Origin of the sequence: Kitasatospora sp. NPDC059327 (genome assembly GCF_042752535.1) — a bacterium.
Lineage (GTDB): Bacteria > Actinomycetota > Actinomycetes > Streptomycetales > Streptomycetaceae > Kitasatospora.
The window spans coordinates 1-114409 of the sequence record NZ_JBHYYB010000004.1 but is presented as its reverse complement, the minus strand read 5'-3'; the positions used below and the strand labels follow the sequence as shown (position 1 = coordinate 114409).

At 72.6% G+C, this 114409-nt stretch carries 102 protein-coding genes and 5 pseudogenes (1 of these 107 cut by a window edge); 61 read left to right on the top strand and 46 right to left on the bottom strand.

From position 1 onward, the window contains the following. Nucleotides 1-1146, top strand: the 3' portion of a protein-coding gene (locus tag ACFXHB_RS04110) for an MFS transporter (protein ID WP_380571909.1). The gene continues 141 nt to the left of window position 1, outside the view; only the last 1146 of its 1287 coding nucleotides appear in the window; the start codon falls outside the window, past its left edge; it ends in the stop codon at nt 1144-1146. Nucleotides 1147-1296: 150 nt separating this feature from the next. Here the strand turns inward: ACFXHB_RS04110 and ACFXHB_RS04105 are convergent, their stop codons facing one another. Next, nucleotides 1297-2787 (bottom strand): alpha/beta hydrolase family protein, encoded by a 1491-nt coding sequence (locus ACFXHB_RS04105; RefSeq protein ID WP_380571908.1) that lies wholly within the window; start codon nt 2785-2787, stop codon nt 1297-1299. A gap of 358 nt (nt 2788-3145) precedes the next feature. Here ACFXHB_RS04105 and ACFXHB_RS04100 point away from each other — a divergent pair, with 358 nt between their 5' ends. The 4 genes from ACFXHB_RS04100 (at nt 3146) to thpR (ending at nt 6498) form a co-directional block, all read left to right on the top strand. Next, on the top strand, nt 3146-4435 hold the full coding sequence (locus tag ACFXHB_RS04100) for a sensor histidine kinase (protein ID WP_380571907.1): 1290 nt from the start codon (nt 3146-3148) through the stop codon (nt 4433-4435). Then, a complete protein-coding gene (locus ACFXHB_RS04095) occupies nt 4432-5094 on the top strand; it encodes a response regulator (protein WP_380571906.1) in 663 nt (220 codons plus the stop codon). The genes ACFXHB_RS04100 and ACFXHB_RS04095 overlap by 4 nt, the downstream gene beginning before the upstream one ends. A 317-nt stretch (nt 5095-5411) precedes the next feature. Further along, nucleotides 5412-5693 (top strand): hypothetical protein, encoded by a 282-nt coding sequence (locus ACFXHB_RS04090; RefSeq protein WP_380571905.1) that lies wholly within the window; start codon nt 5412-5414, stop codon nt 5691-5693. Between the two features lie 202 nt (nt 5694-5895). Continuing rightward, complete coding sequence (gene thpR / locus ACFXHB_RS04085) at nt 5896-6498, top strand: RNA 2',3'-cyclic phosphodiesterase (RefSeq protein ID WP_380571904.1); 603 nt, start codon at nt 5896-5898, stop codon at nt 6496-6498. A 172-nt stretch (nt 6499-6670) separates the two neighbouring features. On the opposite strand, the gene ACFXHB_RS04080 is transcribed toward thpR, so the two are convergent. After that, complete coding sequence (locus ACFXHB_RS04080; RefSeq protein ID WP_380571903.1) at nt 6671-7462, bottom strand: maleylpyruvate isomerase N-terminal domain-containing protein; 792 nt, start codon at nt 7460-7462, stop codon at nt 6671-6673. Nucleotides 7463-7679: 217 nt separating this feature from the next. Beyond that, nucleotides 7680-8507 (bottom strand): oxidoreductase, encoded by an 828-nt coding sequence (locus ACFXHB_RS04075; protein WP_380571902.1) that lies wholly within the window; start codon nt 8505-8507, stop codon nt 7680-7682. Between the two features lie 93 nt (nt 8508-8600). Here ACFXHB_RS04075 and ACFXHB_RS04070 point away from each other — a divergent pair, with 93 nt between their 5' ends. From ACFXHB_RS04070 to ACFXHB_RS04060, 3 genes are all read left to right on the top strand, one after another. After that, a complete protein-coding gene (locus ACFXHB_RS04070) occupies nt 8601-9056 on the top strand; it encodes a MerR family transcriptional regulator (protein WP_380571901.1) in 456 nt (151 codons plus the stop codon). 444 nt (nt 9057-9500) lie between these two features. Beyond that, entirely contained in the window at nt 9501-9950 is a 450-nt protein-coding gene (locus ACFXHB_RS04065) for a peptidase inhibitor family I36 protein (RefSeq protein WP_380571900.1), read from the top strand. Nucleotides 9951-10137: 187 nt separating this feature from the next. Further along, complete coding sequence (locus ACFXHB_RS04060) at nt 10138-13875, top strand: hypothetical protein (RefSeq protein ID WP_380571899.1); 3738 nt, start codon at nt 10138-10140, stop codon at nt 13873-13875. A gap of 110 nt (nt 13876-13985) precedes the next feature. On the opposite strand, the gene ACFXHB_RS04055 is transcribed toward ACFXHB_RS04060, so the two are convergent. Beyond that, entirely contained in the window at nt 13986-14762 is a 777-nt protein-coding gene (locus ACFXHB_RS04055; protein WP_380571898.1) for a dienelactone hydrolase family protein, read from the bottom strand. 294 nt (nt 14763-15056) lie between these two features. On the opposite strand from ACFXHB_RS04055, the gene ACFXHB_RS04050 reads away from it, so the two are divergent. Then, entirely contained in the window at nt 15057-15650 is a 594-nt protein-coding gene (locus tag ACFXHB_RS04050) for a hypothetical protein (RefSeq protein WP_380571897.1), read from the top strand. Nucleotides 15651-15933: 283 nt separating this feature from the next. After that, a pseudogene (locus ACFXHB_RS04045) lies at nt 15934-16122 on the top strand (ergot alkaloid biosynthesis protein); the annotation flags it as partial. Nucleotides 16123-16370: 248 nt separating this feature from the next. Here the strand turns inward: ACFXHB_RS04045 and ACFXHB_RS04040 are convergent. Continuing rightward, entirely contained in the window at nt 16371-16820 is a 450-nt protein-coding gene (locus ACFXHB_RS04040) for a DoxX family protein (protein WP_380571896.1), read from the bottom strand. 374 nt (nt 16821-17194) lie between these two features. Between ACFXHB_RS04040 and ACFXHB_RS04035 the strand changes: the two genes are divergently transcribed. Next, the gene (locus ACFXHB_RS04035; protein ID WP_380571895.1) at nt 17195-17602 is read left to right on the top strand and encodes a hypothetical protein; all 408 of its coding nucleotides are present in this window, start codon (nt 17195-17197) and stop codon (nt 17600-17602) included. A 168-nt stretch (nt 17603-17770) separates the two neighbouring features. Here ACFXHB_RS04035 and ACFXHB_RS04030 read toward each other — a convergent pair whose 3' ends face one another. The 4 genes from ACFXHB_RS04030 to ACFXHB_RS04015 form a co-directional block, all read right to left on the bottom strand. After that, the gene (locus ACFXHB_RS04030) at nt 17771-18625 is read right to left on the bottom strand and encodes a glutathione S-transferase C-terminal domain-containing protein (protein ID WP_380571894.1); all 855 of its coding nucleotides are present in this window, start codon (nt 18623-18625) and stop codon (nt 17771-17773) included. 554 nt (nt 18626-19179) lie between these two features. Next, nucleotides 19180-20199 (bottom strand): LLM class flavin-dependent oxidoreductase, encoded by a 1020-nt coding sequence (locus ACFXHB_RS04025; RefSeq protein WP_380571893.1) that lies wholly within the window; start codon nt 20197-20199, stop codon nt 19180-19182. Between the two features lie 285 nt (nt 20200-20484). Next, on the bottom strand, nt 20485-22275 hold the full coding sequence (locus tag ACFXHB_RS04020; protein WP_380571892.1) for a hypothetical protein: 1791 nt from the start codon (nt 22273-22275) through the stop codon (nt 20485-20487). Next, on the bottom strand, nt 22272-23336 hold the full coding sequence (locus ACFXHB_RS04015) for an ATP-binding protein (RefSeq protein ID WP_380571891.1): 1065 nt from the start codon (nt 23334-23336) through the stop codon (nt 22272-22274). Before ACFXHB_RS04015 ends, ACFXHB_RS04020 begins: the two co-directional genes overlap by 4 nt. A gap of 272 nt (nt 23337-23608) precedes the next feature. Between ACFXHB_RS04015 and ACFXHB_RS04010 the strand changes: the two genes are divergently transcribed. Beyond that, nucleotides 23609-23938: an NIPSNAP family protein gene (locus ACFXHB_RS04010; protein ID WP_380571890.1), complete on the top strand. Its 330-nt coding sequence runs from the start codon at nt 23609-23611 to the stop codon at nt 23936-23938. Between the two features lie 319 nt (nt 23939-24257). Here ACFXHB_RS04010 and ACFXHB_RS04005 read toward each other — a convergent pair whose 3' ends face one another. Next, nucleotides 24258-24821 (bottom strand): RICIN domain-containing protein, encoded by a 564-nt coding sequence (locus ACFXHB_RS04005; RefSeq protein ID WP_380571888.1) that lies wholly within the window; start codon nt 24819-24821, stop codon nt 24258-24260. Between the two features lie 330 nt (nt 24822-25151). Between ACFXHB_RS04005 and ACFXHB_RS04000 the strand changes: the two genes are divergently transcribed. Next, entirely contained in the window at nt 25152-25403 is a 252-nt protein-coding gene (locus ACFXHB_RS04000) for a hypothetical protein (protein WP_380571887.1), read from the top strand. Here the strand turns inward: ACFXHB_RS04000 and ACFXHB_RS03995 are convergent. Then, complete coding sequence (locus ACFXHB_RS03995) at nt 25364-25969, bottom strand: CGNR zinc finger domain-containing protein (RefSeq protein ID WP_380571886.1); 606 nt, start codon at nt 25967-25969, stop codon at nt 25364-25366. The two genes, ACFXHB_RS04000 and ACFXHB_RS03995, sit on opposite strands and share 40 nt — an antisense overlap. A gap of 157 nt (nt 25970-26126) precedes the next feature. Between ACFXHB_RS03995 and ACFXHB_RS03990 the strand changes: the two genes are divergently transcribed. The 4 genes from ACFXHB_RS03990 (at nt 26127) to ACFXHB_RS03975 (ending at nt 30048) form a co-directional block, all read left to right on the top strand. After that, nucleotides 26127-27194 (top strand): alcohol dehydrogenase catalytic domain-containing protein, encoded by a 1068-nt coding sequence (locus ACFXHB_RS03990; protein WP_380571885.1) that lies wholly within the window; start codon nt 26127-26129, stop codon nt 27192-27194. 76 nt (nt 27195-27270) lie between these two features. Next, complete coding sequence (locus tag ACFXHB_RS03985) at nt 27271-28248, top strand: alpha/beta hydrolase (protein ID WP_380571884.1); 978 nt, start codon at nt 27271-27273, stop codon at nt 28246-28248. Nucleotides 28249-28401: 153 nt separating this feature from the next. Further along, nucleotides 28402-29097, top strand: a complete 696-nt coding sequence (locus tag ACFXHB_RS03980; protein ID WP_380571883.1) for an alpha/beta fold hydrolase — start codon at nt 28402-28404, stop codon at nt 29095-29097. Nucleotides 29098-29232: 135 nt separating this feature from the next. Then, nucleotides 29233-30048, top strand: a complete 816-nt coding sequence (locus ACFXHB_RS03975) for a hypothetical protein (RefSeq protein WP_380571882.1) — start codon at nt 29233-29235, stop codon at nt 30046-30048. A 127-nt stretch (nt 30049-30175) separates the two neighbouring features. Here ACFXHB_RS03975 and ACFXHB_RS03970 read toward each other — a convergent pair whose 3' ends face one another. The 6 genes from ACFXHB_RS03970 to ACFXHB_RS03945 all read right to left on the bottom strand — a co-directional run bounded on the left by ACFXHB_RS03970 (nt 30176) and on the right by ACFXHB_RS03945 (nt 36178). Next, complete coding sequence (locus ACFXHB_RS03970) at nt 30176-31906, bottom strand: hypothetical protein (RefSeq protein ID WP_380571881.1); 1731 nt, start codon at nt 31904-31906, stop codon at nt 30176-30178. Then, the gene (locus ACFXHB_RS03965) at nt 31903-32652 is read right to left on the bottom strand and encodes an ABC transporter ATP-binding protein (RefSeq protein ID WP_380571880.1); all 750 of its coding nucleotides are present in this window, start codon (nt 32650-32652) and stop codon (nt 31903-31905) included. The genes ACFXHB_RS03970 and ACFXHB_RS03965 overlap by 4 nt, the downstream gene beginning before the upstream one ends. A 169-nt stretch (nt 32653-32821) precedes the next feature. Further along, nucleotides 32822-33460 (bottom strand): hypothetical protein, encoded by a 639-nt coding sequence (locus tag ACFXHB_RS03960; protein WP_380571879.1) that lies wholly within the window; start codon nt 33458-33460, stop codon nt 32822-32824. Between the two features lie 276 nt (nt 33461-33736). Next, nucleotides 33737-34180: a nitroreductase family deazaflavin-dependent oxidoreductase gene (locus ACFXHB_RS03955; protein WP_380571878.1), complete on the bottom strand. Its 444-nt coding sequence runs from the start codon at nt 34178-34180 to the stop codon at nt 33737-33739. A gap of 262 nt (nt 34181-34442) precedes the next feature. After that, entirely contained in the window at nt 34443-34625 is a 183-nt protein-coding gene (locus ACFXHB_RS03950; RefSeq protein WP_380571877.1) for a hypothetical protein, read from the bottom strand. A 230-nt stretch (nt 34626-34855) separates the two neighbouring features. Further along, nucleotides 34856-36178 carry an FAD-dependent monooxygenase gene (locus ACFXHB_RS03945; protein WP_380571876.1) on the bottom strand — a complete coding sequence of 441 codons (1323 nt, stop codon included), beginning with the start codon at nt 36176-36178 and terminating at the stop codon, nt 34856-34858. Between the two features lie 208 nt (nt 36179-36386). Here ACFXHB_RS03945 and ACFXHB_RS03940 point away from each other — a divergent pair, with 208 nt between their 5' ends. Then, entirely contained in the window at nt 36387-37310 is a 924-nt protein-coding gene (locus tag ACFXHB_RS03940; protein ID WP_380571875.1) for a LysR family transcriptional regulator, read from the top strand. A gap of 61 nt (nt 37311-37371) precedes the next feature. Here the strand turns inward: ACFXHB_RS03940 and ACFXHB_RS03935 are convergent, their stop codons facing one another. Next, nucleotides 37372-38364, bottom strand: a complete 993-nt coding sequence (locus ACFXHB_RS03935; protein ID WP_380571874.1) for a cupin domain-containing protein — start codon at nt 38362-38364, stop codon at nt 37372-37374. A gap of 158 nt (nt 38365-38522) precedes the next feature. On the opposite strand from ACFXHB_RS03935, the gene ACFXHB_RS03930 reads away from it, so the two are divergent. From ACFXHB_RS03930 to ACFXHB_RS03900, 7 genes are all read left to right on the top strand, one after another. Beyond that, a complete protein-coding gene (locus tag ACFXHB_RS03930) occupies nt 38523-38654 on the top strand; it encodes a hypothetical protein (protein ID WP_380571873.1) in 132 nt (43 codons plus the stop codon). Nucleotides 38655-38798: 144 nt separating this feature from the next. Then, nucleotides 38799-40061: a YcaO-like family protein gene (locus tag ACFXHB_RS03925; RefSeq protein WP_380571872.1), complete on the top strand. Its 1263-nt coding sequence runs from the start codon at nt 38799-38801 to the stop codon at nt 40059-40061. Next, entirely contained in the window at nt 40054-41031 is a 978-nt protein-coding gene (locus ACFXHB_RS03920) for a GNAT family N-acetyltransferase (RefSeq protein WP_380571871.1), read from the top strand. Before ACFXHB_RS03925 ends, ACFXHB_RS03920 begins: the two co-directional genes overlap by 8 nt. A 580-nt stretch (nt 41032-41611) precedes the next feature. Continuing rightward, nucleotides 41612-42397: a DUF4328 domain-containing protein gene (locus ACFXHB_RS03915; protein ID WP_380571870.1), complete on the top strand. Its 786-nt coding sequence runs from the start codon at nt 41612-41614 to the stop codon at nt 42395-42397. Between the two features lie 136 nt (nt 42398-42533). After that, nucleotides 42534-42974 (top strand): hypothetical protein, encoded by a 441-nt coding sequence (locus tag ACFXHB_RS03910; protein WP_380571869.1) that lies wholly within the window; start codon nt 42534-42536, stop codon nt 42972-42974. Between the two features lie 937 nt (nt 42975-43911). Beyond that, nucleotides 43912-45318: an RICIN domain-containing protein gene (locus tag ACFXHB_RS03905; RefSeq protein WP_380571868.1), complete on the top strand. Its 1407-nt coding sequence runs from the start codon at nt 43912-43914 to the stop codon at nt 45316-45318. 191 nt (nt 45319-45509) lie between these two features. Continuing rightward, on the top strand, nt 45510-45947 hold the full coding sequence (locus ACFXHB_RS03900; RefSeq protein WP_380571867.1) for a TIGR03618 family F420-dependent PPOX class oxidoreductase: 438 nt from the start codon (nt 45510-45512) through the stop codon (nt 45945-45947). A gap of 148 nt (nt 45948-46095) precedes the next feature. Here the strand turns inward: ACFXHB_RS03900 and ACFXHB_RS03895 are convergent, their stop codons facing one another. Beyond that, nucleotides 46096-46656 carry a TetR/AcrR family transcriptional regulator gene (locus ACFXHB_RS03895; protein WP_380571865.1) on the bottom strand — a complete coding sequence of 187 codons (561 nt, stop codon included), beginning with the start codon at nt 46654-46656 and terminating at the stop codon, nt 46096-46098. Nucleotides 46657-46759: 103 nt separating this feature from the next. Here ACFXHB_RS03895 and ACFXHB_RS03890 point away from each other — a divergent pair, with 103 nt between their 5' ends. Continuing rightward, nucleotides 46760-47686 carry an NmrA/HSCARG family protein gene (locus ACFXHB_RS03890; RefSeq protein WP_380571863.1) on the top strand — a complete coding sequence of 309 codons (927 nt, stop codon included), beginning with the start codon at nt 46760-46762 and terminating at the stop codon, nt 47684-47686. A gap of 162 nt (nt 47687-47848) precedes the next feature. Here the strand turns inward: ACFXHB_RS03890 and ACFXHB_RS03885 are convergent, their stop codons facing one another. Further along, nucleotides 47849-48811: a zinc-binding dehydrogenase gene (locus tag ACFXHB_RS03885; RefSeq protein WP_380571862.1), complete on the bottom strand. Its 963-nt coding sequence runs from the start codon at nt 48809-48811 to the stop codon at nt 47849-47851. Nucleotides 48812-48921: 110 nt separating this feature from the next. On the opposite strand from ACFXHB_RS03885, the gene ACFXHB_RS03880 reads away from it, so the two are divergent. From ACFXHB_RS03880 to ACFXHB_RS03870, 3 genes are all read left to right on the top strand, one after another. Continuing rightward, on the top strand, nt 48922-49596 hold the full coding sequence (locus ACFXHB_RS03880; protein ID WP_380571860.1) for a TetR/AcrR family transcriptional regulator: 675 nt from the start codon (nt 48922-48924) through the stop codon (nt 49594-49596). Nucleotides 49597-49773: 177 nt separating this feature from the next. Continuing rightward, nucleotides 49774-49926, top strand: a complete 153-nt coding sequence (locus tag ACFXHB_RS03875; protein ID WP_380571858.1) for a hexameric tyrosine-coordinated heme protein — start codon at nt 49774-49776, stop codon at nt 49924-49926. A gap of 157 nt (nt 49927-50083) precedes the next feature. Further along, nucleotides 50084-50524: a VOC family protein gene (locus ACFXHB_RS03870; RefSeq protein WP_380571856.1), complete on the top strand. Its 441-nt coding sequence runs from the start codon at nt 50084-50086 to the stop codon at nt 50522-50524. A 690-nt stretch (nt 50525-51214) separates the two neighbouring features. Here the strand turns inward: ACFXHB_RS03870 and ACFXHB_RS03865 are convergent. The 5 genes from ACFXHB_RS03865 to ACFXHB_RS03845 all read right to left on the bottom strand — a co-directional run bounded on the left by ACFXHB_RS03865 (nt 51215) and on the right by ACFXHB_RS03845 (nt 55706). Continuing rightward, nucleotides 51215-51598 (bottom strand): hypothetical protein, encoded by a 384-nt coding sequence (locus ACFXHB_RS03865; protein ID WP_380571854.1) that lies wholly within the window; start codon nt 51596-51598, stop codon nt 51215-51217. 227 nt (nt 51599-51825) lie between these two features. Beyond that, nucleotides 51826-52734 (bottom strand): DUF4231 domain-containing protein, encoded by a 909-nt coding sequence (locus ACFXHB_RS03860; protein ID WP_380571852.1) that lies wholly within the window; start codon nt 52732-52734, stop codon nt 51826-51828. A gap of 363 nt (nt 52735-53097) precedes the next feature. Beyond that, complete coding sequence (locus ACFXHB_RS03855) at nt 53098-54693, bottom strand: trypsin-like serine protease (RefSeq protein WP_380571850.1); 1596 nt, start codon at nt 54691-54693, stop codon at nt 53098-53100. Between the two features lie 48 nt (nt 54694-54741). Then, on the bottom strand, nt 54742-55269 hold the full coding sequence (locus ACFXHB_RS03850) for a hypothetical protein (protein WP_380571848.1): 528 nt from the start codon (nt 55267-55269) through the stop codon (nt 54742-54744). Beyond that, nucleotides 55266-55706 (bottom strand): hypothetical protein, encoded by a 441-nt coding sequence (locus ACFXHB_RS03845; RefSeq protein ID WP_380571846.1) that lies wholly within the window; start codon nt 55704-55706, stop codon nt 55266-55268. The genes ACFXHB_RS03850 and ACFXHB_RS03845 overlap by 4 nt, the downstream gene beginning before the upstream one ends. Nucleotides 55707-56291: 585 nt before the next feature. Here ACFXHB_RS03845 and ACFXHB_RS03840 point away from each other — a divergent pair. Beyond that, a complete protein-coding gene (locus ACFXHB_RS03840) occupies nt 56292-60485 on the top strand; it encodes a polymorphic toxin-type HINT domain-containing protein (protein ID WP_380571844.1) in 4194 nt (1397 codons plus the stop codon). Further along, nucleotides 60482-60814 (top strand): hypothetical protein, encoded by a 333-nt coding sequence (locus ACFXHB_RS03835; protein ID WP_380571842.1) that lies wholly within the window; start codon nt 60482-60484, stop codon nt 60812-60814. Before ACFXHB_RS03840 ends, ACFXHB_RS03835 begins: the two co-directional genes overlap by 4 nt. Nucleotides 60815-60964: 150 nt before the next feature. On the opposite strand, the gene ACFXHB_RS03830 is transcribed toward ACFXHB_RS03835, so the two are convergent. Further along, complete coding sequence (locus ACFXHB_RS03830) at nt 60965-62545, bottom strand: MFS transporter (RefSeq protein ID WP_380571840.1); 1581 nt, start codon at nt 62543-62545, stop codon at nt 60965-60967. A gap of 147 nt (nt 62546-62692) precedes the next feature. Between ACFXHB_RS03830 and ACFXHB_RS03825 the strand changes: the two genes are divergently transcribed. Beyond that, nucleotides 62693-63331, top strand: coding sequence for a TetR/AcrR family transcriptional regulator (locus ACFXHB_RS03825; RefSeq protein WP_380571838.1), 639 nt, complete (start codon nt 62693-62695; stop codon nt 63329-63331). A gap of 217 nt (nt 63332-63548) precedes the next feature. Here ACFXHB_RS03825 and ACFXHB_RS03820 read toward each other — a convergent pair whose 3' ends face one another. After that, nucleotides 63549-64403 (bottom strand): alpha/beta fold hydrolase, encoded by an 855-nt coding sequence (locus ACFXHB_RS03820; protein WP_380571836.1) that lies wholly within the window; start codon nt 64401-64403, stop codon nt 63549-63551. A gap of 77 nt (nt 64404-64480) precedes the next feature. Between ACFXHB_RS03820 and ACFXHB_RS03815 the strand changes: the two genes are divergently transcribed. Beyond that, complete coding sequence (locus ACFXHB_RS03815) at nt 64481-65449, top strand: ArsR/SmtB family transcription factor (protein WP_380571833.1); 969 nt, start codon at nt 64481-64483, stop codon at nt 65447-65449. Between the two features lie 924 nt (nt 65450-66373). Here ACFXHB_RS03815 and ACFXHB_RS03810 read toward each other — a convergent pair. Beyond that, entirely contained in the window at nt 66374-67279 is a 906-nt protein-coding gene (locus ACFXHB_RS03810; RefSeq protein WP_380571831.1) for a LysR family transcriptional regulator, read from the bottom strand. Nucleotides 67280-67415: 136 nt separating this feature from the next. On the opposite strand from ACFXHB_RS03810, the gene ACFXHB_RS03805 reads away from it, so the two are divergent. Next, nucleotides 67416-68294: a 3'(2'),5'-bisphosphate nucleotidase CysQ gene (locus ACFXHB_RS03805; RefSeq protein ID WP_380571829.1), complete on the top strand. Its 879-nt coding sequence runs from the start codon at nt 67416-67418 to the stop codon at nt 68292-68294. A gap of 41 nt (nt 68295-68335) precedes the next feature. Further along, nucleotides 68336-68932 carry an NADPH-dependent F420 reductase gene (locus tag ACFXHB_RS03800; protein WP_380571827.1) on the top strand — a complete coding sequence of 199 codons (597 nt, stop codon included), beginning with the start codon at nt 68336-68338 and terminating at the stop codon, nt 68930-68932. Between the two features lie 158 nt (nt 68933-69090). Here the strand turns inward: ACFXHB_RS03800 and ACFXHB_RS03795 are convergent, their stop codons facing one another. Together ACFXHB_RS03795 and ACFXHB_RS03790 are read right to left on the bottom strand one after the other, a co-directional pair. Continuing rightward, the gene (locus ACFXHB_RS03795) at nt 69091-69486 is read right to left on the bottom strand and encodes an Imm50 family immunity protein (RefSeq protein WP_380571825.1); all 396 of its coding nucleotides are present in this window, start codon (nt 69484-69486) and stop codon (nt 69091-69093) included. Next, nucleotides 69473-69991, bottom strand: a complete 519-nt coding sequence (locus ACFXHB_RS03790) for an Imm50 family immunity protein (RefSeq protein ID WP_380571823.1) — start codon at nt 69989-69991, stop codon at nt 69473-69475. The genes ACFXHB_RS03795 and ACFXHB_RS03790 overlap by 14 nt, the downstream gene beginning before the upstream one ends. A gap of 457 nt (nt 69992-70448) precedes the next feature. Here ACFXHB_RS03790 and ACFXHB_RS03785 point away from each other — a divergent pair, with 457 nt between their 5' ends. The 9 genes and pseudogenes from ACFXHB_RS03785 to ACFXHB_RS03745 form a co-directional block, all read left to right on the top strand. Next, the gene (locus ACFXHB_RS03785; protein ID WP_380571821.1) at nt 70449-71696 is read left to right on the top strand and encodes a sensor histidine kinase; all 1248 of its coding nucleotides are present in this window, start codon (nt 70449-70451) and stop codon (nt 71694-71696) included. After that, the gene (locus ACFXHB_RS03780) at nt 71684-72382 is read left to right on the top strand and encodes a response regulator (protein WP_380571819.1); all 699 of its coding nucleotides are present in this window, start codon (nt 71684-71686) and stop codon (nt 72380-72382) included. The genes ACFXHB_RS03785 and ACFXHB_RS03780 overlap by 13 nt, the downstream gene beginning before the upstream one ends. Then, nucleotides 72379-73002 carry a serine hydrolase gene (locus ACFXHB_RS03775; protein ID WP_380571817.1) on the top strand — a complete coding sequence of 208 codons (624 nt, stop codon included), beginning with the start codon at nt 72379-72381 and terminating at the stop codon, nt 73000-73002. The genes ACFXHB_RS03780 and ACFXHB_RS03775 overlap by 4 nt, the downstream gene beginning before the upstream one ends. Next, nucleotides 72999-73490 (top strand): RNA polymerase sigma factor, encoded by a 492-nt coding sequence (locus tag ACFXHB_RS03770; RefSeq protein ID WP_380571815.1) that lies wholly within the window; start codon nt 72999-73001, stop codon nt 73488-73490. The genes ACFXHB_RS03775 and ACFXHB_RS03770 overlap by 4 nt, the downstream gene beginning before the upstream one ends. Further along, nucleotides 73487-74104 carry a methylated-DNA--[protein]-cysteine S-methyltransferase gene (locus ACFXHB_RS03765; protein ID WP_380571813.1) on the top strand — a complete coding sequence of 206 codons (618 nt, stop codon included), beginning with the start codon at nt 73487-73489 and terminating at the stop codon, nt 74102-74104. Before ACFXHB_RS03770 ends, ACFXHB_RS03765 begins: the two co-directional genes overlap by 4 nt. Further along, nucleotides 74101-74859, top strand: coding sequence for a 2OG-Fe(II) oxygenase (locus ACFXHB_RS03760; protein ID WP_380571811.1), 759 nt, complete (start codon nt 74101-74103; stop codon nt 74857-74859). The genes ACFXHB_RS03765 and ACFXHB_RS03760 overlap by 4 nt, the downstream gene beginning before the upstream one ends. Nucleotides 74860-75066: 207 nt before the next feature. Next, nucleotides 75067-75597, top strand: a complete 531-nt coding sequence (locus tag ACFXHB_RS03755) for a hypothetical protein (RefSeq protein ID WP_380571809.1) — start codon at nt 75067-75069, stop codon at nt 75595-75597. Nucleotides 75598-75891: 294 nt separating this feature from the next. After that, nucleotides 75892-75978, top strand: a pseudogene (locus tag ACFXHB_RS03750) (hypothetical protein); the annotation flags it as partial. A 68-nt stretch (nt 75979-76046) separates the two neighbouring features. Continuing rightward, nucleotides 76047-76393: pseudogene (locus ACFXHB_RS03745) on the top strand (hypothetical protein); the annotation flags it as partial. Nucleotides 76394-76414: 21 nt separating this feature from the next. Here the strand turns inward: ACFXHB_RS03745 and ACFXHB_RS03740 are convergent. Beyond that, complete coding sequence (locus tag ACFXHB_RS03740; RefSeq protein ID WP_380571807.1) at nt 76415-77050, bottom strand: hypothetical protein; 636 nt, start codon at nt 77048-77050, stop codon at nt 76415-76417. 714 nt (nt 77051-77764) lie between these two features. Here ACFXHB_RS03740 and ACFXHB_RS03735 point away from each other — a divergent pair. After that, nucleotides 77765-78472, top strand: a complete 708-nt coding sequence (locus ACFXHB_RS03735; RefSeq protein WP_380571805.1) for a MucR family transcriptional regulator — start codon at nt 77765-77767, stop codon at nt 78470-78472. A 177-nt stretch (nt 78473-78649) separates the two neighbouring features. Here the strand turns inward: ACFXHB_RS03735 and ACFXHB_RS03730 are convergent. The 3 genes and pseudogenes from ACFXHB_RS03730 to ACFXHB_RS03720 all read right to left on the bottom strand — a co-directional run. Beyond that, nucleotides 78650-78739 (bottom strand): annotated as a pseudogene (locus tag ACFXHB_RS03730) (alpha/beta fold hydrolase); the annotation flags it as partial. Nucleotides 78740-78835: 96 nt separating this feature from the next. After that, nucleotides 78836-79162 (bottom strand): nuclear transport factor 2 family protein, encoded by a 327-nt coding sequence (locus tag ACFXHB_RS03725; RefSeq protein WP_380571803.1) that lies wholly within the window; start codon nt 79160-79162, stop codon nt 78836-78838. Between the two features lie 29 nt (nt 79163-79191). Beyond that, complete coding sequence (locus ACFXHB_RS03720; protein ID WP_380571801.1) at nt 79192-80376, bottom strand: M20 family metallopeptidase; 1185 nt, start codon at nt 80374-80376, stop codon at nt 79192-79194. A gap of 149 nt (nt 80377-80525) precedes the next feature. Here ACFXHB_RS03720 and ACFXHB_RS03715 point away from each other — a divergent pair, with 149 nt between their 5' ends. Together ACFXHB_RS03715 and ACFXHB_RS03710 are read left to right on the top strand one after the other, a co-directional pair. Beyond that, a complete protein-coding gene (locus ACFXHB_RS03715) occupies nt 80526-81572 on the top strand; it encodes an Lrp/AsnC family transcriptional regulator (RefSeq protein ID WP_380571799.1) in 1047 nt (348 codons plus the stop codon). A 233-nt stretch (nt 81573-81805) separates the two neighbouring features. Then, on the top strand, nt 81806-82087 hold the full coding sequence (locus tag ACFXHB_RS03710; RefSeq protein ID WP_380571797.1) for a hypothetical protein: 282 nt from the start codon (nt 81806-81808) through the stop codon (nt 82085-82087). 381 nt (nt 82088-82468) lie between these two features. Here the strand turns inward: ACFXHB_RS03710 and ACFXHB_RS03705 are convergent, their stop codons facing one another. Further along, a complete protein-coding gene (locus ACFXHB_RS03705; RefSeq protein ID WP_380571795.1) occupies nt 82469-83593 on the bottom strand; it encodes a hypothetical protein in 1125 nt (374 codons plus the stop codon). Between the two features lie 274 nt (nt 83594-83867). Further along, on the bottom strand, nt 83868-84467 hold the full coding sequence (locus ACFXHB_RS03700) for a sugar phosphate isomerase/epimerase family protein (RefSeq protein ID WP_380572039.1): 600 nt from the start codon (nt 84465-84467) through the stop codon (nt 83868-83870). On the opposite strand from ACFXHB_RS03700, the gene ACFXHB_RS03695 reads away from it, so the two are divergent. The 5 genes from ACFXHB_RS03695 (at nt 84384) to ACFXHB_RS03675 (ending at nt 98122) form a co-directional block, all read left to right on the top strand. After that, nucleotides 84384-84809: a hypothetical protein gene (locus tag ACFXHB_RS03695; RefSeq protein WP_380572053.1), complete on the top strand. Its 426-nt coding sequence runs from the start codon at nt 84384-84386 to the stop codon at nt 84807-84809. The two genes, ACFXHB_RS03700 and ACFXHB_RS03695, sit on opposite strands and share 84 nt — an antisense overlap. Before the next feature lie 530 nt (nt 84810-85339). Next, on the top strand, nt 85340-95974 hold the full coding sequence (locus ACFXHB_RS03690) for a LamG-like jellyroll fold domain-containing protein (RefSeq protein ID WP_380571793.1): 10635 nt from the start codon (nt 85340-85342) through the stop codon (nt 95972-95974). A 33-nt stretch (nt 95975-96007) separates the two neighbouring features. Next, nucleotides 96008-96523, top strand: a complete 516-nt coding sequence (locus ACFXHB_RS03685; protein ID WP_380571791.1) for a hypothetical protein — start codon at nt 96008-96010, stop codon at nt 96521-96523. A 16-nt stretch (nt 96524-96539) separates the two neighbouring features. After that, the gene (locus tag ACFXHB_RS03680; RefSeq protein ID WP_380571789.1) at nt 96540-97592 is read left to right on the top strand and encodes a helicase-related protein; all 1053 of its coding nucleotides are present in this window, start codon (nt 96540-96542) and stop codon (nt 97590-97592) included. After that, nucleotides 97535-98122, top strand: coding sequence for a helicase associated domain-containing protein (locus ACFXHB_RS03675; RefSeq protein WP_380571787.1), 588 nt, complete (start codon nt 97535-97537; stop codon nt 98120-98122). Before ACFXHB_RS03680 ends, ACFXHB_RS03675 begins: the two co-directional genes overlap by 58 nt. Nucleotides 98123-98573: 451 nt before the next feature. Here ACFXHB_RS03675 and ACFXHB_RS03670 read toward each other — a convergent pair whose 3' ends face one another. From ACFXHB_RS03670 to ACFXHB_RS03660, 3 genes are all read right to left on the bottom strand, one after another. Further along, nucleotides 98574-98954 (bottom strand): hypothetical protein, encoded by a 381-nt coding sequence (locus ACFXHB_RS03670; protein WP_380571785.1) that lies wholly within the window; start codon nt 98952-98954, stop codon nt 98574-98576. Between the two features lie 405 nt (nt 98955-99359). Further along, nucleotides 99360-99632 (bottom strand): hypothetical protein, encoded by a 273-nt coding sequence (locus ACFXHB_RS03665; RefSeq protein WP_380571783.1) that lies wholly within the window; start codon nt 99630-99632, stop codon nt 99360-99362. A gap of 128 nt (nt 99633-99760) precedes the next feature. After that, nucleotides 99761-100393, bottom strand: a complete 633-nt coding sequence (locus tag ACFXHB_RS03660) for a LysE family translocator (protein ID WP_380571781.1) — start codon at nt 100391-100393, stop codon at nt 99761-99763. 260 nt (nt 100394-100653) lie between these two features. Between ACFXHB_RS03660 and ACFXHB_RS03655 the strand changes: the two genes are divergently transcribed. Further along, nucleotides 100654-101742 carry a DUF5937 family protein gene (locus tag ACFXHB_RS03655; RefSeq protein ID WP_380572037.1) on the top strand — a complete coding sequence of 363 codons (1089 nt, stop codon included), beginning with the start codon at nt 100654-100656 and terminating at the stop codon, nt 101740-101742. A gap of 231 nt (nt 101743-101973) precedes the next feature. After that, nucleotides 101974-102705: a hypothetical protein gene (locus tag ACFXHB_RS03650; RefSeq protein WP_380571779.1), complete on the top strand. Its 732-nt coding sequence runs from the start codon at nt 101974-101976 to the stop codon at nt 102703-102705. Here ACFXHB_RS03650 and ACFXHB_RS03645 read toward each other — a convergent pair. Beyond that, nucleotides 102663-103754 (bottom strand): RICIN domain-containing protein, encoded by a 1092-nt coding sequence (locus ACFXHB_RS03645; protein ID WP_380571777.1) that lies wholly within the window; start codon nt 103752-103754, stop codon nt 102663-102665. The two genes, ACFXHB_RS03650 and ACFXHB_RS03645, sit on opposite strands and share 43 nt — an antisense overlap. Nucleotides 103755-104351: 597 nt before the next feature. After that, nucleotides 104352-104864 carry a hypothetical protein gene (locus ACFXHB_RS03640; protein WP_380571775.1) on the bottom strand — a complete coding sequence of 171 codons (513 nt, stop codon included), beginning with the start codon at nt 104862-104864 and terminating at the stop codon, nt 104352-104354. A gap of 929 nt (nt 104865-105793) precedes the next feature. Here ACFXHB_RS03640 and ACFXHB_RS03635 point away from each other — a divergent pair. Beyond that, nucleotides 105794-107134 carry an ALF repeat-containing protein gene (locus tag ACFXHB_RS03635; protein WP_380571773.1) on the top strand — a complete coding sequence of 447 codons (1341 nt, stop codon included), beginning with the start codon at nt 105794-105796 and terminating at the stop codon, nt 107132-107134. A gap of 33 nt (nt 107135-107167) precedes the next feature. On the opposite strand, the gene ACFXHB_RS03630 is transcribed toward ACFXHB_RS03635, so the two are convergent. From ACFXHB_RS03630 to ACFXHB_RS03615, 4 genes are all read right to left on the bottom strand, one after another. After that, nucleotides 107168-107893 (bottom strand): IS5 family transposase, encoded by a 726-nt coding sequence (locus ACFXHB_RS03630; protein WP_380571771.1) that lies wholly within the window; start codon nt 107891-107893, stop codon nt 107168-107170. Nucleotides 107894-107919: 26 nt separating this feature from the next. Beyond that, nucleotides 107920-109353 (bottom strand): group II intron reverse transcriptase/maturase, encoded by a 1434-nt coding sequence (gene ltrA, locus ACFXHB_RS03625; RefSeq protein ID WP_380571769.1) that lies wholly within the window; start codon nt 109351-109353, stop codon nt 107920-107922. 534 nt (nt 109354-109887) lie between these two features. Beyond that, the gene (locus ACFXHB_RS03620; RefSeq protein ID WP_380571767.1) at nt 109888-110184 is read right to left on the bottom strand and encodes a transposase; all 297 of its coding nucleotides are present in this window, start codon (nt 110182-110184) and stop codon (nt 109888-109890) included. 314 nt (nt 110185-110498) lie between these two features. Further along, complete coding sequence (locus ACFXHB_RS03615; RefSeq protein WP_380571765.1) at nt 110499-110978, bottom strand: hypothetical protein; 480 nt, start codon at nt 110976-110978, stop codon at nt 110499-110501. 197 nt (nt 110979-111175) lie between these two features. On the opposite strand from ACFXHB_RS03615, the gene ACFXHB_RS03610 reads away from it, so the two are divergent. From ACFXHB_RS03610 to ACFXHB_RS03585, 6 genes are all read left to right on the top strand, one after another. Next, nucleotides 111176-111475 (top strand): DUF4277 domain-containing protein, encoded by a 300-nt coding sequence (locus ACFXHB_RS03610; RefSeq protein ID WP_380571763.1) that lies wholly within the window; start codon nt 111176-111178, stop codon nt 111473-111475. Next, nucleotides 111442-111828: a hypothetical protein gene (locus ACFXHB_RS03605; RefSeq protein ID WP_380571761.1), complete on the top strand. Its 387-nt coding sequence runs from the start codon at nt 111442-111444 to the stop codon at nt 111826-111828. The genes ACFXHB_RS03610 and ACFXHB_RS03605 overlap by 34 nt, the downstream gene beginning before the upstream one ends. Next, a complete protein-coding gene (locus tag ACFXHB_RS03600; protein WP_380571759.1) occupies nt 111807-112193 on the top strand; it encodes a hypothetical protein in 387 nt (128 codons plus the stop codon). The genes ACFXHB_RS03605 and ACFXHB_RS03600 overlap by 22 nt, the downstream gene beginning before the upstream one ends. 171 nt (nt 112194-112364) lie before the next feature. Continuing rightward, nucleotides 112365-112835 carry a hypothetical protein gene (locus ACFXHB_RS03595; protein WP_380571757.1) on the top strand — a complete coding sequence of 157 codons (471 nt, stop codon included), beginning with the start codon at nt 112365-112367 and terminating at the stop codon, nt 112833-112835. Between the two features lie 241 nt (nt 112836-113076). Next, nucleotides 113077-113448, top strand: a complete 372-nt coding sequence (locus ACFXHB_RS03590) for a hypothetical protein (RefSeq protein ID WP_380571754.1) — start codon at nt 113077-113079, stop codon at nt 113446-113448. A gap of 24 nt (nt 113449-113472) precedes the next feature. After that, nucleotides 113473-114141: a hypothetical protein gene (locus ACFXHB_RS03585; RefSeq protein ID WP_380571751.1), complete on the top strand. Its 669-nt coding sequence runs from the start codon at nt 113473-113475 to the stop codon at nt 114139-114141. A gap of 85 nt (nt 114142-114226) precedes the next feature. On the opposite strand, the pseudogene ACFXHB_RS03580 reads toward ACFXHB_RS03585, so the two are convergent. Continuing rightward, a pseudogene (locus tag ACFXHB_RS03580) lies at nt 114227-114409 on the bottom strand (IS630 family transposase); the annotation flags it as partial.

Genomic DNA, 114409 nt, shown 5'->3' with positions numbered 1-114409 from the left:
GTCGCCTCCCTGTCCCCCGTCCTCGCGGAGGTCGAGCACGACGAGCACCTCTCCTCGTTCGGCGGTGGAGCCCTCTCGACGGTGCCGGTCGTCTGCTTCGGGGCGTTCGCGTTCCTCGCGCCCCGGCTCACCCGCCGCTTCGGACCCCACCACCTGCTCTGGTACGCGCTGCTCGCGCTGACCGGAGGCATCGTGCTGCGCTCGGTCCCCGGAGTGCTCGCCCTGTTCGGCGGCACCCTGATCGCCGGTGCGGCGATCGCGGTCGGCAACGTCCTCATGCCGCAGCTCGTCAAGCACGACTTCGCCGGCCGCGCCGGGCTGATGCTCGGCTGCTACTCCCTGGCCCTGTCCGGCGGGGCCGCGCTCGCCGCGGGCGTGGTCGTCCCGCTGGAGTCGGGCACCGGCTGGGGTTGGCGGCAGGTGCTCGCGCTGATGGCGGTCCCGTCCCTCGTCGCCGCTCTCGCCTGGCTTCCCGAACTGCTCGTGCCGGGCCGGCGTTCCCCGGACCGCCGGCGACAGCGGCCGGTGGAGCGAGGAGGAGCCGATGCCGCCGCACCCACCCTCGGGGCGCTGTGGCGCGACCGGACCGCCTGGGCGGTGACCCTGTACCTGGGTCTGCAGTCCCTCGGCTACTACGCGGTCCTCTCCTGGCTGCCGACGCTCCTGCGGGACCACGGCATGAGCGGCAGCCAGGCCGGATGGATGCTCGCCTTCTCCAGCTTCCCCGGCATGGCCGCGTCCTTCGCGGCCCCTTGGCTGCACCAGCGTCTGCGCCCGGCCTTCCTGGCGCCCTCGGCGGCCGCGCTGCTGTGCGCTGCCGGCTTCGTCGGCCTGCTCACGTCGCCCGTGTCGGGCGCCTACCTCTGGATGACCGCCCTCGGACTGGGCCAGGGCCTCGCCCTCGGTCTCGCCCTCGGCTACATCGTCGCCCGCTCGCCCGACGCGCACCACACCGGCCGGCTCTCGACGATGGCCCAGGGGATCGGCTACCTCATCGCCTGCCTCGGCCCGCTCGGTCTCGGCCTGCTGCACTCCGCGAGCGGGGGATGGTCGCTGCCGGTCGCCGTGCTGCTGGCCGTGCTCGTCGCGCAGACCGTCGCGGCCTTCGGCGCGAGCCGCGACCGCCATGTCCTGGCGTCCTCCTGACGGGCCGGGACCCGTGGGCCCGGCGAGGTCCACAAGGCGCGTCCCATGGTCCGGCCCGGAGTCACCACCGGTGACTCCGGGCCGGTCAGAGCCCCCTGACGCTGCCGAGGACTCGGGAGACGCGCGGGCCGGTCCTCGCGGGGGTGCGGATCAGCGGCTGTCGCCCGGGCGGTGGACGGTGAGCTCGCCGTAGGCGGACAGGGCGCCGGCCAGGTCACCGGGTTGGTGCCGCAGGGTGGCGTCCAGGAAAGCGAGCGTGGTCGCGGCGACGACCCGCTGGCTCTCGGTGCGGCCCAGGGAGCCGACCATCGCGGGCACGGGCGGCAGGTACAGCGGGGCGTCCGTGAAGGTGAGGTGGGCGGCGCCGGGGACGGTGAGCCGGTAGCTCGTCGCGGTGCTGAGCTTGAGGACCTCGGTGAGACGGGGCAGGTAGCGCGCGTCGGTGCCCGGGCCGATGGCCTGGGTGAGCGCGAGCGCCGGCTGGTGGTAGGGGAGCGGGGTGGGGTCGCGGGGGTAGCCGTCCAGGTCGATGACGGCGGCGAACCGGGGGTCCTGGCGGGCGGCTCGCAGGGCGGCGGCGCCCCCGAGCGAGTGGCCGGTCACCGCGGCCCGTCCGGTGTCCAGCCGGCCGGTCAGCGGGCCGTCGGCCCCGCCCCGGTCCAGACGGTCCAGCTGGGTGAGGACGAAGCCGAGGTCCGCGGCGCGGATGCCCGCCGTCTCGGCGGCTCGCCTGTTGTCCTCCTCGTCGTCGCCGGTGGAGCCCACCTCGGTGCCGATCGTCCGGCCGTCGGTGAGTACGACGGCGGCGGAGTCGTAGGGGTGGTCCAGGGCCGCGACCACGTAGCCGTGGCTGGCCAGTTCCTCCGCCCAGGCGGTGTTCTGGGTGCGCACGCCCCCCAGTCCGGGGGAGAACAGCACGAGCGGGAACCGCCCGCCGCCGGCCGCCACCGGGGCGTCCGGCACCGCATGGGTACGGGCCCGCGGGACACCGTCGACCAGGAAGTCGGGGAGGCCGGCGTAGCGCGCGAGGGCGTCGGAGACGGTGCGCGCCTCCTGCTCCGTGCGGCCGAGGTACTGGGCCCGTCGCGTTCCCGCGGGACTCTTCTGCGCGGGGTACCAGAGCTGGACCACGACGGTGCGCCGGTCGTCGGGTTCGGGGGTGGCGGTCTCGGCTCGGTCCGGATCGGTCCACTGCAGCACGCGGGTACCGACCGCGAAGTCACCGGTCGGCTCCGGGAACACGGGGACGGGGAAGGCCCAGGCGGCGGCCGGGCCGGTGGCGGTCAGCACGACGCAGAGCAGCGATCCCGGCAGCGCCAGCCACCACCGGGCGCGCCGCGCCGGCCGGCCGGCGCGGCGTCGGATCAGCGGTGAGACGGCGAACGGCAACGCGAGGACGCCGCCCGCCAGTACCGGCAGCATCTGCCAGCGCAGCCCCAGCACGGTCAGCACAGCCGTCGGCAGGACGAAGGCCGCTGCCGCCGCGATCGTGACGGGCGGTCGGGCGGCGGGCGGCAGCCAGCGGGCCACCAGCAGTGCGAGAGCGCCCAGCAGGGCAAGGATCTCCAGGGGGGACATGTGCGGTCCCGGGATGATTTCGGTCACCCGCTCATCGTCGGCGCGGGGCACGCGCCGCCACATCGATCCCGGGTCGCCGGCGTCTGCGACGGGAGTGGCAATCGGGGCCGTGCCCCCGTGCGACCGGAGTCGCACCCCGGCGACAGCGTTGGTGCGACCGGAGTCGCAAGCGAACACGCCCGGTCAGCGGCCGGGTTGCTCCCACGGGAGGTACCGGGACTCCTCCTGCGGTCGTATTCCGGCCCGCTGCCGTCAGACCGTGGACTCATGTGCTCCCGCCGGACCGCGGCATACCGTGACAGGGCTGCGGTAGGTGCCGGGCAGCGCGGGTCCGTCGTCCCCGCGCTCGACCCGGCCCCGGCCGCGCGCGGTGGTGGCCCCGACCGGGGTCACCACGAGGCCGAACCGACAGGGAGGTGTGATGACCGAGGCAGCCGCGGCGACCGGCAGGGCCCGTCCGGTGCGCCACCCGGGCGGGGCGCCGCGGACGTGGACGGTCGGGCGGCCGACGCGGTACGCCGACCCGCCCCCCGTGCGGGCGGCCGGGCCGATGAGTGCCGCCCGGCGCTGGGGCTCCCGGCTGCCACCCCTGGTGTGGGACGCGCTGCTCCCGGTGCTGCTCCTCGTCAACATCGTGACCACGAGCCCGGCGCCGGGGCTGCCGGTGGCGCTCGCGCTGACGGCCGCGCTCGCGCTGCCCCTGCTGTGGCGGCGCCGGGCGCCGCTCGTCGTGTTCTGCCTGGTGGCGGTCGCGGCCTTCGTCCAGTGGCTGACGGACGTCCAACTGCCGGCGGCCGTCGCCCTGCTGGTGGCGCTCTACACGGTGGCCGCGAACGCGGGGCGGCGCGCCACGCTGGTCGCCGGTGCCGTCGTGGAGGCGGGGGTCCTCCTGGCCTGCCTGCGCTGGACGGCGGACGGCGCGTTCCTGACCCCGTTCGTCGCGGTGACCGCGATGGCCGTCGCCGCCGCCGTCCTCGGGATGAACGTGCGGACCACGCGTGCCTACCTGGCGGCCGTGGAGGAACGGGCCGCCCGCCTGGAGCAGCAACAGGAACAGCAGGCGCGGCTGGCCGTCGCCGAGGAGAGGACACGCATCACCCGCGAGATGCACGACATCGTCACCCACAACCTGTCCGTCATGGTCGCGCTCACCGACGCCGCCGTCTACGCGCAGCACCGGTCGCCCGAGAAGGCGACTGCCGCGATGCTGCAGATATCCGAGACGGGCCGGCAGGCCCTGACCGACATGCGGCGCTCGCTGGGCGTCCTGCGGACGGACGAACCGGACGCGGAACGCCACCCGCTGCCCGGCATCGCCCAGCTGCGGGCCCTCGCCGACCAGATGTGCGCGGCCGGGCTGCCGACCCGCCTCGAACTCCACGGCGGCGACACCCGCGTTCCCGCCACCGCCCAACTGACCGTCTACCGCCTGGTGCAGGAAGCCTTGACCAACACCCTCAAACACACCCCCGCCGGCACTCACGCGACGGTCCTGGTGCGGTGCTCGGCCGAGGCCGTCACCGTGGACGTCACCGACAGCGGCCCGTGCCCGCCACCGTCCGGCGCCACCCCGTCCGGCCATGGCATCCCCGGCATGCGCGAGCGCGCGGCCGCCTACGGAGCGGAGCTGCGGGCCGGGCCGCTCCCGGGCGGTGGCTGGGGAGTCCACACCCGCCTCGACCTCGGCAGCGCCGGGGAGGCGTCCGCATGACGATCCGCATCCTGATCGCCGACGACGAGGCGCTGCTCCGGATGGCGTTCAGCACCGTCCTGGAGGCCCAGCCCGACATGGCACCGGTCGGCGAGGCCGCCGACGGCGCCGAGGCCGTGCGCCTCGTCCGGGAGCTGCGGCCCGATGTCGTCCTGATGGACGTCCGGATGCCCGGGACCGACGGGATCGAAGCGACCCGCCGGATCGTCCGGACCTCCCCGCAGAGCAGAGTGCTGATCCTCACCACCTTCGACCTCGACGAATACGCCTTCGCCGGGCTCAACGCGGGGGCCTCGGGCTTCCTGCTGAAGAACACCAGGCCGGAGGAGCTGCTCACCGCGATACGCAACGTGGCCGCGGGCGACGCGGTGGTCTCCCCGCGGATCACCCGCCTCCTGCTGGAGAGCTTCCGCCCGCACATCCCCGACGGCGGCGAGAACGGCGGCGACGAGCGGCTGCGACGGCTCACCCCCCGCGAGCTTGAGGTGCTGATCCAGGTGGGCCGCGGTCTGTCCAACACCGAGATCGCGGCCACCCTCCACCTCGCGGAGGCGACCGTGAAGTCCCACCTGGGGCGGCTGCTGCACAAGCTCGAACTCCGTGACCGGATCCAAGCCGTGATCTTCGCCTACGAGAGCCGCCTCATCCATCCGGCATGACGCCACCGCCCGGCCTGCTGAGGACCTTGCCCGGTCGGCCGAGGTCCTCGCGGCCGACCGAGGCCCTCGCCCGGCCGGGCAGCGCGACGGCCGTCGTGCCGAAAGCCGGTCGCGACGGGCCCGCCGGCCCGGCGACGGGCCGCTGCGCGATCGTCGCCACGTCCGGTGACGCCTCGACCACGGGCACCGGCGACCGGAGGTCGGCGGTTCGGGGGATTGCGGTGGGGGTTTCGGGACGGACGGGACGGCGGGGGGAATCCCTGCCCCGGAAGGGCGCCGTCATCCGTTGTGCGCCCTCGGAACAGGGAGAACACGTCATGCGTCGTCGAATCGCAGTCGTCGGAATGCTGGCCGCCACCGGAGTGCTCGCGCTCGCCGTGCCCGCGCAGGCGGCGACGGGGGTCCTGGTGGTGAACGGTGTGACGCATCAGAACCCGGCGCGGGGGTGCTACCCGAGCCTGTCGCCGGTCCTCGTGGAGAACCTCACGGACGCGACGGTCCTGGTGCACTCCGCGGCGAACTGTCAGGGGCCGGTGACGAGGGAGATCGCACCCGGGATGACCGCGGCGACGGTCGGGTTCAGCTACTTCGTCAACTGACCCCGGGACGGGCACCGGGGGGTGGGACGTCGCACCCGTCGCTTCCCACCCCCCCCGGCCAGTACGCGCCGGCTCGTTCGCACCGGCCGTTCGCGCCGGCCCGTCAGGAGTCCGGCAGCGGCCCCGGGGCCGGCCAGGTGCGTCAGCGCATGGCCGGGGCGGGCGGGCGTGGGCGGCCTGACCTCGGCTAACCTGCCCCCTCGTGGACGATCACCCCGAATCCCCGACCCGGCGCGTCTTCGTGGCGCTGGCTCCGCCCGACGACGCCAAGGACGAGCTGGCCCGGGCCCTGGGGCCCGCCTACGCCGGGTACCCGAGGCTGCGGTGGAACCGGATCGAGGACTGGCACATCACCCTGGCCTTCCTCGGCGAGCTGCCGTCCACGGCGGTGCCGCCACTGCGGTCGGCGCTGGCCGGCCTGGCGGCGCCGCGGACCGGGCTGCGCCTGGGACTGCGGGGCGGCGGCCACTTCGACCACCGACTGCTGTGGACCGGGATCGACGGGGACCTGGACGGACTGCACCTGCTCGCCGCCGACGTCCGGGACTTGGTGAGGTCCTGCGGTATCGGGTTCAGGGAACGCCCGCTGCACCCCCATCTGACCCTGGCGCGCTCCCGCCGCGACGATCCCACCAGCGTGCCGCAGGTCGCGGCCGCGCTCAGCGAGTTCGCGGGCCGGCCGTGGTGGACCGAACGGCTCCATCTGGTCGGCAGCAACATCGGACGCGGGCCCGGGCCGATCCACTACCGCGACATCGAGGCGTGGCCGCTGGGCACGCCGGCGATGGACGGCACCGAGAGTTGACGGTGCGTCAGAAGCCGATCGGGCGCGCCGAACGGCTCGTGAGCCGCCGCGTCGGCAGCCGCTTCGCAACCGTGACGGCCTGCCCCCGGTGGCCCCGGGGCCACCACGGCGTGGTGGTGGCCGTTGGCGGGAGGCAGGCCCCGCGGCGTACGAGGTGGCGCGTCGTCACGTCCTACTCGGTCGGGTCCCAGGCGCTGAGCTGGTCGAAGAGGGTCCGGTCGCCGTCGAGCTCCACGGAGTCGAACGGGATGCGGTCGTGCAGGATGAGGACGAGCTCGTCGGCCGTGCCCCGAGCGGAGGCGGTGGCCGCGTCCGGGGCCTGGCCGGTGGCCGGCGGGGTGCCGGTCCCGGGGAGGCGGGCGGTCCGTGCGCCGTCGGCGGAGAGCGAGAGGCGCCAGGAACGGCCCTCGGAGGCGTGGAAGTCGATGGTGGCGGGCTTGTGCGGCCAGGCACTCGTCGTCGCGACACAGGTGGACAGGAACTCCTCGACACCGTCGAGAGCCACCTCGGCCGGCAGCGGCTGCGGGGCGCCTATGGTGATCTGGGCGTCGTACGTGTGCACCGCGAACTGCAGGAGCTGGTGCCGGGCCACGGTGCCGGAGGTCTGCGGCGACTGCGACGTCTCCCACCAGTTCCAGCAACCGCGATCCGGGCCGGCCTCCCGCAGGGCGTCGACCAGTTGCTCCGTGGACTCCGCCAACCAGGCCAGCAGGGCCTCGCGTTCCCGGGGCGCGGCCGGGGCGCCCGCCGCCACGGACTTGGCCGGAGCAGGCCCCGCGGCGACGGTGGCGGCCCAGTCGCGGCGCCCCTCGCCGATGTGCTGAGCCAGATCGAACAGCGTCCACTCGGGGCAGGTCGGCACCTGTACGTCGAGGCTGGGCGCGGCGGCGATCGCTGCGCGGAAAGCAGTTGACCGTTCGTCGATCAGTCGCAGCAGAGCGGGGAAGGCGAGTGTCGTTGTCACGCTGAATCTCTATCACCGTGTCCGACAATCGGACAGCGATTATTCGCAGCCGCGGTCGCGGGCGGGCTCTCGAAGGGCGGTCCCGCGATGCCTGTGCCCTGAACGCGCCCGCGAACCCGTCGCCCCGTCCGCCGTCTTCCGCGACGACCGCTGGGCAGGCCGCCGCGGCGGCCTGCCCAGCCGACCCGGCCCTCGGAGGGAGCCGGGGGCAGCCGTCTCAGATGCCCGTGGAGACCGCCACGTGCCGCCAGCGGTCGAGTTCACGCCGCACCAGGTCGAGCTTCGCCTCGACGCGCTCGACCGCGTCCGCGCCCAACTGCAGGCGCAGCGGAGGCTCGGTGACCTCGGTGACGTCGACGACGGCCTTCGCCGCCTTCTTCGGATCTCCCGGCTGACGGCCGTCGTTCTGGGCGAGTGCCTCGCGCACCGGCCCCGCACCCGCGGTGTAGTCCTCGATGGAGGCCGGTTCGACCCGCATGCTGGAGCCGTTGAGGAAGTCGGTGCGAAAGCCCCCCGGCTCCACGATCGTGACGTGGACGCCGAGCGGTGCCAACTCGGCGTGCAGCGCCTCGGAGATGCCTTCGAGGGCGAACTTCGACGCGCCGTACAGGCCCACGCCCGGAGCGGTGGCGAAGCCGCCCACGGAGCCGATGTTCAGGACGTGTCCGGATCGCTGCGCGCGAAGCGTCGGGAGGGTCGCCCGCAAGGTGTTGAGCACACCGAACACGTTGACGTCGAACAGGGCCCGGGCGGCCTTGTCGGACACCTCCTCGATCGCGCCCACGAGGCCGTAACCGGCGTTGTTCACCACCACGTCGATCCGCCCGAACTCCGCCAGACCGGCCTGCACCGCGGCCGCCAGCCGCTCCGGTTCGGTCACGTCCGCGGTCACCGCCAGCAGCCCGTCCGGCTTGACCGGGTACGCCCGGAGCACCGCCGCGGCGTCCCTCGCCGTCGCGATCACCGCGTGTCCTCGGTCCAGCGCCTCACGGGTGATCTCCGCGCCGAGCCCACGTGAGGCACCGGTGACAAACCAAACGCTCATGTTCTCCCCTGTTTCGGTGGTCGGGTGGCCGACGGCCCAACGCTAGAAGCTAGAGTCGGGTCTAGATCAAGTGCGGTGTGACGGAGGTCGCCCATGGACCTGGGCATCGGTGAGGTGGCGGAGCGCAGCGGGCTGAGCGTTCACGCACTGCGGTTCTACGAGCGCGAGGGCCTGTTCGCCAACCCGGTGCGCCGCTTGGCCAACGGCCGTCGGATCTACCACGAGGAAGATCTGGAGTGGCTGGCGATCTGTACGAAGCTGCGCTCCTCGGGCATGGCACTGGCGACGATCCGGCAGTACATCGAGCTGGTCCGTCAGGGGCCGGGCAACGAGCACGAGCGGCTGGAGTTGCTGCGCGGGCACGCGAACCACGTGGAGGCGCAGATCGAGGGGTTGAACGAGACCTTGGCCGTGATGCGGCAGAAGGTGCGGATCTACGAGGACCACCTCGTCCGCGGCGAGGCCGACCGACTCTGGAACCCCTCCCACCCGGACAACGCCCGAGCGGACTCTCAGCAGGGCTCACAGCAGGGCGCCTGCGCTTCCTGACCGATCCGCCGGTCGTGCCGCGAAGACCCCGGCCCGGGGCGTGCGCATCGCTCGCCCGCCGATGGAGCGTCATCTCCCGCTCCGCACGGCTGATCGGTGCGCGTGTCGCTCGCCGGGTAGGGGCGTTCGGTGGGGAGGAGCTGCCGGGCGGCAAGGTCTGACCGCGCCGGTCGGGTGCTGGACGGGTGGCGCCGTTGGGGTTCGCGCTCGGCCCGACCAGGTCGGTGACCTCGGGGACCGGGTCCGGCCTGTGACGTAGTGCCGGCAGGCCTGACGCACGGTTGGTGATCGGCCGGACCTTGCAGTCAGATGACTGATGCCTCCGCGCGGCCCCCTGACGCACGCTCCTTGTACGGCGGGCCCGGGCCTCGGGCCCGCCGCTGATGAGCACTGTCACCCGGCCCGGGTCGAAGACGCGGGCGGTCCTGGAAGGCGAGTTCCACCGTGGCCCTGAAATTCCTCAAGCCGGCCGTTGCCGTTGTCACCGGCGCTGTCGCCGGGGCGGTCCTGCTCCTCACGGCGGTGCCGGCGTCCGCGGCCAATCCCCCCTACGACGGCTGCCCGGCGTGGGCGCTGTGCCTCTACCAGAACGGCGGCGGCACGGGCTCGAAGGCGATCGTCGTCCCGCCCGCGGCCGGCGGCAACACGGAGATCGTGCGTCTCACCAAGGTGCATTTCCTCAATGGTGACCTGGCCAACGACCAGGTGTCCTCCTGGGTGAACAACTCGCAGTGCCAGATCGAGTTCTGGGACGACCCGTACGGGGAGCTCCACCCGTCCCAGGTCGACTTCGCCTCGTCCTGGCAGTGGGGTGCCAAGGCGGACTACGACGCGAGCAGCAGCCACTACTACCTCAACGACCGGATCTCCGCGCTGCGCTTCTACTGCCCGTAGCGGCCACCGCGCGGCAGGAACGGTCCGAACACCCGCACCGTCCACCCCACGCCGGGCCCCCACGCCGGGCCCCCACGCCGGGCCTCCGAACGCCCCCGGCCCCCGCACGTGGCCGGGGGCGTTCCCACGGTCTCCCGGCGCCCGTCCCCGGTGCCGGGAGCACCACACGACTCGGAAACGAGGTCCCATGAAACGCCGACGACCGACGGCCGCGCTCCTCTGCGGCCTGCTGCTCACCCTCACCCTCCCCGCCCTCGCCGCCACGGCCCCGGCCCCCGTCGCGGGCACCGACGTCACGGCGACCGACGCCCCGGCGGCCCCCGTCGCCGCCGTGACGGCCGGTCCCGGCGCGGAAGGGCCGGACCTGAGCTACGCCAACCGGACCGGATCGCCCGCCGGGATGCCGGACTGGTCCCGGGCCGGCTACCGCGGCGGCCTGCCCCTGCCGGACGACGGCAGCCTTACCGACGACGGCGCCTGCCGTGTCACCCCGGACCGGCTCGCCTCCCAGTACGCCGTGCGGGCCGACGACGGCGTGGACGACTCCGCCGGCCTGCAGCGAGCGATCGACGACGTCAAGTCGACCTGCTCGCCGGGCGCCAACTTCGACCGGCTCTCGCTCATCTCCCTGCCCGCCGGCCGGATCGACGTCTCCCGGCAGATCTACGTGGACGCCGACTACCTCGTCGTCCGCGGCCAGGGCTCCGGCGACGGCGGCACCCGGCTGGTGTTCCGCCCGGACGTCAACACCCGCTACGACACGCTGGTCAACGGCCGCTGGGACCAGGACAGCATGAAGGCGGGCAGCGGCGCCGACGTCGGCACCGGCGGCTGGATCTGGCCGGGCCGCGGTCTGTTCCGCGTCCAGACCCGCGACATCGCCGACCGCTACCAGGACGACTGGGCGGCGGCCCCGGCGAACCGCAAGGACATCTTCGAAGGCAGCGTCAACCAGCACTGGGCCTCCGGCATCAAGGTGGCCGCCCAGGCCGCCGACCCCGGCTGGGCGGCCCGGCAGGGGCAGAACCTCGTGCAGCTGGACGCCAAGGCCGACATGAAGAAGTTCTCCCCGGGCGGCTACGTCTGGGTCGGCGCGGCCAACAGCGTCAAGTTCTACGAGCAGCAGGGCGTCTCCGACCGCGGTCAGATGGACAACCTGCACATGCGGCAGCAGATGTTCCGGCTCAACGCGGTGGACGCCGCGGCGAGGACGGTCACCCTGGACCGCCCACTGGAGTGGGACCTCCCGGTCGACTCCACCTCCGACGGCTCGCCCGCGCTCGCCGACAAGCCGTACCCCAGCAAGGTCACCCCGCTGAAGGTGGTCGAGGGCGTCGGCTTCGAGAACTTCGCCTTCACCCAGGACATGACCGGTCTGCCGAAGCTCGGCGGCGGCACGTACGCCCCGACCCCCGCCCAGGCCGTGCACAACTACGGCAACATGGCGCCCGAGTACGCGATGCACGGCATCGTCTTCAAGTGGGCCGCCAACGACTGGGCGCGCGGGCTGAGGGCCGAGATGACCGGCTCGCACCCGATCGTGACCGAGGACGCCCGCAACCTCCAGATCGAGCGCAACAGCTTCGACGGTGCCTGGAACAAGGGCAAGGGCGGCAACGGCTACCTGCGCGGCAGCCGCGTCTGGAACTCCCTGTACGCGTACAACCTCAGCCGCAACCTGCGCCACTTCACCTTCCAGTGGTCCGCCAGCGGCAACGTCGCCTTCCGCAACGACCTCGACTCGGACCTCAACCTGCACGGCGGCTGGGAGCACGACAACCTGTTCGAGCAGAACACCCTGCGGGTCCCGTACGAGCACCGGTCGGGCAGGTGCGAGACCAACTGCGGCGGCGAGGGCGGCGAGATCGACGAGGGGACGTGGTACCCGATCTGGTGGGCGGCCGGCCCCAAGGCGGTCAAGTGGTCCGGTTCCTCGGGTCCGCAGAACGTCTTCCACAACAACACCATGGTCAAGCAGACCACCCCCGGCGGGCCGTACGCGCCGTACGCGCCCTACGGCTCGCAGACCGGCACCGCCTACCAGTTCGGCTCCGCCGACGGTGCCCCCGGCCGGTTCCGGCCGCTGAGCCAGAACGGCCAGGCCATCCCCGACTGGGGCGGCCGGGAGACCCTCGACTACACCGGGAACGGCGTGGTGCCCGTCGACGTCGGCAAGCGGCCGTCACTGTTCCTCCGGGACACCGGCGGGCTCGACCCGCGCGACAACCACACCCGCAGGGTGGCCACCTGGAACATGCAGGGCGCGCTGACCCCCGAGGGCAACGGCAGCCGCTACAGCAACGACCTGCCGCGGTTGTACGGGCGCAGCGCGCTGGAGGGGCAGGCCGACATCATCACCCTCCAGGAAGCCGGCGCCCCGCCCGGCGGAGCCACCTTCCTCCAGGAGATCCACACCGCCAACACCCAGTACGTCGACAACCACGGCTTCGTCGTCCCCGTCCGCGAGTACCGGATCGGCAGCTCCTCCCGGACGACGGGATACCTGTACTGGCTGCGGACGGACACCAGCAGCTACGAGTGGGGCCGGGTCAACCTCGCCGTCTTCAGCCGCACCCGGGTGACCGCGGAGAACGTGTACACCACCCGGGAGGGCAGGATCAGCGACGGCACCGACTCGCGACCCGCGCTCGGCGTCAACGTCGACGGCGTCGCCTACTTCTCGGTGCACGGGAGCTCGGGCTCCGGCAGCGACGACCCCCAGCTGCTGCTGAACATCCGGGACCAGATGGCGCCCGCCAACCTGCCCTGGATCGCGCTGGGCGACTACAACCGCCTGCCGGACAGCCTGCAGACCGCGATCGGCGGCACCCTCACCGTCCAGGCGCCGACCCAGCCGACGCACCCGGTGGACCGGATCGCCAACGGCACCCGGCGGGTCCTCGACTACGCGGTCGTCCCCACCGCCCAGGGGCCCTCCGTCACCGGGGTCCAACGGCAGAACCTCGACGCGTCGGACCACTACCCCGTCGTCTACACCCTGAGCGGCCTGCCCAACGCGCCGACGCCCACGGACACGGCGGAGCCGCCCAGGCCGAACCAGGTCCTGCTGCGCAACGCCGCCACCACCAACGTGGCCGGTCCCGTCAGCAGGACGGACCACGCGGTCAACGACCAGCCGATCAGCCGGCGGGACCCGTCCTCGCAGGTGTTCAGCCTGACCGAGGACCCCGAGCACCCGGGCTACTTCCGCCTGTTCCACCCGCACGCGCCGTTCGCCGGCCGCTACCTGGGCCAGGAGGGCGGAGCCCGTGACGCGCGGACGGTGCTGTGGCCGAGCGCGGCGCTCGACCAGCTCTGGGCCCGGGCCTACCAGGGCGACGGCACCTACACCTTGGTGAACTACCAGACCCGGCAGTTCCTCACGGACCTCGGCCCGGGCCAGGGCGTGGTGGCCCGTGACTGGGACGGCTCGGCCAACCAGCGCTGGTTCCTCCAGGACGTTCAGGACGGCACCGATCTGATCGAGATCGTCGCGACGGACGCCGGCGGCTCGGCCCCGGCACTCGCGGTCGACGACCTGGAGCCGGCGCCGTTCCCGGTGTACCTGGCCCCGGACTCCCACGGGGACAACCATCAGTTCGGCATGATCTCCGCGGGGCCGAGCGGCAGTTCCACCTGCGGCTACCTGGTCTACGGCGGGCAGTACGTCAACTCGACGGCGGCCCACCCGCGGGACCCGCAGAACGGCGACTTCGTCACCATGGGCGCCTTCCGCCCCAACGACGACGGCTACCTGTGGTGCAGGACCCCGGACGGCCCGAACGGGACGCTGCTGACCAACTTCACCAGCCCCTTCGAGCACCTCGACCTCACCCGGAGCAGCACGGTCGACGTGGTCACCGTCACCCGGCCCGGAACCGGCACCGCCCGGCTCCACTGGCTCTTCCGGCCGGCCACCGGCTGACGGAATCGGCGTGACGCCGACGGTGTGACGGCATGACGGCGGCGGCCGCGGTGCCCGGGGGAGCCCGGGCACCGCGGCCGTCCGCGGCATGCCGCCCGGCCGGCCCGGTGCTACCCCTTCAGGTGCCGGTCGTAGAACCGGCCCCCGTCCTCCACCTCGAACCACGGGGTACCGACGTGCCCGCCCGTATTGGCGTGCAGCGTCTTCTCCCGGGAGCCGAAGGCGTCGAACAGGTCCAGGGCCCGCTGCCGGGGGTTCCCCTCGTCGTCCCACTGCAGCAGGAACAGCAGCGGAACGGTGACCTGCCGGGCCTCCTCGCGCTGGGCGAGGGGCACATAGCCCCCGGCGAAGAAGCCGGCGGCCGCGATGCGCGGCTCGACCGCCGCCAGCCGGATGCCGACGGCCGTCCACCCCGAGTACCCCACCGGGCCGGCGATCCCGGGCAGCGAAAGGAGCGCGTCGAGGGTGGTGCGCCATTCCGGGACGGCCTTCTCGACCAGCGGGCCGACGAAGGACTCGAAGATCTCGTCGACCGGCTCGCCGGCCTGGATCGCCCGGCGCAGATCGGCGCGGGCCCGCTCGTCGGAGGCCGACCGGGGGCGGTCACCGGACCCCGGGGCGTCGATGGTGGCGACCGCGTAGCCGAGCGCCGCCATGTGCCGGGCCCGGGCCACCAGCCGGGGCTCCCGCCTGGGCAGGCCGTTGTTGTGGGCCATCAGGATCAGCGGAGCCGGTCCGGAACCCGGCGTCCACAGGGTGCCGGGGATCTCGGCGCCGGTGGTCTCGGCGCCGGGGATGTCGGTGCCGGTGGTCTCGGTGGTCTCGCGGAGGGTGAAATCGCGTTCGAGGACGCCGTCGTCGTGGCGTCGTTCGGAGGTGAAGCGCACGGTCGTGCCTTTCGGGAGAGCTCGTGAACGGCGCTCCCGGACGACCTATCGCCCGACCGTGACCCCGGAGGAGAGCACCCATGTCGATATCGCGTTCACGGGTACCACCTCCTCGTTCTCTCGCACGGCCACCGGAAACGTAGCAGTGCCCGCCGTGGTCCGCCAAACGGTTTTGTGCGCCCCTTCGCCCGGACGACCCGGGCCCCGGCGTACCGGCGCGCCGCGAAGGAGCACGCCGAGATCCCGGTACCGGCCGGCCGCCCGGCCGCCCGGCCGGCGGGGGTGTCGGAGCCCATGGCTACCATGCCCGCCATGGGCTACACCACGACGTTCACCGGCCGGATCGCCGTCGAACCGCCGCTCAACCAGCAGGAGATCGCTTACCTTCGGAAGTTCGCCGACACCCGGCGGATGGACCGTGCCAACGGCCCCTACTACGTCGACGGCACCGGCTTCGCGGGACAGGGTCGCGACGCGGACGTCCGCGACTTCGACGAACCCCCGGCGGGCCAACCCAACCTGTGGTGCAAGTGGGAGCCCACGGACGACGGGGGCGCGATCGTGTGGAACCAGGTCGAGAAGTTCTACGACGCGTCCGAGTGGATGGCCTACCTGGTCGACCACTTCCTGAAGCCCGGTGCCCAGGCCCGGGGCAAGCCCGGGTTCGAGGGCTTCACCTTCGACCACGTGCTCAACGGCGTGATCGACGCGCAGGGTGAGTACGACTGGGACACCTGGCAGCTGATGGTGCGTGACAACACGGTGTCCGGGTCGGGGCCCGTGGAGCCCGAGACGGTGTGGCTGTGTGACGGCTGCCTCACGGTGATCGCCGACGAGGACACCGACTGCTGCCCGGGGTCTGAGCCGACGGCGGCGTACGTCGTGTAGGCCTGTCCGCGCCTTCGGGACCCGGCGGGGCCGTCGCACCCGGTTCCGGTAGGGGCGCGGTCGCGGGGCGATGCCAGGGCGAGCGGCGGTCGCCCGGTCTCCGGGGTGCGGTCGTGCTCCCGGGGATGCCGCCGGCGGTGACGCACCCGTGAGGTCCGGTCCGAAGCGGGGTTCGCGCGGGCCGTCCGGGGCCGAGGACACGTCAGAAGGCGCCGCCGTCCGGCCCGCCCGGAACCGTGCATCGTGGCGATGAGTCCATCCGGTCTTGTCCTGCGGACCGACGGGCGCCGCCCGCGTCTACCTCGTCCCGCCCGTCGGCTCCTCGGACCCGGCCGCCGCCATGCTGCCGTTCCTCCGCCGGGCCCGTGCGCCCGGCGTGCACCGTGCGGTGCTGCTGAGTGCGTCGGCGATCCCCATGGGCGGTCCCGCCGTGGGCCAGGTCCATCGGGCCCTGCCCGAGCTGTTCGACCAGACGGTGAGGACAGCACGCCCGAGGCCCTGCGGTCCTCGCTCGCGGTCTACGCCAACGGTGTGCTGGGGCGCGCGGCGGAGGCTGAGACGGGGGCGTGAGCCGGCGGTCCGCGCACGCGTGCGCGGACCGCACAGCCCGGGCGGCACCACGGGCCGAACCGACAAGGCCGGCCCCGCAGGGGAACAGGTCCCTCTCGACCGGTGTCACCCGCTCAGGAGGGTGTGGCGGCGCGTCGTCCAGATCGGCGGTCAGGACGGGAGCCGGAGCAGCCGTGCCGTCTCGGCGCGCCGGTTCCAGGCGATGACGGCCAGCGGCACCATGAAGAGGAACGGGGTCCCGGCGTTCTCGCCGTGCATGGCGGTGAGCTGGGTGACGAACGCGAAGAACAGGAACACGATCAGCGCGGTCGCGGCCGGCCCGGCGAGCCGGGGGAGCAGCAGACCCACCGCTCCGGCCAGCTCGACCAGTCCGGTCAGGTACATGAGCCACTGGCCCACGCCGATGGCGTCGAAGACACCGGTGGCGGCGGGGAGCGCGAGCAGCTTGGGCAACGCGCTGGCCAGCGCGAAGAAGAGCGCGAGCAGGATCCGCAGCGTCCACATCGACCGGACGACGGCCCTGCCGGGCTTCGGGGCGGTGGAGGTCGCGGTGGTGGCCGCGACGGTGGTGGCGGTGCTGGTAGTGGCGGTGCTGGACATCTCAGGTCTCCCCGGTCGGTTCTCGGTGCTTTCTCAGGTATGACCGCCGCGACCGCCCGAACTCATCGGTCCCGGGAGAGGAATTTGCGTCCACGGCGCCAGGGTGGCGCACGTGCCGCTGGACCTGGCCGATCCGGACTCCCCGGCGGACGGTCCGGCTGCCGGGCACCTGCGGCGAGGGGCCGCAGGGCCGCCCCCACCCCGGGCGGGCCGTCCCCACCCCGGGCGGGCCGTCCCCACCCCGGGCGGGCCCGAACTCGCCCGGGGTGCGGGGTTTGCCGGGGCGTTCCGGGGCAAGGCGAGCGGCGGCGGCGGCGCGTGACCGCGTGCCGCGCCCGATCCGTTCCTCCCGCACCGATGGAAGGCAGGTAGCGATGACGTCCGAACACGACGACCGGCACGGCACCCGCGAGGTGGGCGGCACCGCCGCGCACCCGGGGCTCGGCACCCCCGTACCGGACGACGCGGAGCTGTTGTTCGGGGATGCCCGGACCACCCAGGACCGGCTCGGCGCCGGGGAGGCCGGGTCCGATGCCGAGCACTCGCTGCTGGACCGGGCCCGGCACACGGTGCACCGGGCGACGGCCGCCGCCGCGCACGCGGGCGACGCCGGTCTGGGCAAGGTCCGGCAGGCGGCGGACCGGGCCTGGGCCGGGCCCGCGGACATCGAGAAGGACTGGGAGGACGCCGTACCGCCGGTCCGCCGGCGCCCGTACCTGATCGCGGCGGGCGTCACGGCGGGCGCGTTGGTCGCGTGGGCCGTGCTGCGCCGTTGGCGCTGACCCGGCTCCTACCGTCCCTGACCGGCGTGACCCGGCCCCCTGACCGGCGGGGCCCCGGCCCCTACCGGCGCGGCCCGCGCGACCGCATGGGAACGACGGCGGCGAGCCGTCCCGGTGAGCCGGGCCCACCGGACCCCGCGCCCGCCCCGGACCGAGCGGGTCGCGGCCTCACCCCGAGTGCGCCCGCGCCTGGGCGTGCTCCGCCCAGTCCACGATCTGGATGGCCGCTCCGGCGGCCTCCTCGCCCTGGCAGCGGGTGTGGTGGCGCCGGGCGATGCCGTCCAGGTCGAGGTGGCGGCCGAAGGCGGGATGCCCGGTCAGCCGGCGCGCGTAGGCCCACAGCCGGGGGTGCTCCGCGATGCGGTGCACCGCGGCGGCGTCCAGATGCCAGCGGTGCACGGTGTCCAAGCGCACCAGGGTCACCCAGAGTTCCACGTCCGCGAGGGTCAGGTCCTCGCCCAGCAGGTACTCCTGGGCGTCCAGCCGGCGCTCGACCGCGGCCAGCCCGTCCAGCAGGCTCCGCAGTGCCGTCCCGCGTTCGGCCGGGGTGGAGCCGGCCAGGCCCGCGCGCTGGGCCGGGGCGTTGATGCTGCGCTCGCACAGCTGCCGGACCGCGTCGATCGCCGTGTCGAGGCCGTGCGGGTGGAGGTCCGGACCGGGGAAGCGTCGGGCCAGGTCGGTGAGGATCTCGGTGGTGTCCGTACTGACGATCCGTCCGCTCCAGCTGTCGCTGAGTACCGGAGCCGAAGCCGGCCCGGCGTACTGGTGGGCGCTCGCCTCGTACAGCGGTCGCAGCGCCAGGTATCCGCCCTCGCCGTCGTCCGGCAGCGCCGGCAGCAGGGTCACCGGGAGGGTGTCGTCGAGGCCGAGCAGGCTGTGGGTGACGGCGACCTGGAGACAGTGCGGACAGGAGAGCGTGAGGTGGAGCCGGTAGCGGTGCGGCACGGGGTAGTACCCGCTGCGGGCGTCGCGGCCGATCCGTCCGCGCAGGGAGGGTACGGCGGACGGGGACGAGGCGGACATGGGTCTCCCAGGAGTCGGGGGTACGCGCAGGCGCGTACGACACATCGGGTGGGGGAGGAGGGAGGAGCTCGGGGCATGCGACTGCCCGAGGGGGAATCAGACGCGAACGGCCGTCGGGCCATGGGGAGCGGGCGCTCCTGCCAGGCTGCTGCAGACCCGTTGCAGGTCGATGTGGCGGCGGCACGTCAGCACCGGGCGCAGCCGGACGGCGTGGGCCACGCCATCGACGACCGGCTCCGCGTGCCTCACGGCTCTCCCCACCACGTTCGACGATTCCTGCTCCGGAGTGTCATCCTCGATCCGCGTCGCGTCAAGGGTCCCGGCAGCGGTGGACCGACCCGTCCCGCATGGTGGGACGCGGGTCCGGTGGCGGAGGGCGTCGGCGGGTCGGTGCGGACGTGCGCGGCACATGGGTCGGTGGTGCCACCGAGGGGGAACGACGGTGTGTGGCAAGCGGGTTCGGAGCGTCTGCGAAGAAGTGATGCGCGGGCAGGGGCCCGACGGAACGTCAGGAACATGGCGAAAGCGGCGGGCCCCTGACGTGCCGGGGCGTCTCAGTGGGTGGGCCGCCAGCCGAGCGCGGGGCCGAGACCGGTGGCGAGGTCGGTGAGGATCTGGACGTAGTCCTCGTACTCGAAGGAGAACGGCAGTGCGAAGACGACCTCGTCGACCTCCCGGAACGCGGCGTGGGCGTACAGCTGTTCGGCGATCTCGGCGGACGTGCCGATCAGGTCCGGTGCGAACATCATCCGCGCCGGCCCCTGCGGCGCGGTGGTACGCGCGAGCCGGCTCCGCACGTACTCCCGGTACTTGGCGCGCTGCTGCGCCGAGGCGCTGTCGGTGGGGATCACGACCAGCCCCTGGGAGACCCGGGCGCCCGCGCCCGCGGGGTGGTGGGCGCGGAACGCCGCGATCTGCGAGCGCTGGATCTCGGCGAAGTCCTCCGACTCCTCGGCCCGCACCACGCTGCTGGTCAGCAGGCTCAGTCCCTGCTCGCCCGCCCAGCGGGCCGAGCGCAGGCTCCCGCCGCCGTACCACATGCGGTCCGCCAGGCCGGGCGCGACCGGCTGGACCCGGTCCGAGTAGACCTCGATGCCCTCGGTCCCGCTGAAGTCGGTGGCCCGCTCGCCGCGGACGAAGTCCAGCAGCCTTCGCACCCGCTCGTAGCCGAAGTCCTCGGCCTCGGCGGTGTCGGGGTAGAGCGCGGGGGCGACCCGGTCGTAGTGTCCGGGGCGTCCGACGCTGACCCCGGGGTTGAGCCGGCCGCCGGACAGGAGGTCGACGGTGGCCAGGTCCTCGGCCAGCCGCAACGGGTTCTCCCAGCCCAGCGGGATGACCGCGGTGCCCAACTCGATGCGGCTGGTGCGCTGGGTGGCCGCCGCGAGCACCGCGACGGGGGAGGAGATCCCGTACTGCAGGTGCCGGTGGCGCAGCCAGGCACTGTCGAACCCCAGCCGCTCGCCGAGTTCGACGATCCGCAGCGTCGACTCGTGTCCCTGGCGGGGGTCGGCCGGGTCGAACAGCCCGATGGTCAGGAAGCCCAGCCTCCGAAGGGGCTGCGAGGGTGACGGCACCGGTTTCCTCCGTACTCCGCGCCGGGCCCGGTCCGGGCGGGCGCGGTTCGACTTCCGCGGTCCGGATTCGATCACCGGACGTCGGCCCCACACTCACACACCGGTCGGCGGCGCTCAAGGGCTCGCCCGGAAGCGCAATCCGGGGCAACACCCACGTCACGCGCCCGCCAAGGACGTGGGGGTGGACTCGGGACGGGGGCCGGTCCCGGTCAGTGGCCCGCGTGAACGGCCCGGTCAATGGGCCTGTCGATGAGCCGGCCCGGGGGAACCGGCCGGGGGAACCGGTCAGTGGAACCGGAAGACCGGCCCGCGCGGGGTGAACGGCAGTCCGGCACCGCGCGGGATCAGGTAGGCGTGCTCGCGGCGCACCCGCAGGACGTCGCACTCCCCGTCGGTGATGACCAGCACCGGTGCCCCGGGCGGGAAGTCCTCGGCGCGCTCCAGCAGGTCGATCCCGGGCTGCAGGACGGTGCCGCCCCGCCCGCGCAGCCGGACCCGGCCGGCGATCTCGGTGGGCGGCAGGTAGCCGGCGTCGTGCGGCGCCGCGTCGCAGGAGACCAGCCGGGCCGCCGGCACGTCCCGGGCGGCCGCGTAGGAGGCGATCGCGCCGAGGGCCTTGCCGAGTGTCGTCCGGTCCATCGAGGCGGAGGTGTCCAGGACGACGCCGAAGGTGCAGCGGGCGAGTTCCTGGTGGGGGTGGTGGCGTCCGGCCCGGGGGATGTCCGGGCTGGCGGACTGCCGCCGGGCGGGGCGGGACCAGGTGCGCGCCGGCTGCGGGGCGGGTACGAACTCGTCGAACCAGCGGGCCAGCCGGGCGTCCCAGGGCAGCGGCGGGTGCGCGAGCGCGCGGATCTCCTCGACCAGCCCGGCGGGCAGCAGCCCGCGTTCGCGCCGATGCAGCTCGAAGCCCTGCTGGAGGCCGCGCCGGTAGAAGTCGTCCAGGTCGACGTACCCGCCGCGTCCGTGCGGGACCGGCGCGTCCAGGAGGTCGGGGCGGTTCTTCCCGGCGAGGGTGGCGAGCCGGCGGGTCCGGCGCGCGTCGCGCACGATCGTGTCGTAGGCCTCCTCGACGCTGAGGCCGTGGAGCAGCGGGTCGTGCAGGAGCCCTTGCGGCATGTCGCCGACGCCCATCTCCAGCAGCCAGCCGTTGACGACGTAGTCGGCGGCGACGTTGAACAGGTAGGGGTCACGGGCGCCTCGGCGCTCGCCGTGCCGCAGGGCGGCGTGCAGCATCTCGTGGCCCAGGATGAAACGCCACTCCTCGTCGGTGTGGCGCAGCAGCGGGTTGAGGTAGATCTCGCCGGCCTCGGCGTTGACGGCCGCGACGGCGATGCCCTGGGTGCGGGCGAGTTCGGCGTCGGCGACCAGGGTGAGGCCGGCCGCGATGCCCCCGAGCAGCGGGTAGGAGGAGACGAACCAGTTGAGCGCGCGGTGCCAGGGCCGTTCCGGGAACCGCTCGCCGGTGGAGGCGTCGATCCGCCCGCCCGCGAGGTCCATCGCGGCGGACATCGTCCGGGTGAGGGCGGCGGCGAAGGCGGTGCTCCAGTCCCTGGGGTCGTCCGACTCCCGCCAGGGCACGAGCAGTTGGTCGCGGCCGCGCCCGGCGGTACCCGCGTCGGCGGCGCCGGGCGGCAGTCCGTCACGGCGCCAGCGGGCGGCCAACTCCTCCTCGTCGCCGCCGGGGTGCACGGGCGGCAGCGGGACCGGCGCGCGGCCCATCGGGAAGGTGGCGAGGAAGCGGTTGACCACCGCGCAGCGGGCGGCGGCCTCGTACGCGTCGGGCTGGACCCGCGTGCCCTTGGCGGCCGGCACGTGCCCGAAACCGAGGTGCAGCAGGGTGTGCGCGAGCACCCAGGCCCACTCGGCGGGCTCGGCGCGCCGGCGCGGGTCGACGTGCACGGTGCCGCCGGAGTCGACCACCGCCCAGCCCCCGGCGGGCAGGACCGCGCAGTCCTCGCTGCGGCAGATCGCGGGCCGCAGCGCGGCGAAGGCGCTGTTGAGGCGGAGCATGGCCAGGCCGGCGGCGAACGCCTCGGCGGCGGGGTCGGGCCGGGGCCGGCCGTCGGAGGCCTTCACCGGCGGGCCTCGACCAGCCGGGGCATGTCGCGGGCCGCCTCGATCAGGAACCACGAGGGCAGCACCGGATTGCCGTCGGGACCGTCGGCGATGACGGTCTGGGCGACCTCCACCGAGATCTCGGCCAGCTGCACCAGCAGTGATTTCGCCCGGTACGCGGTCTGCCGCAGCCCGGCGGAGGCGTGTTCCTTACGGGCCGGCAGCTCCTTGACCAGCCGGCCGCGGAAGGCGTCGGCCAGGTAGTAGAGCAGGTCGCGGTCCTCCAGCCGGTGCGGCCAGCGGGCGTCGCCCTTGACGATCGCCTCCAGTCCGTACGAGTTGCGGACGATCTTGGCATACCCGCAGAAGGCGACGGCGTGCCCCGGGCTGAGCAGTCCGTGGGCGATCACCTTGAGGGTGGTCTCCTCCAGAGTCGGTCCGAAGGAGTGCAGGGCGTCGGAGAGCATGTGCCAGGCGCGCGGGGTGGAGAACGGCTCCTCGGTCTTCGGCGGCTCGGACCACAGGTGGTCGGGCCGGTCGGTGAGGTGGTCCAGGACCCACGGGTGGATGCCCGCGCCGGCCGCCCACCGCAGCCAGTCCTCGGACCCGGCCCGCAGATGGACGTGGACCAGCCGGTTGACCAGCGTGGACGCCATCGGGCGGGCCAGCGCGGCGTCCGTGGCGCGGTTGCCGGCGCCGATCACGACGGAGCCGGGCGGCAGCTCGTACGAGCCGATCCGGCGGTCCAGGATCAGCGAGTAGAAGGCCTTCTGGACATCCGGGGAGGCCGCGTTGAGCTCGTCCAGGAAGAGGCAGTACGGCTCGTCGCGGGCGATCTGTTCGGGTGGGCAGAACCGTGAGCGGCCCTCCGGGGTGATCTGCGGGACGCCGATGAGGTCCTCCGGCGCGAGCTGGGAGCCGACCAGGCTGACGCACTCCAGGCCGAGGGAGTCGGCGAACGCCCGGACCAGGGAGGACTTCCCGATCCCGGGGGCGCCCCAGAGGAAGACCGGCCTGACGGTGGCCAGGCCGAGCAGCAGGTCGGGGAGTTCGGAGGGCGAGACGGTGACGGCTCCCTGCACGGGGCTCCTTCGTTCGGTGCGGACGGGGTCGCCCGGTGGGGACGACCACGTCGGTGCGGACGACCACGTCGGCGCGGTCGTCGTCGTCCGGTGCGGACGGCGCCCAGTCTGCGGGGGCGACCGGTCGGAGCGCACCCGGATTTCCGGTGGCACCGTCGGTGGCGGGGCCGTGGCGTCCTGGGCACGATCACCGAACGCCCGCTGACGACCCGCCTGGTCGAGGGCCTCGCCCGCCGTTGCCTTCGGGGCGACGCGCCCGCTTTCATAGGGGCATGATCACCATTCACCTGAAGTACGAGATCGACGCCGACAAGCTGGCGGACTTCGAGGAGTACGGCCGCCGCTGGGTCGGGCTCGTCAACCGCTTCGGCGGGACGCACCACGGCTACTTCCTGCCGAGCGAGGGGGACAGTGACATCGCCTACGCCCTCTTCTCCTTTCCCTCCTTCGCCGCGTACGAGCGGTACCGCACGGACAGCACGACCGACCCGGAGTGCCAGGCCGCCTTCGAGCTGGCCCGGAGCACGGGCTGCATCAAGCGGTACGAGCGCCGTTTCCTTCGGCCGCTCGACGTCACCTCCCAGGCCGGGGCACGGGCTTGAACGGCCGTCCCGAAGCGTAGGACCGTCGGGTGCGCGGGCAGGCCGGGATCACGGCCGGCCCGGTGGTCGCGCCTGGTGCGTTCGGCTCGGCGACACCGTGTCGCCGGGCCGGGCCGGGACGTCCTCGGTCCGGGGTCCCGGCCCGGCCGTCGGATTCCGCGGCGGTAGCGGGGGCCGGGCCGGCCGGGCTCAGCCCCGTCGGGCTCGCAGCCAGGGGGGCGGTCGCGTCGTGTAGCGGGCGTGTCCGGCGTCGGAACCGGACGGGTGGTGGAGGGTGTCCTCGTCGCCGTGCCGTCGCGGCTCCGTGTGCGCGCTGGTGTCAGAAGTGGTCGATCGGGGGCTGGAGGCCGGTCCAGGTCTGGTTGGCGCCGCCGTTGGCGCCCCAGGTGACGACCGGGGTGCCGTCGGCGGGGTCGGAGCCCGGTACGTCGAGGACGAGCCGGAGGTCGGAGGCCAGGTAGCCGGTCGAGGGTGTGTTGACGCCGGGCACGTTCCAGCGCTGATTGGCCGGTCGGGTCCACAGGCCGCACTCCCACTGGATCACCTGGGTGCCCCAGACCGTGCCGGCCCCGGGAACGTCCAGGCACAGCGAGCTGTGCTTGTTGAACAGGAGGGTGTTGCTGTTCGCGGTCCACTGCTGGTTGGCGCCGCCGGTGCAGGTCCACTGGCGGACGGGGGCACCGCGGTCGGTACGCCAGTCGGCGACCTCCAGGCATTTGCCGGTCGCGTGGTTGCGCAGTTCGAAGGCGAGGGTGTAGCGAGGGATCTGCTCGGCGTGGGCCGCACCCGGGGCGGTCACCGGAAGGGCGGTGGCGAGGGCGGCGGCGAGGCTGAGCAGGGTGGCGCGGACGCGGTGTCCGGGGAGCGGGGCGGGATCGGTCACGGCTGTCCTCCTGGGGTTCGGCGGGTGGGCGCGGCCGGGACGGGGAGGGGGTCGGATCCAGGACTCCCCGGCCGGGTCGGGGAGTTGGACGAGCGCGTGCTCGAAATGGTTGTGCGGAGTCGGCGGGCCGGTCGGCCTCATCGGCTCCTCGGCGCAGGGGCGGCCGGGTGCTCCGGCACGGCGGGATCCGCGCGTGGCAGCGCCCGTCAGTGGGCGGCCCCGGGGCCCGGGCGGCGGTCCAGGACGGCCTCGATCACCCGCAGGACCCGCTCACCCGCGTGCGCGACGCTCCCGTTCCGGGCGGTCACCTGGACCCCTTCCGGGAGGGAGGTGATCTCCGCGGAGTCCCTGGGGCACCGGGTGGAGGAGGTCCGGGTCGACCTCGGGGCCGGCTGGGAGGACGTCGTCCTGGCCGACGCCCCTCTCCGGAGCACCAATCCGGTGACCTGGATCGACGGCTTCGCCGCGGCCTTCGAACGGCCCGTCGACGCCGGCACCGTCGAACCGGAGACGCCGGCCGCCTACCGCTGGGCGACCGCCGTTCAGGCGCCGTCGGCGGGTGGGTGCAGCCTCGCCCGGTAGGCGCGCTTCTTGACGAGCGCGCCGCAGGTCTTCATCGAGCACCAGCGGCGGGCGCCCGCGCGGGAGGCGTCGACGAACGGTACGCCGCAGTCGGGGTTCCCGCAGACGCGGACCCGGGTGCGCTGGTCGGACCCGCAGAGGTCGATCAGATCCCGGGCGACCATCGAGAGCACCGAGGTGACCGCGTCGCCGTGCCAGCGCACGGTGCTCCCGTCGGGGGTGAGTTCGGGTATCGGGGCCGGCTCGGCGGCGGTGAGGTTGACGAGGGCGATGTCCTCGGGGGAGGGCGGGACGGTGTCCGCCAGGGCGCGGCCGGTCCGCTGGATCGCCTCGCGCAGGTGCCTGGCCCGGTCCAGGTCGGCCTCGGTGCAGGGCGGCGGCGCCGTCGCGCAGGCGCTCTGCACCGCCCAGCGGCTCAAGTCCTCGGGCCGGGCGAGCCGTTCGAAGGGCGTGTCGGTGCCGCGGTCGGCCAGGGTGCCGACGAAGGCGAAGCACAGCCGCGCGTCGTCGAAGCGGAAGTCGGTCTTGGCGCGCTGGCGTCCGTCGCGGACGTCCTTGTCATCCATGTCCACCACTTTAAGCGGTTGACACGATTCCGGACAAGCGTCTAGCTTCAAGGTCCACCACTTGAACCGGTGGACACGGGGCCGAGCGTGCTCCGCTTCCCTTCGCATCCCCCATCTCTTCGCTCCCCATCTCTCCGCAGCACGAGGAGGCCGCGCCATGCGCGCCGCAGTCATCGAGGAACTCCACCAGCCGCTCGTCCTCCGCGACGTGCCCGATCCGGTCTGCCCCCCGGACGGCGCGATCCTCCGCGTCGGGGCGAACGGCATCTGCCGGACGGACTGGGCCCTGTGGGCCGGGGAGTTCTGGACGGGCGGCCCGCGGGTCGAGGCCCCGTTCGTCCTCGGCCACGAGTTCGCGGGCACCGTCGTCGAGGTCGGCCGCGAGGTGCGGGGGTGGCGGGAGGGCGACCGCGTCATCTTCCCGATGAATCCCGGCGAGGGCTCGTGCGAGATGTGCCGCAGCGGCAACCAGCACGTCTGTGAGCACGTGGACTCGCTCGTGCCCGGGGTCTCCTACTGGGGTGCCTTCGCCGAGTACGTCATGGTCCGCTTCGCCGACGTCAACCTGGTCGCGGTGCCGGAGGGCGTCGGCTTCGTGGAGGTCGCCGCGCTGGCCTGCCGCTACATGACGGCCTTCCACGGGGTGGTCGACCAGGCACGGGTCCGCGGCGGCGAGTGGGTCGCGGTGTACGGGGCCGGGGGCGGCATGGGGCTGTCGACGGTGGAGATCGCCGCGGCGACGGGAGCCAACGTCATCGCGATCGACATCACCGAGGACAAGCTGGACGCCGCCCGGGCGCTCGGCGCGGTCCACACCGTCAACGCGGCGGCGGACGACCCCGCCGAGGCGGTGCGGGCCCTCACCGGTGGCGGCGCGCACGTATCGGTCGACGCCGTGGGCATCGCCGCCGCCTGCCGCAACTCCGTGCTGTCCCTGCGCACTCGCGGCCGCCACCTCCAACTCGGCCACACCACCGCCGCGGAGCAGGGGGACGTCGCGCTGCCGATCGACGTCATGATGGTCAAGGAGCTGGAGTTCCTGAGCGCCTTCGGCATGCAGGGTCAGCGCTTCGGCACGATGCTCAACATGATCGCCGCCGGCCGCCTCAACCCCGGCCGCATCGTCTCGCGCACCGTCGGCCTCCACGAGGCGAGCGGGGTCCTGGAGTCCCTGGAGACGTACGGGCCCACCGGTGTGGTCGTCATCGACTCGTTCCGCCCCTGAGCCGGCTCCCCTGTTTCCTTGACCCCCTTATCCCCTGATCCCCTGAATCCTTGAACCCCCGAAAGTAGGCACCACCATGCCCACGTCCCGTCAGCTGATGGACCAGGAGCTGAGCCTGGCCCTCGACGGCATCCCCATGACCCCCAACGGCGCGTTCGACCTGACGGACCTCGCCGCGACGCGCGCGGCGTTCCGCGCCCAGGCCGAGCTGGCCGCCGACAGCCTGCCCGGCGACCGGTCGGTCATCGTCGAGGAGCATCTCGCGAGCCGGGCGGACGGCCCCGACGTGCCGATCCGCCTGCTGCGGCCCACGGCCGCGCCGGGACCACTGCCGGTGCTGCTCTGGTTCCACGGCGGCGGGCAGGTGCTCGGCTTCGCGGCCCAGGACGACCCGTGGCTCAAGCGGCTGGGCGCGAGCCTCGGCTGCGCCGTCGCCGTGGTCGACTACCGGCTCGCCCCGGAGACACCCGCACCCGGCGCCGCCGAGGACGGCTTCACCGCGTACCGGTGGCTCGGCCGCGAGGCGGACGCCCTGGGCCTGGACAGCGCCCGGATCGGGATCGCGGGCCAGAGTGGCGGCGGAGGCATCGCGGCGGCCACCGCCCTGCTGGTCCGCGACCGCGGCGCTGCGGCGCCGCTCTTCCAGTCGTTGACGTATCCCATGCTCGACGACCGTAACCGGACGGCGTCCAGCCATGAGATCACCGACATCGGCATCTGGGACCGCTCGACCAACCTGCTGGCCTGGCAGGCGATCCTGGGCGACCGGGCGGGTACCGACGACGTCTGCCCGTACGCGGCCCCCTCCCGCGCCGCCGACCTCGGCGCCCTGCCGCCCACGTTCATCGCCGTCGGAGACCTCGACTGCTTCCGCGACGAGGATCTCGACTACGCCACCCGGCTGCGCGCCGACGGCGTCCCGGTCGAACTCCACCTCTACCCCGGCGCCTATCACGCCTTCGACCTCTTCGCCCCCGACTCGCGACTGGCCACCACCTTCCAGCAGACCTGGTTCACCTTCCTCGCCCGCCATTTCCACACCACTCCTGCCTGACCGGGGTCGGATTCCGGCTCGGGACCGGGGCTCGGCGGTCGGTGAGGACGAGCGGGCCGCCGCGGGTTCGACGAGCATGGGCGGCAGACCGCGGCCGGCCCGGGCGTCGGGCCCGGGGTCGGAGCGGGAGCCGGAGTCGACGTGGAGGTGGCGATGCGAGTCGTGTTCGTGCACGGGGCGTGCGTGCGGGACGGTGCCTGGTGGTGGCACCGCACGGCCGGGCTGCTGCGAGCGCGGGGGGTGGCGAGCGTGGCCCCGGCGCTGCCGAGCTGCGGCGAGGCGGGTTCGCCCGGCGGCGTCGACGGTCCGGGGCTGCCGGAGGACGTCGCCGCGGTGCGGGAGGCGCTGCTGGCCGGCCACGAGCCGACGGTGGTGGTCGCCCACAGCTACGGCGGTGTGGTCGTCGCGGAGGCCGCCGCGGGAGTCGGGTCGGTGCGCCATCTGCTGCTGATCTCCAGCTATCTGCCCGAGGTCGGGCAGAGCCTGGCGGACTTCGGGGACGGCGGCCCCGCCCCGTTCCTCGACGTCGACCCCGGGGCCGGTACCTTCGGGGTCCGGCCGGAGCTCCTCGTGGACACCTTCCTCCAGGACTGCGACCGCGTGGTCCAGGAGCGGGCGGCGGAGCACCTCGCCCGGCAGAGCCTGCGGGTGACCGGGCAGCCGGTCGGAGCGGCCGCCTGGCAGCAGGTGCCCTCGACGTACCTCGTCTGCGCCCGGGACGGGGGCACACCGGCGGACCGGCAGCGCGAGTTCGCCCGCCGGGCCGGCGGCGTCGTCGAGCTCGACGCCGGCCACCACCCGTTCCTCTCCCGGTCCGAGGCGGTCCGGGACCTGCTGCTGAGCCTCTGACGGCGGTCGCGAACCGCTCCTGGGCTGCCGGGCCCGGACCGTTCCTGGGGTGCGGCGCTGGGAACGGTCGGCGGCCGGGCGAATTTCTGTTATGCCAATTGACACCTCATCAATTCGACTCCTACGCTCACGGTCATGGAAGAAGAGGTCAGACGTCGCGGCCGGCCACGGAAGGATCCCGAGCGACTGGCGCGCTGGACCCCGCCGGAGGGCTGGTCGCGGTTGGTCGCCTGGATCTCGCCGGAGGAGAAGAAGGCGCTGAAGCGTGTCGCCGTGGATGCCGAGGTCTCCGTCGCGGACCTCGTGCGGGCCCTGGCGAGCGGCCTGGCGGCGGGGGCGATCACGCACGAGGAGCTGGTCGGACAGGTCAGGAGAGGACGGCAGGTCATGGAGAAGATCCCCACGCTGTTCGAGCGGGACGGCGACTTCCGCGTCGTGGACCGCCCACGTGCCGAGTGCGCCTGGGTGTTCGCGGGGGAGGGCGCGCCGACCGAGAAGCTGGACGGCACCAACGTCCGCCTGACCACCCGCGGGGGCCACCTGGTCCGGGTGGAGAAGCGGCGCAACCCCGGCAAGGCGCAGAAACGGCAGGGCATCGTCGACGGCTGGTACGTCGACACCGACGAGCACGGCCCCGAGGACAAGTGGATCCTCACCGCGGCCCGCGGCACCGATGTGTCGACCTGGCCGGACGGGGAGCACGCCTGCGAGGCCCTCGGTCCGCGCATCCAGGGCAACCCGCTGAAGCTGGACGGCTCTCTGTGCGTGCCGTTCGACCTGGAGGTACCGGTGTACGAGGCGGTGCCGCGCAGTTACGAGGGACTGCGGGCGTTCCTCGCCGAGCTGGAGAGCCGCTACGCGCCGGGCAGCCCGGCGGAGGGGATCGTGTTCCACCACCCCGACGGTCGTCGCGCCAAGATCAAGCGCAAGGACTTCCCCAAGGCGGCCTGACGCCCCGGGCCCGGCCCCGCGTTCCGGGCCGACCGGGGCCCGCGCCGGGCGTGCGGCGCGGGCCCCGGTGCGGGTGGGCGGCGCGCCGACGCGTCCGGAGCGACGACCCCGCGGTGCCCGGACGGGTCTACGGAGCGCTCGTCCCGGGGCGGGCCTTGCTCATCTTCGTCGCCCTGGCCTGCGCCCAGCGCAGCAGCAGGACCGCGACCACCACCGCCATCAGCGCGGCCTTGCCGACCGGGACGGCCGTCCCGCCGCGCAGCGCCGAGGAGAACATCGGCGTCAGCGCCGCCACGGCCACGGCCGGCCCGGCCGCGTACCAGGCGGCGAACAGCAGCGGGCCCGTCCCGCCGCCCGCGCCCTGGGCCGGGGACAGCATGAGGTCCTTGCGCAGGACCCCGCGGCAGGCGTTCACCAGCCCCGCCGCGACCAGTGCCGGCGCGGCGGCCGGCGCGAGCCAGGCCGCCGGGCCGGTGCCCGCGGTCAGCAGCGCCCCGGCGCAGGCCAGCCCCAGCAGGAGCCCGGCCAGCGTCGGGACGATCGCGTGGCGCAGCATCAGCCCGGCGAACGGATACGGCGACCAGGAGGCTCGCCGGACGTCGTCCGTCTCGATCCGGGCCGGTTCCAGCAGCTGCGCGACGGCCAGGTAGCCGAACACCAGCGCGACGGCGGTGGCCAGCCAGGACAGTCCGCCGGTGGCGTCGTGCGCGAGGACGGCGCAGAGCGGCGCCGGTACCGCCAGCACCACCGCGCGGCCCAGCCGGGAGGGCGCGCGGAGCAGGGCGAGGGTGTCCCGCCACGGCACGACCAGCCAGGCCCGCCGGGGTGCCGGCAGCCGGAGCCGGCGCTGCCGGCCACTGCCGTTGGCGCTGTTCACCGCCAGCCGGGCGTTGCGCAGTTCGACCGTTCGGAGCGCGGCCAGCACCCCGGCGGCCGTCCTGGCCCGCTCCCGCAGCCGGGCCAGCGGCACCGTCACGGCGGCCCGGTCGGCGAGCACCAGCGCGGCGGCGGCCGACAGCAGCAGGAGCGCGGCTGCCACCCAGCCGCCCGTCACGGCGGCCGGGGTCGGCGCGAGCGCCGCGATCGCGGCCCAACCCCACGGCCCCGACCACAGTTCGACCAGCTCCAGCCCGTGCACCGGGTGGCCGGCGACGGCCAGCGCGCTCTGCCCGGCCAGGGCGATGATCAGCAGCGTCAGATACGGAGTGAGCCGGCGCACCCAGCGGGCGGCGCGGTCCCCGCGCTCGACCACCAGCGCGGCGCAGGTGGCGAGCAGCGGCACGCAGAGCCCGCCGAGCAGGCACCAGCCGAGCGCGGCCGGCAGGCCGACCCGGACGGTCAGCCCGAGCGCGACCATGCCGCCGACCGCCGCGACCAGGCCCGGGAAGGCGGCCACGGCGCAGGACAGCCAGAACCACGGGCGGAGCACCGGGCCGGGCCGGACGGGGTGGGCCAGCAGCCAGTCGGTCGCCGCCCGGGGCGGGACCACCGGGCCGCGCCACAGGCCGTCCCTCACCAGCAGGACGAAGGTGAGCAGACCGATCGCGGTGATCCCGGCGGGCATGGCGGCGAGCAGATCGCCACCGTGACCGGTGTAGTCGGCGCCCATGGAGGCCTGCAGGAACAGGCCGAGGCTGGGCACGCCGCCCCAGATGGCCAGGATGAGCAGCACGCAGTAGACGGCGAAGCCGACCGACTTGGCGCGGTCGCGTCGGTGCGGCGCGCGCAGGGCGCGGAGCAGGGCGAGTGTCTCGTCGGTCCAGTCGTCGTCGTCCGTCCACGCCTCGACGACGGCGACGGCGTCGGGGCCGGGGCCGGGGGCGGGCGCGGGGCCGGCCGTCGGGTGGGCGGTGGTCACCGGACACCCGCCGAACCCGCGGCGGCGCGGGCGGCGAGGTCGGCCGCCAGGACCTTGTGGGTCGCGCCCTGCTTCAGCACCTTGCCGTCCTCCAGCACCACCACCCGGTCGGCCACGTCCAGGGCGAGGTCGGTGTGGTGCGTGACCAGCAGCACCGCGACACCGTCGGCCAGCTCTGCCTTGAGCAGGTCGGCGAGGTGTCGGCGGGCCTCCGGGTCGAGCCGCTGCTCGGGTTCGTCCAGCAGCAGCAGATCGCGCGGGCGCACCAGCGCGCAGGCCAGCAGCAGGGCCTGCATCTGCCCGGACGACAGGGCCGAGGGCAGCGCGTCGGCCCGTTCGCTGAGCATCCGGTCGGCCAGGACCTGGGCGACCCAGCCGGGCGCGTCGGCGACCCCGTGCGCGACCGCGACCAGGAGCAGGTGCTCGCGGACGGTCAGGTCGGGGTAGCAGGTGACGGTGTCGCCGACCACCGCCACCCGGGCCCGGATCCGGGGGTCGTTCTCGTCCATCGGGATGCCGTCGAAGACCACGGTGCCCTTGCTGGGGGCGTCGCGTCCCGCCGCCACCCTGAGCAGGGTCGACTTGCCCGATCCGTTGTGTCCGAGCAGCGCCACGCACTCCCCGGCGGCCAGCGACAGACTCACGGGGCGGAGCACCTCCCGCTCGTCGTACGAGCGGCTGACGCCGGTCAGCTTCAGCAGGGGCTTGGGTGCCGCGGCACGTGGTTCGGCGGCGTTCTTGGCCATGGGGAGGGTGCCTCTCGACGGGGTGTCCGGCCACAGTACCGATCCGTCGGCCGTCACCCGGGCGAGGGTACTGCCGGTCCGGAGCCGCTGCGAACGTCGCGCCCGGTGCGGCCCGCGGTGGGGGTGTGGCGCACCGCGGGCCGGGCGAGGCGGGGGAGACGGGAACGGGTCAGTGGAGGGGGCCGCAGAGGGCGGGGGCGGTGGCTTCCTGGGGGAGCATGGGGTTGAGTTCGCTGGCGCCCAGGACGCTGTCGTACTTTCCGTTCTTGTTGTAGTCGATGCCGTGGATCACCACCACGGCGTTGTCGGCGCGTACCTGCTGGGCGACGTCGTCGGTGATGGAGATGGTGCGGGAGTAGGTGTAGGTGCCGCCGGAGGGGAAGCGGTCGACGGCCAGCGCGCTGGCGGGACTGGTGTCGCCGTTGGTGGTCAGCGAGGTGCCGATGGCGCCGTAGGCGCGCAGTCCGTCGGTGGTGGAGGTGGCCAGGTGGCCGTTGTGGAGGCGGGAGTCGTCGGCGGTGGGGCACTCGCCGGAGCCCTTGACGTGGATGTGCATGGCGTGCGGCGCGTGGTTGAGCAGGCCCCGCACGTGGATGGTGATCTTCGCTTCGTGGCCGTGCAGGGTGACGGTCGCCGTGCCGATGCCCTGGACCCGGTTGTTGGCGACCGGCAGGAGCAGGGCGTAGGTGAAGGTGTTGCGCTGTCCGGGCTTCGAGTCGGGGCTGTGGCTGGAGTCGGCCGAGGCCGCTGCCGCGCCGAAGGGCATGAGCAGGGCGGCGACGGCTGCGGGGATCAGGAGTTTCCTCATGGGAGGGCTCTCTTCCGGGACGGGGTGTCCGCGCGGCAGCGATACGGTCTGCCACCGACCTGGTGGTCGGGAACCGGAGGTGGCGGCCGCGGCGGGCCGGTCACCGTCACACGCTTTCCACCTGGTATTCGCCGCGGCCGGGGTACCGGACGGGTCGGACGGGCGCATGCGTCGGTCCGCGCTCCGGAGGGTTCGTCTCCGGGGCACGCGGGGCGGGGCCGGCCGCCGCCGGCCGGCCCCGCCCCACACCTGCCCGCGGGCGCCGTGCGTGCCGGGTCAGGCGGGGTCGATGACCACGATCGGGATCTCGCGGTCGGTCTTGGCCTGGTACTCCTCGTACGCGGGCCAGTGGCCCACCATGACCGGCCAGAAGGCGGCCCGCTCCGCCGGGGTGGCGGTGCGCGCGGTGCCCTGGACGACGGTCGGGCCGACCTGGACCCGGACCCGGGGATCGGCCGCCAGGTTCCGGTACCACAGGGGTGCCTCGTCGGCTCCGCCCTTGGAGGCGACGACGAGGTAGCGGCCGCTGTCCTCGCCGTAGATGAGCGGGGTGCGCACGGCCTGCCCGGAGACCCGGCCGACGGTGGTCAGCAGGAGGGTCTGGGTGCCGTTCCAGCGCTGCCCCTCGGCGCCGTTCGAGCCCACGTACTGCTTGACGTGGTCCAGCTGCCAGGTGCCCGGTGCGGGGTCCTTGGGGTGGTCCCAGTCGATGTCGGTCACGGTGTTCGCCTGCCTTCGTGTGGAACGGGTCGACAGTGTCGACAACGACCGGCGACGCCTCCGGGCACGGTCGCCCCGGGGCCGGCGGTCCGGGCAAGCTCGGGGGCGCGCCAAGGGGACAACGCGGGAGACCGCGGGGGCAGCGGGGGGCGGAAACCTGCTGGGAGAGGCCGTCGGGGTCGAGCACGCCGCCCGAGGCCTGGTGCGGACCGACCCTGGCCCGGAGCCGTGCTCGCGTCGGCCCTTCCGGCGGGGATCGGCCTCACGGCCCGAGCCGGCCGTCGAGCGCGGCGTCGATCAGGCGCTGGGCGTTCTCCCGGACGACGGGCGCCGCGCCGCGGAGGTTGCGTCCGACCTCGGCGGCAGGCCTGTCCAGTACCGTGTCCGTGGTGGCGCTCGCGGCGCCGTGCGCGCATCTGCTGGCCCGCCGATGGGCCCTGCGCAACGGCCTCCGGCCGTGGGAGGCCGCCCTGGTGGCCTGGGTGGCCGGCGCGCTGGTGTCGGCGGCGGTGATGCGGCTGCAGCGGTCGGCGGCGGTCGGCGGCGTGGTACCCGGCCGTACCCCGCGGCGCCGTCGCGCGTCGCGGGGTACGGCCGGTCCTGGACCGGGGAGGTGGGTGACCCGTCACGACCTCGAATACGCCACATGGATGACGCCTTCACACATCGCCTCGATCATCGAGGTCCTGTCGCCCCGGGGGTGAGGTGGGCGCTGGGGTCGCCGGGTCCTTCAGCGGGCTGGTCGGGCTCCTGGACGAGTGCCTCGGCGGGGACCGTCCAGGACGAGTGGGTGTTGACCTGGGTCACGGTGGCCCCGGTCAGCTGCTTGTAGCGGGTCGCGATCCGCTCGGCCAGCCCGGTGGGCAGCGATCCGGGCTGCTCCTCGGCCCGCGCGATGCTCTCCTCCGGTCCCAGGTCGCGATTGGCCAGCACGATCGCGTTGACGGCCGGTCGGCGCATCCGGTCGTAGCGGTGGAGCGCCGCGACGGCGTCGTCGTCGCGCGCCAGGCACCAGGCCAGCACCCGGCCGTCGACGACGGACTGCGAGCCGCCGTTCATGCCCATGGGGAACATCGGGTGCGCGGCGTCACCGAGGAGGGTGACCCGCCCGAAGCTCCAGCGCGGCAGGGGGTCGCGGTCGACCATCGGGTACTCGACGATCGCCGCGGAGCGTTCGGCGAGCGCCGCGAGGTCGATCCACGGCAGGTGCCAGGACGACAGTCCGGCGCGGGCCTCCGCGGCGGGGACGCGACGGCCCGGGCCGCCCGGGGGCGGTCCGGAGGGGCCGTGCCGCACCTCCAGGACCCAGTTCACCAGGGTGTCGGCGCCCGCGGGCCCACGGTCCTCGATCGGGTAGGCGACGAACTTCGCGCCGGGGGTGCCTCCGGCCACCACGATCGACCGGCCGTCGAGGACCCGCGGGTGGGGTGTGACCCCGCGCCACATGTGGACACCGTTCCCGTTCGGGAGACCCTCGTCCGGGTAGAGCCGGCCGCGGACCGCGGAGTCGATGCCGTCCGCGCCGACCAGGACGTCGGCGGTGTCGAACACGGGCCGACCGCTCGTCCGGTCCAGGAAACGGGCGCGGACGGCGTCCGCGTCCTGCTCGAACCCCTGGAACAGCATGCCGGTGCGGACCGTGTGCGGCCCCAGCCGCTCGCGGACCGCGGCCAGGAGCAGCAACTGGAGGCGGCCGCGGTGCACGGAGTACTGCGGCCAGCGGTAACCGGCCGCGTGTCCCAGCGGCTCCTCCCAGACCGTTCCGCCCGTCCAGTCGTGGTAGTTCAGCCGGTGCGGCGGCAGCGCGACGGAGGCGAGTTCGTTCGCCAGGCCGAGCTCCGCGAGTTCCCGGACGGCGTGCGGCAGCAGGTTGATCCCGACGCCGACCGCCTCGACCCTCCGCGCCGCCTCGTACACCCGGGGCGCGAAGCCGGCGGCGTGCAGGCTCAGGGCACAGGTCAGTCCGGCGATGCCGCCGCCGACGACGGCCACTCTCATCTGTCTGTCCTCGCGCTTCGCCGGAGCCGCGGGCCCGGCCGGTACCCGGCCACCAGCTTCGGGGTTCCCGCCGCACGGGTCCAATAGGTGTTGGTGATGGCAGCCGTCACGACCGCTGATCGCTCCGGGTCCGTCGTGGCCCGCCCGGCTCTGGGCGGCCTCGTTCGCAACCCGTCGGCCGGGTCGCCGAATTGATAGGTTGTCGGCCATGGAGCTCCGTACGCTCGAATACTTCGTCGCGGTGGCGGAGGAGCGGTCGTTCACCAGGGCGGCGGCCCGCTGCCATGTCGTTCAGCCCGCGATCAGCCAGCAGATCCAGGCCTTGGAGCGGGAGCTGGGAGAGCCTCTGTTCGAACGTCTGCCCCGGCAGGTGGTCCTCACCTCCGGGGGAGCCGCCCTGCTGCCGCACGCCCGTGCCTGCCTGGCGTCGGCCGCGTCGGCGGTCCTGGAGTTCGCCGAGCGGTCGGGTCTGCTCGCGGGCTCGTTCACGCTGGGGACCGTCGGGGGGCTGGAAGGCACCGACGTCCCCCGGCTGCTGGGGGAGTACCACCGCCGGTACCCCCGGGTCGCGGTGAGCCTGACCGGGGCGTCGAGCCCCGCACTGCTGGCCAAGGTCCGCGCCGGGGAGCTCGACGCGGCCGTGGTCGCGGGACCGCCGGACGGCGAACCCGACGGCGTCGTCTCGCGGGTGCTGCTGGAGGACCGGATCGTCGCGGTCCTCCCCGCCGGAAGCCGGCCCGCGGACCGTCCGATGCCCCTCGACGAGGCGGTCCGGGGCGCGGTCATCAGCTACGGCTCCGACAGCGGGGTGCACGCGTTCATCCGGGCCGCGTTCGCCGCGGAGGGACTGCGGCTGGACGTCGCGTACGCGACGAACGACGTCGCGCTCCAGCTCGCACTGGTCGCGGAGCGGATCGGCACCGCCCTCACCTCTGGCGCGAGCCCGGTCCTCGCCGCCGACCGGCGATTCGTCGTCGTGCCGCTGGAGCCCGCCGTCCGCTTGCGGAAGGTCTTCGTGTGGCGCGCGGGCGCCCGGCCGAGCGCGCCGCTGCGCGCCTTTCTCGACCTGTGGACGGAACGGTCGGACGGCCCGGCGCGCGATGACGCGGGCCCAGGCGGCGCCGCCGGGTGACCTCAGGCCCGGTCGGGGGTGTTCGCGTCGCCCCCGCGTTCGCGTCGCCCCCGCGTTCCCGTCACCCCGGGGCGGGGCGGTCCGGGGTGGAGCGGCCGGCCTCGCGGTAGTGGCGGGGGGAGAGGCCCGTGGTCCGTTTGAAGGCGGTACTGAAGGCGCTGTCGGAGCCGTAGCCGAGGGAGGCGGCGATGGCGGAGAGCGGCGCGTCCGTACGGCGGAGGGCGCGCTGGGCCAGCCGCATCCGTCGGCGCCGCAGGTAGACGAGCGGAGGTACGCCCGCCAGTTCCTTGAACCGCTGGGCGAAGCTGGTGCGCGACATCGCGGCCGCGCGGGCCAGTTCGGCGAGGGTCCAGGGGCGGGCGGGGTCGTCGTGCATCAGGCGCAGGGCGGGCCCGAGGCGCTCGTCGGTCAGCGCGCGCAACAGGTCGGCCGGGTGGTTGTCGGCACCCCTGTGGGTGAGGAGGGCCCGCAGGACCTGGACGAGGAGCAGCGGAGCGAGGTTGCCGAGGGCGAAGGAGGCCCCGGGCCGGTCGGAGGCGAGCTCGCACAGGGCTTGGGCCAGCAGCCAGCGGACGGCGGGCGCCTCGGCCGTCGTCGCGCCGAGGCGCAGCACCGGCGGCAGCGCGCCGACCAGCAACTCCTCGGCAGCGGGGTCGAGTTCCAGGCGGCCGTCGAGGACGACGGCGTCCCGGCCCTCGACCCCGGCGTGGAGGAAGGGGCCGGCCGTGCTCGGGCGGACCGGTGCCGGCGCGTCGGCCACGGGCGGCTCCGGACCGCTCGCCAGCCCGTGGGGGCGGTCGCCGGCGAGGACCGCGGCCTCGCCGGCCTCCAGCCGCACGGGCTGCTCGACGCTGTCCACCGTCAGCCAGACGGTGCCGCGGACGACGGCCTGGACGGTGGGCCGGCCCGGCGCGGGGAAGGCCAGGGCCCACGCCCCGGCGCCGGTCACGCAACGCGGTGAGGCGCAGCGGACGGCGGTGAGTTCGAGGGCGTCGGCGACGAAGTCCCTCCGGGGCGCGTTCCCGGGGGCGGGCGACGACCGTGGTGCAGCCATGCGCGGACTCTCGCGCAAGTCGTGCGGACGGGCAAGCATTCACACAGAGTCGTCAACCGGACACGATCGGCGGTGGGACGTGTGCGCACCGGATCCGGTGCGGACCGGACCCGGCCGCTGACCGGTGGCCGCAGGACGAACTCCAGGAGGCAGTTCCCATGGGCGGATTCCAGGACCGCGACAAGTTTCACCCGGACGAGGTCGTGCTGTCCGCGGCCGAGCAGGGCGTCATCGCCGAACTCGCCGGCGTCGTCCGGGCCGAGCCGGCCGAGTCCACCGACGAGGACTGACCCGGCCGGCGGCCGGTAGGTCCACGGCGCCGGTCCGCGGCCGCTCGCACGCCGAGGGCCGCGGTCCGGCGCTCCTCCGATCAGCACCACGGATCCAGCGCGCACACCCAGCGCGACACACCCAGCACGACAGACGGGACGGCCGTGACCACCACGCACAGCGCACCTCCCCAGGCCGGGGAGCGCGGCCTCGCGCCGCGGCAGGCGTTCGGGAGGGCCGCGGCCGCGATCGCCGCCCTCGGCCTGGAGGCCGATCTGGCGCCGATCCTCGACGGCAGCCCAGGAACGTGGCGGTGCGTCCTGCGGCGTGACGGCGTGCCGCTGCGCACCGGTCTCGGGCTCGGCAAGGGTGGCCGGGCGCAGGCGCGGGCGGGAGCCCTGTTCGAGGCACTGGAGCACCATCTCAGCGGAGTGGAGGGGCTCGATGCCGAGGGGATCCGGCTGGCGTCCGCACACCGTCTCGCCGCCGGCCCGCTCGGGCGGGACGTCGCCGTGGCACTGCTCGCCCACGCGTCGGACCGGCTGCTCGGCTGCCTGCCGTACCGGTCGCTGCTCGGCGGTCCGGACCTCGACGTGCCGCTGTTCCTCTCCGTGCCCGACTACCTGCGCCCGGCGGGGGACGGCCTGCGCCGCCGGGTCGGGGACAGCTACGACTACCGTTCGGTGGGCCGGTACTCCGTCAACAACGGCTGGGCCGCCGGGGCCGACCCGGTCGAGGCGGCGGTGCACGCGATCAACGAACTGATCGAGCGCGACGCGCTCTCCCTCCTGCTGATCAACACCTTCCTGCGCGCGCGTCCGCGGGTACCGGCCGTCGTCGACCCGGCGACGCTGCCGGCCGCGCTCGCGGGGCTGGTGGAGTTCGCCGCCGCGCGCACCGGCCGTCCGGTGCACCTGATCGACATGACCACCGACCTGGGCGTGCCAGCCTACGCGGCCTACCAGAGCGCGCCGCCGGGGCGGCCCGCCCGGATCTGCGGCTGGGGGGCGTCGCTCTCCCGCGAGTACGCGATCTCCCGCGCGGTGAGCGAACTCGTGCAGCTGCACAGCACCATGGACCTGCGGGAGGAGTACGCGCACCTGCTGCCCGAGCAGCGCGACGACACCCGGCCCTATCCCGCGCTGCACGCCTGCTACCTCTCCGACTTCACCGCCGCGCTGGCCACGGCCGAGGTCCGGCCCTTCGAGCCGACCGAGGTGCCCGACACCCCGGGCGGGCACCTCGACCGGCTGGTGGGTCTCCTGAGGGAACGTGGCTTCGCGGTCTACTGGCGGGACCACTACGTCACTTCGCACATGGCCGTCGTCAACGTGCTGGTGCCGGGCCTGGAGCGGTTCATGCTGGTCACCGACGGCCAGGTGGTGGTGCCCGGCGAGCGCGGCCTCGCGGTGGTCCGGGGTGAGTGAGCCGGTGTGGCGGCCACTGGAACGCGCTGACGCGGCCCGGGTGGCGGGGCTGCTGGCCGCCTGCGAACGGGTCGACCGCACCGATGACCGGCGTGGTGAACCGGACCTCCTCGAAGACTGGGCGGCCTCGGGCATCGACCTGGCCGGCGGCACCACCTCGGCGTGGGCCGGCGCCGGACCGGTGGCGTACGCCGTCACCCGGAAGCGCGAACACGCCGACCCCGTCCACGAGATGACCCTGGACATCGCCGTGCACCCCGCCCACCGGACCCCGGGCACGATGGCACACCTGCTCGCCTGGTGCCGCCGCACCGCGGTCCGACGGCACCGGGAGGGATTCGGCGACGGCACCCCGCTGGAGCTCCACGTCCGGACGCACAGCCGACAGCGGTGGCTCGCCGAGCCGCTCGACGCGGTGGGCTACCGGCGGGTCCGCCACTACCGGGGCATGCGGATCGACCTGGCGGAGCACGCGCCGGCGGTCGCGCCGGTGCTGCCCCCCGGGGCCGTGCTGGTGCCGTTCGACGACCGCTACGACACCCTGCTGCTGGCGGCCCGCAACGAGATCTTCGCCCGCAACCCGGGCAGCGTCGCGATGACGGCCGCGACCTGGCGCCACTCGATGACCGGGAGCCCGTACTTCCGCCCCGAATCCTCCTTCCTGCTGCTCTCCGCCGACGCCCGGGAGCTTCTCTGCTACCTGTTGGCCACCGAACTCGCCGCTCCGGGGCGGGAACGCGAGCTGTACCTCGCCAACGCCGGGACCCGCCCCCACCTGCACGGGCGGGGTCTCTACCGGGCCGTGTTCACCCACACGCTCGCCCGTGCGAAGGACGACGGCTACCGGTGGGCCGTCATGGACGTCGACTCCACCAACGCGATGGCGACCGCCGGCTTCTACGAACGCCTTGGCGCGCGGACCTTCCGTACCTGGACCGGGCACGCGCTGGACCTCACGTCGAGCGGCTGACCGCGCGGTCGGGACAGGTCACGCCGGGGCGGACGATCCGCGGTGGCGGCAGGTCCGCCCGGCGGCGAGGGCGCCGTTGTTCTCCTCGGCGAACCGGAAGCGGACCACCGGACCGGGAGCCGGCGGTGAGGATGCCGGGCCGGGCGTCGGGAGCCCCGGTCGCCCGCCCCTCGCTTCCTGGATCCGTCCGTTCCGGGTCACCAGACCTGCGGGCGCCCGTGCGAGGCCGCCGCCGGCCGGTCGCGGCGGACGTGATCAGAGGGACCTGGCGGGCTCCGTCCGCTGGGCCGCGCATATCGGACCAGTCCGTCGGTTATCCGTCAATACCGCCGCTGAGCTGGGAAATCTCGTTGGCGGTCGATGCCGTCGAGCCCCTAGAGTCGGCGCGCCCGTCCCGATCGGGGCGGAGGTGTGCCCGCGTGCGTGGTCGAGCACGTGGGTCTTCTCAGGAGTTGACGATCTGATGATGTGTGTGGCGTGCGGGGTGCGTCCGGTGGGGACGGGGAGCGGCCGCTGTTTCGGCTGCGCGGAGGCGGCTCCGGGATGGGCCGCGGCGCTGCGTCCGGCGAACGGCCTTGCCGTGGCGGTCTACGCCCTGCTCGCGTTGAACGCCGCGGCGGCCGCGGTGGTCGTCGCGGTCGACATCTGGTCCGACGTGCTCCTGGGCCGGGTGGTGGACGGGTCGGGCGACGTCGATTTCGAGGACTTCGACGCCCTGGAATCCGTGGCCAACGGGGTGAACGCACTGTTCCTCCCCCTGGCGCTGGCCACCGCCGTGGTGTTCGTCGTCTGGCTCTACCGCATCCGCCAGAACGCCGAACTGCTGCTCCCGAACGGGCACCGTCTCGCGCGCGGTTGGACCATCGGTGCCTGGATCACCCCGGTCGTCATGCTCTGGTTCCCCTGGCAGGTGGTGGCGGACTGCTGGCGGGCGAGCGCGCCGCTGGACGCGGAGGGACGGCGGCGCACGACCTCCGAGCTGGCGCTGGGCCTGTGGTGGTTCACCTGGATCGGTTCGCTGATCGTCGGCCGGATCGCCGGCAGCATGGTGCGCGCGGTGGAACCGGCGGGCCTCGGCGACCTCGAAAGCCTGCGCGACTCCATCCGGCTGGAGGTCGCCGGGTCGGCGCTGCGCCTGGTCGCGGCGGTCGCGGCGGTCGTGGTGGTCAACCGGCTGACCGCCATGCAGCAGGCCCGCCGCGCCGCCATCGACCCGCTCGCGGCCAGGGCCGCCCAGGAGGCCTGGGTCCAGGCCGCCGTGCCCGCTGCCGCTGCCGCTCCCGCCGCCGTGCCCGCTCCCGCCGCCGTGCCCGCGGCCGCCGAGGCGCCGCAGCCGGCCACGCCCGAGGCCCGGCCTTCCGTCTGACCGCCGAAGGGTCCGTCCGAGGAGCGCATCCTCGGACGGGCCTGCCGGCCTGCCGCGTCGCCGCACGGTCCCGCTGTCCCGGTCGGTCCGTTGCCCTGGTGTGCGAGGCCGTGGCCGGTCAGGCTAGGTTGCTCGGGTGAGTCTTCTTGATGATGTGGCCGAGCGTGACAACTGGCGGTGCTGGGTCTGCGACGAGCCGGTCGACCCTGACAAGTCGGTGAACGACCCGCGGGGGCCGAGCGTCGACAGCCGGACCGCCGACCGGAAGGCGAAGGTCGCCGAGCGGCTCGCGCACCGCGGGTGCAACACCCGCAAGGGCGCGGTCAAGGTGGTCATCGCCTGGCCGGAGCGCCTGTACGTGGCCGAGCCCGCGCCGCTGATCACCGTCGCCGCCCGGCTGGAGCGCAAGGGCGGCCGCGAGATGGTGGGCCGTTGCCCGACCAGGCAGGACGCCCAGGAGGCGGCGGACTGGCTGGTGGACCGGTTCTCCCGACTGGTGCCGGGGCTCCCGGTGTCCGCCGACATCGAGGCGGGCGGCGGCCAGTTCCTCGTCATTCTGTCCACCGGCCGGCGCTGACCGGGGATCACCGGCACACCCCCCGCGCCGAGTCGAACGGTCGGCGCACATCGGCCTGCTCCGGCGCGGCCCGACCTCGCCGCCCCCGGGACCGCACCGGATCCGGCAGCCACCATCCGCACGCCCCTGCCGGCCGGCGGCGTCCCACGACGACGCCGGCGCGCGCCGGTCTGCCGAGCGGCCTGTACCGAGTAGCCCGTGCCGAGTAGCCCGTGCCGAGTAGCCCATGCTGAAAGACCTGTGCTGAACGACCTGTGCGGTCGGGCCTGCTGCCTGGTCGCACAGGCCCGACCGGCACTTCCGCCAACCCTGCCGCTCCGCCCGCGCCGACGGTCACAGTCTCCGCCGACGGTGTTCCTCTCCGCGGACGGTGGCCGTCTCCGCCCGGGCCCGGCGCAGCCGAGATCGCGGGCCGAAAGCCCTTGGTCAGGGGAGCCGTCGAGTTCCGCCGTCGGACCGTAGGCACCCTCGGTCGGCTCGGTCGGCTCGGTGGCCGCGGGCCGTCCGACCCGCGACCGCCCAGCGCGAAGCCACTCCGACCCGGTGCGGAAGCCGAGCGGCGGGACCAGCGACGGCGCACCTGGGCGGAGTTCACGGCAATGTCGCGAATCTGCGGGGACAACCACGGCGGATCGGGCTGACGACCGGGAGAAGTCGGTTCCGCACGGCGAGTCCGCCTGGATAGCCTCTGATCGAGCAATTCGACGTCAAAGAGCCCGACTTGGCGCCGCGCACCGACCATCCCGGCCGACACTCCGTCGGGGTGGGCGCCCCGCGGCCGCCCGGCGGCCCGCACAACGGCGCGGTTGCCGGCGCCGGCTCCCAGCGGGGCCGGCCCCCGACCGCTGCGAAAGACTGTCCGATCGGCGAGTCGCTCGCTGAATGAGAGCTGTGGCCTTGAGGGGGACAAGTGCGTTTCGCGCACCGCGTTTCGACCGTGTTGTCCGGCGTTCTGGTGGTGGCGGGGCTCGGTGGTGTGTCGCCGACGGGTGCGGTGGCGGCCGGTGGGTGCCAGGCGGGCCGGGTGCTGAACGTCGTCGCCCATCACGACGACGACCTGCTGTTCCTGGCGCCGGATCTGATCAACGACCTCCGCGACCCGGACGTCTGTGTGCGGACGGTGTTCCTGGTGGGTTCCTACTACGATCGCTGGGGTCTCCACCCGACGGACGGCGCGAAGTACGCGTACATGGAGAGCCGTGAGCTCGGTGTGCGGGACGCCTACCGGGGCGCGTCGGGGATCGTCGGGCCGTGGGTGCACGGTGGGTACGCGCGGGCCGGCGTGCAGGCGGCGTTGTGGAGCCTGGGCGGGCGGGTGTCGACGGTCGAGCTCCGGGTGCCGGACGCGAGCGCTTCCAACAGCGCCGGCACGATGCGCAGGGGGCAGCTGTGGGCACTGTACGCGGACAACCGGGAGGCCTGGCCGATACCGGGGGACGACGCCCCCGTCCAGCAACGGTTGTCGCGTGAGCAGTTGCTCGCCTTCGTCCAGGGCGTCATCGACGACTACCGGCCGACCGTGATCAACACGGTGGACCCGTCCGCGGACCACCACACGGCCGACTGGGACGGGAAGTTCCACTCCGACCACGTCGCGGCCGCGCGGCTGCTGGCGGGTGCGCTGCACCGGCGCGGCGGGACGTGGCCGAGGGTCACCTTCTACCGCGACTACCTGGCCAGAACCGGGCCGGAGAACCTGGACGACGCCGCCTACCGGAGCAAGCGGGACGTCCTGGACACCTACGCCCGGCGGGACGACGAGATCTGTTCCTCCGCCGACAACTGCCACACGGAGGAGTCCGAGTACGCGCCGTGGCTGAGGGTCCAGTACTACGCGGACTACGAGTGGGGCGGCGGCTACCACCTGCCGGTGCCGTGGTCCGGCGGGGATCCCGAGATGAACCGGGGCTACCGACTGGTGAACCGCGCCACCGGCCTGTACCTCGACATCCCCGGCTCCTCGACGGACGACTGGGTCGCGCCGACCACGTGGACGAACACGGGTAACGCCAACCAGGTCTTCACCCTGACGGCCACCCTGGGCGGCTGGAACCTGCGCCCGTCGCACAGTGGCAAGTGCCTGGACGTGCCCGGTTCGAGCACGCAGACGACCGGCCTCATCCAGTACGCGTGCACCGCGAACACGGCCGACCCGGCCAGTGTGGGGGACATGGTCCGGCTCAACGAGGCCTTCCGTATCTGGGGTGACCACGGCAGGGGGTTCAGCATCACCCTGGCGCACTCCGGGATGGCCCTGACCGCTTCCGGCGGGGCCGGCTCGGCGGTGGTCCAGGCGCCGAACACGGGTGCCGCCAACCAGGTGTGGGACCTCGTGCGGGCCTGAGACCGCACGAGGCCGCCGGGGCCGCGCCGTCCGGCCGGTGAGAACGTGCCCGGTGCGTTCTCATCGGCTTCCGACGGGCGCTGCGGACCGCCAACACGCCTGTCGATTCCGTAGGCTGACGGCACGTCGGACGGGTGTGGCCGGATGCGGAGATGCCGGGCCCGCCACAGGACCGGAGCGGGAGAGGGCCGATGAGCGGATGGACGGCGGAGATCCGGGCACGCGTGGAGGAGCCGCGGATCTGGTTCGTGGCGACCACCGGGGCGGACGGCGCCCCGCACGTCACCCCGATGTGGATCGACATCGAGGGTGACCGGGTCTTCTTCAACACGTCCCTGGGCCGGACCAAGGAGCGGAACCTGCGCCACGACGCCCGCGTGTGCCTCTCCCACGCCGATCCGGTGGATCCCTTCGACCGGATCCAGATCCACGGCCGGGCCGTCGAGTTCGTGACCGGCGAGCAGGCCGACCGGCAGATGGACGGCCTCGCGCACAAGTACCTCGGCGCCGAGCGGTACGGCTGGCTCGTCCCGGGTGAGCGGCGGGTCACGATCTTCGTCGAGCCCACCCGGATCCGCCGCGTCGTCGGGGTCGAACCCCTGCCGGCCGCCGCCCGGTTCGCCGACTGACCCGACGGCGCCGGTGCGCCTGGTCGGGGTCCTCCCGGGCTGCCGGCGTCACGTCGGTGTGACGGGTGGGTACCGCGTGTCGTTGCCGTGCGGTACCCACTCCGGTCGGCCCGGCCGCCCCCGCCACCACGAAGCCCGTCCGCCCCTCTCATCCTCGCGGGCTGATCCCCCGTACGGTCAGGGCGAGCAGCCGGTGTGCCTCGGCGGCCGGGTCCGGGTGGTGTTCGGTGGCGAGGGTGAGGCCCGTGACCAGCGAGATCAGGTCGGCGGTGGTCACGTCCGGTGCCACCGCGCCGGCCAGGGCGGCGCGGCGCAGCAGCGGGTCGACGGCGCCTCCGAGGCGTACGGCGCAGGCGTTGACGTGGCTCCCGTAGTCGGTCGGGGCCGGGAGGAGCACGTCGGCCATGCCCCGGGCGGAGGTCGCGTAGGTGGTGAGCGCGGCCAGCCACTCCAGGAGCGCGGCGCGGGGATCGTCGGCGTCGGCGAGGTCGGTGGCGCGGGAGCAGAGTGCGTCGATCCGCTGGCTGAACACCGCTTCCAACAGGGCGCGGCGGTCGGGGAAGTGTCGGCGGACCGTGGCCGAGCCGACTCCGGCGGTGCGGGCGATCTGTTCGAGGGAGGCGTCGACGCCGTGGGCGGCGACCTCCGCCTCGGCCACGGCGAGGATCCGCGTGTAGTTGCGCCGGGCGTCCGCGCGCTGGGCGGTCATGGTGTCGTCTCCGTGGTTGCTAAACGGTGGGGCCCGCCGTATCGTACCCGACATAAACGGCGGGCCCCGCCGTTTATGTTCGGATGCCGTGTGAGGAGTCCCCGTGAGCACACAGCCAGCCCCCGTCCTGGTCGTCGGCGCCACCGGCCGGCAGGGCGGCGCCACCGCCCGCGCCCTGCTGAGGGGTGGCGTCGCCGTACGCGCGATGGTCCGCGACCCAGGGACGGCCCGGGCCGGAGCCGTAGCGGCGCTCGGCGCCGAACTGGTCACCGGCGACCTCGACGACCGTGACTCGGTGGCCCGGGCCGCCGAAGGGGCGCGCGCCGTCTTCTCCGTCCAGATGCCCGATCTGGACGGCCGCGGGTTCGAGGGCGAGGTCGCGCAGGCCGTCAACCTCATCGAGGGCGCGCGGGCCGCCGGGGTGCCGCAGTTCGTCCACACCTCCGTCTCCGGCGCAGGGCAGCACGTCGACTGGACCATCGACCGGTGGGCCTGGATGCAGCCCTACTACGCCGCGAAGGCCGGGATCCAGGACCGGGTCCGCGAGGCGGGCTTCGAGCGGTGGACCCTCCTCAAGCCGGGCTTCTTCATGGAGAACTTCCACCCCTCCGCCGCGATCATGTTCCCCCGGGGAATCGGCGGCGGCCTGGTGAGCCTGCTGAAGCCCTCGACCCGCCTTTCCCTGATCGCCGTCGACGACATCGGCACCGCCGCCGCGGCGGCCGTCGCCGCGCCGGAGCGGTTCGACGGGGTGGAACTCGAACTCGCGGGCGACATCCTGGCCATGGCGGACATCGCCGCAGTGCTCGCCCTCGCCCTCGGCACCGAGCTCACCGCCCCCGACATGACCGAGGCGCAGGCCACCGCCGCCGGGATGCCCGCCATGGGTTTCGCCCAGGCCAGCGTCAACGACGTCCCCCAGCCCGCCCGGCCCGAGTACGCGCGGGAGCTCGGCCTGCCCCTCACCACCTTCGAGACCTGGGCGCGAGCGCACCTCGCGAACGGCCCCACCGGGCACGACCGGGTGTGACGCCCCCGGGGCCGGCGGTCAGGGCCGCGGACCGTCGGCGGCCCTGACCGCCGGCCCCGCCGCTGCGGGCCAGGGGCCCGGCCGGGTTCAGCGTAGGCGGCTCCTGTCACCGACCGGCCGGAACAGCCGATCATCACCAACCCTCCGGGTGCGGAGGCGGGTTCAGGGCGCCAGTACGACTCTCCCGAACACCACCCCCTCGTCCATCGCACGGTGAGCCCGGGCCGCCTGGTCCAGCGGCAGCACCTCGTGGACCACGGTGCGCAGGTCCCCGCGCGCGGCGTCGGCGAACTGGGTCGCCCGAACGGCCTGCCGGTCCGGGCCGGGCACGGTGTCGGAGCTGAAGGTGGCGAACGACAGTGACCTGCGGAAGGCGTCCATCAGGCGCATGCCGAAGTCCGCCGGCGGCTGCCCGCCCACCACACCGACGGCCACGTACCGCCCGTTGGGGTTCAACCTGTCCAGGAACTGCGACAGTTGGGGACCTCCCGCCACGTCGACGACGACGTCGAAGCCCGCCGGTGCAGCCGGGCCGCCCTCACCCGCGCGGTCCAGGACGTGCGTGGCGCCCAGCTCCTTCAGCCGCTCGCCGCGCCCGGCCGACGAGGTGGTGACCGCCACCGCGCCCGCGCCGCCCCGGGCGGCGAGCTGGACGGCCGTGATCCCGATGCTGCCGGCCGCACCCCGGACGAGGACCGTCTCGCCGGCCGTGAAGCGGGCCCGGTCCAGCGCGAAGTGGGCGACCACCCCTGAACCGCCGAGGGCGACCGCGTCGGTGGCGGCCAGATCGTCGGGCAGCTCGACGACGTCGCCGACCGGGGCGACGGCCTGCTCGGCGTACCCGCCGGACAGGCCGGTGAACGCCCACACCCGCCGCCCGATCCACCGGGCGTCCACGCCCTCGCCCACCGCCGTGACGCGCCCCGCGACCTCACTGCCCAGGACGTGGCCCGCCCGGAAGCCGTAGGCGGCGAGCGTGCCCCGGCGGATCACGGCGTCCACACCACCTGCCCCGATCGCCTCCGTGGCGACCAGCACCTGCCCCGGAGCCGGTACGGGCACCGGCAGGTCGACCACCTCCAGACCACCGGGGTCTCCGAACTTCTCGATGACGACGGCTTTCATCTCTGCTCCTCGGGCCGTTGGACGAAGGGACACCGCTGCTGCCACCGTGCGACAGCACCACCGTCGGAACGTAACGAACCGCCCCGTCCGCCCGGCCGAAACGAGACACGATGACCGCCCACTTGCCTCGGACCGCACGCTCCGACGCCCACGTGCTTCGGACCCCACGCTCCGACGCCCGCGACAACCGGGCCCGCATCCTGGCCGCCGCCCGCACCGTGTTCGGCGGGAGCGGCCTGGGCGCGCCCATGCGCGATATCGCCCGGCACGCGGAGGTCGGCCACGCCACGCTCTACCGGCACTTCCCGACCAAGCAGGCCCTGATCGCCGAGACCTTCGCCGAGCAACGCCGGGCCTGCCGCACCGCCGTCCACGACGCCCTCGCGGACCCCGACCCGTGGCACGGATTCCGGAGCCTGATCGAGCGGATCTGCGAACTCCACGCCCACAGCCGGGGGTTCGCCGACGCCTTCATGGCCGCCCACCCCGACGCCACGGACGTCGCCGCCGGCCGTGAGCAGGCCGAGCGGGCGATCGCGGACCTGGCCCGCCGTGCCCGGGAGACCGGCCGGCTCCGCGCGGACTTCGTCGTCGACGACCTGATCCTCATGCTCACGGCCCACCGGGGCCTCCACGACGCTCCGGGCCCTGCCCGGCTCGCGGCCTCCCGCCGCTTCGCGGCGTACGTGATCGAGGCGTTCCGCGCCGCACCCGAACCAGGAGCCCCCGCGCCCCTGCCGCCGGCGCCGCGCCTACGGCTCGCCCACCCGCCCGGTACGCCGTGAACCGCCCCCACGGGTGCCGGGGCACCGCAGGCCGGAGACCAGGCTGATGCCGCCCACCACCCCTGGGGTGGATCGTCGGACGGTGGTGCGGTGGAGTGAGGCCGCAGGAATTCTGCCCACTCCGGTAGATGTTGCATCGACCATCATCGAACACAAATGTGCAGCGGGGGTCGTTGGATGAGAACCTCCAACCTCCAGCCCGATCTGGACGTTCTCAAGGGCGGCCGTCCGAACTACTCGACGAACCCGGACAGCCTCATCGCCGCCGCCCACACGGTCGCCGTCGAGTTCCAGACCATCGCGGCCGCCAACGACTACTGGCGCTCCTGAGCCCTGCCGCGGCCGCCCGGCGCGCGGGTTTCAGCAGCGGTACCCCTCCGCAGGAGTCCGGGTCGCGCCTCGGCCCGCGGATGTCGAGAACGAGCCGGCGGTTCCGTCCCAGGGACAGCCGCGGCCACCCCGGCCGCACGAGGAAGGGGAGACCCGCATGGCGATCCAGCGGATGGACAATGTCGGCATCGTCGTCGAGGACATGGACGCCGCCGTCGCGTACTTCGTGGAGCTCGGCATGGAGCTGGAGGGCAGGGGAGAGGTCGAGGGCCCCTTCGCCGACCAGTGCACCGGACTCGACGGCGTCCGCTGCGACATCGCGATGCTCCGGACCCCCGACGGTCACAGCCGGCTGGAGCTGGCGAAGTACCGCAGCCCCACGGTGATCGACGCCGGGCCGCGCGACCGGCCGCACAACGTTCTGGGCACGCACCGCGTCATGTTCGCGGTCGACGACATCGAGGACACCGTCGCCCGGCTGCGTCCGCACGGCGCCGAACTCGTCGGCGAGATCGCCCGGTTCGAGGACAGCTATCTGCTCTGCTACCTGCGCGGCCCGGAGGGCATCATCGTCGGACTTGCCGAGCGGCTGCGCTGAGAAGCCGAGCCGCTCAGGCGAGGGGTTCGGCGAGTCGGGCCATCTCGGTGGGTGGGTCGGATCACCGGTTGGACGAGGAGTTCGGTCGACGCCTGCCCGTTCCAGGGCCGTGATGCGGGTGCGGAGGCCGGTGCCGAGGTGGCCGGCGACGGTGGCGGCTTTGGGACCGTGCAGCGCGGCCAAGGGGTCACCGTGGACCATGGGGGAGTCATTGACCCAGAAGCTGCGCAAGCCCAACTCCTCGGCCTGCGCGGCGAGATCCTCCACGCCGGGGTGCACGGCGACCACGACGCCTGCGTGCATCGGACCTCCGGGGGACGAGGATCGGATCGAGCCCGCTGGTGGAGGGGCGGCCCGGCCGGCCCCACCACACGGCTGTGGTCGCTCGTGCGGGGGTCGCGACGTCAAGACGGCATGGCGCTCTGCGACCGGTCCGGCTTCGACCGGGGCTCTGTCCACTGTGCCGTCGAACCCCGGGCGCCGCCGCTCCGGCCGCGGTTCGCCCTCCCGAGGGTCGTGCCGGCTCCCCTCCCGGCCTCCGACCGCAGGAGGTTCGGCAGAGCCGTGAACACCGGCCGGCGAGCGGCATGCGCGGGGCAGTGGGTGGACGCGGTTCCCCGTCACCTCATTCGGAGGCGCAGCGCGGTGCCTGGTCGCCCGCCCGCGTACGGCCTCCCTCGGGCCGGCGGGTCAGGGGGTGTGGGTGAGCCGGATCGGTGTGGTCAGGAGGAGCAGCCGGCCGGACGCGGCGGCGGTCCGGAGGTCGCGGGGGCCGGTGAAGGAGCCGGTGATCAGGAGCAGGGTGGCGTGTGCGCGGACAGCGCGCCGCCATTCGTGGGTGGTGGTGATCTCGTCGTCGTACCAGGTCTGGCCGCCGGGCCGCAGGACGGTCAGCCGGTGGCCGTCGAGGACGGCGGACCAGGCGGGCCGAGGCTCGCCGACGTGGGGGGTCCAGCCGTCGTCGAGGATCATGAGCCGGCCGGGGAAGGCGGGGACGACCAGGACCGGGCGCCGCTCGGGTGTCAGCTCGGGCCAGGGGCGGCCGTGCAGACCGGTGCCGCTGGTCATCCCCATACGCGGCCCCTTCCGTCTGGTCCGGCCGGGTGACCCGGCCGCCGAACAGATCACATCATCGGCCAGGAACCGGCCCCGGCGCGGCCGAATCCGCAGACAGGCCTCTGGAAGGGGCGTACGCCCGGTGCCGCTCCTCGTGCGCTCTGGTGGTCGCGGTCCCCGCGGCTTGGCCCGTCCCGCCGTGTCCGCTCGCCCGGGCCCGGTGCGCCCGGCGCCGATGCGGCCCCTCAGTCGCTCGGCCCGATGCGCCCGGTTCGGCCGGACGCCCACATGGTGTGCTCGCGCGAGATCGCCGCCTCGGCCTGGTCGACGAAGGTCCCCCATGCCTCCGCGTCCGCTTCGCTGTCGGTGAGGGAGAGGATGTGCCGGATCTCCCGCGCGGTCAGGCTGTAGGCGGAGGCCTCGGTTTCGAGCCGCTGCGCCTGGGCCCAGGCGGTGAGCCCCGCGACCCCGGCGCTGACCACGCCGAGCAGGTCGATGGTGAACACGCGGTACGCCTTCAGTACGCCCGCGACGATGCCGACCATCTCCCCGAGCAGCGCGAGCCGTCGCCAGAGGCGCGACTGCCGGTCCCGGAGCCTGGCCATGCGCGCGTACCAGGTGACCTGTTCCGCGAGGCGCTGGGTGCGGTAGATCCGGATCCGCTCGCTCCTGCCGGCGGACCGGCACCGCTCCATCGCCTCGTTGATGTCGAGGCCGGCCGACACGTCGACGATCTCCAGGCCGAGGCTGATCTCGCGCAGGCGCGCGACGAACAGTCGCCGTGCCTCGTCGGCCGGCATGCTCTCGGGGAAGGGGGCCCCGCACACCGCGTAGCGCCAGGCCAGCGTCTTGCACGACTCGGCGGCGGCCCGGCTCTCGTACCAGCGGCGTTCGTCGCGCTGCTCGACGATGTAGAGGCGCAGCAGCAGGGAGGCGACGAAGGCGAGCGCGGCCGCGAACCCCGCCCAGTCGACCGTGCTGCCCAAGGGCCGGAAGGTGACCGCGCCGACGGTCGCCGCGAGGAAGAGGATCAGGAGGTTGAACCGGAGCTGTCCCAGGTAGCGCCGCTTCGACCGGACCGCCTCGGCGTCGGCGTCCTGGAAGAAGGGCGGCAGCTGCTGCCAGGTGAACGTTTCGTGCGGAGGAGTGGACACGGTTGCTCCTCGGGCGGGATGAGCGGTCGGTCCCGCCACCCTAGGTGCTTCCGGGCGGGCGTGTCCGGCGAATATGACGGATCGTCACCATGAGAGGTGCGGTGCGGCGTGAGGAGAAGGAGGTCGAAGGCGGGACCGCCCTCGCGTGCCAGGGTGAGGCGGGGAGTGTGGTGTCGTCTTCTGATGGGCCGGGGCGAGTGGCCACTCCTCCGTCCAGCCGTGGGCGTCGGGGAAGTCGCTCTCCCCAAGGCGATGGGCGATCCGCTCCGGGGTTGAGCCGGACGTGGTGACGGTGTGCCGGTGGGGTGGGGTGTTGGGTTCGATCGATCACCCCACCCCACCGGAAGGATGCGTGCCGCGCGGTCAGCCCGCGGGTGCGGCGGTGACGCTCTGGATGGCGCTGCTGGGGACGGCGTAGAAGGTGGTCCAGCTTCCGTCGGCCTTCTTGTCGGCGGTCCAGATCTGGTCGTCGCTGCCGATGGCGAGCACGCGGATCGTGTCGCCGACGGTGGTGGCGGCGACCTGCTTGACGCCGCTGGCGTCGGGAACCGCGTCGAAGGTGGTCCACGGGCCGTTGTCGGTGCTGTCGGTGGTCCAGATCCGCTGGTCGCCGCCGACGGCGAAGAGGCGCACGGTGGTACCGACGGTAGTGGCGGCGATGTGCTGGATGGCGCTGCTCGGGATGGCCTCGAACGTGCTCCAGGTGTTGGCGGTGTAGTCGCCGGTGGTGGTCCAGATCCGCTGGTCGCCGCCGACGGCGAACAGGCGCACGGTGTTGCCGACGGCGGTGGCGGTGATGTGCTGGATGCCGCTGCTGGGGAGCGGCTCGAAGGTGCTCCAGGCGCCCCCGTCGGTGCTGTCGGAGGTCCAGATCCGCTGGTCGCCGCCGATGGCGAACAGGTGCACGGTGGTGCCGATCGCGACGGCGGTCACCTGGCGGATGCCACTGCTGGGCAGGGCCGAGAAGCCGCTCCAGGTCCTGGCGGTGTAGTCGCCGGTGGCGGTCCGGATCCGGCCGTCGGTCCCGACGGTGAACAGGCGCACGGTGTTGCCGATGGCGACCGAGCTGACCTGCTGGGTGTTGGCGCTGCCGGGCACCGCGTCGAAGGTGCTCCACAGGTTCGTGTTGTAGGAGCCCTCGTTGGTCCAGATCTGGCTGTCGCCGCCGACGGCGAACAGCCTGCTGGCCGGGCGGGAGGCCTTCACGCTCTTCACCCAGGCGCCGAGGTCGTCGACGCGGGTGTTGCTGGCGCCGGTGCGGGTCTCGGTGCTGCCGAAGCAGCCGCCCTGCCAGGAGCGGGAGGCGACGGCGGCGAGTTCGGCCTTGCCGTTGACCTCGCGGACGACCGGGGCGCCGGTGTCGCCCTTGCAGACGGCGGCGCCGGCGGTGCCGGTGGTGCTCACCGCGTTCGCGGTGACGGCGTCGACGGTGAAGGCGCCGCTGTGGAGCTTGTCGGGGACCCACTCGGTCTTGGTGCGGCCGTAGGCGGGCACCCGCAGGCTCTCGCCGGTGGTGGCTGCGGTGGTGGCCAGCGGCAGGGTGGTGATGCCGTCGATCGGCGTGGCCAGGCGGGCCATCACCAGGTCGCGGTCCTGACGCGGCACCAGCTCGACGATGCCGGCCTGCTGGCCGGCGCCGGTGGTGAGGTCGGTGCGGCCGACGGTGGCGGTGGTGTTCCACTTGGGCGCGCCGGTCTGCAGGGCGGCGGGCTGCGCGGGGTCGTCGGCGAAGCAGGACGCGGCGGTGATGATCCAGTTGCGGTCCACCAGGGTGCCGGTGCAGGTGCGGACGTTGTCGCCGATGGTGAGCTTGGCGGTGTAGGCGTAGGCGCCGTCGGAGGCCGGGTCGGCGGCGACGGCCCCGGCGGGCGCGGCAGAGAAGGTGCCCAGTGCGCCGACGGTCATCGTCGCGGCCAGCAGTCCGGTAACTCGGGCGCGGGCAGAGGACTTGGGAATCATTGAGGTGGTTTCCTCGGTCTCGAAGATTGACGTGTCCGGCGGTCGTGGTCAGCCGGTGACGTGGAGTTCGACGACGCTGGTCGGGGCCTGGCCGAGGCCTTCTCCGACGGCTTTGAAGCCGTCCTTGGGAATGTCCAGGGTCTGGGTCGTGCCACCGGCGGTGAGGCCGGCCCGTACGGAGTGGCCGGAGGTCTGGACGACGAAGACATCGGCCAGTTCCAGGGTGAGTGAGCCCGTAGCGGTGGTGGCGGTGAAGCACACCTTGTTGTCCTTGTTGCCCGGTGCGCGGGTCCAGATCTGGATGTGGCTGGACTGGGCGCAGTCGGTCAGCAGGAGGTGTCCGTCGCCGCGCAGCAGCTTGACGTTGGTGATGCCGCTTGCGCCGGGGTAGCCGAAGTCCTCGACCGAGGGCGGGGCGATGGTGTTGTCGCCCGGCGGAGAGGGGGGCGCAGTGGTGTCGGCCACAGCGAGTACGGATGCCCCGGTGGTGAGTACGGCGGTAGCGGCGAGCGAGGCGAGCAGGGCGCCGATACGGCGACTCGCGAGGATCCCTCCCGGGCGCGGGCGGTCGGTCACGGCGCGTCGACCGTGCGGCCGACCCGCAGTTCGACCAGGGCGGCGGGCTTCTGGCCCAGGCCTTCGGCGACGTTCTGCATGGTGTTGCTCGGCACGTCGACCGTGGTGCTCAGGCCCACGTCGTTGGTGAGGCGGGCGCTCACCGCGTACTCGACGGTCTGCACGATGAAGGTCTGTGGCAACTCGAGCGTGAGGTGGCCAGTGGGACCAGTGACCCGGAAGCAGGCGGCGGGTCCGGCCGAGCCCACCGCGCGGCTGTAGAGCTTGATCTGGGTGGCGCCGGAGCAGTCGGCCAGCACGATGTGCCCGTCGCCGCGGAACAGCTTCAGCGCGGGGAACGGTGAGGTCCCGGGGTAGGCGAAGTCCTCGACGGCCAGAGGGGCAGCGGAGGCGTCCTGGGGCGTGCCTTCGGCCGAGGCCAGGGCGGGCACACCCACGGCCGCCGCCGTGGCACACGCGGCAAAAGCAACACCACACCGTATAAGAGGCTTCATCTTCATTCTTCCCTTGCGTGGTTCCGGTGGGCTTGCGAGCAAATGCGGTGGGTCGCTTTCCGGTGCGGTCGGGAGGAGTTCCCGGGCGCCGGGCCGGCGACAGGTAAGGCGAGATCAAAGTGTAGGGCATGGACGGGTATGCGAGTGGGCCTCCGATGCACCGTCAGATTGGCCGGAAACCAGCCCTATACTGCAGGATTCTGCAGATCTGACGACCTGTCGCCCATCGTCCGGGGAGTGGCTTGATCCGATTTACTCTGATTCGGGCAGGCTCGTGTTCAGAAGTCTCGGGAGTTGATTCCAGCCGCTGAACCGGGCCTTTCAAGTCCGGGTGGAAGCGCGTTCTCTCCTTCGCTATAGGCTCACCGTGCGTTCCATCCGATGGCATTGACGAAGAGTTGAGAGAAGGGGTCCTTCGTGGAGATATCGGTATTTAGGGCGAGAGGGGGGAGGAGGGGGCGACGGGGTGCACCGCTGGGTCGACTGCCGGCCCGGATCCTGCCCCTGACGCTCCTGGCCGGTCTGCTGATGAGTGGCCCCGCGTTCGCGGCCGGAGAGGCCGCCACCCCGGCCCCGCTCGAACTGACGACCGACCGAGGTCGCGTGCTGGACTTCTGGCAGCGCGGCGGGGCGGGTGTGCGGGCGGCGGCTCAGGCCGCGCTGCTGGGCAGCGATTCGGACGTACGCCGCTTCCTGGACACCGAACGCGCCGCCGTCCAGGTCAAGGACGACCAGGTCGCGGTCGGGCAGATCCACGCGCTGGCCGGCCCCGGCGTCCAGGCCGAGGCGGAGCGGGCGCTCCAGGGCAGCGCCCAGGACTTGCAGGTCTTCCTGGCCGGTGGCTACCGCCCGGCACTGGTGAAGGATCAGCAGGTTCAGGTCGCCCAGCTGAAGAACGGCGCCGGCGAGGGAGTGCGCAGAGGCGCGGACGCCGCGCTTCAGGGCAGCGCCGACGACGTGCGGGCGTTCCTGGTCAGTGGTCAGTACCCCGCACGCGAGGCTGACGACCGCGTCCAGCTGGTCCAGGTCTTCAGCAATGGCGGCCCCAACACCCAGGCCGCCGCCCGACTGGCGCTCAACGGCAGCATTGACGACGTCCGTGAGTTCCTGCGGGTGGGCCAGCACGTGGCGCGCGCCCGCGATGCCGAGCGGACGACCGTCGCCCAGCTGGTGCAGCAGGCCAGGGACGCCTCCGCACAGGCCGTGAGCGAGAGCGAGACCGCCAAGGCCGCCGCCGTGCAGGCCGAGAAGGCGTCCCAGCGGGCCAAGGATGCCGCTGCGCGGGCCGCCGCCGAGACCGAGCAGGCCCGCGGCGACTCCGTCAAGGCCGGCATCGCGGCCGATGCCGCGGCCGAGGCGTCCACCCAGGCCGCCACCGCCGCCCAGACCGCGGCCCTGGCGGCCCGTTCGGCCACCAACGCGGCCCGTACCGCTGCCGCCGCTGCCACCCAGGCCGCCTACGCCGCCGCCGGCGCCGCCCAGGCCGCCACCCGGGCCCGTGCCGCGGCCGCCGCGGCTGCCCTGGACCGCAGCAAGGCCGGCGAGGCCACCCAGGCCGCCCTGGACGCCAAGGCCGCCGGGGAGAACGCCCTCTACGCGGCCCGCGCACTGGATGACGCCCTGTTCGCCTCCGACGCGAGCGGCATCGCCATGAAGTCGGCCGTCCGCGCCGGCGCCAACGCCGGCGCGGCCGCGGACTCCGCGGTCAAGGCCGGCGGGTTCGCCGACCAGGCCGGCGCCCAGTCCTCCCAGGTCCGCCAGGCCGCGGCCGCGACCCAGCGCCACGCACAGGAGGCCACGCGCGCGGCCAACGCCGCGACCACGCTGCTCACCGCCGCAGCCGGCTTCGCCGGCCAGGCCAGGACCCTCGCCGCCAGTGCGGCCGGCCACGCCCAGGAAGCCGCCAAGGCCGCCGACGAGGCCGCCCAGCACGCCGGCGACGCTGCCACGGCCGCCCAGAACTCAAAGGTCCACGCCGACCAGGCGAGGATCCTGGCGGGCGAGGCAAGGGACGCTGTCGACAAGGCGACCCAGGTGCGCGACCTTGCCCGGCGCACCGAGGCCGAGGACCTCGCCGCCCGTACCGCCGCCGCCGTGGACCAGGCCGTCGATGCCCGTGCCGCCTACGACGACTCTGCCAAGAAGGCCGGCGAGGCCGTCCAACAGAACCGTCGCTACCAGGACGAGGCCACCCGGTTGGCCCAGGCCGTTCTCAAGCCCGACGCGGACACCGCGCAGGTCGTCACCGACGGGCGCAGACTCGCCCTGCTGTCGGTGCAGATCTCCGGACCCTACGACTCCGCCGCCGCCCGCGCCGCCCTCACCGGCACGGACGCCGCCGTCCTCGACTACGTGCGTACCTCCCGGTCCAAGGCCGTCGAGCTCGACGAGCGCAACCGTGTCGCCGACCTGGCAACCGATTCCGAGATGGCCGCCGTGCGCGCAGCGGCCGCTCAGGCGCTGAAGGCCGACGCCCAGACCGTCCGCACCTTCCTGACCACCGGGCAGTACCAGGCCGCGGCCAAGGACTACCAGGTCGCCACCGCGCAGACCATGAACGACGGCGGCCCCGGCGTGAAGGCCGCGGCCCAGAGCGCCATAGCGGCCGGAACCGTCGACGCCCTGCGCGAGTACCTCGGCTCCGGCCGCTACTACGCCCAGCTCGGTGACGACAAGGTCCGAGCCGCCCAACTGCGCAACGGTGCCGGTCCCGAACTCGACGCCGCCGCCCGCGTCGCTCTTGAGAGCACCCCGCAGATGCTGCGTGCCTTCGTCGAGACCGGGCGGTACATGGCCCAGCGCAAGGACGAGCTCAGCGCCACCCACAGCGCGGACATCGAGCGGCTGATCTCCGAGGCGGAGGCCGTTACCGCCTACGCGCAGCAGAGCGCCGCCGAGGCGGCCGCCGCGGCCGCCACCGCCGCCGGTTCGTCCGACGAGGCCCAGGCTGCCGCCGCCCAGGCCGGTGACGCCGCGGCCCGGGCCGCGGGCTACGCCACCCAGGCCCAGGAGAAGGCGAAGCAGGCCGAGGCCAGCGCGGTGAAGGCCGCCGCCGCCTCCAGGGGCGCCAACACCGCCAAGGAGAGCGCCAACCGGGCCTACGCCGAGTCCCGCTACTCGGTCGAGCGCGCCCGGAACTCCGAAGCCCAGGCACGCGGCTCGGCCCGCGTCGCCTACACGATGGCCGCCGCCGCTCGTGCCTCGGCAGAGGCCGCCGGCAAGGATGCCCGGACGGCGGCCGCGGCCGCTGCCTCCGCCTTCGACACGGCCGCGATCCAGGAGATCAACGAGCGCAAGGCCGAAGCAGTGGCCATGGAGCTCAAGCTCCAGGACCAGGCCGAGTGGGCGAAGCGGGAGGCGGCCAAGCAACTGGCTGTCCAGGAGCAGCTCAAGAAGGCCGCCGAGGAGGAGAGCAAGGGCGGTGGTTCCGGCGGTCGCCGGCCCGAGCCGGTCGGCGGCCCGTTCGACCTCAATCCCTTCCCGTGGTTGCCGCTGCCGCCGCTTCCCGTCCTGGCTCCCCTCGACTGGCTCGTCGGCACCGTCTCCAACGGCGTCACCGAGCTGATCGACCTTTCCGGACGTGCCTCCGAACGTTTCCTGTCGATCCTGAGCGCCGCCAGGTCGCTGGCCGGGACCGTCTTCTTCGACACCGTCCCCGTCCTCGTCATGGACGGCGCGTCCTGCACGATCGGGATCCTGTCCGGCGATGCCAAGGAGAAGATCCCGCCCTGCAACACGGACCCCAGGTCCGTACTCGGCCCTGCCGCGTCCAAGCTGCTCGACCTGACTCACAAGCTCCCCTTCGTCGGGGACAAGGTCACCTCCTTCCTGGAGGACGCCTTCTCCCAGGCGAGGATCTGCCTGGGCACCAACAGCTTCCCGGCCGGCACCGAGGTGTTGATGGCCGATGGCGGCACACGCCCCATCGAGCAGGTGCGCGTCGGGGACCAGGTCCTGGCCACCGACCCGGACAGCGCCGTCACCGGCGCCCGACCCGTCGAGGCCACTGTCCGAACCCCGGACGACCGTGACTTCGTCGACCTCGCCACCAGGGACCGGGCGGGCCGCACCGGCACCGTCACGGCCACTGCCCACCACCCGTTCTGGTCGCCGGGTCGCCACGCCTGGGTCGACGCCGCGGCACTCGCCGTCGGCGACACGCTGCAGGCCTCGGGGGCGGAGCCGGTGGTGGTCACCGCGGCCGCTCACCGCACGGGACTCGCACCCGCCTACAACCTCACCGTCCAGGGCCTGCACACCTACTACGTACTGGCCGGCCCGACGCCGCTGCTCGTCCACAACATCAGTCCCAGGCCGTACTGTGGGCCGCGGGGGTACGTCGAGAGCTACGGCGGCAGTCCCGATGTCCAGGGAATCAAGGCGAATGTCGACCGCTGGGACGACATGGTCGACCTGGTGATCCGGCGGCCGGCGGACAGGAACGACCTGCCCCGGGGGTGGCAGATGTTCGATGACATGATGAAGAAGCTCGGCCCCGACCTCAAGGGCGTGAAGGGCATCTGGTCGACGAGGTCGGACCTGCGAGACAACCTCGATGAGTTCAACAGGCTGCTCGGGGAGGGTGGCAGGTCGGAGGAGGAAGCGGCCTTGCTGACGTGGACCGGCAAGCAGGCGGTGCGCTACGGCTTCACGCACGCGGAGATCAAGTTCCGTGTCGGCTCACCGCCCGACTATACGGAGATCGAGGTGTGGTTCACGTGACCGACGACGCCCTGCGCGCGCACCGCTGGGACCGCATGCAGCGGCTGAGGGCCCACGCCGCGAGATCCGGCTCGACCGTGCGGACCCTGGTCTGGCTGCGCGACGAACTGCGGCGGGAGGGCCTCGACGAGGACGCCATGGCCTTCGCCATGATCGGCATCCTGTGGGAGTCGTTCGAGCTGGAACTCGGCCAGGCCAGAGGCATCGGCGTCTGGACAGGCCTTGACCCGTCCGGCCGTCTGTCGGACCAGGCCATCACGGACCGGCTCGGCCCCCTGACGGCTCGCGTCGAGGAATTCGAGCACATGAGACCACCGCACCGCCCCTGACGACACGCGGGCCCCGCCGGACACGGCGGGGCCCGCGCGCGTGTGGGGCCGACCGCCGTCATCCCGCGGGCCGATCGGGCCATGAATCCGCACCCCGTCGACACCTGGCTGATCGGCACACCACGCGCCCGGACCCCCGGGACCCCCGGCTCACCGGTTGAGCGGGGCCGGGGTGCGCAGCGCGTCGCTCGGCGCGGGAGTGGAGTGGGCGCCGGGGAGCGCCAGGGCGAGCGCGGCGCCGAGCAGGCAGACGCCGACGCCGACGGCGCAGGCGATGTGGAACCCGTTCATGAAGGCGTCCCGCACCGCGGCCCGCAGGTCCGGTCCGGCGCCCGCCGCGGCGGTGTCCGCCGTGCGCAGCGCCGAGGCGACCGACCCCTTGGCGGCGCTGAGCGTCCCGGCCGGGAGGGTGGAGAACGCGGTGGTGGCGAGGTGGGAGGCGTAGAGGGACGTGAAGACGCTGCCGACGACGGCGACGCCGAGGGTGCCGCCGGTCTCGCGGGTCGCGTCGTTGACGGCCGAGCCGACGCCGGCCTTGGCCGGGGGCAGGACACTGAGGATCGACTCGGTGGCCGGTGCGGTCGTCATGCCGAGGCCCAGGCCCATGAGGACCATCTGGCCGACGATCAGGCCGTAGGACTGGAACGCGGGGGAGAGGGCGATCCAGCCGAACGAGGCCGCGAGCATCAGCAGGCCGGCGGTCACGACCGCGCGGGTCCCCGCTCGGGCGGCGAGGGCCACACCGCCGAGTGAGCCGACGGCGATGGTGACGGCGACGGGAAGGATCCGCACGCCGGTGGCGAGGGGGCCGTAGCCGCGGATGAACTGGAAGTACTGCGTCACCAGGAAGATGAAGCCGAAGAGGGCGAAGAAGGCGACGGTGACGGCTGCGCTGGCGGCCGAGAAGGCCGGGGTCCGGAAGAGGGTGACGTCCACCATCGGATGGCGGCGCCCGCGTTCGATCATCACGAAGGCGACGGTGAGAGCGGCGGCGGCGGCGAAGCCGGCGAGCGTGGCGGGCTGGTCCCAGCCCCGTGCCGGGGCCTCGATGATGGTGTAGACCAGGATGCCGATGGCCGCCGAGGCGGTGAGCAGCCCGGGCGGGTCCAGGCGGGCGTTCGACGGGTCGCTGGACTCCGGTACCCACCGCCAGGCGGCGACCAGGGCGAGCAGCGCCACCGGTACGAGCGCGAGGAAGACGGACGGCCAGGCGAAGCGCGCCAGCAGGAGCCCGCCGACCACCGGGCCGACGGCGACGCCGAGGCCGGTGACCGCGCCCCACAGCCCGACCGCCTTGGCGCGTTGGCGGCGGTCCGGGTAGCAGTTGGTGATCACGGACAGGGTGGTGGGGAAGATGACCGCCGCGCAGGCTCCCATGGCGAAGCGGACGGCGATCAGGGCCCCGGAGGATCCGGCGGCGGCTCCCACCGTGCTGGTGATCGCGAAGCCGGCGAGTCCGGTGAGGAGCGCGGGGCGCCGCCCGAACCGGTCGCCGAGCGATCCGGCGGTCAGCACGAGGCTCGCGAAGGCGAGGTTGTAGCCGTCGACGATCCACTGGAGGTCGCGGGTCGTGGCCTGCAACTGACGGCCGAGGTCCGGGAGGGCGACGTTGACGATCGTGGTGTCCAGGTTGATCGCGAAGGCCGCGAGGCAGACGGACGCGAGGGCCAGGGCGGGCCTGGGTGCGGGACGGCGGGGTACGGAGCGGCGGGGCGCGGGACGGCGGGGCATGACGGCCTCCGACCGGGTGGAACGGATGGAACCGGCAGACGCGGTTGATGTGGCCGCTTCGATGTTGACAGCGGGAACATCTGGACATATGCCAGCATTACGCCGCAAAGTGGACGCTGTCAACACCGGAGGGACGGGAACATGGCCATGAGCCGGCCCTACCATCACGGAAACCTGCGGGAGGCACTGGTCACCGGCGGGCTCGACCTCGCCCGGACCGGCGGGCCGGGCGCCGTCGTCCTGCGCGCGGTCAGCAGACGGGCGGGCGTCTCGCACAACGCCGCCTACCGGCACTTCGCCGGCCACGAGGACCTTGTGGCCGCGGTGGCCGAGCGTTGCATGGACCGGCTGGGGCAGCTGATGATCAGCCGGTCCGCGGCCGTCGACCTCCCCGACGAGGTGGCGGCGGCCCTGGCGAGGCTGGAGGCGATCGGGCGGGCGTACGTCGACTTCGCCCTCACCGAGCCGGGCTGGTTCCGCACGGCGTTCTGCGGCAGCGCCCCCGCGCCGGGCGCGCACGCCGCCGGGAAGGGGCAGGACGGCGCGCAGGCCGTCGGCGACCGCCCCCGCGCGGATCCGTACGCCATCCTGTCCGCCCACCTCGACGAGCTGGTCCGGGTCGGCGCCTTCCCCGCCGACCACCGCCCCGGCGCCGAGTACGCGGCGTGGTCCGCCGTGCACGGCCTGTCGGACCTGCTGGTGGAGGGCCCGCTTCGTGGCCTGCCGGACGCGGAGCTGCGCGTCGCGATCGACGCGGTGCTGTCGACCGTCGCCCGGGGCTTGTGACGGGGGTCCTCGCGGGCGGGGCCCTCGCGCCCGGCTCCGCGTGCTCGGGCTCCTCGTGCTCGGGCTCCCCGCGCCCGGCTCCTCGGCGAGGGCGGGCAGGTGCGGCCCTGCCGTCGCGCCACTGGCCGACCGGAGGGGGCGGATCACCGGCTGCGCCTCGGACCCCTCCGCCGAACCTCGGACGGTCCAGCGGCACCGCGCTGCCCGGAGCGTGCTGTCAGCCGACCTCGGAGAGGAAGCCCTCCACCGTCGCCGTGAAGGCCTCCGGGTCGTCGAGCCACGGGTAGTGGCCGCCGCCCGGTTGGACGGCGAGCGTCACCTCGGGGAAGAGCGACGCGGCATCGGCGGCGGACCTGGCGGTGGGCCACAGGTCCACCTCGCCCGCGAGGAGCAGCACCGGGCAGGGCAGCGCGCCCAGGCGGCGCCGGAGCTCCTCGGTGTCGGGCGTGTAGTCCTTGTAGTAGTGCTCGCTGACGGCGAGCGTGCGCTGGGCGGGGTCGGCGGCGGCGTGGGCGCGGGCGGCGTCGTCCCAGCGGCCGTACATCAGCGGTTCGAAGGCGTATCGGTACGGCGCGGCCTCGGCGAAGGTCTTCGCGGTCGTCATGTGCCGGTGCGCCGCCGCGGCCTCCGCGTGCCAGGGCTCGGCCGCGCGGGCGGCGATCACCTCCTCCACACCGGTGTCGGAGGGCAGTCCGGTGGCGGCGAACGACGGGGTGACCAGGGTCAGGCTGGTGAGCCGGTCGGGGTGGGCGGCGGCGTAGAGCATGGCCAGGCTGCCGCCGGCGGAGTGGCCGAGCAGGTCCACGCGGTCCAGGCCGAGGTGGTGGCGCAGCGCCTCGACATCGGCGACCAGGCGGTCGACCCGGCAGGTGGCCAGGTCGGCGGGCATCGCCGAGCCGCCGGTGCCGCGCGTGTCGGGCAGGACGAGGGTGCGGTGGGCGGACAGTGCGCCGAGGTCGCCGAGGTACTCGGCCGCGCGGCCGGGACCGCCGGGGAGGCAGAGCAGCGGCGGGCCGGCGCCGAGCGTGCGGAAGGCGAGCGTGGTTCCGTCGGACGCGGTGAGGAATTCCATGGTGGACAGCCTGGGGGGTGGTGGTCGGGCCCGGCTATCGTTCAGTCACGGCTAAACGATCAGAGGGCGGGGCGGACGTGGCGGTGGAGATCCGGCTCTCGGTGGCCGAGGTGGCGCGGGTGCGGCTCGCGGTGTCGCCGCTCGCGGAGACGGTGCTCGGCGTGCGGGCGGCGCTCGGTGTCGGCGGCCACGAGGTGTACCGGTCGTGGGTGCGTGAGGCGCGGCCGGTGCTGGCGGGGGAGCCGGAGTCGCCGTTGCTGCGGGCACTGCTCGAAGGCTGCCTGCCGTCGTTCCTGTTTCCGGTGCCGGAGGAGCGACTGCCGTCGTTCGATGGCGAGTTGGCGGGTCTACGGGCGGTGGACCCGGCGTTCGTCGTGGCGGAGTGCGCCGCCGCGCTGGGTGCCCGGGCGGCCGGGAGGCTGCCGGAGCCGGCGGTCCTGCTGGAACGGGTCGCCGGCGCGCTGACGCGCTGCCACGCCCGGCTGGTGGCCCCGCTCTGGGGGCGGATGCTGGCCGTGCTGGAGGCGGACCTGAGCCGTCGGGCGGTGGCGCTGGTGGACGGCGGGGTGGAGGGGCTCTTCGCCCAGTTGCACGGTGATGTGGTGTGGCGGGAGGGCGAGTTGGTGGTGCACGGGCGCCGCGGCTCGGGTGTGGTGTGGACCGTCGAGGCGGGCGGCCACGGGCTGGTGCTGATGCCGTCCGTCTTCGGCCGGCCGGACGTGATCGTCGACTACTCCCCGCGCGCCGCCGCCTCGATCCGCTACCCGGCGTCCGGTGTCGGGCTGCTCTGGGAACAGCCCCGACCGACGCCCGCCGGCCTCACCGCCGTCCTCGGCCGCACTCGTGCCGCCCTCCTCACGGAGCTCGGCGAACCGCTGAGCACCCCCGACCTCGCCGCCCGCTTGGGTGTCACCGCCAGTGCCGTCTCGCAGCACCTCGGCGCTCTGCGCGGCGCCGGGCTGGTGACGACCCGCCGTACGGGCCGTACCGCCGTACACCTGCGCACCCGGACAGGCACGGCACTCACGGGCGAACCCTCGGACTGACCCGGGCCGGGCAGCGGTCCCGCCGGTACCGTGCTGCGCACCCCCGCGGTCGGACGGCGGGGGAGATCTCCGGTGTCGCCATCGGGACCGTGCGGACCTCGGTCCGCTGTTGTCGCGAATCAGCCTGTCCACCGGGGCCGGTGCCGTCTCGGCCCCGGCGCCTGGGACTCCGTCCGACAGGAACGCCACCGCCGCGAGGTCGTCCTCGTCCGACCGTAGGCCGTCGCCGCCCGGCCGAGCCGCGACGCCTGCCCCGGGCAGGCGCCCGTACCTCGCCCCGGCCTCGTTCCGGCTCCGCTGTGTCCGGACCCTTTCAAGAGCCTGACGAGTCCTCGGTCAGCATCTCGCCCTGCGTTTGGTTCTCGCTTGCACGCGTGCGCGGAGCAGGGCTTGGTAATGGGCCGACTTCTCGCCACCAAGATCGAAGAAGTCGCGGATGTCGGCCACCGCCTCGGCGTCGGCCCTGCTGCCGGTCAACCCGATCTGTACGAGCGTTCAGAAGCCCTCCTCGGCCCTGGCCCGACATGCGTCGCCCAACGGCCACCTCCCGAGGCCCTCGGTGCAGTCGGATCCGGCGGCCACGCGGACGAGCGTGTCCTCACCGGCACACTGACATCCCAATCGCGGCCCGCAGACGCGTCGTCCACCCACTCAGGACCCAATGATCCCTATGCCTTCGACGGTATGGCCCGGCGTGCCCGGGAGGGGTGTACCGGCCCTGCACCGGTGCCGCCACGACCACCGCCCGGCCGGACACGCCCTCCCCGCCGGCGCAAGGACGTCCGGCACCCCGAGGTCCGGCACAACGCCCACCACGGGGCGAACAGCGGGACGAAGATCCGCATCACCCTCGACGGCACGCCCGTCCAGGCGGTGCCGGACGGTAGCCCCGCCGCCCGCGACCTGGCCTTCCTGCGGCGCCGCCTACGACGTCGCGCGTGTGGCCAGCGCGGTTCGTGCCAGCCCGCGCAGCCAGGCGTGGGCGGGGTCGGTGTCGTAGCGCTGATGCCACGACAGGTAGACGGGTGCCGAAGGTAGTTCGAGTGGGAGGGGGAGCACGACCAGGCCGAGGTCGGCGACGGCGGGCCGCGTGGTGGCTTCGGGGACGCTGATCAGCAGATCGGAGTCGCGCGCGAACTCCAGCGCGGCCGCTTCCGTGGGCGCGGTCGCCACCACGCGGCGGGTGAGGCCGATCCGCGTGAGGGCGTCGTCGAGGACGTTGCCGAGGTTTCCGCGTCGCGAGACGGTGACGTGCTCGGCGGCGGCGTAGTGCTGTGCGGTGACGACGCCGGCACGGGTGAGGGGGTGCCCCTGGCGCACGACGACGACGAGGCGGGTCTCGCCCACCTTCTCGGCCCGGATGTCCGGTGCGCCCGGGTGGTTGGCGTTCGCCTCCAGGTCGACCTCGCCGCGCCGTAGTCCGGGCGTGTCGGCGTTCGACTCCGCGACGAAGCGCAGTCGTACGCCCGGGGCCTGCCCCCGCAGGGCCTTGAGGAGCGCGGGGCCGCTCAGGGCGACCAGGCTGTCGTGCCAGCGGAGCGTGAACGTGCGCTCCAGCGTGGCCAGGTCGAGCGCACGGCTCGGTGCCAGTACTCCCTGGACCTGGTGCAGCAGCTCGTGCACCTGTTCCCGCACGGCGATCGCGTACGGCGTCGGGGTCATCGTGCGGCCGGTGCGCACCAGGATCTGGTCCCCGGTCGTGCGTCGGATCCGGCCCAGGCTCCGGCTCATCGCCGGGGCGGTGACATGCAGGCGGGCGGCCGCCCCGGCCACACTTCCCTCCTCCAGCAGCGCGTCGAGGGCGGCGAGCAGGTTCAAGTCCAGTTGCATGGGAGTCATCTTAGCCGTGCTTGACATGCACTTGAAGGTAATGCCAGGGCTGGATACCGTCGTTACCAGAGCGCAGGACGCACCGCACAGCGCGGCCCGACGCCTCATCACACCCTCCACATCCGGGAGTACCGCCATGTCCGAAACGCTTCAGACCACCGACGCCGCCTTCCCCGCCACCGACCTCCCCGCCACCGACCTCCCCGCCACCGACCTCCCCGCCACCGACCTCCCCGACGCCACCCTGCTCGACCGGACCGCGGACGCCGTGCGCGCGGCCGGCGCCGCGCTGCGCGAGCGCTTCGGCGAGGTGGTCCGCTACCGCAGCCGCGAGGAGCTGATGAGCGCGCTGGCCGCCAACGACGACACGGCCCTCGACATCCTGCGCCCCCGCCTCACCCGCCTGCGCCCGGGCGCAGGCTGGGTGGAGGACGAGCTGGACGGCGGGGCGCTGCCGGCCGGCGAGTGGTGGGTCGTGGATCCGGCCGAGGGCAACGTCAACCACCTGCACGCCCTGCCGGAGTGGGCGGTCACCGCCACCCTCGTGCGGGACAACCAGCCGGTGCTCACCGTGGTCCACCTGCCGCTGACCGGCGAGACCTACACCGCGCTCACCGGCGCGGGCGCCCACCTCGACGGCCGGCCGCTGCACGTCTCCTCCACCGCCGACCTCGGCCTGGGCATCGTGGCCACCAGCCAGGCCCGGCCGGACGAGGACGAGGAGGTCGTGCGGCGCGTCGGCTCCTCGATCACCGCGATGCTCTTCGACGCGCTCGTGGTCCGCACCGCCGTGCCCGCGACCCTGCATCTGGCGAACGTGGCCGCCGGCCGGATGGACGCGTTCTGGCAGTTCGCCGGCGCCCGCGCGGACCTGCTGCCCGGGGCGCTGCTCGTCACCGAGGCCGGCGGGCGGATCTCCGACGCCCAGGGCCGCCCCTGGACCCCGGGGAGCGAGAGCTTCCTGGCCGCGGCGCCCGGTGTCCACGCCCAGGCCGTCACCACGCTCTCACGCTGACCGCGCACCACAACCCGAACAGACGAAAGGACCTGATCACCATGACCACGATCGCAGTTCTCGGTAACGGCCGTGTCGGCGGCAACCTGGCCGCGGCCCTCGCCCGGGCAGGGCACGAGGTGACCGCGGTGGACCGCACGCCGGGTGCCGGCGCCGCCGCCGCCCGGACCGCCCGGATCGTCATCAACGCCACCCCCGGTGCCGGTTCGCTCGAACGGCTCGCCGCCCTGCGGGAGGAACTGCGCGGCAAGATCCTCGTCGATGTCTCCAACGCCACCGTCGACGGACCGGACGGACTGCCCGCCGACCTGATCTACCCCGGTTCGAGCCTCGCCGAGCAACTCCAGGACGCGCTCCCGCAGACGCACGTCGTCAAGACGCTCAACACCATGCTCTTCCCGGTGATGACCGCGCCGGCCACCCTGACCCGGGCGCCCGACGCCTTCCTCTCCGGCGAGGACCCGCAGGCCAAGCGGAGCGTCCGTGATCTGCTCGTCGACCTCGGCTGGCGCGAGGAGTGGATCACCGATCTCGGCGGGATCCGGACCGCCCGCGCCACGGAGGCCGCGATACTGTTCGTGCCGCACGTGATCCGGTCCAGCGGATTCGCGCCCTTCGCGATCTCGATCACCCGCTGATCCGCACGGCTCGCCCCCGGCGACGGTGCACGGGGTGAACCTCGCCGCGCGGAGGCCGTCCACTCGTCCTCCTGCGTGGGCTCGGTCGAGCATCCACGGCGTTCACCTTCGAGGTGGAGTCCTCGACGCGCCGGTTCCTCCTCGACCGGCGGGCGGGGTCACCGCGCTTGACTCCGCAGGCTTCCGACCGGGGGCTGAGCGCGGATCTCGTCGGTCTCGAACGACACGCGCTTGTCCTGGCCGGTGAGCACAACGGTTCCTCCGCCGAGGCCGGCGACAGTCGTCGGCCGGCCGGACCAGGCGTCCACTCGGAAGTTCTTCACGCCGACGCAGAGCAGGACGAACTCGACCGCGTTGTGCCCGCGAGTCTGCCACAGGTCGGCGGCACCGACCGGGACGGCGGAGGCGGAGAACCGCAAGGTGACCGACGCTTCGCGCTCGTCGATGTGGACGGAGTCGAGGTGGTAGTCCACCAGGGGTGGTGGAGGTGTGCCGAGGACTTCGCGGATCGCCCCGGGGTTGGCCACCTCGGCCGACCAGTCACGTTCGCTCATAGAACACCTTCGCAGTCGTGGGAGGCAGCGCCCCCTGGTACAGGCGCTGGTCCAGGGGACTCCCGAACCATCGCCGAGCCGTGTAGGGGTCCGCGTCGCCGGAGCGATGGGCGTTGAGATGGCCCACTTTGAAAGCGTGCGCGGTGAAGCCCAGCGAGAACTCCGGACCGCTCACCGCGATCCTGGTCCGGCGTTCCGGGGTCTGGAGGCGGGGACCGACCTCGATGTCGACCACGGTGCTGTCGGGCACACCCCGCATCCGAAGGTCCTCGCCCACCGCGAAGAACTCGATCTGGGCCTCGAACCGGTCACACCCCGCTTCGGTCCAGTCCGGTGGGGCGAGGTCGGGGAAGCGGGGGAACTCGACCCGCAACGTCACAGCAGGGCCGTACGGACTGAGGTGCACCGACCTGAGAACCAGGCGCTCCAGAGCCGGCACCTCGGTGTAGAGCGCGGTGAACCGCTCGGAGTGGACCAAGAACTGCGGCCATGTGCCGGTTGACATGGGTGGGTCCCTTCGCTCCGGGCGCTTCGTGCCCGGCGAGACCGGCGACTCCTCGCCCCGGGCGGCCGGTCGGAGATCACCGCAGTGCACTCGAACTGGGAGGATACCGCCCGTCCGCCCGTCCGCCCGTCCGCCCGTCCGCCCGCCCGCCCGCCCGTCCGCCCGTCCGGTCCGGTCCGGTCCGGTCCGGTCCGGTCCGTGACGCCGGCGATCAGGGCCTGGGTGATCATCTCGGCGACCAGGGCGACCCTTGGTGGCGGACCCCGTGTGGTCCGGGAGGTCTGCGACCCGGGCCCGGTCGGGGTCCTGAGTCCAGGAGCGGCGGGATGTAGCGGTACCGGTCGATGGCTGTCCGCCCACGGGCCCGGGTCAAGATCTACAGCTGGTACTAGGTTCACCATGAGATCGGGTGCAGGTTTCATGGCACCGTCCTCCCGCGGTGCCCTAGCGTCGTGCCATGACGATTCCAGCTGGACTGAGACGCACGGTCCTCCGGGCGCGGCGGGACACCGGCTTTCTCACCGCTGGTGTGCTGCCGCACCTGGCGCTGGTGCCCGTGTGGGCCTGGGCGGCGGCGACTACCGCCAGGACGGGGAACTGGCTCCTCACGGTTTCCGTGTCGGCCGCCCTGGTCCTGCTCGGCGCCCCGGTGCTGACGGCTGTTCAGCGGGCTCGTTACCGGGTGCTCATCGGTGTGGACGTCCCCCGGCTCACTCCCACCGCGCCGCAACGATGGACGTGGGCCTCGGCCGCCCGGTGGCTCGCGGCGGCGCGGCCTTGGCGCACGATCGGCTACCACCTCCTGCTGGGCCCGCTGCTCGCGCTGCTGGAGCTACTGGTGCTCGCGGTGGTGGCGGCGGGCCTGGTGGGCGTCCTCGCCTACGCCTGGTCATGGGCGTTGCCGACCGGAATCCGCCAGGACTGGTTCGGCTGCCTGACCCAGCTGCCGGCCTGCACGGCGGCTGGACTGCTCCTCCTGTGTGCCCTGCCCTGGACCGCGCGGGCAGTAGCCCGGGCCGAGGCGCGGCTGGCGTCGGGACTGCTCGGGCCCAGCCGGGCGCAGCGGCTCCAGGAGCGGGTCGACCAGCTGGCCGTGAGCCGGACCGACTTGATCGAGGCCGTCGACGCGGAGCGCCGCCGGATCGAGCGCGACCTGCACGACGGCACCCAGCAGCGGTTGGTGTCTCTCGCGGTCAACCTGGGTCTGGCCATCGCCACCCGCCCGGACCTGCCGAGTGATGCCCGTGAGGTGATCGCGGGAGCGCACCTGGAGGCGAAGGAGGCGATCACCGAACTCAATGACCTGGTGCGGGGGCTGCACCCGGCCGTGCTCGAAGACCGGGGTCTGGACGCGGCGTTGTCCGGGCTGGCTGCCCGCACGCCCCTGCCGGTGCGGCTGCGGGTCGACCTGGAGGAGCGGGTGGCGCCCAACGTGGAGTCAGTAGCGTACTTCGTGATCTCTGAGGCGCTGACCAATGCGACGAAGCACGCCAACGCGATGCGCGCGGACGTGATGGTCCGTCAGATCGGTGAGGTGCTGCGAGTGCGCGTGACCGACGACGGGTTGGGCGGTGCCGACGCCGCCGCCGGCACGGGGCTGACCGGGCTGGCCAAGCGGGTCGGCTCCCTCGACGGGGCCTTCCACGTCAGCAGCCCCGTTGGCGGGCCCACCACCATCACCGCGGAGTTGCCGTGCGCGCGGTGATCGCCGAGGACTCGGTGCTGTTGCGGGTCGGCCTGATCAAGGTGCTGGAGATGGGCGGGTTCCAGGTCGTCGCGGAAGTCGGCGACGCGGAGGGGTTGTTGGCGGCAGTGGCGGAGCACCGGCCCGAACTTGCCTTGATCGACGTCCGGATGCCGCCCGGCTTCACCGACGAGGGGGTGCGGGCGGCGATGGAGATCCGTCGGCGCTGGCCGGGGACGCCGGTGGTGCTGCTCTCGCAGTACGTGGAGGAGCGGTACGCGGCTGACCTGCTGTCCGCGAACACCAGCGGTGTGGGCTACCTGCTCAAGCAGCGGGTCGCCGATGTCGCCGACTTCGTGGCGGCGGTGCGGCGAGTGGCGGACGGGGGCACGGCCCTGGACCCGCAGGTCGTCGCCCAGTTGTTGCTGCTGCGGCGCGACAGCGACCCGCTCGCGCGGCTGACCCGCCGCGAACGGGAGGTGCTCGGCCTGATGGCCGAGGGGCGCTCCAACGCCGGCATCGCGCAGGCACTGGTGGTCAGCGAGAGCGCCGTGGCGAAGCACATCAACAACATCTTCGCCAAACTTGACCTGCCCGTGGTCGACGCGGACCACCGCCGCGTCCTGGCCGTGCTGCGGTTCCTCCGGGACACCGAGGCATCCGGCACCCTGGCCGCCGAGCCCCGGCGCCGGATGTCGCGCTGGTGATCGGAACCGCCGGTGGCGGCCGGGCGTGGCCACTGCTCGCGCAGGTAGGCCGTCACCGCGAGCACGCGGCGGTGGTCGGCGGGGGTGCCGGGGAGTTCGAGCTTGCCGAAGACGGCCGTGACGTGTTTGCCGGCGCCGTGTCCGCGATCGCGGCGGTCCGCGACGGCGGTTCGACCTGGCACGGCGCCGACGGCCCGTCCGAACTGGACGGTACCCGGCCCGGGCGCGAGGACGGCCGCTTCCGGGCGGGGAGCGTCACCAAGACGTTCACCGCCACCACCGTCCTCCCGGACCTCCCGGACCTCCCGGACCTCCCGGACCTCCCGGACCTCCCGGACCTCCCGGGACGGAGCGGGTGGCGGCGATGGAGGATGCATGGACCAGCCCGGCACAACGGGTCTGCCGGGCACTGTAGTTGGCCGAATCGCCGAGGGTCGCCCCGGCGGGTGAAACCTGGATCTCACATTCACGGCGCCCCCGCCGTCTTCCTGCTGAGAGAACCGGTGAAGACGGTCGGCCACGACGGAGGCCGACGGCCGGGCCGCGACCGCCGGAACCGAGGCGAGCAGCCGGCCCCGGGAGCGCACGCACCATCAAGGTCTACGACAGGGCGAGAATGAGAGAACCGTTCGAGAAAGTGGTCGAACAGCACGGCGCGACCGTGCTGCGGGTCTGTCGGGCGCTGCTGGGAGCGCACGACGCCGACGACGCCTGGTCGGAGACGTTCCTGGCGGCGATGCGGGCCTGGCCGGGGCTGCCGGAGACGGCGAACGTCGAGGCCTGGCTGGTCACGATCGCCCGGCGCAAGGCGATCGACGTGCTGCGCGCCGCCGGGCGGCAGCCGCTGCCCGCCGAGGAGCTACCGGAGACGCCGAGCTCGTTCGGCGTGCCGGACGCCGACGACCAGGAGCTGTGGGAAACGGTGGGGCGCCTTCCGGACAAGCAGCGCCAGGCCCTCACCTTCCGCTACCTGGCCGGGATGCCGTACGACGAGATCGCGGCGCTGCTGGGCGGCACCACCGCCGCGGCGCGCCGTGCGGCGGCGGACGGTCTGAAGAGTCTTCGAAAACACTATCCGGGCGCGACCGCGAGAGGAGCATCCGCATGAGCGGCACCCGATCCCACGATGACGTCCTGGGCATGCTGTCGGCTTCCGTCGACTCCGAGACCCTGGCCCGGCTGCACCGCCGCCTGGAGGACAAGGCCCAGGCCGCCGCCCTGGTCGACATCGCCTACACCGTCGTCGACTCCCCGGTCGGCCGACTGCTGCTGGCCGCCACCGAACGCGGCCTGGTCCGCGTCGCCTACGCCGTCGAGGACCACGACCGGGTCCTGCAGACCCTGGCCGACAAGGTCAGCCCGCGCATCCTGCGCGCCCCCGGCCGGCTCGACACCGCCGCCCGGGAGATCGACGAGTACTTCGACCACCGGCGGCGCACCTTCGACCTGCCACTGGACCTGTCCCTGTCCAAGGGGTTCCGCCAGCTGGTCCAGCGACACCTGCCCGAGATCGGCTACGGCCGGACCCGCAGCTACCGCCAGGTCGCCGAACTGGTCGGCAGCCCCAAGGCCGTGCGGGCGGTCGGTACCGCCTGCGCGACCAACCCCCTGCCGGTGGTCGTCCCCTGTCACCGGGTGCTGCGCACCGACGGCACCCTCGGTGGCTACATCGGCGGCCTGGAAGCCAAGACCGCACTGCTGGATCTGGAGGCCGCCGCATGAGCCCCACCACGAAGCCGACGGCTCCCGGTGCCCGCACCACCGGAACCGGGCCGTGGGCCGGGCGCGTCGCGGCCGCCGACTGGTCCGCGGTCGCCACCGAACTCGACGCATACGGCGGCGCGCTGCTGCCGCAGCTGCTCGCCCCCGACGAGGCCGCCCGGATCCGCGAGCTGTACGAGCGGCCGGAGCTGTTCCGCTCCACCGTCGACATGGCCCGCCACCGGTTCGGCTGCGGCGAGTACAAGTACTTCCACGCCCCCTACCCCGAACCCGTCGAACAGCTCAAACGGGCCCTCTACCCGCACCTGCTGCCCATCGCCCGCACCTGGTGGCAGCGCCTCGGCCGTACCGCGCCGTGGCCCGACACCCTGGAGGAGTGGCTGGGGATGTGTCACGCGGCCGGGCAGACCAAGTCCACCGCGATCCTGTTGCGTTACGCGGCCGGGGACTGGAACGCGTTGCACCGCGACCTGTACGGCGACCTCGTCTTCCCGCTGCAGGTCGTCATCAACCTGGACCGGCCCGGTACCGACCACACCGGCGGCGAGTTCCTGCTGGTCGAACAGCGCCCCCGGGCCCAGTCCCGCGCCAGTGCCACGCTGCTCCCGCGGGGGCACGGCTACGTGTTCACCACCCGTGACCGCCCCGTGCGCTCGGCCCGCGGCTGGTCCGCCGCCCCGGTCCGGCACGGCGTCTCTCCCGTTCGGACCGGCCGGCGGCACACCCTCGCCCTGGTCTTCCACGACGCCGCGTGACAGACCGGCCCGACCGGCCCCGCCGGCCCCGGCCCGCGGCCCGGGGCCCGCACGGGCGAACGGGGGACGGCCGCCCCCGAGCCGGGCGCGGACCGTCCGGCCGCGTCCGGGCCCTGCGGCGGTCGACCGGATCCCGGTCGACCGCGGGGGACCCTTCGGTGCTCTGCCGCCGACCACACACGACGGTTCGCGAGGAAGGAACTCCCCATGCCATCCCTGACCGGTCCGCTGCCGGCCCGCGCCGCGCGTCCGGGCCCGGGCCCCGACCCGACGATCACCTGCCACGAACTGGCCGCAGTCGTCTCCCTGGCCCTCGCCCGAGGAGCCCGGAGCATCGCCGTCGGCTCCGGCCGCACACCGGCCGCGCTGGCCGGAGCCGAAGCGCTCGCCCGTGCCTGGCAGGCGTGCGGAGGCCAGGTGACCGACACACTCACCTGGCCGGAGAGCGCGGCCTCCTGGCTGCGCCAGGCCCGCCGGTTCGCCGCCGCCCCGGCCGACCTGTGGGTGATGACCGGCCCCGCGACGGGCTGGGCCCAGATGACCCGGCGGCTGCTGCGGTCCACGCCCTGGCGACCCGACCGCACCCTGGCCACCGCCGCCGTCGGCCACCCCGCCACCCTCGCCCTGGTCGGCATCCACCACCTGCACGGCCTGGCCGGAGCCGACGCCAACGGTGCCACCTGGACCGCCACCGACGACGGCACCGGCGCGGCCACCGGCCCCGGGACACCACGATGACGGCGCTGGTCGACCGTGGACCAGAGCGGGGTAGGCGGTCGTCGGCCGGCTCCGTCCACCGGCCCGGCCGATTCCACCTCCTCGCATCTCGCATCTCACGTTCCACCCCTCCCGCACGTCTGCACCAAGGACAGGACCGCAGACGCGGAGAGGCGATCAGCACGATGAACATCCGACACGACGTCGTGAACAGCCCGGTGGGCCGGCTCCTGCTCGTCGCCGGCGACGACGCCCTCGCAGGGCCGTACTTCCAGGGGCTACCGGTACACGCCCACGCCCGCGGCGTGCGGCCGGCGCGTCGAGACGGCCGCGGACCCGGTCCTGGCGCAGGCGCGGACCGAGCTCGACGAGTACTTCGCCGGGCACCGCACGGTGTTCGACGTCCCGGTGAGGACCGACGGAGACGGCTTCCAGGAACGGGTCTGGGCACGGCTGCGCCAGATCCCGTACGGCGAGCGGATCATGCGGCCGGCGCCGCGAAGAGGGGTCGCAGACGGGGACGAACTGGAGGATCCGGGCCGCTCGCAGACGCGCCAGGCCCTCGGCCGCTCCCGGGAGGACTGACTACCAAGGTTCACCTCGCCGTCGACGGCCGGTGCCTGCCCCTGTCGATCGTGCTCACTCCGGGCAACGTCAACGACGCCACCCCACCGTCTTCGGCGAGGTCCTCGAACGGTGCTTCGCCCGACTCAAGCAGTTCCGCGCAATCGCCACCCGCTTCGACAGGCTCGCCGACCGCTACCGCGCCGGACTCGTCCTGGCCTCACTCATCCTCTGGCTCCGGGAGCCCGCGTGATCAACGAGTGACGTGGGGGGACTACTCCTCGAACCAGACGACCAGTCGGACGTTCTGGTCGCCGTGAACGTCGGCGAGGGTGTGCATGACGGTCCACACCGGCCGCCACGGACCGTTGGTGGGGACGGCGTCGCGGCGCCGGGCGCGTTCTGCGCGGAAGACTGTGGTGCCGGTGTCCCATGCAGTGCCCTCGGCCCACAGTTCACCGATGCGGTTGGGGTCGACGGTTAGGGTGTCGACGCCGCTTGCCCTCGCGAAGCCTCGACTCCAGTCCTCTCGACGTACCAGTTCCAGTGTGCCGTCCGAAAGTCGCCGGTACCGGGCGATGCCGGTTGCCCGGGGGATCGCCGGCTCGTCCCAGTCGATGGCGAGGATCTCGTTCCAGCCCAGCCAGGTAGCGCCGAACGCGGTCTCACCCCATGACGCATGCTCGGCACGGGCGCCCTCCGATACGTCAGCGGGCAAGCCCCGGTCAGCAGCGACCGGCCGCCAGTGATCACTGATATCCCGAACGCCGAAGAGGCAGGCGAACGCACTGTAGTCCCGAGTCATCCCGAGCATGGACAGCTTGATCGCCGGGTACCACGCCGTCTCTCCAACGCCGAGGCCAGCGCCCCAGGTACGGCACTCCACGAATCCTCGAATAGTCGTTCCCACGACCCAATCGTGCCATGCCTCACGACCCGCAGGCAGAGTGATCATTTGTCAGACACGCCCTGGCGGCGCCCCGCCACGGCGGCAGGCCCGGCAGCGCGGTTGTCCGCCGGCACCGCCTCGCCGACGGCACCGACCGCCTGGTGACCTCGCGCGGCGTCGACACCCCGGACCCGCTGGGAAGGAGGACCGCGACGACGACCCGGCCGAAGTCCGGCCGGAACCGGACGAACTGCGGCGGGCCTTCGAGAAGCACCGGCAGGGCTGGATAGCACGCGCCGCACTCGGCAAAGGCACACAACAGCACCTCCAGAGCACCGTCAACCGCATCTGCACCCATGGGGAACCGGGCAGGAGCCACGGGAACCCCTGGCCCGCCGCACCGCACGAGGCGGCGATGCCCCCGCCGGAGCCCTGCACGCCGCGATCCACGAGGACAAGACGGCCACCCCGGAACCGGTCAACGACATCCGGACCCGACGGGCGACCCACGCGCGGTCCCGGTACTCGGCCCCTGCCCGGAGCCGACGCCCCGACTGATGCGAGATCTACGCAATAGCAAGTACTTGGCAATAAGGTGCCGGTGGATGCCGCCCCCTCGGCATCCGGAGCGGAGGAGTTCCCGTGGAGAGCCCACCACCACGTGCCGGGGCCGTGGCCGCGCGCCCGGAGCAGGCCGAGCGCGGACGCCTCCTTCGTGACGAAGGAGCCGATCTGGTGGTGTGTCACGTCTGCGGACGGGCGTTCCGCTCCCTGGGCTCGCACGTCAGGGCGCACGGCATGACGGCGGCCGGGTACCGGGACGAGTTCGGGCTGCTGCGCACCCGCGCGCTCGGTGCTCGTGCCCTGAGTAGGAGCAGGTCGGCCGCGCAGAGCGCGACGTACGCGGCGTCGGAGCGCCTGCGGGCGCAGTTCGCCCCGGGCCGGGCGATGGCCCGGGAGGGGCGGCTCACGGAGGAGGCGCGGCGCTCCCTCGGCCGGTACGGCGCGTCGGAGGAGCTGCTGCGCGAGCGGCGCGCACGCCTGGACGAGGGACGCCGTACCCAGGAGGCGGCCGCGGCCGCGCGGTTGGGGGAGCGTGTCCGGGCGCTGGGCTACGACGACGTGGCAGCGGCGGTGCGGGCGCTGTACCTGGACGGCGACCAGAGCCTGGAAGCCACCGCCCGCCGGCTGGGCGTCGGGAGAGCCCGGATGCGCCGACTCATGGACACCGCCGGGATCGCGGTCCGCGGGGCCGGCGCGAACTCGGCTGCCGGCCGCCGGTCCCGGGTCGCGCTCAATGACCTGGCCGCGGCGGAACGGGTCGGTGCCCAGGACATCACCCTCTGGCTGAAGGCCTGTCGCGCCGCCGGGGCGACAGTGGCGGAGCTGGCGGCGAGCACCGGCCGCAGCGGCCCGTGGGTGACGGCACGACTGCGCCGGTGAACCCGCCCGGGGCGTCCCGCCTGGGACGCCTCACCCGGGACGCCCCCGTCCGGGACGCCCCCGCCCGGGCGGGCCGGGGTTCCTGGGGCCGCCTGCCGGCGGGGTGCCCGAGGCGTCGGCGGCCGCCGGCAGTGCCGCTCCCACCGTCCGGCCGGTTCGGCCGGTGCGCCGAGCGGTTCAGGCGGGGAGGCCGGTGAGCCATTCCGTCAGCAGGCGGTTGACCTCGGCGGGGCGTTCCTGCTGGATCCAGTGGCCACAGCCTTCCAGACCGGCCCGTCGTCACGGCGGCCGGTCGGTCCGACACCGCGTGGGATCGACCGGCCGTTCCGCCGTACGGCCACCGCCGGTACGGGTCCGCGCCGTTCAGCCGAGGAAGTCGACCCGGTCGATCAGACCGTCCCGCACGCGGTAGGCCACCAGGACGCGGACCGGCTCGTCGGCCAGGCCGTGGGCGATCTCCCGGTCGACCACCCAGTCGCCCTCGGTCAGCCGCCCCACGATCTCCGCCCGGCACCGGCCTTCGGCGAACTGCCCGGCGTACCTCTCCCGCAGGGCCGTCCTGCCACGCAGGAGGCCGCCGTCGGCCCTTTGGACCCTGACGTCCTCCGCGTAGGTGGCGACGAAGGCGTCGATGTCGTGGCTGTTGTAGGCGGCGAGCTGCCGCTCGACCACGTCGCGCGGTTCGGTCATGGTTCGGCGTTCCCTCTTCGGTGGGCGGTTCAGGCCGCGAGGCGGCGGGCGGCGAGTTCGGCGTAGAGCGCGGCCCCGTCGGGGAGCACCGCTTCGTCGAACTCGGCGTGGGGCGAGTGGTTGGACGGCAGGCCGTCGGGGTCGCTCCCCTTCGGGGCGGCGCCGAGCCAGGCGAACGAGCCCGGCACCGCCTCCAGTATCCGGGAGAAGTCCTCCGACCCGGGGATCGGGTTCGGCAGCGTCCGGAAGCGCTCCTCGCCGAAGACGTCCCGGACGGTGTCCGCCAGGAAGTCGGTCTCGGGCCCGTCGGTCACGGTCACCGGGTACTCGGGGAGGTACTCGATCTCCGCCCGCAGGCCGTGGGCGGCCGCGATGGCCCTGACCAGTTCGACCGAGACGTCGGCGACCCTGGACCGCGCCTCGGCGGAGAAGGTGCGCACGGTCGCCTCGAAGCGGGCGGTGTCGGGGATGATGTTGCGCCGGGTGCCGGCCTGGAGGATCCCGACGGTGATCACCACCGGATCGAACACGTCGAAGCGGCGGGTCACCATGGTCTGCAGGGCGGTGACCATCTCGCAGGCCGCCGGCACGGGGTCCTTGGCCCGGTGCGGCACCGCGCCGTGGCCGCCGGCACCGTGGAGGGTGACGTGCAGCGCGGCGGACGCGGCGAGGATCGGTCCGCGCCGGGAGCTGAACTCCCGGTGCGGCATGGTCGACGACACGTGCAGGGCGTACGCGGCGACCGGGCGCCGGCCCGCCGCGTCCAGCACCCCCTCGGCGAGCATGGCGCCGGCGCCGTCCCACCCCTCCTCGCCGGGCTGGAACATGAAGACCACGTCGCCGTGGAGCTCCTCCCGCCGTGCGGCCAGCAGGTGCGCGGCGCCCGCGAGCATGGTGGTGTGCAGGTCGTGGCCGCAGGCGTGCATCGTGCCGTTGGCGGCCGCGAACGGCACCGGGGCCTTCTCCACCACCGGCAGGCCGTCCATGTCGCCGCGCAGCAGCACGGCCGGTCCCGGCCGGCCGCCGCGCAGCACCGCGGTGACCGAACTCAGGCCGGTGCCCAGGCTCACCTCCAGCGGCAGCCCGTCCAGGGCCCGCAGCACCCGCTCCTGGGTGCGCGGGAGATCGAGGCCCAGCTCGGGGAAGCGGTGCAGGTCCCGGCGGAGCCGGACCAGATCCGGGGCCAGTGCGAGAGCATCGTCATGCAGGGACACAGGTACCTCCATCGGACCCGCGTGCGGCGGGATTTGTGCGGAGCGGTCTCGTTCCGAGATTCTGGGTCTCGCGGCGGGAATCCCCCGCGATTTCGCAGGATCACGCCAGGAAGAGGCCCTCCCGTGCACGAATCGACCGGATCCCGACGGTGACCGGCACGGAGGTGACGGTCGACGAGCTGGACCTCGCCCTGGTGAACGCGCTGCAGCTACGGCCCCGGGCACCCTGGTCGCTGCTCGGCCAGACCGTCGGGATCAGCCCGGTCACCGCGGCCCGCCGCTGGCGCAGGCTCTCGGAGGCCGGGATCGCCTGGGTGACCGGCTACGGTCTGCCGCACCCCGAGGACCGCGGCTGCGTCGTCCACCTCGACCTCGACTGCGCCCCCGACCGGATCGGGCGGATCGCCGACGAACTGGCCGAGGACGCCCACGTGATGAGCATCGAGCACTTCTCCCAGGGCTGCGACCTCGCCGTCACTGCGGCTTTCACCGACCTCACGGCGCTCTCCCGCTACACCACCGAACGGCTCGGCCGGCTCCTCGGGGTCGACGCCGTCCGCGTCCACCTGACGACCGGCTACTACGCCGAGGGGATCCGCTGGCGACTGGACTCGTTGGACCCGGCCCAACGCGTGGAGCTGCACGACGACCACCCGGCGGGCAACGGACCGCCGTTCGCCGTGCGAGCCGAAGTCCGGGAGGAGGACCGGGAGTTGCTCATCAGGCTCGGCGTCGACGGCCGCCTCGGCGGGGCCGGGCTGGCCGCCGCCACCGGGCTGAGCCCGTCCACGCTGCGCCGCCGCCTCGACCGGCTGGCCGGCTCCGACGCGATCCGCTTCCGCTGCGAGATCGCGGCTCGCGACGCAGGTCGGCCGGTCCTGGCGACCTTCCGGGCCGACCTTCCCCCGGACCGGCTCGACGAGGTCGGCCCCCAACTCGCCAGGCTGCCCGAGGTCCGGTTGTGCGTGTCCGTCACGGGCGCGCACAACCTCGTCCTCTCCGTCTGGCAGCGCTCCCTCGCCGACGTCCAGCGGCTGGAGGCCTCGCTCGTCCGCAGGTTTCCCGACCTGCGGGTGGTCGAGCGCCGCGTGGCGCTTCGCACGGTGAAGCGGATGGGGCGGATCCTCGGCGCGGACGGGCGCGCCGTCCGCGCCGTTGCGATGGACATCTGGCGGGACCCGGTCCCGGCTTCCTGACGGCCGCGCGAGCCGTTCGGGCTCGCGGAGCGGCCGGCGGGCGGACGGGAAGCGCCCGGCGCGGGTCGGTTTCCGGTCCCTCCCCGCAGGCCGTCCGGACACCGGACACCGGACACCGGGCACCGGGCACTCGGTCCATGACCGGCCGGGGCAGCCGAGCCCACAGGCGGACCGACCTTCCCGTAGCCTCGTGGCGACCTCGCACAGCGTCGACCCGCCGCTGTTCCAGCGGAATGCCGTTCACCGACGAGGACGGCGTGCCGGTCGTGACGGCCCGCTCGTGGCGGGGAGCGACGGACGAGCGGTGGCATCACGGGACGATCGACTTCCCCGAGGGTGCTGTCGATCCTGACGGGGCGACGGGCCTGTTCGGCCTCCGGGTCGACCGTTCTCCGGAAGCGTTCCAGCGTTTCGCCGAGGACTACTACGAGGTCTCCATCGACCTGGGGGCGGTGAGTCAGGTTCATGCCCCTGGGGCCGCTGAGCCAGGAACTCGTATCGTCGCTGAACCCTGAGGTCGGCTTGGCGGGCCTGGTCCAGGACATCTCCGCGATCGGCTGTCCGCGGCCGGACCAGGCGTCGGCCTGAACGCTGTCGATGACGCCGAGGGTCAATACACCCAGGGAGCGAAGCGGCGCTCCGGGGAGGCCGATGTCGGCCGACCACAAGGCAGTTGAGTTACCGGTCGGCAGGGCGAGCTGGCGGCTCGACCGCCTGGCGGATCCACCGCCGCGTCACGGGTCGCCCGAGTGGAGGCTTCGAGGCCCCGGCGGGCAGGAGCCTCGCGGCTCATTCATGTCGATGGGGCCGGTGACGACGGGATGACCGTTCCGGGGCTGCGGAGCGGGCCCGGAACGGCATGGCGCGTGCGTGACGGGCCTGTTGGCCGGGGTGGTTCACGGGGTGCTGGGTGCGACCTCGATGGGTGCGCGCTCCCGGGCCTCCTCCAGTAGCCGTTCGATGTGTGCGGTGCGGGCCAGTTCGGGGCAGAGCCGGTGGGCGCGGTCGAGGGCGTCCCGGGCCTGGTCGAACTGTCCGGCGTGGGTGAGTGCGGCGGCGAGTGCGCAAGCCGCGTCGGCCCGCCAGAGGCGTTCGGGGTGCCTGTTCTGCTGGCGTGTGGCGGTGGCGACGGCGTCGTCGGTCCGCCCCTCGAAGCGGGCGAGGTCGGCGCGGGCGGGGACCAGGAGATCCACCTTGGCCTTGGGGGCGTCGATCTCCTCCAGCGCGGAGACCAGACGGGGCAGGTGACTCTCGCGGGGGAGTGTTCCCGCGTCCGCCGCGCCGGCGATCGCGCTGCTGATCAGCAGGATCTCGCTGTAGTGGCCGTCGGAGGAGCCCTGTGCGGCGGCCGCGCGGCCGCACCGCTCCGCCTCGGCGTAACGGCCCTCGGCGAGGGCGAGCAGTCCGCGGTCCATGGTCGGCCGGTCCTGCTCGGTCAGTTCCGGGACGGCGGCGCGCAGGTCCGCGAGGCGGCCCAGGAGGACGGCGGTCGTGGCCTGGACGCTGGCGGGGGAGCCGAGTGGGAGCGACGACGGCTTGAAGGGGACGACGAGCAGGATTCGGCCGGTGCCCAGGGGGCCGCGCAGGGTCGAGGCCACTCGCACGAGTGTCGCGCCGATCGCCGCCGCACCCACGGGCCAGGCGCTCGTACCCAGCAGCCAGGCACCGCCCGTGAGTTGGAGGGCGACCGACAGGGCGGTGCCGAGCCACACGCGCAACCGGGCCAGCGGGGCCCGGCCTAGGAACCACGCGACGTACAGCGGTCCCGGGATCGCCCTCAACTGGACGAGGGCCTCTCCGATCACGAGTTCGGCCAGGATCCGGCCGCGGCCGAGGCTGACGTAGGCGATCTTCTTGCTCTGCAGGCGGGCGGTGGCCAGGACCCATGCCTGGGTGGCCAGGGCGGACAGCAGCAGGCCCGCCAGGGCGAGGAGCTGGACCCGCAGGACGGCGGGCCTGTCGTCGGCGAACAGGGCGGTCACCGACAGGGCGGCGAGCGCGGACCAGAGAACGTTCTTCACGGCGACAGCCTCCGGCAAGCGGCGGCCCTTGTGAAGATCACGTGACCCACCTGTGATTCGGCGCCCGACACTGCCGAGCTGTCGAATCACCTATCCCGGGGGCCTGCGCGGGACGAGCCTGGAGAACGACCACGGACAGGACGCCGCGTCGATCCGTGGGTTGGTCTCCCGCGCGGTGGGGTGCCCTGCGGCGCGTCGTTCTGCGTGCCTTGCGCGGGGTTCGTGACGAGCCCGTTCATCCGGGCCGCCTTCCGTGGCCGCTGTCGCCCGGCGTCTACGTCGGTGGGGCGGTCGCGTACCTGAACTGCTCGGTGAGGTAGGCCGCTGCGGCGGCCGGCAGCGGGGGCAGCGGCGCGGCGGACGGGTGCCAGGCAGCCTCGTACTCCCAGCACGCCCAGCCGCCGGGTGGCAACAGGCGCAGTGCGGCGGGGACGGGTAGGACGCCGGTGCCGAGTGGGAGCGGGGTGCGGTCGTCCGGGCCGGCGAGGTCTTTGACCTGCGGGTGGCTGAGGCGCGGGCCGAGCGCGGCGCGGGTGGCCGCGGGCGACTCCCCGGCCAGGACGGTGTGCATCAGGTCCCAGAGCGCGCCGAAGGTCGGGTGCGGCAGGGGGTGGAGCAGTCGGGCGACTGCTTGGCCGGTGGGGTGTGAGTCGTGGGTTTCGATCAGGATTCGCACGCCGAGCCGTTCGGCGGTGTCCGCGACCGCGGTCAATCGGCGTACCCGGCGGTCGGCTTCGGTGGCGGGTCCGTCGCCGCCGCGGGGGAAGACCCGGACGGGATCCTCACGGCCGTGCCCACGTCCGCCAACGCCGCGACCGGCGACTTCCTCTACAAGGTCGGCGTCGTTCCCGAGATCCTGGCCGGAACGGCCGATCCGCAGACCCGCGAGTGCGCCAACCTGCTCGGCGCCACCGCACTCATCCCGGCCTCGCACCCGGGAACCTCACCGCCGCGAGGGCCACCGTCTTCCCCGACTCCGGCTCCGATTTCGGCCGCGGGCGGCGATGTCCGCTACGTCATGAACCCGGGCAGGAAGGTCGGCAACCACCTGAGGCTCCGCTCGGTCGTCTTCTCGTCGACCACGACCCGGGTCAGCGACGCGGGAGTCCAGGCCTGCCGAGAGCCCGTCCGCTCGCCCGCCTCGACCCGCGGCGTCTCGATCGTCCTCGGCCGGCCGGCCGTGCCCGGCGAGGACCCCCGCGTTCCCGCCCGGTGAGTGCCCACGTGAACGGGCCGGGGCGCGGGCCGGTGACAGGTCGTCCGGCCGGTACGGCGATCCCCTGGATGCCCTGTGGGCGGCCGACGGACGGGCGACCGACCCCGTGGGCCTGTTGTTCCGGCCCACGGGCGGCGGCAGCGGATTGTTCGTCATCGTGGAATTCCTGGAACCGCTGAAGTCGATGGGCCGTCATTAGCCCGGGAGACGTGGAGGAACGGATTCCTTCGTGGCTCACTTCACCGGTTCATAGGTGTTCGAGATCGTGGAATTCCGGGTTCCGCGAGTCTCTGGGTTCGCGCTGCGCGCCGGAGACATGACCTGCGTGGATGGTACGGACCATTCGTGCCTGGGTGCCGCCTCACGGTCCGCCTGGAGAGACTTCTCGGGCAGCCGGTAGGACGTATCGGGATCTCTGACGGTTTGTCTCGTGATCTTGGCTACGAAACCCGTCAGTAGCCTTCATTCAGGCGGCACGGGTTGGATATATCTGCCGGAATTCTTCGGTGTCTGCCCGATGGGGTTCTCTGGTGTTCGCGGTTCGTCGTTGTCTCGCCATCACGCTGGCCATGGTCATGGCCGTCCTCGGTACCGCTGATGGAGCGTCCGCCCTGGAGACCGTCGCCCGCCAGGCGGCCACGGCGGCGCCCGCCGATCCCGGCCCGCTGCCCAAGCAGGGGCAGGGCAGCGCGGACGGGCAGGGCCACGACGCCACGTCGGGCGCGACCAGTGCCCAGGCGCAGGGCGGGCGCTCCGGTGCCGTGCCGGCGCCCGGTGAGCTGCCGGAGGACAAGACAGCCACCACCGCGCCGGCCCCGGTCGTCACAGCCCAGCCCGCCGCACTGCCGAAGACGGATGCCAAGGTCGTCGACGCCCCACCGCGTCCCGCCGGGGCGAAGGTGACGGACCCCGCGAAGAGCTTCGACCCGGCGAAGAGCAAGGAACTGCCGAAGCAGCGTACTGAGAACGCCCGGACCTTCCAGAACACGGACGGCACGTTCACCACCCGCACCTACGCGCAGGCGGTGAACTTCCGCCGCGCGGACGGGACCTGGGCCGCGATCGAGACCACGCTGATCCCCACCGGGAAGACGGGCGCCGGCCGCGCCGCCCCCGTCCAGACCGGTTGGACCACCACCGCCGGCGAACGCGAACTCACCCTCGCCCAGAACGCGAACGCCGACCCCCTGGTCCGCCTGCAACTCGCCGACGGCATCTCGGTCGGCTACACCCTCGACGGCGCGAGCCCCGCCCAGGGCACCGCGCAGGGCTCCACCATCACCTACCCGGACGCCCGCCCCCACGCGGACGTCTCCTTCGTCGCGGGCAGCACCTCCTTCAAGGAGACCCTGGTCCTCAAGGACCCCACCGCCCCCACCGAATGGCTGTTCCCGCTGCGCCTGCAGGGCGTCACCGCCTCGCTGGAGGCCGACGGCACGGTCGTGTTCAAGGACACGGCGGGCGCGGTGCGCGGCCGGATGCCGGCGGGCTGGATGATGGACTCGGCGTTCGCCCCCAACACCGAGGAGGGCGCCTTCTCGGGCGGTGTGCGCTACGAGCTCGTGGCGACCGCCGGCGGCCAGGCGCTGAAGGTGACGCTGGACCAGGCGTGGCTCGCCGCGCCGGAGCGCGTCTACCCGGTCAAGGTGGACCCGTCGTTCTCCTCCGCCAAGGCCGTCGACGGCACCTACGTCCAGTCCCCGTACAACCAGGACTTCTCCGCCGACACCGTCCTGAAGGTCGGCACCTACGACGGTGGCGGGCACCAGGCCGCCTCGTTCATCCGCTTCAACGGCATCGAGAACGCCCTGCGCAACGCCACCGTGCTCGGCGCGCGGCTGTCGCTGTACAACGGCTGGTCGAACAGCTGCACCCCGAGCCAGGTGAGCATCCACCCGGTCACCTCCGACTGGTCGGAGGGCTCGCTGAAGAAGATGCCCGGCCCCGACACCGGGCCGGCACTGGCCGCGCCGTCGTTCGCGCACGGCTGGCGGCCCAACGCGAGCAGCGCCTGGGCCTGCCCGGAGGCCTTCGAGTCGATCGACCTCGGTGCTGACGGCCGTACCCTCGTCAACGCCTGGACACACGGCTGGTCCCCGAACTACGGCCTGGCGCTCAAGGCCGACCTGCGGGACTCCCGGGGGTGGAAGCAGTTCGGCAGTGACGACATGCCCAACGGCCAGCCCAGCCTGGACGTCACCTGGTCCAAGTACGGCGCGGACTACGAGAACTGGGGCCTGGTCCAGCCGGTGACCGCCACCCAGGAGGGCATCGTCAAACTGCGCGTCTGGAACCGCGGCATGGACACCTGGACGCCCACCAACAACTACAAGATGTCGTACATGCTCTACGACCAGTGGGGCAACCACATCACCGACTACGGGACCAACATCGCCTGGACGTCGATGCCCTACGACGTGCCGCCGGGCGGCGCCGCCGTCGTCGACGCGCACATCCGGGCCCTGCCGCAAGGCGCGTACTACGTCGCGTTCACCATGGACGACTACCAGACCAGCAACTTCTGGAACGACGCCTACGTCCAGCCGGTCACCATCCAGATCTCCTCCGTCAACGTCCCACCGCACCTGACCCGCTACGCGCCGCCCTCGGGCGCGGTCGCCTACCAGGTGCAGCCCACCCTCACCGCCGAGGGCCAGGACCCGGACCGCGCTCCGAACCCCGGGCTCGACTACAAGTTCGCGCTCTGCCGGGTGACCGGCGACAACCCCCGGGGAGTGGACTGCCGCGAGAGCGGCTGGCTGTCCCGCCAGTCCCGCTTCGCCGTCCCCGCGGGCTGGCTGAGCTGGAACGAGCAGTACGCCTGGTACGCCAAGACCGGCGACGGAGCGGCCGAGAGCGACTGGTCACAGCCCTCGTACATCCGCACCGTCCTCCCGCAGCCCGGCCAGTACACCACCGGCGCCGACACCGGACGCAGCGTCAGCACCGCGACCGGCAACTACACGACCGCGGCCACCGACGCCTCCCTGCCCACCGTCGGCCCCGAACTGTCGCTCACCCGCTCCTACAACTCCCTCGACCCGCGCACCACCGGCCTCTTCGGCGCCGGCTGGACCACCCCCTGGGACATGCGCGTCGAGGCGGAGTGGGGAGGCTGGCTCGCGTCGACCGGCAACGTGCTGCTCACCGCGTCCAACGGGTCCCGGGCCCGGTTCGGCTGGGACCCGGGCAAGAACGCCTACGTCGCGGGCTCCGGGATCGCGGCGGACCTGCGCAAACTCGACGACGGCAACTGGATGCTGATCGAGCGCGGCGGAACGGTGCGCTACTTCGACCCGGCGGGCAGGCTGGGACAGGTCCGGGACATGGCCGGCCACGTCCAGGAGCTGTTCTACACCGACGCTCGGTTGACCCAGGTGAAGGACACCACGTCCGGCCGCGCCCTGACGTTCGGCTGGACCGGTGGCCACGTCAGCGCGGTGACCGCCTCCGGGCTCACCGCGGCCTGGTCCTACCAGTACGACGGCGATCGGCTGACCAAGGTGTGCCCGCCGGGCGTCTCGACGACGGCGGCCCAGGGCTGCACGGTGTACGAGTACGGCACCGGCTCGCGCTACCGCACCGTCGTGCGCGACTCCGGTCCGTCGGGGTACTGGCGCCTGGGCGAGAGCACCGGCACCACGGTGGCCAACGACGCCCAGGTCAGTGACCGCGCGCCCGGCGGTGCCCAGGACATCGGCTGGGGAGCCCCCGGCGCGCTCGGCACCGGGGGCGACAGCGCCGTGACGTTCAACGGCCGCCCCACCTCGTGGGTCGAGCTGCCGAACCGCGCCGTCAGCTCCTCCGTCAACCGCTCGGTGGAGCTGTGGTTCCGCACCGACAGCGCGGGCGTGATCCTGTCCCTGCAGAACCGCGCGATGGGAGAGGACCCCTACAACGTCGTCCCCGCCCTGTACGTCGGCTCCGACGGCAGGCTGCGCGGGCTGTTCTACGGCGTGCGGGGCGGCCCGGTCACCACGGCCGGCGCGGTCAACGACAACGCCTGGCACCACGTGGTCCTCGCCGGCGCCCGCGACACCACGGCGCTGTTCCTGGACGGCGCCCTGGTGGGCACCGCGAGCGGCGACATCGACCACCTCAACATGGACCGCGCCTACCTCGGCGGCGGCTGGACCGGCACGATGCCCGGCGGCAACGGCGGCTCCTCCTGGTTCAGCGGGCAGATCGACGAGGTCGCGGTCTACGACTTCCCGCTCACCGAGCGGACGGTGGCCGAGCACTACGCCCTGCGCTCCGGCGCCCAGCTCACCAAGACCGTCCTGCCCACCGGCCGCACCAGCGCCCAGGTCACCTACGACCCGGTCAGCGAACGCGCCGCCAAGATCACGGACGCGTCCGGCGGCGACTGGAAGCTCTCCGACCCTTCCTTCACCGGCGGTTCCTTCCTCTACAGCAACGCCGTCAAGACCTCCGACCCGGCCGGCTTCTGGCGGCTCGGCGAGCGCGACGGCGCCCTCGCCGCCAGCGACACCGGGACCGGCCTGTCCGGGACCTACGGTGACGGCGTCACCAAGAACGCTCCCGGCGTGTTCGCTCCCACCGACGACACCGCCGCCCGCTTCGACGGCGGCGCCGGCTCCTACGTCGAGATCCCGCAGGACGTCCTGCACGCCAAGACCGACCTCGCCGTCGAACTCTGGTTCAACACCGACCGCCCCGGCGTGCTGCTGGGCGACCAGAGCCAGAAGATCGACGACCCGGCCGGCCCCGGCGGCACCTGGACACCCGTCCTCTACATCGGCGACGACGGGAAACTGCGCGGCCGCTTCTACGGCGGCACGACCAGCGTCCAGTCCGAACACCCTGTCAACGACAGCTCATGGCACCACGCCGTCCTCTCCACCCAGGGCCCGACCCAGACCCTCTACCTCGACGGCAAGCCCGTCGGCGTCCAGAGCGGCACTCTCGACCACCAGCAGAACACCCACACCTACCTCGGCGCCGGCTACGCCCGCATGTGGCCCGCCGCGCCCGGCGACATCAGCCACTTCACCGGCACCATGGACGAGGTCGCCGTCTACCAGCACCCGCTGAGCGAGGCCGATGTCGTCGCCCACTACCGGGCGCGCGGCGCGCAGGTCGCCGGCCAGGGCATCGGCTACCGCGGCTCGGTCGTCACCGACGCGCCGGCCGGCTTCTGGCACCTCGACGAGAGCGGCGCCACCACCGCCGCCAGCGAGGTCGCCGCGCTCAAGGCCAACGGCAGCTACGCCCCGGCCGTCAGGACCGGTACCACCGGGGTGTTCGGCCCCGGCGACGGCCACGCCGCCGAGTTCAACGCCACCAGCGGTTCCTACGTCGACCTGCCCACCCCGGTCCTCCAGTCGAAGACCGACCTCGCCGCCGAACTCTGGTTCCGCACCGGCAGCGCGGGAGTCATCCTGTCCGAGCAGAGCGAACCGATGGGCGCCACGCCGTACAGCACGGTTCCGGTCCTGTACGTCGGCTCCGACGGAAGGCTCCGCGGCCTCTTCTACGGGATCGACGGCGCCCCGATCACCTCCGGCGGCGCGGTCAACGACGGCTCCTGGCACCACGCCGTGATCAGCGCCGGCCAGGGCGCCCAGTCCCTCTACCTCGACGGCGCCCTCGTCGGCACCGCCACCGGCACCGTCAACCACCTGAACATGAACCGCACCTACCTCGGCGGCGGCTGGACCGGCACGATGCCCGGCGGCAACGGAGGCTGGTCCTGGTTCGAAGGCCAGATCGACGAGGTCGCGTTCTACCAGCACCCGCTCAGCCCGGAACGGGTCGCCGCGCACTACCAGGCCCGCTCCCAGACCTCGGCCACCGAACTGGCCTCCAGGGTGACGCTGACCGATCCGGCCGGCAACGCCTCCACCGACATCCACGACGCCACCCACGCAGGCCGCCTGATCTCGCGCACCGACGCGGGAGGCGGGACCACCAGCTACACCTACGACACCGGCGGCTTCGTCCACACCGTCACCGACCCCAACGGACACACCACCGTCAGCGGCCAGGACGAGCGCGGCAACACCCTCTCCCTCACCACCTGCCGCGACGCCGACTCCTGCTGGACCTCGTACACCAGCTACTTCCACAACCAGGACAACCCGCGCGACCCGCGCAACGACAAGCCCACCGAGACCCGCGACGCCCGCTCCGCCGGCCCCACGGACGACACCTACCGCACCACCGTCTCCTACAACGCCCTCGGCCTGCCCGAGACCACCACCCGCCCCGACGGGCGCGCCACCCACGCCTCCTACACCACCGGCGCCGAACCGGCCGTCGGCGGCGGCACCACCCCGCCGGGCCTGCTCGCCACCGAGACCACCGCCGGCGGCGCCGTCACCACCTACACCTACCGCTCCTCCGGCGACGTCGCCGGCGCCGTCCTGCCCAGCGGACTGACGTTCACCTACGCCTACGACACGGCCGGCCGCAAGATCTCGGCGACCGAGACCTCCGACACCCAGCCCGCCGGCGTCACCACCGCCTACGCCTACGACGACCTCGGCCGCCTCACCACCCAGACCGGGCCGAAGGTCACCGACGCGGTCTCCGGCGCCGAGCACCGGACCAGGGTCACCGTCGTCTTCGACGCCGACGGCCGCCCCACCAGCACCACCACCACCGACATCCTCGGCACCGACGGCTCCCGGACCGCCTCCAGCACCTACGACCCGGCCGGCCGGGCCGAGACCGACACCGACGCCGAGGGCGCCGTCACCCGCTACGGCTACGACAGCCTCGGCCGCCGTGCCTCCGTCACCGACGCCCTCGGCCAGGTCACCCGCCACACCTACACCCCGCGCGGCCAGCTCGCCACCACGATCGTCAACGGCTGGAACGGCGACGGCCTGGGCACCCGCGACCTCACCGTCGAATCACGTGCCTACGACCCGGCCGGCCGTCTGGCCTCCGTCACCGACGCGATGGGCGCCACCACCTCCTACACCTACTTCGACGACGGCCTGCCCGCCACCACCACCGCGCGCGACGTCACCCAGGCCGACGGCTCCACCCGTCCCATCGTGCTGGAGGCCGACGAGTACGACGGCGCCGGCCAGCTCACCAAGCGCGTCACCGGCGGCGGCCGCACCACCACGGTGAACACCGTCGACACCGCGGGCCGCGTCACCCAGAGCGTCCTCGACCCGGCCGGCCTCAAGCGCACCATCACCACCGGTTACGACGCCGACGACCGCGTCACCTCCACCACCCTCAAGGTCAGCGACACCGAGAACAGCGTCCAGACCAACACCTACGACCCGGCCGGCCGCCTGACCCGCACCCAGCTCTCCTCCTCCACGGGCGGCCCCACCGCCGTCTCCACCTTCACCTACGACCAGCGCGGCCTCCTCACCGCGAGCACCTCACCCAACGGCAACGCCCCGGGCGCCGACCCCGCCGCCCACACCACCACCCACCAGTACGACATCCTCGGCCGCGCCGTCACCACCACGGCCCCGCAGATCCTGGCCGAGAGCGGGGGAGCGGCCGCCACCACCACCCGTCCCACCGTCACCACCGGCTACAACGCCTTCGGCGAGGCCGTCACCACCAAGGACCCGCTCGGCCGCGTCACCCGGACCACCGTCGACAAGCTCGGCCGCACCACCTCGGCCACCCTGCCCGACTACACCCCGCCCGGCACCACCACACCGCTCACCGCCACCAGCCGCGTCGAGTACGACAAGCTCTCGCGCGTGGCGGCCGCCAGCGACCCGGCCGGCCGGCGCACCACCTACTCCTACGATCGTCTCGGCCACCAGAGCCGGCTCGTCGAACCCAACTCCCTCGGCGGCCTCCAGCCCCCCGTCGACGACAACCCGCCCACCTGGACCACCACCTGGACCCCCACCGGCCTCCCGCTCTCCGCCACCGACCCGGTCGGCGCCCGCACCGAGGCCACCTACGACCAGCTCGGCCGCGCCCTCACCGCCACCACCGTCGAACGCGAACCCACCCCGCAGAACCTCACCACCAAGTTCACCTGGGACGACGCCGGCAACCAGACCGCCCTCACCACCCCGGCCGGCAGCACCAGCACGGCCACCTACAACCCCGCCGGCCAGACGGCCACCACCACCGACCCCCTCGGCCGAACCAGCAAGCTTGAATACGACACCGCCGGCCGCCCCACACGCGCCATCGCCCCCCTCGGCGAATCCACCCGCACCCACTACGACGCCCTCGGCAACCCCACCACCACTGACGACCTCGACCCCGCCGGCACCCTCCTGCGCACCACCACGACCGGGTTCGACTTCGAAGGCCGGGTGGTCTCCTCGACCAGTCCGGCCACCGGCGCCGTCACCAGCACCGCCTACGACGCGCTCGGCCGCGCGGTCCGGCTCACCGAGCCGGTCGCCGCCGGCCAGAACATCACCACCACGTTCGGCTACGACGCGGCCGGCAACCGGACCCGCCTGACCGACGGCAAGGGCAACACCACCGTTTACACCTTCAACCCGTGGGGCCTGCCCGAGTCGACGATCGAGCCCGTCACCGCCGCGCAGCCGGCAGCGGCCGACCGTACCTGGACCACCGCCTACGATGTCGCCGCCCAGGCCGTGAAGCGGACCGAACCCGGGGGCGTGGTGCGCACCAGCGCCTACGATCCTGCGGGCCGTCTGGTCCGTGAGGGCGGTACCGGTGCCGAGGCGTCCACCAGCGACCGTGAACTGGCCTACGACAAGGCCGGACACCTCGTCCGGCACAACTCCGCCTCCCTCACCGGCCAGAACTACGCCTACAACGACCGCGGCCTGCTGATCAAGGCCGGCACCGACCTGAACGCCGCCACCCAGACCTGGGAGTACGACGCCGACGGGCGCCTGACCAAGCGCTGGGACAAGGACACCGGCGACACCCTCATGGGCTACCAGGCCGACGGCCAACTGGACTGGGCGTACAACCCCCGGACCGGGACCCAGAACCGGTACGGCTACGACGGCGACGGCCGTCTGGCCAAGCAGTCCTACGTCGCGCCCGATCCGGCCGACGCCACCAAGCTCAAGACCATGTCGCAGCGCCGCCTCGGCTACGACCCGCTCGGCCGCCTCGCCGGCGACCAGCTGCTCGTCGGCGCCGACACCGCCGCCCCGCTCACCGGCACCGCGTACGAGTACGACCTCGACAACCGCCTCACCCGCAAGAGCGTCAGCGGCACCGTCACCGACCCGGTGCGCGACAACCGCTACGGCTACGACCTGGCCGGACGACTCACCTCGTGGACCGCGGACACCACCACGACCGCCTACACCTGGGACGCGGCCGGCAACCGCACCGGCGACGGCACCGCCACCGCCACGTACGACGAACGCAACCGCCTGCTCTCGGACGGCACCAGCACCTACCGCTACACCCCGCGAGGCACCCTTTCCGCCGTCACCACCGGCCTCAAGCAGGACACCCTCGCCAACGACGCCTTCGGCCGCCTGATCACCGAGGGCACCACCACCTACACCTACGACGGACTCGACCGCGTCACCAGCCGAAACGCCGCCAAGTTCACCTATGACGGCGGCTCCAACAACCTGACGGGCGACGGCACCTGGAGCTACGCCCGCGACGCGGCCGGAAGCCTGCTGGGCGCCACCGACGGCACCGCCAACCTGCGGATCCGCACCGACCGGCACACCGACGCCACCGCCACCCTCAACGCCGACGGCACCGCCGTCACCGGCGCCACCACCTACGACCCCTTCGGCAAGCCCGTCACCACCACCGGCACCCGCTCCAGCCTCGGCTACCAGTCCGGCTGGACCGACCCCGACAGCGGCGACGTCAACATGGCCGCCCGCTGGTACCGCCCCGGCACCGGCTCCTTCACCAGCCGCGACTCCTGGCAGCTCGACCCCAGCCCCTCCGTCCAGGCCAACCGCTACACCTACGCCAACGGCGACCCGCTGGGCGGCACCGACCCCTCGGGGCACATGGCGGAGATGGGCCACGAAGGTGCCGGCAACGGTGTGGTGATCGCTCTGGGCGTGACAGCGAGCGTCACCATCGGGGGTTTCGGGAACAACAGCGCCGCTCTCAGTACGGTGGTCAACAACACGGTCAACGGCGCCACCAACACGTGGAACTGGGCCCATGAGCAGTTGAGCTCGTCCAGCGCCGCGGGCAGTGGGAGCGCGACTGCCTCCTACGCGGCCTCCAGTACCTACGTCGACGACATCGCGGTGGAGAAGGCGGCGGCCCGCGCGCGTGCAGCCGCCCGCCCCCGCCCGGTCGGTGTGCCTGTCGACCCCCCTGGCGGCGGCGCTCCCGGACCGGGCCCCGGCGGTGGCGGCGGTGGCGGCGGTGGCGGTGGCGGTGGTGGCTGCGGAGTCTGCAAGGCCCCTCGAGGCCCGCGCCACGTCGAGCCCAAGAAGAAGGAAGACCAGGACGTCAAGCTCCCCTGGAATCCGACCAAGGCAACCGTGGAACGGCCCATTCCCCAGCCTGACTGGGTGTCCCCGAAGCCTGGCGACGTCCTCAAGATCATCTCTGCGATCTACAACGTCATCGACCTTCTGAACCAGCTGACGACCACCCAGAACGCCAGTCCCGACCAAGATGCCGACACACTTCCCGCTCCGGGTGCCAATCCGGACAGCGGAAATGGCGCTACGAACAGCAATCAGAACGACGACTGCACCACCCACCTGAACAAGACCAGGCAGCAGCGTGGACTATCCGGTATTGTCTGCCTCCGCGCTCCCGAAGGGGCGAGTCAAGACCAGATTGATGAACTGAAAGACCATATTGCTGCACTGAATGCGGTGTCGAGCTATTGGTCGGTCAAGGGGAGAGTCTCTCCCAGTAAGGAGATTGTAGACTTTGATCGTTCTGGAAAGCCGATCGCGCTGGCTGACCTTGCCGAGAAATACAAGGAGCTCCACATCAAGGAAGTGGCGGGGGGTCCATATGAATACAACGGAAAGGTCGCTGGTCATCTCCCAGATACTACATGGTCCGGAAAGTTCTCCCCGTACTGCTGGCACCAGCAGGACGGTAATGTAAACTCTCTTGTCGGAGCCTATGCCAACAAATACCTCGAAGGATACCAGCCCACTGAGTTCCTGTATGCTGGCGTCAATAAGACCCCTGCTACATATACAACTGAGCATATTCGAGGAACCGTAGAGGCTGGCGACTACGGAATTTGTAGAATTACTCGATGATGAATTATTGATGATGGAAGAGATGGGTGTGAGTTGAACGAGTGGATCGAAAGACTTGTGGCTGCAAGGAACGATGACCACCGATCCGACCCAGAATCTCCTTTGGCGGCACCCCCTGGGCTGCGGGCGTCGGCCAGTGCGAGTCAGATCACAGAGCTCGCGGGGTGGCTGAGGCAGCCGATCGAGCCGGGCTACCGCGAGTTCTTGGAGTTTTCGGACGGTATGGAAAACTTCTATGCGGGAATGCCGATCATGGGATGGCAAGACTGGCCATCCAGTAGTATTCTAATTCGCGCGCTTCGGTTTCGTGACATCGTTATCAGTATCGATGTTCACGTTGACGAAGGGCTTGCCGAGGACGCGGTTCTCGCACCGATCTCGGTGAATCGAGATGGCTCGGTGGGGATCTTTATGGTGTGGGACCACGAGTCGCCGACAAGGCGGTACTTCTGGGTTGGGAACGGTGATGCCGCTTTCTTTTCGACGTTGCCTGAAGTCTTTGCCTTCGCTTCGGGTGCTCGACTGTGGAGCGAATTCTCGACTAGCTGAGGCGCTCGGCGTTCTCATGCCTGGCCTGGCTGACCTCACCGCCGACGCCGACAGCCAGGAGCTGCCCGCGCTCTGCTCCATGACGGACACCCGCGGCTACGGCGAAACGGCGTTCACCTGGACCCTCGGCCAGGGCATCGAACACGGCTACCTCGCCGACTACCGCGTCCTGGTCCCGGTCGTCACCGACGAGGACCTGCGCGAACTCCTCAACCTGCCCGCCGTCGCCGACCTGCGCTCCCAGCGCTCCAACGAGGAACTGCTGCGCCTGGCCCTGCAGATCGCGGTGCTGCGCGCCGTCGCCGACCTGCGGCTGCGCCGCGTCATCACCTTCCACTCCCGCGTCACGGCCGCCCGGGAGTTCGCCGCGACCATGAACGCCACCGCGGAGCTGCTCCCGGACTCGGACCGCCCCGAGCGGGTGACCGCGCTCGCGGTGGCCGGCTCCGACCGCCTCTCGGAGCGCAGGGCCGCGTTCGCGACCTTCAGTGCCACCACCGGCGAGCGGCCCGGCGAGGAAGGGGAGGAGTGCTGCGTCATCTGCAACAGCCGGCTCCTCAACGAGGGCATCGACGTGGCCGCCGTGGACGCCATCGTCTTCGCCGACCCCAAGTCGAGCGTCATCGACATCGTCCAGGCCGTCGGCCGGGCGCTGCGCCAGTCCTACCGGCACGGCAAGGTCTCCTGGGTCATCATCCCCGTCTACCTCCCCACCCCCTCCATCGGCGACGACACCACCACGGTCGACCCGGCCAAGGTGTGTGAGGCGGGGGAGGCCGTGAAGGCCGAGGCCGACGACGAGATCGAGGCCGGCTCGTTCCGCACCATCTGGCGGGTCCTGCGGGCCCTGGCCGCCCTCGCCGCCCGCGTCGTCGGACGCATCACCGAGCTGCGCACCAAGCGGGCGGGCGAGAAGGACCACACTGCCGTGTCGGACGCCGACGCCGGCGAGGCCGCGGACACCGAGGCCGGTCCGGGGGCGCCGAGCAGCCAGATGCGCCGGAGTCGCCGGTGGAGTGGCTGCGGATCGACGCCCGCAAGCACGCCGCCCAGATCCTCCGGACCGTGAGGCTGCGCGCCTTCAACCCGCGCGCCACCAAGTGGCAGCGTATGTTCGCCCTGGCCGCCGTGTTCCACACCGGGCACCACCACCTCGACCCCACCGACAAGACCCGCGACGGCGCGCTGATCTCCTGGCTCGACCGCCGGCGCCACCTCCACGGCGCGGGCCTGCTCGCCCCGGTGCGGATCCACGAACTCGACCGGCTCGGCATGATCTGGGACAAGCACGCCCGTGCCTGGGAGCGCGGCTACGCCCCCGCCCGTGCCTGGGAGCGCGGCTACGCCCACGCCCGCGCCTGGGCCCGGACCCACGGGCACCTGGTGGTGCCGGCCGCCGAGAAGCTCGACGGCCACGCGGTCGGCGCCTGGGTCGGGCGCCAGCGCAAGAACGCGAAGCTGACGGCCGCCCAGGACACGAAGCTCACCGTGCTGGACGCGATGTGGCGGATCGAGCCGGACTGGAACAGGTCGTACCGGCGCCTGTGGCGGGCCTTTCTTCTTCGGTGTCCGGCTGGGGCCGGGCGCGTGTGGTGGTGAGGGCGCGGCCGGTCCAGAAGGCGTGGGTAGGGCTCTGCCCGCCGCGTTCGTCGGACGCGTCGGGCAGAGCGGTCAGAGACGGCCTGGAGCGTCTCCAGCGGGCACGACGGCAGGACGGGTCAGCGCCGGTGGAGCCCGAGTGCGGTGAGCTGGTCGAGCCGCGCTTCGGTCAGCTTGGCCCGGCGGCTCTTGGTGGTGGAGATCCATACCCCGGGCCTCACCTCGACCGCCCCGCGGTCGCCGTCGGGACCGGCTCGACGTGGGCGCCTGGCTCGGCCACCGAGGCGGTCCGCCTGTCGGGCCCGGAGTATGTCGTCCCCACCTTGGCGGCGGTTCCGGCTGGCAGTTTGTGATGCTCCTGGTCGTCTGTGGGGGAGGGGCTGTGCGGCCCTGGTTCCTTGGCGGGTTCGCTCCCGCCGCGGGGTAGGGGTGGCACAACCCGGTGGCCTTCTCAGCAACTACGCCATTCCGCGGAGACTTCGCCGTTGAACTGCCTGTTGGGCGCGGCCCAGACATCGATGTACCTGGTCGTACCCGCCCCACCCACCTGGAGGCTCTGAGCGGGCTCGCCGCCCCCGATGTAGTAGAACTTGATGAAGACACATCGCCCGTCGGCCTTGGCGTCGTAGATCGTGCCCGTGGCGTGGTTGCCGTCGCACATCTGGCCGCTGCCGCCGCCCTCGCTGCGGTAGTCGTTCCAGGGCGAGCACGCCTTGATCGACACCGTGGCGTCGGGCGCCGCCGCAGTGGTCGCGCTCGCCGCAGGCACCGCGAGTGCCGTCACCGCGAACAGGCTGCCAGCCACCGCTCCGAAGATCCTCTTCTTGATCACTGGTCCTTCTCCTCCATCCGGGGTCCGCGACCCCTCCATGGATTTGTAACTCCCTTCGGTCTATTGCTAGTTGCGTATTGTCTCGGCGCGGCTGGATTTCGGTCCAGTGCAGCCCGATAGGCATTCTTGACGCGAACAAGACATTCTGTTTGCCATTATGTTGCCTTGTAGGGGAATTGTTACTTCCGCGCCCGGCTGGGGCCGGCCACGCGTGGCGTTGAGGACGGGGCGGCCCGGAAGGGCCTCCAGGGGGTCCGGGTACGGCTCTGCCCGCCGCGTTCCTCGGACGCGGCGGGCAGAGCGGTCAGAGACGACCTGGAGCGCTTCCCGCGGGCGCGTTGCACCTCGACCGGCCCCGCTACGCCCAGCGGATGCCGAGTCGGGTGAGGCGTTCGTGTGGCTGGTCTACTGGTCGAGTCGCTTCCGGTCCGCCAGGACCCGCACGATGTGCTGGTAGTCCACCGACAGTGCCGACACCGCCAGCCCCAAGCGCCACATCGGTACCACCGACTTCGGCTTCGCCGCTGCCTTCGGCGGCTCGGGTTGAACCAGCCGCGGTTCCGGATCCCGCATGTCCTCGGAGGCCTCCGGGGTGGCAATACCGTCGCCGCCCGGGGCCAGCACCTCGCCGACCCGCGAGCGGGCAACGACCCGTTCCCTCCGGTCCTGATCGGCCATGGCTCTGTTCACGGAATGCGGCGGCAGCATTTGTTCACGAATTCGAGAGGCATCGCCACCTCGTCTGGAATCGAGCGGAGCACGACAGCGGGCAGCGCCCCGCGGCGGCGCAGTGTGGCCGGGGGAGGTCAGTGGCGGGTCGCGGCGACTGTGATGCCCAGGCAGATCAGTGCAACTCCGCCCGCGCCGCCGAGCAGCGAGAGGCGGCGGTCCGAGCCGGCGAACCAGGTGCGGGCGGCGGAGGCGCCCAGGCCCCACAGGCTGTCGCAGAGCAGGCCGATGACGGCCGGGACGAGGCCAAGGACCATCATCTGAAGTGGGATGCGGTCGGCGTCGTGGTTCACGAACTGTGGCAGGACCGCGACGAGGAAGACAAGGCACTTCGGGTTGGTGACGCCGACGAGGAATCCGTCCAGGACCGTGCGCAGGTCGCTGCGTTCCTCGTCCGTGACCGTCATGGCCGCGCGCAGGCGATCGCGCCGCCGGAGAGCCTGTATGCCGAGGTGGACGAGGTAGGCGGCTCCGGCGAGTTTCACCGCGGTGAGGGTCGTGGCCGAGTCCTGGACCAGGGTGCCCAGGCCCAGGGCCACGGCGGGCACCAGCGCGTAGCACCCCAGGAAGTTGCCCAGGACGGTGGCCAGGGCGGTGCGGCGACCGTGGGCGAGGGCGCGGCCGATCACGAACAGGACACTGGGTCCCGGGACGGCGATCACGACGAGCGACATCGCGGCGAACGCCACAAGGTCAGAGGTGGACACCATGGGCCGGTTACCTCCTTGGTTCGTGTGTGGTGCCGGTTCGGCACGGTGTCGTCGCTGTGCGTTGGGTCGCCCCGTGGGCTGTAGGGCCTGGGACGGGGGCTGTCGGTGCGGGAGTGTGACGTGGGCGCGGGGCAGCCGGGCCGGGACCGCAGGGTGTACGGCGTGTGGCCAGGCTCCAGAGGGGATCGGGGGTCCCAGGAGCCTGAACGACCCGGAAGCGTCCGATCAACTGATTGTGAAATCATGCAATCGTGATCTCGATGCGCTTCACCGAGACGGCCGCCGAGGATCTCGCGTTCTCCGTCTCCCCGTTGCTCGAAGCGGTCCATTCCTGGCACGCGCTGGCCGATCCTGGACACCATGCCCTGCACGTGCCCTGGGTTCGGCGCTGCCGCCTCCTTCCCGCGGCGCTGCGCCGGCAGATGCGCGAGCACGGTTTCGTGGTGGCCGACTACATCCCGGCCTTCTTCGAATGCCGGGCGGACGATCATGACGCGGACTTCGGCGACCAGCTCTCGGCGGTGCGTGCCCTGCCGGCCGGGCAGCTGGCCGCCGAGCTCGCCCAGACCCTCGTCGACACCACCCGCTACGACGGTCGCGACCTGGTCGAGGACACCATCACACGGGACGCCGCCCTGGCCGAGCTGCGGCAGAGCGACCCCGGCCGGGCCGCACGGCTGGGCGCCGTCCTCACCGACCCCCTGCCGATCCTGGAGGGCGCGCTCACCGCACTGGAGAACTACTGGAGCGCCGCCTTCGCCGAGGAATGGCAGGGCGTCGAACCCACCCTCTACGAGGCCATCGCCGGTGCTGGACGACGGATCGCCCATCAGGGCGTCTTCCCGATGCTCCGTACCCTGGTGCCGCAGATCCGCGTCGACCCCGCACAGCGGACCCTGCGCCTGGACCGCCCACACGACCACGACATCTCCGTCACCCCCACCCGCCCGGTGACGTTCACGGCGAGCCACTACGTGTGGCCCCACGTCCGTGTCACATGCGACGCCCCCTGGCCCCTCCGGATCACCTACCCGGCACTGCCCCTCACCCCGGCCTCCGTCCCACGCCCCGCAAGCCAGGAAGAACTCCTGGCCGCACTACGGGCCCTGGCCGCCGCGCCACGCCTGCAGATCGCCGCCTGCCTTGCCGCCCAGAGCCGCAGCACCCAGGAACTCGCCACCCTCCTCGGCCTGTCGCAATCCGTGATCTCCCGCCACCTCCAGCAGATGACCCAGGCCGGACTGACCACCACACGACGCGACGGCTACTACGTCCTCTACTCCCTCGACCCAACCCGCCTCAATCAAATCGCCACGGCCATCACCGGCCTCAACACACCTGACGACTGACCCAGTCACCCGGGCCTGCGGAGCATCGACTACATCGGGCACCGCGTCCGACCGACACCCACAGCCGCCTTCCTCGCGCAGGTGCTGTCCAAAGTCATGAACATCGAACACGACACGGCTGACGCGCCTCCCGAAGTCATGAACAGGCGTTGTCCGATCTCGTGAACAAAGCCACACAGGCACACCCACACCCGCCGGCCACACCCGCCGGAGCGGCCGATCCCCGCGCGGGTGACGGTCGGCGGCACGGGAGCGGCCGCGCTGCGCGAGCCGGCCGCCGTGCTGGGCCGCCCCGCCGAGGCACTGGCCCTGGAATACGCGGCCGGCGCGCTGAAGCTTCCGACCACCACGATCGGCGAGTCGCGGTTCGCGGACTGGGCGCTCTTCGAGGCCCGTCGGACCTCGCCACGCGAGCGGACCAGTGCCTGGCCGAGGGGTTCGGCCGGTGACCGGGACGGCCGCGCCGGTGTTCGCGGTGGCCGACACGGGAGTGCTGCTGGCGGTGTTCAACGCGCGCGACGACCTGCAACGGCCGGCGTCCAGGCACTGAACGTGCCGAAGATCCTGATCGTCTCGCCGCTGGTCCTGGCCGAGCTGGACCACCTGCTCCACACCCGTGCCGGGGAACGAGCCGCCGTGGACGGCCGGATCCCAATCGCCGCCATCGACGGCCCGCTCCTCACGGAGGCGGAGGAACTGATGCGCCGACACCTGGGAACGCGACTCGGCCTGGCGGACCGCGTCCACGCCGCCCTCGCCTGGCGGCTGACCAGGCCCGCGCTGCTCAGCTTCGACAAGCACTACGGCACGGCTCGGCCGTCGCTGTCCCAGGCCCGCCCGCCGTGCCCCGATTCGCTGGGGCCGCCCGTGGGGTGTCCCACCGAATCGGGTGTGTCCGGCGGCCATGGGTGCCTGCGGCCCTACACGCAGACGGGCGGCTTCGGGGATGAGTTGACGATGTAGAGGCTGGGCTGACCCTTGGCGTCGCTCATCATCGGCATGGCGATCGTGTCCCTGGTGGTCCAGGGGAGATCGCCGACGCTGAATGTCCAGGTCCCGGTGATCTTCGTGGCGGCCCTGGAGAGCGTGACCCAGCCGTATTCCCCGGGACGCACCTTTCCGCTCATCTGGTTTCCGACCGCTTGCGAACCGGACCAGACCTTTTTGAAGGAGAACTTCACCTTGACACTGACCTTGGCGATCAGTGATGACAGCGCACCGGTCTCCAACCCCAGCTCGATCTCGGAACCCATCTCGTGAGACCACCCATTCGTGTTGGTCACCACAAATGTGTGAGTAGCGTCCTCCGGGCCATTGTTACGCCACGCAATCGACTCGCAGGATTCCGGCAGCATTTCCGCCGGGGATTCCGACTCCATGTCCCACGAGCACCTCTTCGGTGAATCCTGGCACACCTTGGTCGCGTACGTTATGGCGAGTTGCCGCGGACCGCGCACGGGAGGCTTGTTCGCCTCGTGACCGAAGGGGACCTCCCACGACTGCGCCTCGTTGCCCTTGCAGCTGTACACAAGAGTCGGTACTCCGGGACTGATGTTCGAGCTGTTGGGGTAGAAGCACAGATTCGAGTACGTGGTTCGGATCATGAACCCGGTGGGTGTGGGATGGGCGTACCAGTCCTGCGCATGGTCGGCGCCGCACGATTCCAGATACACCGGCGCCTTGTCGCGGAAGGTAAGGAACTTGTTATTGGGAGTCGACAGGCACTTGCCCAGTGAAACGTTCTGAATCCGGAAGGTTCCGTTGTCCCAGTTCGGAGTCAGCCGCCAGGCCCTGTTCGGGCCGCTGCCAAGAGGCGTCAGCATCACTTGGTTCTCCTGGGAGCGCTGGGTATCCACGCCCAGCGCGACGCCGCCGTCCAGGAACAGCCGTGTGCAGTACATGCTCTCCGCGGCGGGGCAGGGGTTCCCGGCGAACTCCGCGGCGTGCGCCGTGCCACTTGTCATGGGAGTGACGGATACGCCGACGGCGAGGAGGGCTGTCACCAGGGACATGAGCAGCAGTCTCAAGACACCTGATCGAGCTCTCGGGGAAGACGGATTCATGATGTTCCTCTCTCTCGATTTCACGACACCGTGGCCGGTCTGGAGCGCGCGGCAACCCGGGGCGGGCAGGCCTGGGGCGCCGCGGACGGGCAGGCAACGCCGCCCGGTGTGCGAACGCGACGGTGCGGTGCTCCGCGCCACAGCCGCACACTCTCCGCGGCGAAGGAGCCCTCGGGATCCCGCCGCACCGGGCGGCCGGCCATGCCGGGACCGGCCGCTCGACCGTGCGCCGAGACCTCGCCCCAGCGGATCCGACACGAGTGATCGCCACGGATCCCCCGCGGGTGTCATGCACCCTCAAGGCCACGCAGGCACGCTATGCGAAGCAGGGTGGTTACCTTCAAGTACCCCTACTTCCCTTCGGGAAGACGGGAGTTGAAGTACCCGAGTGTCCTCACGGACGCCGTACGCGGCTCGTAGAACACCTTGACGGACAAGGCCGCGCCTCGCCACCGCCGTTCGACCAGGCCCGTGCCCGGGGAAGTTCGGCTCGCGCCCCGCAACCCGCACCGGGGTGAAACCCCGGTGCGGGTCTGGCCTGGACGGCTACGATCCCGGCATGACCGGCGCCGCGCCGCCCGCCGCCGACCAGCCGGCCGACGGCGAAGACCGGACCCGGGTGTGCGCCCGGCCCCAGTGTCCGAATCCGGTGCCGAAGGCCCGCACCGGCCGCCCCGCGCGGTACTGCTCCCGCTCCTGCGCAGCAAAGCCGACCGCGCCAAGGCCAAGACCCGCGAAGCCGCACCGGCCTCCGCGCCTGCCTCCGCACCAGGGCCCACCCCACCCGGGCCTGCCGCACCGGCCGATGACGACCGGTGGGGCGAGGACGGCCGCCACCTCCTCGGCACCGCGGACGCGCCGCGCCGCCGGCTGACCCGCTTCCTCCAGGAGACCGACGCGGCCGATCCGGCCGCGGCGTTCGCGCAGCCGGCCAAGGTACTGCCCGCCTACGGCACCCGCGCCCACATGGCCGCGCAGGACATCCGGGACAAGGCCCGCTGGCCCGACCTGGGCGAGCACGAGCGCCTCGTCGCCCGCTCGCGCGAGCGGATCGACCACTGGGACCACGACGACGCCCCGGACAACGACGACGCCGTCCCGGGCGAGACAAACGCCCCGCGAGGCGAAACCCCGCCCCCCGTCCCCGCCGAGCGGCCACCCACCCCTACCCCCGCACCCCCGAACCGGACACCGCCCCCGAGCCGGCCTGCCGGTCGGCCGCCGCCACGGCCGAGCGGGCCCGGCGGGCGGCCTGCACCGACCCCGAGCACCGCTTCGACTTCCCCGACCTCCTCGACGACCTGGAACCCACCCTCGGCCCCGGCTGGGAACTCGGCTCCTGGCTCACCCCCGACGCCCACGACGTCCTCCAGCTGCGCCACGACAGCACACCGGTCGGCTGGACCGCGCCGCTGCCCGACGGGCCGTGGGGACGGGCCGGCTGGATCGCCCTCCTCTACCAGCCGGACGGCGCCAGACTCCTCGTCGACGCGCTCTCCCGGCCCCGGACCCACCCGACCGCGGACCTGGCACTGGACGCCATCCAGCGCGCCCACCAGACCCGGCCGCCGGCCTCTGCCCGCTGACTCGGCATCACCAGGGCGTGGGGCCACCGTGGCGGTGCCGGGCGACAGCCTCCAGCAGCGCCTGCCGCGCGCCCCACAGCCGGCCCGCTCGGCGGCCAGGGCGTCCATGGCATCGCTTCCGTCATCTGTGGTGCCGGCCGGGGCTGTTCCGGTTTGTGGTTCGGTAGGGGAGTGTCGGGCGCTGGGGTGCGGGCGTGGGGTTCGAGCGCCGCCGCTGTCTTCTGGGCGGAGCGGGAGGCCTGCTGGGGGTTCGGAAGGACCCCGCACGGGTGGAGCGGTGGAGCGGTACCGGTGTCTCCGGGCCCCGGGCGGAATGTTGGCGTGCTGATCACATAAACGATCTATGCTGACCGGGTTCACGATCTCTCCCCGTGATCTCCGCTCAAGAAGCAGGTTCGCTTGATGAAGTTGCCCAAGGTGTCCGTCGTCCTCGCCGCGGCCGCGCTCGCTCCCACCGTGCTGTTCCCGTCGGTGGCCTCCGCCGCCGAGCCGCCGGCGCCCGCGGGGGTGTCCGGTCCGGACACGGTGTCCGACGCGGCGGGGGAGCACGATTCCCAGGAGGCGCTGGACCGGGCCGAGGTGGAGCGGATTCTGGCGGACAAGGAGTCGGGGCTTGGGGTTCGGGAGGCGGCTGAGAAGGCTCTCGCCGGTACCGCGGCGGATCTGCGGCACTTCCTGGAGGTCGAGCTGGTCCGGCAGCGTCGGGGCGACAATCAGGTGAAGGTCGCCCAGCTCGCCAACAATGCCGGTCCTGCTGTGCGTAAGGCTGTCGAGGTCGCGCTTCTGGGCTCGGACGAGGACGTGCTCAGGTTCTTGAAGGAGGGCCAGTTCACGGCCCGGGCCGAGGACGAGGACCGGGCCGAGGTGGAGCGGATTCTGGCGGACAAGGAGTCGGGGTTCGCTGTTCGGGCGGGCGCGGAGGAGGCTCTCGCCGGTACCGCGACGGATGTGCGGCACTTCCTTGAGGTCGAGCTGGCCGAGAGGCGCTGGGGCGACAACAAGGTGAAGGTCGCCCAGCTCTACAACAATGCCGGTCCTGCTGTGCGTAAGGCTGTCGAGGTCGCGTTGTGGGGTTCGGCCGAGGAGGTGCTCAAGTTCCTGAAGGAGGGTCAGTACGTCGCCCGTGCCGAGGACGACCGGGCCGAGATTCTCACGGTCCTCGCGGACGGGGAGAGTGGCCCGAGCGTCCAGGAGGGGGCCCGGAAGGCCCTGGACGGCACGCCCGCCGAGCTGCGCCGTTTCCTTGAGGTCGGGCTCGCGGACGCGCGCGTGGTCGACAACCGGGTGAAGGTGGCGCAGATCCTGTCGGTCGGTGGCCCCGCGGTCCAGAGGGCCGGGATCGCCGCGTTGAAGGGCTCCCCGCAGGATGTGGTCGCGTTCCTGAAGGAGGGCCAGTACAAGGCGCGCGCCGAGGACGAGGGCAACGCGGCGGCCGCCGCCAAGCCGACCGCGTCGGTCCGGCGGCCGGAGCAGGCCCAGAACACCGGCACCGGGCAGACCGCGCAGCCCGTCCAGCCCGCCGGTGTCGTGAGCATCACCGCTGGCACCATCCCGGCCCCGGCGGTGGTGCCCGCGCGGGTCGCCGCCACCACGGCCGCCACCCCGGCTCCGGCCTCCGGTCAGCTCGCCGCGACCGGCGCGGGCGAGGGCCTCGGCCTGGAGGCCGGCGGCGCGGCCGCGGCTCTTGCCGCCGGTGTCACTCTGGTGGCACTCTCGCGCCGTCGGTACGCCGCTGAGAGCTGATCGCGGCAGTCTGGGAGGGCGTTCGATACCGGTTTAGGCTTCCGCGAGTGGTTTCGGACGGAGGTATTGCCCGGTTCTGTCCGGGCTGGCGGTCAGGCGGTTGGTCATGGAGTTGACCATGGCCCAGTGGATCATCGAGCGTGACCGGTCCGGCAGTTCCTCGTAGTCGCGGTGGAGCCGCCGGTACCGGGACATGATCCCGAAGGTCTGTTCCACACGCCAGCGGATCGGCTGCACGACGAAGCCTCTCTGTTCCTTGTCGCGTGCCACGACCTCGACGTCGATGGACAGGGCGGCGCCGTGCTTGACGACGGCGTTGTTGTAGCCGGCGTCCACCCACGTCTTGGTCACGGTGGGCCACTTGGCGGTGAGGGTGTCCAGGACCTGCTTGCCGCCGGCGGAGTCCTGGACGCCCGCGGCGGTGACGATCAGGACCAGGAGCAGTCCGAGGGTGTCGGTGGCGATGTGGCGCTTGCGGCCCTTGACCCGCTTCCCACCGTCGTAGCCCTGGCTGTCGGCGGGCGCGTTCGGTGAGGCCTTCACCGATTGGCTGTCGATGATCGCGGCGCTCGGCAGGATTCGGCGGCCCTTCTTCGCCCGCAGCTGGTCACGGAGCGTGTCGTGGATGTGCTCGGTTGTGCCGTCCCGCTCCCACTCGTAAGGTCGGCCCGGGGCGCGGTACTGGCCTTGCGGCCAGCCCGTTTCCCCAGGCCGCCTCCCGAACCCGCCGTGCCCATTACTGAGCAACGGGCTCTCCACAAGTCCCGTTCAGAACCGGTTGGTTGTCATCCTGCGACCTTCCACGGAGAGGGAATCCCCGCTCCCCTGTACCGGTATCGGGTGGTACTGATCGATCCGGTATGGAGGAGCTTGGTCTCTCCGTCGTGGGGCCACCAACCGCCGTCGCAGTAGCGGCGACGGAGGGCCTTCCACCCGCTTCTGGCGTGTTTGCGGCGCAACCACGCGAAGACCTGACGCCACACAATTGCGGCCAGGAACCCGAAGGTCTTGCTCGACACGCCGGGGCGGAAGTACTCGCACCAGCCTCGCAATACCGGATTGAGCCGGTGTAGCAGGATCGCGAGCGGTTGGTCAACGTTCGTTTCCCGGCAGATTGTCTTTACCTTCCGACTGATAGACGCGAGCGCCTTCTTGGCCGGGTAGGTGTAGACGTATTGCCGGTTCTCGCCCTTCTTCTGATGGCGCTGGATGCGCCATCCTAGAAAGTTGAGACCATCATCGATGTGAGTGATCAGGGTCTTCTCTTGGGACAAGCGCAAACCCATCCCCCCGAGAACCCCTGCGATCTCGTCTCGCAGCTCTGCCGCGTCCTCCTGGGTGCCGTGGATTGCAAGGCACCAGTCATCCGCATAGCGGACCAGGCGAAAGTTCGGCAGGCCCTGGCGTCGGCGCACCTGCCGCTGCCATTGACTGCTGGACGGACCTCCCGGTTTCTGGGCGATGAACTCGTCCAGGACCGACAAGGCCACGTTGCTCATCAGAGGAGACAAGATCGACCCTTGCGGAGTCCCGGCCTCGGTGTGCCTCAGCGAACCGTCCTCTGCAAGGATGCCCGCCTTCAGAAACGCCTTGACCAGATCCAGAACACGTTTGTCTCCGATCCTTCTCCGCACCCGTTCCATCAGAGCCGAGTGAGAGATTTCATCGAAGCAAGCCTTGATGTCACCCTCCACAATCCACTCGTACGAGCGGGACGTGAAGTAGCGCACCTCGGCCACCGCGTCATGGGCACGCCGGTTCGGCCGGAACCCGTACGAGCACGGCAGGAAGTCCGTCTCGAAAATTGGTTCCAGAACCAGCTTCAGGGACGCCTGCACCACCCGGTCTGTCACGGTCGCGATCCCCAGGTGGCGCTTCTTGCCATCCGACTTGGGAATCAGCCTTTCCCTGACCGGTAAGGGGCGGAAACTGCGGTCCCTCAGCGAGAACCGCAGTCGGGCGAGAAACTTCTCGACCCCGGCCGCCTCAATCCAATGGGCCGAGTGGCCGTCCACCCCTGCGGTGCGGGCTCCCTTGTTGCTCCGCACGCGGGCCCACGCCACCACTAGGAACGCGGGATCGCACACGAGATTGAACAAATCGTCAAACCTTCGATGACCATCATCAAGTGCCCAACGGTGCAGCTTGGTCTGGATTTCCCGTACTCGCAGCTCGGCCCCGAAGAGCACATCATCGAACTCCGATGCACCAGTGTTCACCGGCGACCTCCAGGCATTCCAGTCCTTCCACTGTTGACTTGCTGACCCCCTTCCCCATGTACACGCCTCTCGCGTGCTCCGAGTACTACGGGGCCTCCGCCCCACCTGCGGCCGTCAGCCGGCAACGGGCCTGCCCTTCGGACGAGCTGGCACTCGCCCGGGAGGGTGACCACAGGTGGTTCCCACGTTCACTGCTGACCGATCGGCCAGTTAGGCACCCGGCTGTACCCCGGCAGCTTCGCCACGACTACGCCGCAGACATTCGTCGTGGCCTCCTCGCCATCCATTGAGAACGGCTTCGGAGACGGCCCCCTCTTCAAAACAGGCGACCGAGTACTGCATACCGACCCATATCCACCAGATTTGAGTCGGCACGGCTCTTACGGAGCGTCAACCACCGATTCGCTTTCGCTGTACCTTCTGGCCTCGATTGCCGGACCCGGCCCATCTGGTAGTACTGGACCGTCCCGGCGTTGTCGGGGCTGCTTTCCACCCTCACCGGCGTTCCCCGGATCAGGCTGCCCCCATCTTCGATCAGGCCGCTGCGACGGCCCGATGGCGGAGGTCTTCCACCTCCGCTCGGTCGAACAGCGCCTCGTGGCGCACCTTGAAGTAGCCGTAGACGGTGGTGTGCGGCGGGAAGTCGTGCGGCAGGTACCGCCAGGCGATACCCGTCCGCGCGACGTAGAGGATCGCGTTCACCACCTCGCGCAGCCCGGTGGTCGGCTCGCGACCCTCGCCGCGAGCCGCCCGCCATCGCAGCAGCGTTGGCTCGATGAACTGCCACTGATCGTCCTTCAGGTCCGAGGGATACCGGCGTCGTTCCGTCACGGTTGATCAATATCGCGGACACGGACCTGGCCGCCACGAGATCATCGAATCGAGTCCGCGCTGTATCGATCAAAGCCGGACAGTTGGGGGATTCCCCTACCGAACACCCTCTCAGAGGTGCTGGCTACGCCGTCCGGCTGGGCGGTGGCCGACGTATTCGTGCGCGCCATGCGATTCCACGGGTCCCAGCCGAGGTGCTCACCGACACGGAAAGCAGTTCACCGGCCGCTTCACGCGGCCCCGCCCCGCCGGGTCCTCTTCGAGCGGGTCTGCCGGGAGCGGGGCAAGGCCGCGGGCCGGCGCGCGTGGAGGCGTCACCGGGCAGCAGCCGACACTGCCGTTGTGCCCGTTTCGGCCGTCGCCAGGACGTCGTCGGTGTTCACCTGGAGGTCCTTCCCGTGGTCGCAGGCCGCGCCCAGCAGTGATGCGTAGGTGTCGAGCCGTCGGCGCAGGTGGAGCCGCGCGCCGCGCAGATGCTTCGCCCGAAGGTGCTTGGCTTCCAGGCTGAGCGTCGCGCAGTCAGTGCCGCGGTGCCGAAGTTCGCGCATCAGGGGGCTGTGGACGGGCTCGCCCTGGGTGGCCTCGCTCCACGCGAGGACGGTGCCGATGGCCGGGTCGCCGTGTTGGTGGAGCCTGATCAGGCGGGGGATGCCGCCGGACAGGGCCTGCCAGTCCCGGCCGGGCGTGTGCCAGGTGGCCAGCCTTCGGCGCCTGGTCGCGTAGTTGACGCGGTCGTCGATGGTGTCGAGGTGGTCGGCGATACGGCCGACCCTGAGTTCGAACTCCGGCCACATCCGGCCGGCTTCGAGGCGGGTGCCGGGAATACTGCGGAGCTTTGCAGCCGTGCCTGGCGGAAGCCCCAGGACCTCTGCACACCCCGTCCACGGGACGCCGCAGGCTAGTCCCGTACTCCGCGGGTCGTTGATTAGGATGGTTCGGGCGGCGGGGTGGTGTCCTGAGCGGGGCTGCGGGGGTTGAGTTGGGTGTGTCGATGACTTCCCGGTCCCTGCGGCTACGGTCCCAGTGCCAGCGCTTCGAGTGCGCGGTGGTGTCCGTGGTGGAGAAGCGTCTGGGCGCTCTGCCTGTCGCTGCCGAGTTTCTGCGCCGGCTGGACGTGGCCGGGATCGTCGACGAGCTGTGCCCGGGCGGTGCGAGCGCGCATCTGACGCACGGGCAGGTGATCGAGGCGATGGTGGCGAACCGGCTGACCTCGCCCGCGCCGCTGGTGCGGGTCGGCGACTGGGCCGAACCTGGGCGGTGGAGGAGGTCTTCGGCATCGAGTCGGCCCTGATCAACGACGACCGCCTGGCCCGGGCCCTCGATGCCGTCGCCCCGCAGTTGGAGAAGCTCGCGGGTACGGTCGGCGCGCGGGCGATCGCCGAGTTCGGCATCGATGTCAGCAGGCTGCACTGGGACATGACCAGCATGTCCGTCCACGGCGCCTACCCGGAGCAGGACCAGGACGAGCAGTACCCGGTGATCGGCTATGGGAACCCCAAGGACCGGCGGGTGGACCTGAAGCAGGTTCAGGCCGGGCTCGCGGTGTCCGCCGATGGTGGCATTCCGTCCACGCCCGCGTGTTCGGCGGCGGCGCGGCCGAGGTCTGCCAGGTCGTCGGGGCGATGCGGGACCTGTCCGCGATAGCGGGCGAGCAGAAGTTCTTGCTGGTCGCGGATTCCAAGCTGGTGTCCTACGCGAACGTCGCCGCGCTGCTGGCTGCCGAGGTGGAGTTCATCGCGCCGGTCCCGGCCGCGCAGGTCAAGGACGAGGTCTATGCCGCCCTCGACCTGGAACGGGCCCGTGTCGTGGCCTGGGTGCCAGAGCGGGACACGGGCAAGCCGCCCGACCAGCGGGAGGTCTACCGGGCGCTGGAGGTCATCCACACCCTGACCGGGCCGCGCAAGCGCGACCCGGTACTGACGGTGCGACGGATTCTGGTCCACTCCACCGGCAACGCGAAGGGGCAGCGGGCGGCCCGGGCCAAGCGCCTGACCAAGGCACAGGAGTAGCTGGACAAGCTCGCCGGTGCGGCGGGCGGGCTGCACTACAAGACCCGCGAGAAGATCGCAGCCCGGGTCGGGGTCATCGCCGCCCGCCGCCGTGTCGCCTCCTGCCTGCGCTGGCACATCACCGAGGACGAGACCGGCGCCCCGAGCCTGGAATGGCACTTCGACCAGGAGGTGCTGGACGCCGAGGCCGCGGTCGACGGCTGGTACGCGCTGCTGGCCGGCATCCCCGCCGACAGGGCCGACCCCGCACAGGTCCTGGTCCAGTACAAGGGCCAGGGCGCGGTCGAGCGCCGCTACGCGGACTTCAAGGGCCCACTCGCTGTCGCCCCGGTGTTCGTGCAGCACAACCACCGCGTCGCAGCCCTGATCCAGGTGACTTGCCTCGCCCTGCTGGTGTTCTGCCTGATCGAGCGTCAGGCCAGACGGGCGCTCGGCCCCGAGCAAACCATGGCCGGCCTCGACCCGGACAACCGCCGGGTCCGCCCCACCAGTCGGATGATCCTCTACCACCTCGGCGAACTCACCCTGCACGTCGGCACCATGACCGAGCAGCCGACAGTGCAGATCACCCGCGGCGTCCAACTCCACCTCCTCGAACTCCTCGGAATCGAAGTCACACAAACCCGCTGGCCACAGACCTGAACCGGTGACCTACGACGTGCAGGCCCAGACTCATGCCGCCGCCCGCGATGACGGAGGCCGGGCGTCACTGGAGGCGGTGGCCGCGACGCCGCCCCGCGCGGCCGTCTCCAGACCAGCGAAGGCCGCGCCGGGCGGTCGAAGGGGCATTGGACAGCTGAGCTGACGGGTCGTTAGTCTCTGCCTTCCGGTGGCTTTCGACGTGCTCGGGGGCCGGTGGCAAGCTTGCTCGCAGGGGGTTCCAGTGGGATTCAAGCAGAACAACAATTTCAAGAATGTCGGCAGCGTCAACAACTTCGACAACAACCAGGGAACCGTGCATATCGGGGGCGGATCCCAGGCTGCGCAGCAGACGGACCTCCAGGCCGTTCTGCGCGCGGTGCTGGAAGAGGTCGAGCGGGCGCGCAGCGCCGGCACTCTCAGCAGTGATGTGGCTGGCCACGTGGAGACACAGGTTCGTGAGGCGGCGCTGGCGGCGAGCGAGCCGGACGCCGACGCGGAGGCTGTGACGAGCCGACTGACGGCTGTGCGCCAGTTCCTGGTCGGAACGGCCGGGGCGCCGGCGATTGTCTCGGCCCTGGCCACGGCGATCAACACGGCGCACACTTTCTTTTGACTGTCGGAGGGCAGTGAGCCGGACGTGGGAGCGCAACAGCCGGGCACACAGGTCAACGTCAACAGCAGGGACTCTCGCCACACCGGCATCGTCCTCGGCCTGATCGTGCTTGGCGTGGTCGCACTGGCCGTTGTCGGCGTGGTGGCGGTGAATGGCTGGGGCGCCGGCGGCAACACGGCTGGCGGAGCGTCCCTTCCCTCGGCGGCCGTCAGCTTGACACCCTCCGCCGTCTCCGCCTCGCCTACGGCCTCGGGCACGCCCGTGCCCGCGCTGGGGACGCCCGAGGCCACGACGTCCGCGACCAAGGCTGCCGCCACGAGCCGACCCACCCCGTCCTGCAGCGTTGAGCACCCCGCAGATCTCCCCGCCGTCACCCAAACCGTCTGCTATCTCCTCGACGGGGACAACCTCTACATGGTCGCCTTCGTCAAAGCCTCCACCCCCACACAGGCCACCGTGTATATGTGGCTGACAGCGGGCGATGTGTACGCCTACCCGGCCAAGGGCCCGTACGCGTTCCCCGTGACCACGCTTGGCACGACGGCGAAGGAGTTCAGGCAGCTTGTCGAGATGCCGCTGACGCACGGGACCACCTACTCCGTGCACATCAGCACCAAGGCCCCGGGGTCACCAGCGCCGAACGCGGTGAACAATCCCGCTGTCACCGGGTACTCGATGTCCGTCGCCTACTGACCATAGACGAGGGACCTCGGCGTCGCCCGGCCCGACGCAAACCCGCTGGCCATAAACCTGAACCGGTGACCTGCGAAGTGCAGGGCTAGTGTCCTGCGCCGGAGATCCGTCGGCAGAATCGGGCGAGTGAGTCGAGGATCTCGTCGGCGGTCTTGGTCCAGGTGAACGGTGTGGGGTCCTCGTTCCAGCGCTTGACCCAGGTGCGGATGTCGCGTTCGAGTGCCTGGACGTTCTTGTGGGATCCGCGGCGGATCATCTGGTCGGTGAG

Bases quoted from the DNA above. Each gene is read 5' to 3' on its own strand.
- ACFXHB_RS03810 (WP_380571831.1), bottom strand. From the start codon at position 67,279: ATGCAACTGGACTTGAACCTGCTCGCCGCCCTCGACGCGCTGCTGGAG.
- ACFXHB_RS04100 (WP_380571907.1), top strand. From the start codon at position 3,146: ATGACCGAGGCAGCCGCGGCGACCGGCAGGGCCCGTCCGGTGCGCCAC.
- ACFXHB_RS03880 (WP_380571860.1), top strand. From the start codon at position 48,922: ATGACCGCCCACTTGCCTCGGACCGCACGCTCCGACGCCCACGTGCTT.
- ACFXHB_RS03725 (WP_380571803.1), bottom strand. From the start codon at position 79,162: ATGACCGAACCGCGCGACGTGGTCGAGCGGCAGCTCGCCGCCTACAAC.
- ACFXHB_RS03660 (WP_380571781.1), bottom strand. From the start codon at position 100,393: ATGGTGTCCACCTCTGACCTTGTGGCGTTCGCCGCGATGTCGCTCGTC.
- ACFXHB_RS03980 (WP_380571883.1), top strand. From the start codon at position 28,402: ATGCGAGTCGTGTTCGTGCACGGGGCGTGCGTGCGGGACGGTGCCTGG.
- ACFXHB_RS04030 (WP_380571894.1), bottom strand. From the start codon at position 18,625: ATGTCCGCCTCGTCCCCGTCCGCCGTACCCTCCCTGCGCGGACGGATC.
- ACFXHB_RS03635 (WP_380571773.1), top strand. From the start codon at position 105,794: ATGAAGTTGCCCAAGGTGTCCGTCGTCCTCGCCGCGGCCGCGCTCGCT.
- ACFXHB_RS03790 (WP_380571823.1), bottom strand. From the start codon at position 69,991: ATGTCAACCGGCACATGGCCGCAGTTCTTGGTCCACTCCGAGCGGTTC.
- ACFXHB_RS03665 (WP_380571783.1), bottom strand. From the start codon at position 99,632: ATGGCCGATCAGGACCGGAGGGAACGGGTCGTTGCCCGCTCGCGGGTC.
- ACFXHB_RS04050 (WP_380571897.1), top strand. From the start codon at position 15,057: ATGGCTACCATGCCCGCCATGGGCTACACCACGACGTTCACCGGCCGG.
- ACFXHB_RS03770 (WP_380571815.1), top strand. From the start codon at position 72,999: ATGAGAGAACCGTTCGAGAAAGTGGTCGAACAGCACGGCGCGACCGTG.
- ACFXHB_RS04010 (WP_380571890.1), top strand. From the start codon at position 23,609: ATGATCACCATTCACCTGAAGTACGAGATCGACGCCGACAAGCTGGCG.
- ACFXHB_RS03885 (WP_380571862.1), bottom strand. From the start codon at position 48,811: ATGAAAGCCGTCGTCATCGAGAAGTTCGGAGACCCCGGTGGTCTGGAG.
- ACFXHB_RS03960 (WP_380571879.1), bottom strand. From the start codon at position 33,460: ATGAGGAAACTCCTGATCCCCGCAGCCGTCGCCGCCCTGCTCATGCCC.
- ACFXHB_RS03680 (WP_380571789.1), top strand. From the start codon at position 96,540: ATGCCTGGCCTGGCTGACCTCACCGCCGACGCCGACAGCCAGGAGCTG.
- ACFXHB_RS03985 (WP_380571884.1), top strand. From the start codon at position 27,271: ATGCCCACGTCCCGTCAGCTGATGGACCAGGAGCTGAGCCTGGCCCTC.
- ACFXHB_RS03825 (WP_380571838.1), top strand. From the start codon at position 62,693: ATGAGCCGGCCCTACCATCACGGAAACCTGCGGGAGGCACTGGTCACC.
- ACFXHB_RS03940 (WP_380571875.1), top strand. From the start codon at position 36,387: ATGGAGCTCCGTACGCTCGAATACTTCGTCGCGGTGGCGGAGGAGCGG.
- ACFXHB_RS03865 (WP_380571854.1), bottom strand. From the start codon at position 51,598: ATGGGGATGACCAGCGGCACCGGTCTGCACGGCCGCCCCTGGCCCGAG.
- ACFXHB_RS03600 (WP_380571759.1), top strand. From the start codon at position 111,807: ATGCGGGACCTGTCCGCGATAGCGGGCGAGCAGAAGTTCTTGCTGGTC.
- ACFXHB_RS03945 (WP_380571876.1), bottom strand. From the start codon at position 36,178: ATGAGAGTGGCCGTCGTCGGCGGCGGCATCGCCGGACTGACCTGTGCC.
- ACFXHB_RS03840 (WP_380571844.1), top strand. From the start codon at position 56,292: ATGAGTGGCCCCGCGTTCGCGGCCGGAGAGGCCGCCACCCCGGCCCCG.
- ACFXHB_RS04060 (WP_380571899.1), top strand. From the start codon at position 10,138: ATGAAACGCCGACGACCGACGGCCGCGCTCCTCTGCGGCCTGCTGCTC.
- ACFXHB_RS04035 (WP_380571895.1), top strand. From the start codon at position 17,195: ATGACGTCCGAACACGACGACCGGCACGGCACCCGCGAGGTGGGCGGC.
- ACFXHB_RS03795 (WP_380571825.1), bottom strand. From the start codon at position 69,486: ATGAGCGAACGTGACTGGTCGGCCGAGGTGGCCAACCCCGGGGCGATC.
- ACFXHB_RS03830 (WP_380571840.1), bottom strand. From the start codon at position 62,545: ATGCCCCGCCGTCCCGCGCCCCGCCGCTCCGTACCCCGCCGTCCCGCA.
- ACFXHB_RS03965 (WP_380571880.1), bottom strand. From the start codon at position 32,652: ATGGCCAAGAACGCCGCCGAACCACGTGCCGCGGCACCCAAGCCCCTG.
- ACFXHB_RS03870 (WP_380571856.1), top strand. From the start codon at position 50,084: ATGGCGATCCAGCGGATGGACAATGTCGGCATCGTCGTCGAGGACATG.
- ACFXHB_RS04105 (WP_380571908.1), bottom strand. From the start codon at position 2,787: ATGTGGCGGCGCGTGCCCCGCGCCGACGATGAGCGGGTGACCGAAATC.
- ACFXHB_RS03975 (WP_380571882.1), top strand. From the start codon at position 29,233: ATGGAAGAAGAGGTCAGACGTCGCGGCCGGCCACGGAAGGATCCCGAG.
- ACFXHB_RS03820 (WP_380571836.1), bottom strand. From the start codon at position 64,403: ATGGAATTCCTCACCGCGTCCGACGGAACCACGCTCGCCTTCCGCACG.
- ACFXHB_RS03805 (WP_380571829.1), top strand. From the start codon at position 67,416: ATGTCCGAAACGCTTCAGACCACCGACGCCGCCTTCCCCGCCACCGAC.
- ACFXHB_RS03765 (WP_380571813.1), top strand. From the start codon at position 73,487: ATGAGCGGCACCCGATCCCACGATGACGTCCTGGGCATGCTGTCGGCT.
- ACFXHB_RS03755 (WP_380571809.1), top strand. From the start codon at position 75,067: ATGCCATCCCTGACCGGTCCGCTGCCGGCCCGCGCCGCGCGTCCGGGC.
- ACFXHB_RS03900 (WP_380571867.1), top strand. From the start codon at position 45,510: ATGAGCGGATGGACGGCGGAGATCCGGGCACGCGTGGAGGAGCCGCGG.
- ACFXHB_RS03645 (WP_380571777.1), bottom strand. From the start codon at position 103,754: ATGTCCCTGGTGACAGCCCTCCTCGCCGTCGGCGTATCCGTCACTCCC.
- ACFXHB_RS03930 (WP_380571873.1), top strand. From the start codon at position 38,523: ATGGGCGGATTCCAGGACCGCGACAAGTTTCACCCGGACGAGGTCGTG.
- ACFXHB_RS03785 (WP_380571821.1), top strand. From the start codon at position 70,449: ATGACGATTCCAGCTGGACTGAGACGCACGGTCCTCCGGGCGCGGCGG.
- ACFXHB_RS04075 (WP_380571902.1), bottom strand. From the start codon at position 8,507: ATGAGCGTTTGGTTTGTCACCGGTGCCTCACGTGGGCTCGGCGCGGAG.
- ACFXHB_RS03990 (WP_380571885.1), top strand. From the start codon at position 26,127: ATGCGCGCCGCAGTCATCGAGGAACTCCACCAGCCGCTCGTCCTCCGC.
- ACFXHB_RS03760 (WP_380571811.1), top strand. From the start codon at position 74,101: ATGAGCCCCACCACGAAGCCGACGGCTCCCGGTGCCCGCACCACCGGA.
- ACFXHB_RS04095 (WP_380571906.1), top strand. From the start codon at position 4,432: ATGACGATCCGCATCCTGATCGCCGACGACGAGGCGCTGCTCCGGATG.
- ACFXHB_RS04040 (WP_380571896.1), bottom strand. From the start codon at position 16,820: ATGTCCAGCACCGCCACTACCAGCACCGCCACCACCGTCGCGGCCACC.
- ACFXHB_RS03615 (WP_380571765.1), bottom strand. From the start codon at position 110,978: ATGTGGCCGGAGTTCGAACTCAGGGTCGGCCGTATCGCCGACCACCTC.
- ACFXHB_RS03610 (WP_380571763.1), top strand. From the start codon at position 111,176: ATGACTTCCCGGTCCCTGCGGCTACGGTCCCAGTGCCAGCGCTTCGAG.
- ACFXHB_RS03800 (WP_380571827.1), top strand. From the start codon at position 68,336: ATGACCACGATCGCAGTTCTCGGTAACGGCCGTGTCGGCGGCAACCTG.
- ACFXHB_RS03995 (WP_380571886.1), bottom strand. From the start codon at position 25,969: ATGGATGACAAGGACGTCCGCGACGGACGCCAGCGCGCCAAGACCGAC.
- ACFXHB_RS04090 (WP_380571905.1), top strand. From the start codon at position 5,412: ATGCGTCGTCGAATCGCAGTCGTCGGAATGCTGGCCGCCACCGGAGTG.
- ACFXHB_RS03855 (WP_380571850.1), bottom strand. From the start codon at position 54,693: ATGATTCCCAAGTCCTCTGCCCGCGCCCGAGTTACCGGACTGCTGGCC.
- ACFXHB_RS03895 (WP_380571865.1), bottom strand. From the start codon at position 46,656: ATGACCGCCCAGCGCGCGGACGCCCGGCGCAACTACACGCGGATCCTC.
- ACFXHB_RS04070 (WP_380571901.1), top strand. From the start codon at position 8,601: ATGGACCTGGGCATCGGTGAGGTGGCGGAGCGCAGCGGGCTGAGCGTT.
- ACFXHB_RS03875 (WP_380571858.1), top strand. From the start codon at position 49,774: ATGAGAACCTCCAACCTCCAGCCCGATCTGGACGTTCTCAAGGGCGGC.
- ACFXHB_RS03710 (WP_380571797.1), top strand. From the start codon at position 81,806: ATGCCGTTCACCGACGAGGACGGCGTGCCGGTCGTGACGGCCCGCTCG.
- ACFXHB_RS03655 (WP_380572037.1), top strand. From the start codon at position 100,654: ATGCGCTTCACCGAGACGGCCGCCGAGGATCTCGCGTTCTCCGTCTCC.
- ACFXHB_RS03935 (WP_380571874.1), bottom strand. From the start codon at position 38,364: ATGGCTGCACCACGGTCGTCGCCCGCCCCCGGGAACGCGCCCCGGAGG.